We start from the raw sequence: 111,968 nt of genomic DNA on the forward strand, positions 1-111,968 counted from the left end.
TCGCCCGCGCCGGCTGAGGGCGGCCGGCGATCGGGGAAGGTGCTTCGCCTTTGCTTTCGAAGCGCCTTTTCAGTGCTTTCGTTTTCCCCTATCGTCCGTCAAAACGAAATGAGGGGAATGCCGAAATGTATCTTTCGCCGCGCCAGTCGGAAATCATCCAGCTTGCCAAGGACAATGGGCGCGTGCTGGTCGACGACCTGGCGGCACATTTCCAGGTCACGCCGCAGACCATCCGCAAGGATCTCAACGACCTCTGCGACCAGCGCCTGCTGAGCCGGATTCATGGCGGGGCGCTGTTCCCCTCGGGCATCGAGAACCTGGAATACGAGGCGCGGCGCAAGATCGCGGCCGACGAGAAGGATGCCATCGGCCAGGCGGCGGCGCGCATCATTCCCGACAACGCCTCGCTGTTCGTCAATATCGGCACCACCACCGAAGCCGTCGGAAAGGCGCTGCTCGACCATAAGGGACTGATGGTCATCACCAATAACATCAATGTTGCCAACAGGATGCGGGTATATCCTGACATGGAGGTGGTGATCGCTGGCGGGGTGGTGCGCGGCTCGGACGGCGGCATCGTCGGCGAGGCGGCGGTCGATTTCATTCGCCAGTTCAAGGTCGACTATGCGGTCATCGGCGCCTCGGCGATCGACCATGACGGCGCGCTTTTGGACTTCGATTTTCGCGAGGTGAAGGTGGCGCAGGCGATCATCGCCAATGCCCGTCATGTCATCCTGGTGTCGGACCGGACGAAGTTCGAGCGCACGGCGCCGGTGCGTATTGCGCACCTGTCGCAAATGGACACTTTCATCACCGACCACTGCGACATTCCGAGCATTCGCAAGATTTGCGCGGAATCCGATGTCCAGCTCGTCGAAACGAAAAAACCCGCGCCCTTGTGAGCGCGGGTTCCGTTATGATGCTACGCCTCGGTCAGTAAGGCGAATAGCATTGCTGGCGCGGCCCGTTGTAGGGCTGGAACGTGTTGTCCGAGGCCCGGTAGGACCGGTAACGGTCGTAGCACCACTGCACATGCGAATTGCCGTAGCGGCTCGGCTGGACGTAGCGCGGCTGCGGCTGGTTGGCGATCGCGCCGCCGATGATCGCACCGGCGATGAATGCGCCGGCCGGGAACCAGAAGTCGTTGTGACGACGATAGCCGGGGCGGTAGTCACGGTAGCCGCGATGGCCGTTGAAATAGACCGCGTCGCCACGGTCCCTGTAGAAACCGCGACGCGGCGTGCGGAAATGGCTGGCACTGTCGCTGCGTTCGACGCGCATGGCGCGACGCTTCTTCCAGTAGTTGTCATACTGGACCTGCTGGATGGCAGTGTCGGCCTGCGGCGCCTTGGGATAGTAGGCGGGTGCGGCGGCAACCGGCACGATTGACGCAATCGCAAACGATGCGGCAATGGCCGTTGCCATCAAGCCTGACATAACTTTCTTCATGATGGTCTCCTCGTAGTGTGGCGTCCGCTTGTAGAGGTAAACGGCGCCAACGGGCAAATGTTCCTCGGCCGACACTTGGCAGCCAATAGTGCGAGCTGTCAGCCTTTCACGTGGAAATAATGGCCGGCGGTTCGTTTTGTGCCGCGACTGGCGAATATCGGCGCGGAATCATGCTTGCCGGCCTGCAATCGCTCTGTAGCCATCCGGGTGTGTGTGGTACCTTGCCTGTGCGGCTTTGAGGAGGCGCGGAGAGCGAGAGGGGGTCCGGCATGATGCTGGACAACCGCATTGAGCGCGACATAGACGCTTGTTACGAAGCGGTGTTTGACCCTGCGAGGTGGACGGACACGCTGCACGGACTTGCGCGCTCATTGAACGCCGCCTGCATGATGTTCTACCCCAGCAATCCGGACGCACGCGCCAACGACCCTCGCAACCCGGCCCGCGATTTCACGGAAATGCCGAGTTCCCGCGACTATGGCGACTTGCTGTCCGAATACATCAAGAACCGCTGGTATCTCGGGCATTACCGGGCCGAGCGCGGCATGCCGCTGCTGCGTGCAGGACGCACTGTCGTTACGGAACACGACCTTGCCACGGACGACGAACGTCGACGACTGCGCCACTACAACGAACTCTACATGGCGTTCGGCCTGCCGGGCTTCGCAATGGTGGGGCTCAAGGTGCACGGCGAGCTTTGGGCAGTGCCGATGCTACGTGCCAAGGGGCAGGGGCATTTTACGACGGAGGATTCAAGGATCCTTGCCAGGATCGCTCCGCATTTTCGCCGGATGATATCGCTGTCGGAAACCCTGGCCCTGGCGCAGGGGCGAACGGCGCTGGCGACCCTGGAAGCGCTGTCATGCGCAGCCTTCCTGCTGGATTGCGTCGGCAATGTGCTCAGCCACAACAGCATCGCCGAGCGGGTTCTCGGTGACGGCTTGTATCTTTCCGGGCGCCGGCTCAGGGCGGCCAATCATGCAAGCGAGCTGGAATTGCGCAAGCTGGTTCACCAGGCGATCACCCATCGCCGTCCTTCGAGCCTTGATGCAAGCCACGCCGTGGCAATCCGGCGGGATCCGAAACGGCCGTTGCTCGTGGAGGCGTTGCCGACGGCGGGGATCATCGGGGATGTGTTCCAGTCGACCAGCGCCATCGTCATCGTCAAGAATTTCGAGGATCGCCCGCGGACGACGTCGGATCAGCTTCGGGGCGCATTCAGCCTGACCCCGGCAGAGACGAGGATCGCGGTGCTGCTGGCTACTGGTGCCGGGCCAGGAACGATCGCTGAAAGCCTCCATCTCTCCAAGGAGACAGTGCGCGCGCACATGAAGATGATCTTCGCCAAGACCGGAACGCACCGGCAGGGGGAACTGGTGGCGCTGACGGCCAACATGGCAGGTACCTTGCCGATGACGTAACCCATTTGGGTGTTTCGGGTCCCGTCAAGGTGACGGATTCTCATGAGCCTTCACAGGAGGATCCCATGAGCAAGAGCATCATCGGACTGTCTGCCTTGGTGGTTGCGCTGATCCCTCTCGTTGGCTGGGCGGAGGAGCTCCCCAAGGATGCCGTGCCGCTGACCGCTTCGGAGGTCCGCGAACTCTATTCGGGCAAGTCGGCCAACTGGAGCAGGAGCCGTGCCTACTTCGCGCCGGACAGCACCTTTCTCATGCATGGCAAGGACAAGAGCTGGTTTGGAGAGGGCAAATGGACCGTCAACGGCAACGAGGTATGCGGCAAACTCAAGCGGACATCGGTCAAGGACGGAAAGTCCAATACTGGTGGGGACTGCTGGGCCTGGTATCGGGTCGGCAAGAAATACATGACATTCTGGAGCGGCGAAAAAGACAAGAAATACGGCTATTATGACTCCGAGCTCAAGAAGATGAGCGCCGGCGACAAGGTCTCCAGGACCGTTGCCGAACTGAAGAAAAAATCCGGAAGCTGACGCGCAACCGACATCACCGAGGATCGCCTCTTGGGCCAGGCCGGCCCGAGAGGCCGTTCCATGTGCTGCGTAGGAGTGGAGCCTGTGGGCGCGTTTCTTGCCAGATTGTCTGCGGTTCTCGCCGTCTCGACGAGCCCCGCACATGCCACCAATGTGGACACAGCCATCGTTTTCGCCGTCGACGTGTCCGCGTCCATCGACGCAGCGACGGCGGACATGCAGCGCCAGGGCCATGCAGACGCCCTGATGGCGCCCGAGGTCATTGCGGCGATCGCAAGAGGCACCTTCGGGTGCATCGCCATCACCTATTTCGAATGGGCCGGGCCGGGACACGTCCGCACCGTGCTTCCGTGGACGTCGATCTGCAACCCCGGTGATGCACAGGCTGCCGCGACAATCATCAGTCGCGACGGCGACAGCGGCCGAGGCTGCCTCAGGAATTGCAGCACCTCGATTTCGTTTGCCATCGACCTAAGCCGCATGCTTTTCGAGCAGTATTCCGGGCATGCCGGGAGAAGGGTCATAGACATCTCCGCCAACGGCACCAACAATGACGGCCTTCCTGTTGCACTCAGCAGGTTGCGGGCGATCAGGAATGGCTACACGATCAATGCCATCGCCATGCCCGCCTTCACGCGTGGCGTGGCAAGGGACCTCACCGACTATTTTGCGGAAAATGTCATCGGCGGGCCCGGCGCCTTCGTGGTCAGCCCCGACTCCGTCGGTGACTACGCCGACGCCCTTCGGCGCAAACTCGTGGTCGAGATCAGTTGGTCGATGCCCGACAGATCAACACGCTGAGGTGCGAGGCAGAGCCCAACAACGAGGCGGAACCGCACAGGCGGTGCATGCTTCGATCAAGCGGGCGGAGGGCTACAGCAATGCCAGGTCGAAGATTGGTGAGCGCGCAGGGATTCGAACCCTGGACCTACTGATTAAAAGTTCGTCGGCGTTTATGTAAAAACAATGGGTTACGGGTCGTCTTTGAACAATTTTGGGTATTTCTCGCACGAATTGAACGCCCGAAATACAGCGGCAGGACGATGGACTTAAGTATCCCCGTGCTCCGAAATGTAGCCGTGACCGACCAGCCAATCGCGGATGATCCGGCGGACCGCTTCTGGCCTGCCAGGCTTGTCCGATTGTGCTAAGGCGAAGGCGTCAATGCCATCGATATCTTGCCGCTCGATACGGACTTTTACCGCCTCCGTATCGACAGGCGGTCGGCCGCGCTTCCTATTTGTTGGGACCATCAATTGACACCATGAATTAATGGGTCCATTTATAGGCGAGCCGAGAAGAGGCGGCAACCTCAATCTCGGCCCTAACCGAAACCATGATCTAGGGGATCAAGGCATGGCTGCCGCGCACAATAGCAAAGACGACCGCCCGAGCAACGTTATCCCGCTGCCGCTCACCAATATCGACCAGCAGCTATCCGAGGCGACCGCGCTTGTGGAGACATTGATTTCCATCGGCGAAAACGCAGAGGATGCAGAATTCCTGCGCTTGCGCAGCTCAACTGTCGCGCTGCTCTATATCCTCACCGACAAACTGAAGTCGGCCGACCGCAGCATTCCAGCCCTATATCCCAGGCGGAGCATGCAATAATGCCGAAGAAGTCACCGCACCCGCACGTCAACTGGCGCGACGGCAAGCCGCGATTCAGCCCTGGACAAGCACTCCGCGTGGCTGGGCACAAAGGCCTCGATTTGCGCCATCCTGATGGACGCTGGTATTCCTTCGGCGAGGCTATCGACTGGTCAAACAACTTCACCAAGACGATCGACAAGCCAAGCCCCTTAGCTAAGTCGGGTGAGCATCCCGCTACCAAGGGCTATGTCTATTTTCTGGGGGTTCGGGATCGGGTCAAGATTGGCTATTCGGCCAATCCAGGACAGCGCCTTATGTCGTTGAAAACTTCTGCCGCTGACCCGGTTCACTTCTTCTTCTCCGTACCCGGTACACGATACGATGAGCGGCGCCTGCACACTGAGCTCGAGTCGCATCGGTCATCTGGCGAATGGTTCAAGCGGTCGCTGACAGTAATTCGCGCGATGCAGCGTCACCTTTCCTCGCACATCGACCGATTGAACTTCGACAGGGATTAACGGACGTCGCTAGGTCGTGTCTCCACCGATCGCAGGATCCTTTGCAGCATGTCGGTCTGCCCGACGAGCTTTTCCTCGATACGGATGACACGTGTGTTCAGGTCGTCGCGGGCGGCCTCTATCCGGTCGACGCGCGTTTCGAGGCGCTTGGCGTCGACCAGCGCCTGTTCCTGCGCCGCCTGGACGCTCGCGGCCCACCAGATGCCGGCGGCGGTCTGCAGGGCGATGGTGACGATCAGCGCCACCGGCACCCGCTTATCAATGTGGAAAGTGCCGCTGGCCGGGTCGATGGCGCTCATTTCCGTTCCGTCCATGTCTTGAGGCCGGCCTTGATGGTATGGCCGCCCATGTAGAAGCCGGCAAACAGCGTCGTCAGCCAGGCCAGCGTGGCCAGGTCGATCGCCGCCGCCATGGTCGAGCCGATCGCGGCATCGGTCGCCGGCACGATGACCAGGCGCCAGCACCACAGGAAGCCGAGGAACCACATCCACGCCGGCCGCCAGGCCCATGACCAGGTCTGTTCCTTGGCCATTTCGGCAAGCTGGATTTCGTTCGAAAGCTGCTGGCTCTTGACGTGCGCGAGCAGCAGCTCGGCCGTCTCGGGCTCGGCCGCCATGATCGCCTCTTCCAGCCGATCCGGTTCCTGCTCGGCAATCTCGGGGATCCGCTCGGCCGGCGCGCCCAGCTTCTCGGCCACGATGTCGATCGCCTTGTCGGCGAGATCTCCGCCGGCGCCGCCGAGCTTGTCCTTGAGCAGCTTCTTGAGGAAGGGCACGGCGAGCTGCGCCGCGCCTTCGAGGATGACGGCCGCGATCGCGCTCATTTCGAAAGCCCCAAGGCGCCGGCCACTGCGGCCAGGGCAAGCACGACGATAGCCGCGAGCACCTTGCCGGCGGTGCCGTTCTTGGGCGCATCCTCATACTTACCGGGTATGGCAATGCTCGGCTGGTGGGTTTTCGGCGCCTGCGGGGTCGCTGGAGCGGTTTTGACGGGATCGACGGGCACCGGAGCCGGCGAGGGCGCTTCCTGCGCGCCGGCGGGCTTGCTCTTGGCTTCGTACCAGGCTTCGAGGGCGAGCGATGCCCACTGGTTGCGGCTGACGTAATGTTTCGCGCCGGCGCGCTCAAAGGCAACCTCGAAGGCTTTCACCTTTGCCGCCAGCCCGATCGCGCCGCGCAAGGCCGGGATCGCGTGCCTTTCCGGGCCTTTGAGCTCGACAAACACATAGGCATAGTTTGCTTCGTCGCTAGCCGGGTCGAGCTTGTTGCGCGCGCAGTAGGCCTCGTAGGCGCGCCGGCGCGGGCCGGTCCACATCGCCCAGCCATAGCCGCCGCGCGAGCCCTTCACAGTCGGGCTGATCTCCTGCAGCTTGGTGAAGCCGTAGCATTCGTGGCCGAAATTGCCGAGGATCGCCGCCACGTCGTCGAGCTGCAGCGGAAAATCCGCCATCAGCTTTGCCATGATGCCGGGCGCCTTGGCCCGAAAGGTGTTCTGTGCCTTGCCCTTGCTCATGTCGATGCCCCTTTGTTGGATTGGGGCCATCGTAGGGTCAGGCAGGAATCGTCAATTGCTAAGGGGTGCTGCCATCGCAATGACGCATGGGCTGTTGAACCAGTGGTTGGAACGATACACTTGGTGTTCCCAGAAGCCGCATTTGGTCAGGAGTTTATAGCCGATACGGTTCTTGTGCCACTTGATGAGGTCTTCTTCCTCAAAGGGGCAGGCAACGATAGCAGCCTTTTTCGCCAGCCTGCGAAGCATGAGGAGAAATTCCTCCGGCTCGTCGACGTGCTCCACGGTGTGGCTACTCATCACGACATCCCATCGCCGAGGGCCGCTGTACGCCTCGGCTTCCCCATGAATCGCGGTGATGTCTGGGAACCCCGTCTCGGCGACTGCTTTGAACATCGGGTCGATGTCAACCCCGACGACAGGATCGAATTTCACCCCCGCGTAGGACTTAGGGTGGTGCATGATTCTGAGCATAGCCAGCCCAGCGCCGGTTCGAGGACCAATGTCCAGCAAAGAATAGACGCCAACTCCCAGGTGCTTGACTGCAAAAGCTGACACGTCTGCGTAAAACGCGACCGACTGAGCGTCCATATGGACCGAATCATTTGTTTCCGCGTCCCGTCTGCGGAATAGATCATGCGGGGCCGGATTGGTCATCTTCGCTCGATTGCCTTTGGTCACACGACGCGGTAGGCGTAGCGTTCAAACCTCATTTTTACAAGGGAATTACTGATGTCGGGTCAGGCAGAGTTGAACGAAATTGAGCAGGTGATGCAGGGCGTTGCCGTTCTTTTTAGCGCCTTCGTTCGAGCTGCCGGGGCAACAGACCCGGAATTTGGCCTGCGCCTTCAGAGGGAAATCAATACGGCCGTTGATCAATTCGATAAGGCCAACCCAGGCAACACTACGGCACTTCAAACCGTGGAATGGGCTCAAACCTTGGCTAAGGTTTCAGACCCATTCTTTGACCAGATGCATCGGCCTCGGAACTAGGCCTTCTTGGTCACAGTTTCTTTCTGAGTGTCGTTGGCGGACTGCGGTGCTGTTGCCGCCGTGAGTGCTTTGCTTAGGGCCACGTTCTCTGCTCGCAGGGCGTCGATTTCAGTCTGAAACGTTGCAATCTGAAACACCATATCGGCGACAATCGCCTTGAGTTTAGCGGTCAAATCCATTGTTAGCTCTCCTATGCTGCAGTGGTGACGGCGGTCCATGCGGTGTTGCCGTCGGTGTTAACGTACATGCGAGTACTCGTGCTGGTGCCGTCGGAGCGGAGGTAGAGCGAGCCCTTGGCTGCAGCCAGTGTCGGCACGCCCGATCCGAAGAACACGCCGAAGTTCGCGGTTGACGAGAGGACGAGGCCCTTGCCGGCCGCGCCGCCAGCAGGGATTGCAGTTTGCCCATGAACTCGGGCGGAACCAACGAGATCGAGCAGGCCGTAAGAACGGAGCGCCATCCAAGTTGCAGGCGTTGCCGTACCATCTGCTGTCGTTCCGAACAGCAGATCGGTTGGCATGTCGTTTGCCCCCGGAGTGAGGGAAATGGCCGCAGTAATGAACGCGCCGGGGATGAAGTTCGTCCCATCGTCGCCGTTGAAGATTATCGAACCCAGGACATCGCCATTTACGACCGCGCCACGGGTGCCGATTGCTGCGCCACGGCTTTTGGCTATGACAAAGCGTCCCTGATTTGCATCGGCCGACCACCGGGTAATGCCGGCAGTGGCGGCAGCCCCCGCACCATGGATTTGGACAGCAGGCGTAAAAGCGCTACCAGCCTCCGAATTGACCTGATATTGCGTCTTGCTTCCGAACACCGCGAGGCCGCTCGCCCCGAGGCGCAAGTTGGCCGTGCGGAGAATATCAGTCGCGATGGTCGCGCTCTCGAAATCGAAAACATCCGTAAGATATCCGCCGAGCTTGGTGTGCGCGAGCACTGCGTTGCCGACGACAGAGCCGCCGTTCTCGCGGTTGATGTAGCCGCCCGGCACGATGGCGTCGGTACGTACGAAATTGCCTGTCCACCACTTGTGCCCATGGATAGACGCAGACAAGACGACACCGAAAGTGCCGGGGTATATCGACGCCGTTGCGCCGTCTTCCGCAGGCAGAACGTCAGGCACAACCTGCAGGCCGACAGAGTACCGCGTGCCACCGACGTCTGACTGAAGGCCGAAATCGCCCCATCGGTTGCCGGCATTGATTTCCTGGCCGATGACCGCGCCAGATGAAAACGTCTGACCGAGCGCGCTGGACGGGCTGTTCGCACCAGACCACATGCCGAACACGGAGCCGCCCGCCAAATTTTGGTGCGTGGCCCATGAAGTGATGCCCGTATCGAATTCGGTCGCGACGGTCGGGGCCGAAATCGTGTACTGGCTCAGCCAGTTGCCATACTGGCCCTTGCCGCCCGTGCGCTTCACATCGGTGTAGATCGGCCCACGTCCGACTGAACCTGTAATTCCCGACTGTCCTGCCGGCTGGTGGGTGCGAAGGATTGCGCCCAGGTACGGCAGCGGCTGGTCAGTGTTCGGTTGAACGGGTGACGCGACAGACTGAATGAAGCGGAAAACGCCAGAGACCTTGACGCGTCCAGGTCCATAGAGCTTTTCGCGGTTAGTGGCAGAGAGGGCGGTTAAGCTGTAGAAGGCCGCCGTCTCCGGCACGTAGATCGTTTTTCCGGCAGCGAAGGCCGCATTAAAAGATGCCGTATCGTCCGCCACGCCGTCTCCGACAGCGCCGAAATCCTTGACGTTGAGGTGATCGGCAAACCGGTTCGAGAGCGATCGGGGTGTCACCGAGCCTGTCGCGATGACCTCATTGACGACGCTGGAATCTACATAGGCCTTGACGCTCTGCTGGCTCGGAACAGAAGTCGGGCTGTCGGATGCCATGTCGTCTTCGTCGAGGACAACAACGAGGCCGAGTTGCGCAGCGGACCTGTTGACCAGCTTTTTCGCGGCAAGGTCCCAGCCGAGCAGTTTTTCGGCTTCGGGTGTCGGAAGCCTGACGTCGCCGTCGAAATCTGGCTGGAACGCCAGGGAACGGTCGGCATCACGCCGCAGCTCTTCGATCACGGTTCCCTGTTTCGACAGCTCTTTTTCCAGTTCGTTGGAGCTGAGAGCGCCGCCCTTGGTCACGGCCGTTTGTCGCTCATGCACCCGCTTGGACTGCAGGACGAAGTTGGTGGTGGCGGGAATGGTCGCGTCGAAGGTCACGGAAAATGTGTCGAAGGCGGCCCCGGTCGACTTCGTGACGGTTGCGTCGAGCGTGACGTCGGAAAAGCGATCCTCGCCGACGGCGCGGGCCAGCACGACAACGTCGGCAACATCGAAGATCTTGAAATCGGACGGGCCGTAAGGGCCGGGCGTCCCGTTGCCGACCAGGAGCGTGGATTCGCGGGTTTCGCGCGGGTAGGGATAGGGGGTCGCAGTCATGCCGGGCCTCTATGGGTTGAGGCTGCCAGCATGACGCGCGCGCGAAAGCGTCAATTGGCGGTTCACTGACCCCGTAGCGGCTCTATGCCGACGGCCTCGTTCACCCCAGCTTCAAGCTTGTCGAGCAGAGTACGGATATAGAACAGGTTCTGGCCGATCAGCATGCGGCGCATGCGCCGCGTGTCGCCGGCCGACCAGTCCAGATTTGCCGTATTTCTCCCAGACTTGATCAAGGCTTCGATCTTGCCCGCGGTTGGACCCAGCGCGGCCGTCAAGGACTCGCGGCTGATATAACGCGAATCCGGCCGCTTTGCCCCGACCGCCGAGAATGCGTCGAGCGAAAACCACTTTTCCGACAAAGCGTTCGCCTCCTGATACCAGCCGAGCATGCCAGATCGCGTCATGCCGGCCTTTATGAGGTCGCCGGGCTCCTTCGGCATGTCCCGGCCGACAATGGCCGAATAGGCGTATTCAGCCAGGATGCCGAGGCCGATGGCCGACACGGCGCCGTGCAGCACGTTGATGTCGCGCGTCTGCAGGCTGCGCACCAGCAATCGTTCATGAGCTGCCGTCACAAAGCTCTTGTACTGCAGGATCAGCGCGGCGATCGGGTTGGACATCATCAGCGGCTTTTCGGCGCCGGGCGTGATGATCATGACATCGACGTCACGTGCAAGTGCGCCTTCGAATGCCTCGCGCGCGCCGGCATCGGTCCAGTTGCCGGTGTTCGGGATCCGCATGCCATCGATAACGTCCGAGCCGCCGTCTGCCTTCAAGGCGGCCTCGATGCGACCGGCCATCGCCGCGTCGATGCCGTTTTCGGCCAGGTCGCGGATCTGTTTGGCAGTGGCCTTGCCGACGGACAGCGCCTCGGCCGCACGTGTCAACTCGGTGCCGGCCACCATGCCGGCTGCAAGCTTGGAAAAATCGGTCCATTGCGCCAGGCCAGACACATTTTGGAAGACATCGGCGCCGACCTTGACACCGCGCTCGACCCGTGATGTCGGGCGGTAGATGTCGAGAACGTCGTGCAGGCTGGCAGCGCGGCTGTTGAGATAAGTCTCTGCCGCAATGCCCAACGCCTGCAGCTGGCCTTTCCATGCCACCACCGCCTTTCGCGTCTCGGGGTTCGCGAGAGACTTGGCAAACGGCAGCCATGCCCCCCTGAATGTGCGCGTCAGGCCATAGCGCCATTGTACGCCGGCGATATCCGCCACCGAGGACAGCGCCGCGCCGCCCAGGTTGGTCATGACGTCGTATCGAGCCGCAGCCATTGCCATCCGTCCCATGAAGCGCTGGCGAGGATCAGAGGAATATCCATAGGTATGGCGCACGCGGTCGCGCATGGCCGCGAGATCGGCGACGGTGCTGTCGTAGCCAGTCTTGATCTTTTCCCGCTCGGCCGGCGTCTTGGCGCCCATCTGCAGCGCCGCCGCTTCATCCTTGATCTGTCGGAATGCCTCCGTCATGTCGGCGTCGCCGAACCGCTCGGTCAACAAAACGTCCGGCACCATGGTGTTCAAGTAGATCTCGGCGGTGTTTTGCGCGTCGGTGTCCAGAAACTCGCGCACCAGATTGTCGGGGATCATGAAATCACGCGCAGCCAGCGGCCCGCGCGCTTCCTTGACCGGGCCGGATTCGCGGGGCGCGGTGTGGGCGTCATACGGCAGCCGACCGTCAGGGTTGCCGACGATGCGGTCGACGATCTCGTTGGCGACACCTTCGATTTCCTGCCGGGTGCGCAGCCGTTCCTTCGACAGGATATGTTGCACGGCCGAGGCAATTTCCGTGTCTGCGCTCTGCAATCGATCCGGTTTGCCGTTGAAGGTTTTACCAGCATAGGTACCGGCAGCGATCTTTTCGGCCCTTGCCGTCTCGTCTGTCGCCCGGCCTTTCAGGGCAGCCTTGACCGCCTTGGCCGATTTGCCCTGCCACTGACCCAGGGTCTCTTCGACCTTGGCCAGTAGCCGATCGCGCATTCCGGCAAGATCAATCAGCTCGGCGTCGTGCCCCAGTTTTTTCACCTTGGCCTTTTCGAGTTTGACAATGTTGGCCCCGACTGTGTCGAGCTTACCTTGCAAATCCCGCAATTGGTCTTGCAAGGCGGCCTTTTTGGCTTCTTCACCTTCCAGCCAGTCAGAAAAGACCTGTACAGCTCGGGGCCGCTCGCCGATCAGCCTCTGTTTGTTCCAGACGCGGATCATGTAGCTGTCGGCGGTTGCGACATCGACATCCTCGGGTAACAGGCCGGCCTTGATCGCGCGGTCGCGCCACGGGTTGAGGATCGTGTTGCGAAGGAATTTCGCCACTTCGGCGGCTTCCTGCACAGGATGCTGGTCGCCGTTGCGGAGCGCTTCGTCCACCATTGCCCGGAACTCGGGCTGCGACACCTTTTCGCTTGGCCGGCCAGTATGGTCCATGAGCCGTGCGCCGCGCTGCGACAGCGACTGCCGCCAGTTTTCGGCCTCGCCACCGAAACGGTAACGGGCGTAAGCCGAATCTATCATGCGCGCCAGACCAACGCGGGCCTTGTTGACTTCGTTTTTCGCCAGCCTGTCGAGAGCCGGGCCTTGCGTCGTTGCCACGCCCTCCCGGTTTTCCTTGAATAGATACGGCGTCTCCACCAGGTCGACCGTGGCGCGGCGGGCTGCGATGAAGGGGGAATTGAGCACGCGGCGGGGAGGTGAAATCTTCGCGGTCGGGTCTGGCAGCTTGTCGAGCAAGGGCGCACTGTCGAGCTCGAGCTGGCGGGTGTCGGCGGCGGCCGCGCCAACCGCCTGTGGTGAAGAAGGTATTTCGACACGATCGGCATCTAGCGCCTTTACGATCGTGTTGCGCTCGGCCCGGCTCAGGAGGGCGCCGGCGCCGGCTCCCAGGAAACCGCCCAGAATGGTCGCTGTGCCAATTCCCACGGCCACATCGTCCGCGCCGTAGTGCGGCGTGGTCACTGCCATGGCGGTTTCGCCGATCGCCGCGCTGGCGCCACTGGCCAGCGCCACGTCGGCGCCGATGCGCAAAGCGCGGTAGCCCGCAGCCGCGCCGGTGAAAACCTTGGCGATGGGCAGGAAAATGGTCGGGTCGACCAGACCCATGCCGACGGCGGCGACCATCCCTTTCCGGCCGGATCGCCCAAGTACGTCGGCCGCCTGCTCGTCATCATCCCATTCCTGCATGATCGAGCGTGTTTCCTGCTCGTTGCGGGCATAGGCGAAGCGCTCAGGATCAGCCTCGTATTTGGTGCCCCTGATCATTTCCAGCGGATTATGCCCAGGATCCGTGACGGCGCCTTCCCGGTTTTCGAGATATCGCCAGGAGCGGTACGGATAATTTGCCAGAGTTCCGGCGGCACGCACGGTTTCCATCGTCGCGGGCGCTTCCGGTGCCGCAGCGGCCGGCTTAGCGACTGGAACCTGCCACGGCACATACTCGTCTGGAACGGTCGGCATCAGCGTTCTCCGGGCAAGCCATTTTGGCGCAGCTGTTCGCGAACGCGCCGGTGCTCTTCATGGCGCTGCTCGGTTTCGTCGAGGATTTCCCGCACACGCTCGGCGCGCATTTGCATGTCCGCGGGTGTGGCCGGACGCCAGGGCGGATAGAACGGTCCGATCGTTGTGCCCTCATTGATCACGATCCAAGGATCATGCTGGGTCTTGCGCGCTACTGCCGCTCGTTCCATTGCCTGCTTTTGGGCGGCAAGCGGATCGAAGAAATAGCGCAGCGGCCGGCCTTTTTCGTCCGATAGCAACTCATCAAGCCCGGTTTCCGGATCCGTCACTGCAATCAGATAGCCAGGTGCTTGCCCGCTGTCGGCTGCGGTCTTCGTCTTGCCATCGGGGACCAGCGCGGTGTTGGCGACATCGAGATTCCGAGACGATGTAAATTCCCGCCACTCTTCGGCCAACCATGCTTTGTCGGCGCCGACGGTCGGATAGTATTGTTCAGGCGGGTACGCCATGAGCCTGCCGCCCCGAGATCCATTTACGGAAGTTGTGCCCCAGATGCGGCGCATCTGTTCGATTGCCTGCTCACGCGCCGTGCCGGCGTCACCAGTCACCGCATAGCGCTGTCCTGCCAATCCGACGAAATCGGTCACCAGCATTCGCCGGGTGTCGGCATCGATCGGCGCTTCGGTGTCGAAGATCCAGTTTGCATCAAGGTCGGCAACGATCTGTTCGAAGGTGCGCTTACGAGCCTCGGTCTCGCCCTTGCTGACCAAGGGTTTGATGTTTTCCTGCCATTTCGGGTTCGCGCGATCTTTCAGCCAGGATTGGACTTCCTCGGGCGTGGAGTAGCGGAGACGGCCCTGCCAATCCTGCAGCTTTTCGATGCCATCGTTTCCGAACTGCGCCGCCACCTCTGCGAAGCCGCCACTGGTAGCGATAAAGTCGAGCTGTTTCATGGCATTGCCGTATCGCTTCGGATCCAGCGAGGCCATGTCGGCAGTCAGCAGCTTTTTTTCTTCAGGTCGATAGAGTGAAGGCACGGCGATGCCGTGATGGGCAGCCGCGCGTTGCGCTTGCTCGCGCCGCTGGGTCAACGTTGCGGCTAGGGCGTCGTCACTCGTCGCATCGATGGGGGTCAGGCTGATCGTACCGTCCCGGTTCGCTTCGCCGAGCGGGTCAACCTCGATCGCCTTCTTTCTGGCGGCAATCGACTTTTCGGCGTAGTTCAAGACGCTGATCTGTTCATCGGTCGGGTTGCGGCCGATCTCCGTCCGAAGTTTTGCCACATATGCCTCACCGTCGGGAACAGGGAGGCCACGGATCGCCCGAGCTGCAGTGATCTTTGCCAGGCTTTCCTGCATCGCCGTCTTGCCTTCGGGCGTACGGCCAGCGTCGAGCATGAATTTCGAGAGTTCAGCAGGATCAAGGTCATATCCGGCAGCGATGCGTTCGGCCAGCTGATCGCCCCGCTTCCTATAAGAACCGGTAGTGCGCTCGGCTTCATTCCGCTTGAAGGTCTCCAACTTCTGCAAGTCTAGATCGAGCGTCTGCCAGCCGTCGCCATCCATCCCCTCGACCTGGCCGGCGGCGAAGTCGGCGGCCATTTCCTTGCGCATGGCGGCCACGCCGTCGGCATCGAGTGTGTCGGCCTGCTTGCCGTAGAAGCCGAGTGCCGCCTCCCTCCGGCTGGCGATCTTGGCGCGGGCGGCGTCGTCGGGGTCGAGCACGCCGCGCGTCACTGCCGAATCGTAATGGTCATCGATGGCGGCCTGGCTCGCCGCGATGGCGTCGGCCGCGTCGGGGCTCGATGGATCGAAGTCGGCAAGGCGCTTTTTCTGTTCGGTTTCCAGCGTGCCGGTGCGCTCGATGAAATCGGCGCGATCCTGTGCCTCGGCCTTCTTGGCGAGATTGTCGCGGGCCTGGCCGACATAGCGTTCCGCCATGTTGCCGAAGCCGATCTCGTAATCCGACATGATCTCCGGAAACACATGGTCCTTGGCGATCGCGCCCTTCAGGTCGTTGAAGGCCTCGGCCAGCTTGACCGGATCGTCCTTGTAGCGGTCGAACAGCTGCGAGCTGGTCGAGCGCATTTCGGTTTCCAGCATCTGCACATAGGTGCGGGTGCCGGCTTCGTCATAGGCGCGGCCAAAGATCGTGTCGCGCCCCGAAGGCCGATAGGTGCCGCCGGTCAACGTGACGCCTGGCGAAATCTGGTCGGGCTCGGACGGCAGTACATAGCCGTTTTCGGCCTTGTTGATCCAAAGGCGGGCGAACTGGCCAGCCGTCATGCCGGCGCGGCCACCATTCAGGCGAACCGCGTCGGCGCCGACCACGCTTGATGCCTTGGCATCGGGGTTTGCGAGCAGCTTTGCAGCGCCGCCGGCGCCTTGCTGGTGCGCCAGGTACAATTCGCCGGGTGTCGGATCCCGGCCGAGCACTTTGCGCAGATGACCGGCATTGCCTTTCATCAGCCGAGCCGCTGCGTCGGATGCCTGGTCAACGTCGTAGCGGTCGGCCAGGCCCATCGCCTTGGCCGTCGAATCGATGAACTGGAACGGCCCGCCTGCGCTGGAACGAGGGTTCTTGGCTCGGGGATTACCGCCGCTCTCGATCTGGGCGATGATCTTCATGGTGGGCGCGTCGACACCGTGTTTTGCCGCGGCTGCCTCTATCGCCTGGTTGAGCGGCCCCGAGAAGCTGGCACCGCGTGCATTGCCATTGCCGCCGATCGGCGGCAGTTCGCCGGCTTGCGGCCTCCCGTCAAGTGCCGCCTGCTGGCCCGCACGACGGCCGGCAGCTTCGGCCCGGCGATCGGCGACGCCGCCGGCTTCCTCGGCCAGCCGAAACATCGCGCTTGCCACGCGCTCCATGAACTCGCCGCCAGGGCGAGCAACGGGCAACAGCCCCTCGGACAGCAACGCCCGGGTGCGGAAGGGCTGGTAGGAAACGGGTTCCCGACGCTGGTTTGCCATCAGTAACGCTCCGCCATCGATGCAAGGCCTTTGGCGCCGCCGACCAGGCCGTTGAGAAGTCCGGCGCGTTTCGCCTGTTTGGCACTCGCTCGATAGCCAGCGGCGCGTTCCGAGAGCCGGGCAACGCGCGTCTGCTGCGTGCCGGCATCCGTGGTCAACGCCAGATCCGCTTCGCGATAGGCATCCGTGCGGGCGGCGCGGGCGGTGCCGAAGGACAGGTCGACGCCCGACGCGGCATAGGCCACGTCCCCGGCGCCAAGCGCATCGGCCATTGCCCGCTTGATCGACGCGCGCCGCTCGATGCCCTGCAGGTTCTCCAGCGGCTTTTCGCGCTCGGCGTCCTGGGCCTGCAGCTCCAGCGCGTCGGCCTCGGCATTCCCGGCCGAGATCGATGAAAGCACGCCGAGCACCGTGGCCGTGCCCTGCAGCACCGTCGCCAGGGAAAAGCCAGAGGCTACCGGTGCAGCAGCAGCGGCCGCCGTACCAGCTGCCGCTGCGCCGCCACCGCCGAAGAGCGAAGTTATGCCGCCGATCAGGATTTCCATCAGAGTTTTGCCCCTATCGCATAGTCGCGCACCCGGAACTTGCCCGGCCGCGTTTGGGTGATGACGAGGGTCGGGCTCTCCATGAAGCCCATCAGCCCGCCCACCGTGATCAGCTTGGTTTTTGGCGGCGGCGGCGCGTCGACGGGGTCGGACGTCTGCAGCAGTGGCACGTCCTGTGGCGGCTGACCGTTGGCGCCGATCGCGATCGACGTCGTGTCGACGATGTTGACATGCGCGGTATGGATCCGACCCGGACGCATGATCACGTCGTCGCCGGGCGTCACATAGACCTGCGGCATGCTCTCGAAGCGGGGCGGCTGCCAGCGCCCGACTATGGCACTGGCATAGGCATCCTGCAGATTGATCGAGCCGCCCGAGACAGTGAAGGGCCCGATATCGAAGCCATCGGCAACGGCATAAAGCACGGTGCCGTCGACATAGGGCAGGGCAGTGACGACGCCGGCCAGGTCAGGCACGACAGCAACGGCGTCGTGCAGATAGATCAAGTCGTCATACAACTCGATCGAGCGTTCGGCGCCACGCTCCACGGCCACCCACAGGCGATTCTTGCCGTCGATGATGATCTCGCGCACCAGGCCGTTGCTGGCCGCGATCCACTCGCAGAAGCCGGTGATTTCCTGGTTGCGGATGAACTGACCCGCCACCAGTCGCCCATCCGAACGCATGAGCCAGCCCTTGGAGGCGTCGAGGTCGGAGCGCGACCGCTGACGCGCCGACCTGGTCAGCTTGGTCACCAGGTGAGAAGCAAGCAGGCTGACGGGCGTGGCAGTGTAGGAAGTCGACACGTCGTCATAGATGATCGACAGCAGTTGATTGCCGCCGGCCGCATAGTTGACCAGCCCTTGCGGGTTGATCGCCACATAGTGGACCTCGCCTTCCAGATCGAAGGGCTTGCAATTGGGCTGGGCCCCGATCTCGCTGGCCAGCACGAAATTCAGCGGCGTGTTGCGCTCGATCGTGCGGTTGTTGGCGAAGTAGGCGCCGCGATCGGTGAAGGCCAGCGTATACTTCGACTCTTTCAGGTGCAGCACGGTTTCGGAGGTTTGAGAGCGCAGCTTGTCCAGCCGCGCGGCGGCGTCGGACACCGCCTCGATGTTGAGGTCGAAATATTCGCCGGTACGGCTGAATGCCATGGCGCCGGTGACGGCCGGTGCGCGGGCATAGCCCATGCGGTCCTGCACGAGCGAAATCGTGCCCGGCCAGCCACGCGTGTTCGAAAACATGGCCTCGTAATCGGTCTCGCCGATCTGCGAGTGAGTTGCCAGCGCCGACGCTTCCGACGTGTTCGAGATCAGCGACGAGACCTGGTATTCTTCACCCGACAGGCTCCCGCCAAAGGTGATGACCAGGCGCCGCGATCGGGATGCGGCATTGGCCTGGGTAACGGTCACGCCATTGTTGAGGGTCGGCAATGCCCTCAGGGCAGTCTGTAGGTTGGTCGCGAACAGCGCCCAATCGGGCGTTCCGCTGGAGAGGTTGACCGGGTCGCCAAGCGCGTCGGGCACAGGAACGCCGGGCGTCTGCTCGCCATTGACTGTAACGACGATATAGACCTGGTCGGTGGGCGCCAGCCAGTTGAGGTAGATCTCCCACTTGTCGTCGGTCTTGGCGTAGACACCGCCGAGGTCGGCCGTGGGCAGGATATCGTAGGGCCACAGCGACCGCCGCCAGTCTTGCAACTGGCCCACGGTCGCGAGAAACAGGCGCTCGCTTTCCAGATCGCCATGAAACAGGCCGATCGTTCGACCTTCCGTGTAGAAGTCGAGATCGGGCAGCATGGCGGCGGTCACCGCTGCCACGCGGGCGCTGCCGACATAGCCGGCATCGGTGAAGAAATCGGCGATTCCGGCCGTCACGACGCAGACAAATGCGTCCATGTCATCGGTCGTGAGTTCGGCGAACCGCGGCACATGGCCCGTGCCATCCTCGAAGAACGCCGATACCACGCCGATCGTCACTGTCGCGGAGGTCGAGAAGGTCGCGCGGATGCGCAGCCCTGTGGCCACCTTCTGCGCACCAGGTGCGAAGGCGCCAAGTCGCGTCTCTGGCGTTCCGCTGGCAACGGCGAAGGGGCCGGCGATCTTGGTCCAGACACCGCCAATTTCCGCCTGCATCTCGAATGTCGCGGTGCCAGCGTTGATCGCAAGGTTCTGCACGAAGACAGCGGCGACAGTGCCGGCCACGGTGCCGGTCCAGATCGTCTGCGTTCCGGTATGCGGGCCGGCTGCCGTGGAAGGGCTGGTAATCGCTCGATCGACCAGCGGCTTGCGCCAGACGCCCTTGCGCCATGTGCCGCCCATCTGGCGAAAGCCGGATTGCGGAACGGGCTCGATGTTCTTGTAGGCCAGGCCGCCGGAATAATACTGCTTGATGTCGACGCGGCCTTTCGCGTCCGACGACAGCTCGGCGGCGTTGGCCGATCGGAACGGAGAGGCCGGGCGCGCGACCATTACCAGCGCCCGTGCCAGTCGCCGGTGAAGCGACCGGAAGTCAGAGGCTCATTGGCGAGCAGGTTGGACCCGACGGGACCGGACGCGCGGTCCTGGGCGATCAGGCGGCCGAACACACCGCCGGTGCCACCCTCTGATCGGGTACCGAAGGCTTCGGCCCTCTTTTCGGCGGCTAGCTCTATGTCCTGCAGCAGAGGCACCGCGAGCCAGCTGGAAAACGCCGTGGCGAAAGCGCCGGCCCACTGCCAATCCCAGATCTGCGGATCGACCGCCACCTTGCAAACAGCATAAACGGTCTCTTCGTCGGCGAAGAGGGTGCGGCCCTCGATGCGGCTGTCGCGGATAGGCGTTTCCCGGCGCGGATCGGAAAGCAGCTTCATGGGCTGGCCGATCTTGTCACCGGGCAGATCGAAACCGTAGCGATAGCCAGTGACCGGCTTGGCCGCCTGGCGCGTCAGTTGGGAGGTGCGGCGGCAGAAGGTCCAGTCGTGCAGGCCGAAGCAATGGCCGATCGCGCGCGGCCAGAACATATCGACCACGCCGCCGAGCGTCGTCTCCTGGTCGATCGAAAAGGAGGGCGCCAGCCCAATTTCGGCCAGCGCCCAATTGACGATCATCGCCTTGGTCAGTTCTGCTTCTTCCGTCATGTCGACCCTCGGCCGCGTCAGGTGTCAGGCTGCGGGCGATTAGGCGCCCGAAGCGTCGGTGTTGACGGCGACGGTGACGTTGCCGGATGCGGGAACGGCGGTGACGATCAGCGACACGCGATCGCCGACGCCATCGGCGAGGCATACGGCATCGATGATGGTGTTGACCTTGAGCTTGGCGCGAGCACCGTTGAAGTAGCCAGCGGCGATGACGGTCGCGACAGCATCACCAGTGGCGTAGCTCATGAAGTCGACGCTCTTGCCAGCCGTGCCAAAAGGCACGGAGTTGAAGAGCGACAAGGAGCGAGGTTCGAAACCGGCCATGGTGGAAATCTCCTCTTATGGCGAACGGGTTGTGGAAGTGCCCGCCGGCCGGATCGCCGGCGGGCCGTGCCAGTCAGGCGGCGGTTATGTCGGGCGCACGGGTGCTGCGATCTTGAGGAAGTCGAGGCGCTTGACGCCTTTGCCCTGGATGCCGATCGCGGCGCCGGAAACGGCGTTCTTCACCAGATACGGCGTTCCCTGCAGCAGCGGCTGCGGCGTGATCGACGGCGCTTCCTGGTTGATGGGGGTTTCCGCGCCCATCGCGTTCTTGGCCCACATGTAGGCATAGAGCGAGGTGCCGTCCTTGCCGGTGAAGTATTCGTCCGGCAGCTCGATGTAGTTGACGCTGCGGACGGTCTTCATCTTCATGCGCTGGACCTTGGAGAACGGCGCATTGTCGAGACCGACCCAGTGCGCGTCGGCGAACTCCTTGTAGAAGCACAGCTGCGACATCCACATTGCCGGCAGACCGCAATAGACTTCGTCGTCGACGGCAGCGCCCGCCATCTCGGCGCGAGCCCGTTCAAGGTCGAGAATGTCGATCTTGACGGTACCGTTGCCGATCGTGGCGACATCGCCACCCAACGCCGCGAAGGCAGCCAGCGAGTCGAGTTTGATCGTATCGCGCTTGCGGCGGACGGCACTCGTCAGGATGGAAACCAGTGCAGCCTGTTCGTTGGGACCGGCCTTGTAGACGTCCTGGGTGCGCCAGAAGTCCGATGCTTCGAAATCTTCGAACTGCATCGAGACGGTCGACAGGCCGGGGCCTGCAGACGGAACGCGCTCGATGGCGCCGGTCAGCTTGTAGACTTCGGTGCGGCCGATGATGGGAAACTTGACCGTGTTAGCGAGCACGTCGCCGCGCATCATCGTGTTGTCGAGCATGCCGCCATGCGCCTGGTAGGCGATGGTGACCTGGTCTTTGATCTTTTCGGTGTACCAGGCAGCGATATTCTGTGTCATGGGAAGCCCCTTGAAGGTTGCTGTTCAAGCAGCCGTGGGGCCGATAGAGCCGGTTCTTTCGGGGTCCGGTGAAGGATAGCCCGCTGCCGCCGGGTCGCTCCCTTGGTTGCGCAGGCCGAGCATCGCCCGGCCGCGCACGCGTCAATTGCGGCTTGGCCTAGTTGCCGATCAACCGTTGGTATTGCTGGTCGAGCGCATCAAATTTCGCCCGGTCGAAGTTGGGGTGCTGCGGGTTCATTTCCGGTGCGGCCAGCTGCGCGCGCAATGCTTCGCGCTGGCCCTGACCGGCACCACCGGCGCCACCGTCGCCATTCAACGGCTGGGCGCGATCGCTGCCAGTGGCCATCTTCGCGACCGCCTCGAGGAACTGATTTCCGTGTGCGCTGTCCATCAGCATCAGCAGCGTATGATCGGCCGCCTTCTGGTCGAGCTTGCCGTTGCTGACCATCAGCTTGACGAAATCTTCATTCGCCAGCATGCGCGCGTCGATGGCCTTGTCCTGGTCGGCCTGCGACATGTTCTTGGCAGTCTCAGGCAGCAGGGCGGCGCGCTCGGCCGCCACGTCGAGCGGGGCTTCGAGAATGCCCGCCTGGGCGCCTGCCTCATACAGCGCCATGGTCATCTTCTGCATGGCGCCGACGGGGATTTTCTCTTCGATCGCCACCTTGGCGGCGGCGGCGTAGAGCGGATCGTTTGAAAGCTGGGCGATGAATGGCTTGATCGCCTCGGGCGCCTTGTCCACGTCGAAGCTGTTATAGGCTTCGACCTTGTCGGGCACGCTGGCGTCGCGCTGGCGGTAGCCGTTCAACGCCGTGTGCATCTTGTCGATCGTCTCGCGATCGTCCTTGCCGAACATCGTGTCGGGCAGGCCGTTGGGACGGTAGGGGCCGGCCCCGGCTGCGGCCGCAGCTGCTGCGGCGGCAGCCGCGTCGTCGGAGCCGCCGCCCGCGCCTGCCGCCGCCCCAGCACCGGCACCCCCTGCCGATGCCGGAACTCCACCACCTGCAGCTGCGGCAGCTGCAGCGCCGCCACCACCACCGCCACCACCATCGGTATTGCGAACAGGAAGGTATCGTTCAAGAAGGTTTTTCATGGGCTTGGCTCCGCTTGTTGTTGAGGATTTTCTCGCCGTCGGCGATCGCTTGCATCACGGCCAGCCCCACGGCCGACCGCGCTTCGTGCGCCTTGGCAGCCAGCCAGGCGCTATCCCTGGTGTTGCCGACATGAGGGTAGGGCGCACGAAAGGTCAGGTCCGCGATCCACTCAAACAACTGCCGGCCCTCGGCAGTCTGCGAGAACGCGAACATCATGATTTTTAACTGATCGTCCGGTTCGAACCGGTCGGACACCTTGGCAGGCGCATTCTGCTGTTTCAGCCCGTCCCAGCCCAGCCCGCCGATGCTTTCCAGCATCTTGTCGAGATCCATGGCATCGGTCGGAAACGCAAAGGGCCCGCTCATGCTGCCTCCGAGACCTTCGAGAGATCGATTTTCAGGCCGTCCGATGTCACGCGAACCCGGCGCCGGTTGAGGTAGAACTCGACCAGGCCCGCCTCGGCGAGCTTCGACCAGGTGCTTCGCATTACCGGCGCACGCTCTCCGCCAGCGACAAGAACACTGTGGTTTTTCTCAAAGACGCCGTCGCCGTGCCGCGACCGCAGCCACTTCAAAGCCGAAAGCATGGATGGTGACGCGCTCATGCGGCCTCCGCCTGGGCAACCGCGTTGACCATGTTCGGCGCCGCCTTGACCGCAGCTTCCGCTAGCATGGCTTGTTCCTGGCGCTTGGTGTTGTCCGCTACTGCCTGCTGTTCCTCTTCCGGCGTCGTAGCGAGATCGGGCGGCACCAGGAGCACCTGGCGGGCATGGTCAAGGAAGCGGTCGACCGACACTTTTTCGTTGGCCCGGTCCGGCCCCAACAGCGTGGCCGCCAGGTTGTAGTAGTTCTGGGCGGCCATCAGCTGATCGGCCTTGAGCGCGGCGGCCATCGGCGAGTTGATGTGCATCGAAACGAGCAGTTCGTTAAAGCTCATCAGGTTCGGCAGGATTCCCCATTCATTGAGGATTTCCATGGCGCGCGGTACGATCACGGCGACGGTTTCGCGGTTGAGGCGGCCATAGGCGCCCAGATGCACTTTCGCGTTTTGCTGCGCGATCAGAGCCATTTCTGATGCCGACGCCGGCGTGCCGCCATCGTCGAACACGCGGGTATCCAGCAGGGCTTCGCGGATCTGCGACTGCTGGTTGGAAATCACCATGCGCGCGATGTCGAGGCGCCCGGATGCAGGGTCGAGCCGTTGCACGTCGGGGCCCAGCACGCCGCCGGTCGACTGCATCGGCCAGAATTCGCCGGGTCCGACACGCACGGTGTCGGGGTTGAACGTGCCGCCGGCCCTGAAGCCCCAGATGCCGAGCAGCTGGATAGCGGCCGCCTTCAACGCCAGCTCTTGCGCCTTGTTGGCCGTTTTGATGGTCGGCAGGGCAAACAGCACCGGGCCGCGCCCGTAAGCCTCGCCGGGCCAGCGGTAGAAACGGGCAACGGCGATGGGCTGTGTCCGATAGGTTTCCTGGACGATGAAGCCGCCGTCTTTTTCGAGGTAGGCGCAAAAACGCCACCGGCCATCCGGCAGGCGGTAGAAATCCTGATAAACGGTGATTTCTTCATAGGGCTTGGCTACAGCCGCCTTGCGGAAACTGTCGCTGAACTCGCCCTTAGGCCAGGCCTCGATAATCGCCTCGCGCCCGAGATTCATGCGCTTCCACGACACGTAATTGATGCGGGCCCAGGCATCCTGCGCGATTGCCACCTCGTCCTGCGAAATGCAGACGAAGCGCAGCGGGTCGTTGATGGACGGGCCTTTCAGCGGCAGCAGCACGCCGGTGCCGATAGTCAGGTCGGTGCACATTTCGTGCATCGACGTGTCGAAATCGCCGGTCTTGAAAAACGGATAGACGAAGCTGGCCACGCCGTTCAGCGCCCGATCGAGCACCTTTTTCTGATCGGCCGGCAGCCGTTGGGCGAGCAGAGGTCCGGTTTCGCAGATGAAGGGCGAGGATACGGGGAAAACTTGGCGCTGGATCTCGCCAGCGCAATGCATGGCCGAGCTGGGCCCGGTCATGTCGAAGATCATCTGTGCCGGGTGCTTGCTCTTGCCCTGGCCGCCTGGCCGCCGGTTGGGCAGCACGTAGTCGTAGGCGTCCTGGTAGAGCGCGTCCCAGCCGGATCGATTGTTCCAGACCTGTTTCGAACGCTGCCGCTGCTTGGCGACCGGCGTCCCGTCGGTCGCGGTAGTGCCGGCTTCGGCCATCTGATCAGCTCAACGTGCTTTTGCTGTCGTCGGAAAACAGGCGACGGCCGCGCGGATTTCGGCGCATGGCGCCGGATCGCTGTTCGTTGGCGCGCAGCTCGGCAAGCTGCCGGTCGTTGGCTATTGCCTGCTGCGCCCGGCTAGCCGCCGCCGCTTTCTTGGCTTCGCTGTTTCCACCGCCGAGTATCGCGCCCATGTTAGTCCTTTCGCAGAACCCAGACGCCAAGCTGCTTGAGCTGAGAGCGCCGGAAGCCAACCAGCATCGCCATCCGCTCGCCGGCGCTGTTGCCGGGTCGGATGTTGGCGACGATGAGGTGAGTTTCGGCCATGCGAAAAAGCGTCAATTGCGCCATGCGCACCAGGCGGCGCATATGTCGGTGCGCATCGTGGGCCAGTGACAGGGCCAATTCGGTCCGGCGCCAGCCGTGTCGGCCGAACATGACGACGGCCACGACCTGGTCGCCGCGATAAACCGCCACCGAATCGACATTGCGGATCTGCGCCAGAACCATGCGCCTCACACGCGGGCGCGCGCCCGCGAGGGAGAGCCCGGCCGACCTCGGCGCCGGCGACACGATGCGCCAGGCGGTATCAGAACTTGAAGACATCGAAATCGGACTTTGCCGTGATCGAGCGCATGGGCACGACATTCGAAGCGCGGCCGAGCTGGGCGGCCTGTTTCTTCACGGTTGCTGGCCCGCGATAGCCGTAGAACAGGTACTGCCAGCCCTCCATGATGTGGGAATACTGGTTTTTCTCCACCTCGAGACTGTCGGTCTTGGCTTTGGTCGCCTCTTTGGTCAGCTGGTACTGCGAGACGAAGCCTCGGATGGTGAACTTGCAGTTCGGGTCAACGAGCAGCCGCGGCGTCACGCCATCGATGTCACCGAGGTACCAGTCTACCGCCTCGAAACGGGAACCGAGGTCGTTGGTGGCGGTCGGCAGGATTGGGATCTGCAGCGCGAGCTGCACCGTCTCGACCCAGGCAAGTTCGCCCCGCACCTTGTCGGCACCATACCAGGACGACGGATCGGCCCAGGCGCCTGCGCAACGCATGCCCCGATAGTCGCGCAGCAGCACTTCCATGATGTTTTCGGCAAAGCGGGCAGGGCCGGTGACGGTGTCGGGCAGCGAGACGATTTCCCTTTGCGCCCGAAACTGGCCGTTCGGCATGAACTGGCCGATGCCGCAAGCCGGCCGGCCGCCGGCGTCCATGCCCATGCAAAACGGCAGCTCTGGCACGATCGGCAATGGCTGGTCGGCACGGTTTTTCAAGATGTTGAAGCGCGAAAAGATAACGGTGCCAGCTGCCTTCGGTGCATACATGCCATGCACGTTGCGCCGAGAGTTAGGTGCGTCAGGCCCGCCAAATGAGCGCTCCTCCTCCTCATACTTATGCCGGGCTTTGCCGGCGCGATTTTCGGCCTGTGGCGACAGGCCGGAGGGTTGGGCATAGAAATTGTAGCCCTTTGCCTTCCACTTTCCGGCCTCCTCGATCTCGCGTTCGTAGGTCCAGTTGGCTTCGTCCGGAGGGTTGAAGTCGCCGCAGATGATGCGCGGCACGTTGATGCTCTCCCGGCCGCTGTCGGTATCGACGCGCACGCCGAGGCGTTCGCGCTCCCATTCCATCATTTCCGCTTCGGGGGGATAGCGGCCGGTTCGACCATAGAGCAGCCCAGGCACATCCCCGTTGATCAGGTCGCATTCGTTAAGCCACCCGCCCGAGATCTCGTAACCCTTGAAAAAGCTTTCCAGATTTTGGTCGCCGATCGCACCAAACTGCATTTCCATGCGGATCTTCGTCGGACGGTTTTCCCACTCGCCTCGCCGGACATACCACCTGCGAACGACGTCCCATTCGAGCATGTGAGAGACTGGCCGGTCCTGGCCGCCTGAAAATGCATCCTTGTCGGACGCTGTGTAGGGGCCGCCTTTCGGGAAGGCCTCAAGCCAGGAGGCCAGCGCCGTCTTGGCCATTTCGCGGTAGGTATCGCGCACCGCCACCCAGCGGACATGCACGACACCGTCGCGGCAGATCGGGAAGTCTACCGCCGAGTGTCGGACCATTTTGAAGATGCTGGCAACGGTTTTGCCACTGCCCCAAGGTCCACGGATCAGATCGATCGGACCCAACGACATGATGTAGCGCGCCGCCACCGGCCCCGGCGGTTGATAGTTGCGGACCAAATTGAAGCCCAGACCCATGACCCTGCACCCCTCGCGTGCGCGTGCCCGTGAGCCCGCATCCCGATTCAATGCTGCGAATTTATTTCCGCCGGCTGCGAGTCCAGTGGCAGGCATGCTTTCGAAAAGGGCGGTGTGTGTGAGGCACCACCCCCGTGGGGGGGCGGGGGGGCCGCGCGGTTTTGAAATTCGGGCGCGCCGGATCTCGGCCAGGTCGTGGGAGGGGGGCGGGGTCGAGGCACCACGCCGGCGGCGCGCGGCACCCCAACGGCTCGGGCTGGACATGCCCTCGCACTGCCGGTTTTCAAGCGCCCTACTGATTTGCGATCAGTAGGAAACAGGCGGATTGCGAAGCGTATTCAATCACTTAGGTTCATCGTGCGAGATAACCTTTCCATCTCGCACGGCCTCGCCTTCGCTAAGTCCTTGATTTCCTTGCATGTCCGCACCGGGCGCAATGCCCGCGCTCATGATGCCGTAATCGTTGGCGATCGCCACGTTCATCTCGCCGATGACCATGACCGGGCGCTTGTCGCCCAGGTCGCCCAGGTCGAGCTGCTGCGGCTTCTTCGCGTGGTGGTAGGGCATCAGCGCGTCTGCCGCGCGCATCTGCAGCGCCAGGACGTCCATCGGGCTGGGCGTGTTGAATAGCGGCGTTCCGGCCTTGCTCACCAGCTGCTTGCCGTTCTTCATGACCGGCGAGCGCAGCGCCAGGGCGAGTTTCATCGTGTCGGCCGACTGGACTGTCGACAGCGTCACCCATGGGTCGCGATGGCCGAGGGCCTTGAGATAGGCGATCATGTCGGCGTTCTTGCGGTTGAGCGCGCCTTGCGGCCTCCCCCGAGCCCGGCGCTGCGACAGAGCAGGTTCCGCCGCCAGCGCCAAGAGGTCCAACGCATCGAGGTCAGGCGAGCCGTCCAACAGGTCGAGCGGATCGGCACCAGGCAGCGCCGAGCTGGGCGCTTCGGCGCCAGGCGCGGCGGGTGTGTGTGCCTCTTCCTGCCCCTTATTCGTCATCGCACCGCTCCAAGGCCAATATTTTAATCCGGTAACCGTTCAAAGCGCCCGGTAACGGCGCGGTAACCGGATTTTCGATAGCAAAATCAAATCGATACATGTGTGATGTTACCGGTTACATGGTTACTTCATAACGCATGCGGGCGCGCGCGCGCGTACAAGGAACTCTACTAGGCGGTAACCAGTAACAATTATGCATATGGTGTTGATTTCCTTGATGATTTTCAGTTACCGCGCCGGTAACTGACTGGTAACCCGGTAACCTCTCCCGGCCCCGCAAGTCACGGCCTCAACCCTCGCTGATCGGCGCTAACGTCAACTGCCAGCAAGGATAAAAGCGCGGCGAATCTCGCTTTGCTGCTGGTCGGGCGGGGGCGCGGGGCGTCAATTGCGGGGCTCAATGGGCGGGGGAAATCAGGGCAAATGGGCTCCAAAAATCGCGCGAATGCAGGTTGATGACGCGCGGGCGTTGGGCGCGGGCGATGGGATTACGCAAGTTTTCTGCGCCTTTTTCCGGGGGCGCGGACGCCCCAAACGTCGAAATTGCGCAATGACGAAAAAGCGGCCGGATTTCTTGCACATAGCGGGGCTGGGAGAGATGAAAGCGGCGTGGCCCTGCCGGGCCACAAGTTGTTTCTGACGCGACGCACGGCACCACCACGCGCGCCAGGTCGCGGCAATGGATAGGGTGGCGCTGGGGCGCGCTCACAGTCTCTCAGTTGATGGGGGTGGGCTGCAGGCGGCGCGCTGGTCGCGCGCCGTGCGCTCTATTCTACCGCGCTCGCGTATTCCTCGAAGGCGTCCAGATCGATCAGCAGGCATGTCTTGACGCTGTCGTTGATCCTGACCTTCTGGCCGTTGCCCAGCCCACGGATGACGATGTCGGTGGGCGCGCCCTTGAGCGCCGAATACCAGACACTCTGCTGAAATTTGGTGTCGGCGAAGATGCGCTTCAGCATCGGGCCGTCAAGCGGCACCGCCAGGCACGCACCAATGTGCGGCGCGCCCCTGACCTTGCCCTTGTCGACGGCGCCGAGGTTGACCAGTTGCAGGCGTTCGCGCGCGCCGGCGGCGTCCCAGCCGCCTTGCGACGGTCCTTGCCGCAGCTTCTCGCACACCTGGCCGATCGTCGGCTTGACGCCGTCGCGCCAGGCGTCGATCGGGCTCTGGAACAGATGGTCGAGGCATTCGTGCCAGTTATCCAGCGTCTCCGATCGCTCGATCGACGTCGCGGCCGCCACCATCTCGCCAAGCCGGCCCACCGATGCCACCGGCAGGCCGCAATCTTCCAGCGCCTCGGGCCCGACCAGCAGCTCGGCGGCCGCCAAAAGCGTGCCGAAGGTGTCGATCGCGCGGCTGTCGAGGCCGTGCGGCTTAAGTTCATCATAATAGTTGGACAGCAGCCGGCCCTGAAAATCCGTCCATCCATCCATGATCTGGCGCAGCATCATGCGGCCGTCCGTCTCGGGCTTGAGCGTCAGTTTCAGGGCGTTCTGGCTGTTGAGCCGGGCGAGATTGACCAGGGCCATGCGGCTCTTGTCCTGCGGGCCCATGGGCGGGGGATTGATGGCGAAGAAGCCGAAGCTGTTGCGCGCCGTGAAGGTCGTCGCCTCATGGTCCTGGCCGCCGCGGCTGATGTCGCCGCCGGTATAGGCCACGCGCGCCAGCTCGATCACGTTGTCGGCGCGGGTCGAGCCGGCCTTGCTTTCGAGCTCGTCGACCAGGAATGGCAGCGAGTCGAGCTTGGCGCGCTGGTAGATGCCGGCGGCCGTGGTGTTGACGGTGGTGATGACGGCGCCTTCGAGCGCGCTGCGCATCAGCTCCAGCAGCGTCGATTTGCCGACGCCGGCGCCACCGCTGGTGAACAGGATAGGGCGGGCCTTGAGCGCGCCGCCCATCAGAGCCGTGCCCAGCCAGCCCAGCACAAGGATTGGATCGAGGTAAGGCCGCTGCCAGTTCCACGTGCGCAGATCGTTGAGGATCCGGCGCGCCGGGCTTTCCTCCGGGCGCACCGCCTCGCGCCATGGCTCGATCGTCGCCGCCTGGCGCGTATAGAGAAAGCCGTCATGCTCGGCCGGGCGCGATCGCTCAAGCTTCGAGCCGTTCGCCGCCCACAGCCAGCCGCCGGAATGCCACAGGAATCGCCCCTGGCTGTCCTGCCAGCCGCCACGGCCGCGATGCTGGGAGTAGGGATCGAAGTCGGGCTTCCGCGCCGCTTCGTTCATCAGGCAGTCGAAAGCCTGGTCGCGCTCGACGCGCTTGACCACCAGCTTTTCCACCTCCTGGCCTTGTTCCTGGTCCCATACCTTCTTCTTGCCGAAGGCCGGCCAGCACCATTTCAGGGTGTCCGACAACGGCGCATAGAGATCCGCGAGCGTGCGGCCGTCGAATTTGCTGATCGTGCGAAAATGCCCGGTCGCGGTCAGGAAGTAATATTCGCTGCCGGCGGCGTTGCGGCCGATCACCTTGACCGGGTGTTCCGGCGGCATGGCGCTGTCGGGCCAGCCTGGCCATTGCCCGGGCTTGATGCCGTTGCGGGGTTCGTTCGGATCGAGGTCGACAATCGGCTTTTCATCCTCGGCGATGCTCTGGGCATCCCCGAAAATGGCGCGGATCGCGCGGTTGCCGGTCTGTGTCTGCGCCTTCTTGGCCATGTCGATCCGCTGCACTGGAGATAAAAAAGCCCGCCGACCGTGTGCCGGCGGGCAATGGCGCTGGCTTGGGAGGTCTCAGCGCCTGGGAGAGAAGCCGGCCGCGTCGAAGGCCGAGGGCTGGGGTTGCATGGCGAGGTCGCCCGGCCAGATAGTCGCTGCGCCTGCCGGCAACGTTTCCACGGCCGCGCGCTCGGCCTCGACGATCGCGTCATGCACGAGCAGGAACACGGTCTTGAAGACGGTCCACAGCGTCTTTTCCAGCGGCTCGGGCTGGGTCGAGCCCCCGATCCGTTTCAGCGCCAGGTGGATCGGGATCGCCTCGGCCGGGGCATCGCGATTGGCGGCAATGAAATCTGCCGCCGGCCGCCACAGCGTGTAGTTGCTGTTTAGGCGCTCAAGACGCGGATCATCCAATGCAGCCGGGCCGAAGCCGACCAACGCCCAGAAGGCTTCGTTCATAGATGCGGCCGCTGTCATGCCGGCCTTTTGAACCCTCGTGTACGGCTGCCAGGCTTGGGCGGATGGCACGGGTTCTGGCTGCACATCTGGCAAGGGAGGAGGCAGAATTGCACCAAGCATGCCAGCGAAGGCTTGAGCTGCTCGCTCGCCGGATAACACCTGCTCGTATGTCTTGGCGAAGATGTCGGGCTTACAAGGGTAGATTTCACCGTTGACGCCGGTAATCAGCATGTCGCCACGATCGAAGCGCATGGTCCCTTCCAAAGTCGGGATCAGATAGCAGTTGTCGTTCTCGTGGGTGATCGGATGGCCCTTGTAGCTAAACGACCAAGGCATCCCGCCCGTAAGCGGTGCACCTGATGACACGCCATGCGCGACTAGGTCATCGAAGGTGATAGCTTCGATGACAACAGGCTTTTTCCGCCACAGGTTCACCCCGTCGCCTTCGGCTTGCCCAGCAACGCCGCCGGCAAGCACATCGCCTGGTGCATCTTTTCCCGGATCCTGTGCTGCGTTTCCAGCAGCTGCAGCAGGCTCGGCGACGGTGCCAGAGGCGTCAGCACCACCGTTCCCCGATGCGGCGGGATCTTCGCCACCATTGCCCTGCGCTTCCTGCGATTGCCCATCGCTCATTTCCTCCGCTTGTTCCTCGGCCGGGCGTCCAGCCTGTCCCACAGCCGATACTGGATCCGTCGCTGCAGCCTGGTCGCCGCTGTCGATCCCACCGGCGCCGAGTAGGTCAGCAGCATCCGCCGAACCATCGCCCGCGTCGGTGGATGGCTGCGCGGGCTCCAGAGCAGCTGATCCAGTCGATCGATTTTCGTCTCCCGGCACATTGGCGGTCCCGGCTGTGGCTCCGATGTCAGTGCTGAATTGCCCATGACGCACCCTGTTTTTCTTGCTCATGGGCGCTTCTCCTCAACCCATTCTTCCTGTGCGATCCATTCCTTGACGATCGGTGCGATCGTCTCGGCCATGATCACCCATTCCGAAACGATCACCCCGACCAGGATCGGGATGACTACAAACCAGCGGTCCAGAAACGGCGTCAGCAGATAAACGAGTATGCCGAGCGTCACGAACAGGATCGTATTGAAAATGCACCAGGCCATTACGGCGCGGAGCATGTAGCCGGGCTTTTTAACCCTCTCTTTCATGTCACTCTTCTCCTTGAGCCAGGTCGTTGAAATCGTCGCCGACGTGGCTGGCTTCCACGACGACGCGCTTGCCGCTCGCCTCAAGCCGGCCGAGTGCCTGCTCGAATTGCTTCTGGGCCTGGGGATTGCCGACGTTGTTGTCGCGGGCGAACAGCACCCACGACACGCACGGCAGGTTGACCGGGGCGTTGCCGATGCCGGCCAGGCTGCCGCCGGCCCATACGCGGGCTTCGGGCAGGGTGACGGCAAAGGAAAGCGCGGTCTCGATGCCCTCGGCGATGATCAGCGGCACGGCTTCTTCAGCGCGCCAGAAAGGCTGCCCGGTCGGCCCGGTCGAGATCTCGATGACCGCGCCCAGCGCCTCGCCGAACATCAGCTTCGCCGGTTCGACAGGCGCTTTCTTGGGCTTGAGCAGATCGAGAAAGGTCACGTGGCAGGCGGTGATTTCGCCGTTCCAGACGCGCATGGCGCTATGGATCGCGGGGAAGGCGGGCCCGGGCTCGCTCTTGAACTTGCGGTTCCCCTCATTCGACCACTTGGCGCCCTTCCACCATTCCGTTGCCGCAGCAAACCGGAACGTCTCGAGGTTGAGGTTGACGACCTGGTCGAGCGGCGCGCAACGTGCCGCGAAATAGGCCCGCGCGCGGTGCTCTGCCGGCGAGCCGGCGCCGATCGGCGCCGTGTGCTCGACGTAAAGCCGGTTGGCGGCTTTCAGCTTGCGGATCCGCGCCGCCTGGTCATCGCGCTCGCGCTTCTCTTTTCGCTGCGCCTCGACGCGCCGCATGTTCTCGCGGTCGGCGCGCGTCATGGTGCGCAGGCCGAGGAAGTCGCGGGCCCACACCAGGGCGCCGGTCGTGTCGGTGCGGTTGAGGTAGGACACGAGCTTGATGACGTCGCCGGACTCGCCGCAGCGCCAATCCTTCCAGGCGCCGACGACGCCGCCGCGCATGCGGATCTTCAGCGCGGGCAGGCGGCCGGGCAGGTAATCGCCCTCGATCGGGTTGAAGCTGACCCACTGGCCGCTTTCTTCCTTGCCGTCGGGCAACAGCCGCTCGCAAACCTCGCGCACGCGGTCCTGCAGCTGGCCCTTGATCAGGTCGAGGTCGCCTTTCATAGCAGCGTTCCCTGCGGATCGGCGGTCGGCGCCGGGCGTGGCAACATCCATTTTGCGGGCACAGGCGCGTCGGCGATCTGGTCGGGGTGCCATTGGAAGAAGCCGAGCTGTCCGCCGCAGCGAACGAACGCGACCGGCTCGGCCTCGACGATCACCAGCCCGCGCGGGCCGCAGAACCATGGGCTGTCTGAGGTCTTGACGATGTCGGCAACCGTGGCGACACCGACGATGCCGCCGCGCAGCAGATCGGCCGGGGCAGGGCAGGCATAGCCGAGATGTGCAAACGTTTCGGCGGCGTCCTCATATTCGTAGCGCGTCATGCCGAGCGAGGCGTGGATTGCGAAGCGCCCGCGAAACTTCAGGCCGGGGTTAGGCTGCCGCCAGCTGCGGTTTTCGATGTCCTTCCAGCCCATGGCGAGTGCATGAGCCCACGGCTGGCGGACAGAAAGAGCGAGACGGGGCAGGATCACAGCAGCGCCCCCTGCATCTCCGCCCGCACCTCGGCCAGCGTCAGCGCTGGCGCGAGATAGCGACGGTCCTGCAGCTGCAGCGCCTTGTGCTCTTTCGGCAGATCCCAGCAGCCGCCGAAGCGCAGCCAGTCGTCATGCCGCGACCACGTGCGCCGGCTCTTCGGGATCCACATGAAGCGGGTGCCGACCTCGATGTCGCGATGCGCCGGGTGCTTGAACCAGATGAGCCACTGATAAGCCGTCGCCGAGGTGCCATTCACCACCCAGCGGCCGCGATGCATCGGCACCCGCTCGACATGCTGGGCGATCCACTGCGGCGGCCGCCGCGAAAACAGCCGCTCGAAGCGCTCTTCGCCTTCCTGGAATTGCGTCCGCACCAGCATCGCCACGCCACGGCGGGCAAAGGTCAGCGCCTTTTCGACGAAGTCGAGCGCCAGGTTGAAAGGCGGATTGGTGATGAACCAGTCGACGCCGGTCGGCCGATGATCGGGGTGCAGGAAGTCCTGCACGGCGCCATAGCCATAGCCAAAAATGTCGCTGGCCCGCGCCTCGGTGAAATACTCGGCCAGCGCCAGCGCCATGTGGCCTTCGCCGCAAGCGGGATCCTCGACGGTACAGTCGAAGGGCGTCGGCCCGAACCAGATGCGCTGCAACACGTGCTCGCAAAACGCCCGTGTCGCCCATGGCGGCGTCGGAAAGAAATCGAGGCTGTCGGCGGGCTCGACCCGCCGCGCCATGACGGCCGTCGAGTGCGTGCGGGCGTTCATGCGCGCTGCTCACCGATGTAGATGAGATTGGTGCGCTTGCCCTTGTTGTAGAGTTCGGTGATGGCCTTGGAAAGCGCCGTCTCGGCCGAGCCGCCTGAGAGCTTCCGAAACGCCTCAGCATGGGCGGTCAGCTTGGCGATGCTTTGCGGCCTGATGGCCGCGACCAGCTCGGACTCCGCAATGGTCTTTTCGTTTGACCGGATGATCCGGGCCAATGCCGTGATGAGCGTGCCACGGAGGGCCTTTGCATCATCCGGCCAGGCCGCGCGGATAACCATCAGAGCGCGACGGGTTGCGCCAGCACCATAGCGTTTTAGGCAACGGTCGATCGCACTGATCGAATTGGTCAGATTTGGCCGGTAATGGCCTTGCGCCGGCACGACATCGCAGCCGGAAGCTTGCAGGACGTTGGAAATCGCAATGGCGGTGTCATCGCCTGCGGTCAATCCCGCCCAGTATTGTTCAACGGAGGTGACCGCCATGCGGTCGCGGTTGATGGCCAGAAAGCTTTCCGCCTCGCTTTTCGTCCCGTCATGCGTGACGATTACGGCTGGCACGTCGGTTACGGACGGATGCATGCACGCGGCTTTCCACCGATGCTGGCCTTCGACCACGGCGAAGCGACCGCCTTCCTGTCGCGAGAGGACAATTGCGCCGAACTTAGACCAGGAGAAGCCGCGCAGGATCTTGTCGACCAGATGCGGCTTGATCTCGCGCTGGTAGTTCCCGTCGACGTCGATCAAGCCAACGTCGACCCACTCCAAGACCGGCTTTTGTCCAATGTCCTTGTTAATCATGCTCATGCTGCCTCCTTTTGGGAGGCAACCGGCAACAGGCGGTAGCCGCGCCCCCACACCGTTTCAATCTTGACGCCGAGCGGCAGCAGCTTCTTGCGTAGCTTGCAGATCCACACGTCGATGATCTTGATTTCGGGGTCTTCGTTTTCGAGCCAATAGACGTCGGCAAGCAGCTGGCCGGCGGCCACCGTCTGGCTGGTTTCCGAGATCTCGTCCTGGCTGCTGTGCTTGGTCATCTGAAATCCTCTTCCAGCTTGGAAAGCAGCCGATCGAGCTGCCCGTTGTTGCCTCCCTCGCGGTCGCGCTCCCATTCGAGTTCGCGAACGGCCGTGGAAACGGCCTGTTTCGTCACGCCGGCGGCGCGGGCGAGGTCGGAGATCTTGAAGCCGAGAAACTGGTTGGCGATGAAATAGCCGACGCGGCGAACCTCGGCGGCGCGCTGCCATTCCGGGTTTGCCGTTGCCCGCCGGCCGGGATCGGCATCGAGGGCGGCTGTGGCATTGGCCTGCATGTAGGACGCAGCCACTACCATGCAGGACTTGTAGACGGCATGCGGCGCCAGGCCGTAGGCCTCGCCACCCACGCCGCGCCGCAAGCGGTCGAGCGCGGTTTGCAGGCGGCCAAGTGTTGCCGCCTGCGGCGCGGTCGTGCCGTTGTGCATGTAGTCGTAAGTGCGGCGGCCGACGCCGGCGACGGCGCAAAGCCTAGTCTTGGGAATGTTCATCGCCCGTCTCTTGGCCTCGATCGCCGCGATATTCAGCGTCTCCATCAAACCCCTCGATTGTCTGGAAGGCCCCGGCGGCATGCGAGACGCGGAACAAAAGCGCGGCCGTGGCTGAAAGTGTCCGGGCAAGGCCCGGCTGGGTCATCGCTCGCCGGTCGCCGGCAAGCACTGCCTCGGCGAGGCGCAAGCCATCGTCGAGCCGGAACGAAAGTTCGTGTTCGGCCACTGCCTGGCCGGAAACCATCGTGGCGATCGCCACCGTCTGCCGATCGTCGAGCAGGCCGACAACGCGGCGGAAATGGCCGCGCGGGCCGGCTCCCGCCGCGAGATTGGCCACGTCGACGGCGACGGTGATCGATTTCATGCCCGCTGCGCCCCGTGAGCACCCGACAGCGAGCGCAGGCGGTTCACGCGAAATGGCGCTCCGGTGAATAGGCGCGTGCTGGTGCGGTGGCAGTTCATCGCCAGGTGCGAAACGCTGCTCATCAACGCGTCATGGCCGGCGGCCAGCTTCCAGTGTACGGGTAGGGCGCTGGCCTCGGCCCGCAGTATGTCCTGCATGGCTTCCGCCACCCTGGCCGCGGCAAACCGTGCCGCCCGGGCGTGTTCAATTGGACTTTCCATCGCTTGCCCCTTCGCTGATGAGCGCCTGCACCCGCTCGCCGATCAGTTCGTCGAGCGCGGATTTCAGTTTCTTGAGGGTGCGCGTGGTTGCTCCGAGGCTCCCCGGCCTGTTCTTGAGGCGGGAGTAGGTCTGCAGATGAACACCGGCGCGCTCGCAGAGTTCTTTTTGCTCGATGCGCGCGGCGTCTCGCCGAAGCTCGATGTCTTCAAATCCCAACACGCGAATCACCTTGCCGTTATCTTGCTTACCGTGATAAGCGAGTACGCTGATTATGCAAGGCGTGTTTGCGTGCGAGTAGTAGCGAGTTCACATCCTATCGTGCGCGTCATGAGCGAGCAGCACGATACTAAGGAATGGATCCGGGCCGTTGCCCGGTACATGAACCTGTCCTTGTCGGATCTGGCGTTGAACTCGAAGCTCGCCGCTTCGACGGTCACGCGCTACATCAATGACAGGTCCGGCAAGCTCACGATCACCGATCGCTCGCTTGACGCGATCTCGGCCTATACCGGCATTCCCAAGAATGTTTTTCCCGGCCAGCGCCGGCTGCCTGGCTTCGGCCAGAGCGAGGCCGTTCCTTATGATGCCAACCAGGATGAGCGCCTGCCGGATTGGGTGATTGCCGCCATCGATGCGCATCGTGGCAACCGCAATGGCGTCGAGCCATGGCTGATGAAGAGCTGGGCGCTCGACCTGCTCGGCATCCTCCCTGGCGATGTGGTTTTGGTCGACCAGAACCTGCGTCCCAAGGCTGGCGACGTTGTCATTGCCCAGCTCACGGATCTGGCCACCGGCAAGACCGAGGCCGTTATGCGGCGGTTCGACCCGCCGTTCATCATGACCCATTCCGCCAAGATCGGCGCCTCGAAGCCCGAGCAGGTCGATGACGAACGTGTCGTCATCCTCGGCGTGGAATGCGGCGTCATTCGTCCGCGCCACTAACTCCCCGAAACCTCCCTTTACAAATTGCGCGCAACGCGTCGTGGCGGCTTGCTTGACAGATTGCGCGCAACGCCTACCGCGTGCGCGGTTGACGAATTGCGCGCAACGCCTTGCCGCATCGCGGCGGACAAATTGCGCGCAATGGAGCGCCGCCACAGGGCGACAGATTGCGCGCAACGATCAGACGGCAAAGCTCGAATCGCGCATAGGACATTTTCCCTCGTACCGAGCATCATTCAGCGCGCGCACACTCCTCTAAGCGTGCTACTTGCAAAATAAGCGTACTTGCTTATTGTGATCCGCAAATCACAACGCGGGTCGCAACATGCTCAGCAACGAGACAGCAGGCATTGAAGAGGTCGCCGCCGCCCTTGGGCGCACGGTCGGCTGGGTCATGCGCAACTGGCTGCGCCAGCATCAGCTCTACGGCTTCCCGCGCCGTATCCCCGGCACGTGGACGTTCCCGCGCCGGGCTGTCGAGTCGTGGCTGCGTTCCGGCGGGCAGATGCCCATGCCGATGCCCGCCAACCAGAACGAGGGAGCGTTGCCCGACATGGTCGCGGCCGCCAACGCCTCGCTTCGCAACCGTTACGGAGCAAAGCCGTGAGCATGATCCTTCCACAGCAGCTGTCGCCGCAGCAAAAGCGCGGCCTGCGCCTCATCCACGATCACCGCCTTTACCGCCGCCTCAACGGCTACGGCAAGGCGCCGGCGGGCGTCAGTCTCGACGTCGTCAACTCGCTGCGGGGCCTCGGCCTGATCCGCATCGACATCACCGGCCGCCAGCCATGCCCGGTGCTGACCGGGCAGGGCAAGAACCTGCACATCGTCATGCAGGCCCGCGCCGAAAGGAGGCGGGCATGACGCCGAAGATGGTGGCAGCACTCAAGGCGGCCGCTGCCGCCGACGACCAGGGCGGCCTCTGCTGGACCGCCGCCGGCTGGATCAATCCCGGCAGGTGCTGGGATTACCACGGCGGGGCCATCGTCTCCCGATTGGTCTGGAACCATGGCTTTCTCGCGGAAGCAGGCCGCAAAACGCGTGGCGGTCAGCGCCGGGTCATTACGCAAGCCGGGCGCAACAAGCTGGCCGAGCTAGAACGGGAAGGGAAAGCCGCATGACCTGGCTGCCGATCCTTCTTCACGCCGGCGTCATGCTGGCCTTTCTCGCCCTGGCGGTGCGCTCATGAGCTGGCCGCTTGTCCTGATGCTCTGCGCCGCCGGCAGCATTGCGTTCCTGATCGGGATCGCCGTCGGCACCGTCATTTATGCCCTGCCGCGCCCGCGGCTGTTCGGTTTCGAGGTCCGCAATGACGATTGAGGGTTGGCTTGTGCTCGGCGCGGAGCTGCGCCGGCTCGTCCATGACGAAAAGGAAGCGCGAGATCTCGCGACTGGTTTCGGCGGTGCGGTGTTCCCGCTTGTGCGGGCGGATTCGGCTGTCGACGCTTACCTCGCCACCACTTCAGCAGGAGTGACGGAGGAGCAGACACAGCGCGTGACGGAGGAGATGGCGAGTGCTTTTGCGCTGGGCGCCAGTATGGGCGACGGCAAGTTCACGTCTGATAGCCCGCACCTGCAGGCCGCTCTAGATTCCTCGAAGGCGCGCATCATGGCCGGCTTGCGCGCCGCTCTCGCCGCCCCTAGCGGCGCGCAAGGGGGTGAGCTTTGAGCGCGCTACCTTTGTCGCAGCACGCCGGCCTCGATCGCCGCTGCCTCGAATGTCTTGCGGGCGTCGGCGGCCGTGGCCATGCCTTCGAGCGCATCGAAACAGGTCTTGTAGGCCTTGCGCCACTTGGCCGTGCGCTTCGGCCAGGTCTCCAGCTGCTCGATGCAGACCTCGACAGCCTTGACGTCATAGGTGTGGCCCGGGTTCGCGAGCACTTTCACCGGCACGGGCGGCCAAAACCACATCATGCCGCATCATCGCCGGCAGCACCGGCGGTGGCAAGCGTGCCCTTCGACTACGACTTCGACGAGATCGACGCCAACGACGATCCCGACGACTTCTTCTTCTGACCCTTCAGGCCGCATCACCCCCCCGGATGCGGCCCAGCCGGCGGGCGGTTCCCCTCCAATTCCGCCCGCCGGCGTCCATTCTCCCCGCCTGTACTGGTTGTGTGGGGAGCAAGCTGGCCCGGCAGGATGAGCGATCCCCCGCTCGTGTACCTGCCGGGTCTCTTTTTGACAGCCGGCCGCTTTCGATTCACCTTGGCCGCCGACAGGGAGCCACCCATGCCGAAGATCTCGCCGCATCCTCACGTTGCCTTTCGTGACGGCCGCCCGCGCTTCAAGCCGGGGCCCGAGCTGCGCGCCGCCGGCTACAAGGACACCGATCTGCGCTGGCCGGATCCGGCGCCGGCGAAGTGGCGTGCCACCGATCTTGTGCCTGGCGATCGCAACGCCGGCCGCTGGTTCAGCCGCGGTGAGACGGTCGACTGGTCGGAAGCCTTCGTCAAAAGCCATAAGCAGGCCGCGAAAGAGGCCGAGGCCGAGAAGCCGGCCGCCATGCGCGCAGCACCTGCCGGGCGCAAGGCGGCCGTTTATAGCCTGGGCGATCTGTTCGAAGACTGGAAACGCTCGCCCAAGTTCAACCAGCCCAAGGACGAGGCCGAGCAGCGCCGACAGCGCGCCGCCAAGGTCATCTATGCGCCCAAGTCGATCGTCGACTTCAAGCAGAAGCTCGGCATCATCGAGCGTCACGACCCCTCGCTATGGGCTTCGCCGGTCGACGCGCTCGACCAGCCGATCCTGTTCGGGCTCTATGAGGAGCTGGTTTCAGCCTACGGCCTGTCGCAGGCGCGCGGATCGATCGCAACGCTGTCGATCGCGCTCAGCTGGGGCCGCAAGCGCGGCAAGTTCAGCTTCGCTTCCAACCAGGGCGTCAACCCGGCCAAGGGGCTGGGCATGGTCACGCCGCCGCCGCGCGTGCGCTTCGGCCGCCGCATCGAGATCGAAACGCTGGTCGCCGTGGCCGATCATCTGAAATGGCCCGAAATGGCCGACATGGTGATCCTCGGCGTCTGGACCGGCCAGCGCCAAGGCGACCGCCTGCAGATGGTCGACAAGGGCCTGCTCAACAAGCGGCGTATCTTCCGCCAGGCCAAGACCGGCGCCATCGTTTCCGTCATGCAGGCGCCCGAACTCGAGCAGCGCATGGAAGCCAGCCAGAAGCGGCGCCAGGGGGCCGGCATCGTCAATCCGCGCGTCATCCTCGACGAACAGCTGTGGCAGCCTTTCCCCGACGACGGCGACCGCTACCGCAAGCGTTATGCCGAGCTGCGCGCGATCGCCGCCAAGGGCATCATGGACGAGGCGGCCACCGAGAAGCTGCAGGCCAGGTGGCGGGCCGAAGGCCGCAACAGCGAGCCGCCGGTTGTCTGGATCGTCAAGCCGTGCCCGTCGCTGCTGGGCGACCCCGAAACCGGCCTGCAGCCGCTGCAGGAAGGTGACTTCCGCGACACCGCCGTGACGTGGATGGCGCTTTCTGGCGCCACCATACCGGAGATCATTTCCATCACCGGCCACACGCCCGAAAGCGCGACGCGGATCCTCAAGCACTATCTGGCGCGCCACCCCGAAATGGCCGACTCGGCGATCAAGAAGATGGTCGACTGGTACGACGCTGACGGCGAAACGGAGTTCGGGCTATGAGCCGCTTCCTGATCCGCGCTTGCCGACACTGCAAGGGTGACGGCTTCTATCGGTGTTGTCGCGACCAGGTGCATCCGTTGACCAACATTGCTAGCGCCAAGGTGATCCTTTCGCCGGCCGGCCCTGCCAGTCCGCACGGCGCGCTTTACGACTATGCCAGCCGCATATGGGGCTACGAGTTCAAATGCCATGTCTGTCGCGGCAATGGTGAAGTCTTCTGGACGCGGGGGCGCAGCCTCACACCTTGACCGCCGGCGCAGTGAGAACATACTAGGAACATGGTCCTATATGTTGTCGCGCCGGGCAAAGCCTATTACGCCATCCGCTTTTCCGACATCCCGCCCGAATACATCCTGGGCGGCCGCTGCTTTCTGTGCCGGCGCACCGGGCCGATCGACCGCATGCGGGTGCAGGCGCGTTGGGGTGAGGAACGCTTCCTGCGCTTCGTCGACAACAAGCTGCGCTGCCTCGGCTGCGGCAACTGGCAGGAAAATCGCTTCATCGTCTATGGCCGCCGGATCCGCGAACAGGCCAAAGAGGGCGCCGATGGCGCCAAGGTGCCGGCCGAGGCGTTGAAATCGCGTTAGCGATTGTATGGAACTGCCTGCTTTCCACAGCGCTGCCCGTACAAATTTCAGACATCGCCAATCCATGTTGACGCAACGGCAACCTGCGGGTGACGCTCCAACCAGGCCGCAGAAGACGGCTGCCATTGGGAAAGCGCCACACCATGAGGGATCGGGATTATGCATCGCATCGAGCCCATTGCGGGCCGCATAGACCAGCAGCTTGCCGAGGTCGATCACCTGATTTCGGCATTGATCTTCATCAGTGAGAACGTCGAGGACCACCAGCACGAGCTGTTGCGGCACGCCGCCGTGACGATCGGCTACTGCCTGCACGACAAGATCTCGGCCGCCGGCAAGGACGTGTCGCAGCTCTTCAGACTACTCGCCAGGTGAACAGGCCGGAAACGCCGTGCGAGAAAATTATCTCGCACGGGTTCTCGCTTTTCTCGCACGTTCCGCCTCTGTTCACGTTGGGCGAAAACGCTGAAAGCCTTGTGCTGTAAGGGTTTGGCGATGGTGAGCGCGCAGGGATTCGAACCCTGGACCTACTGATTAAAAGTCAGTTGCTCTACCGGCTGAGCTACGCGCTCCCGAAGGCCGCGAGGCGACCCGGAAATTGCGGCGGAACATAGGGAGAGTGCCGGGTCGGGTCAACCGGAAAAACACCGCTGCAAACAGCCTGTTAAATGTTCCGTCCAGGACAGGCTCCGGCGGTCGCCCTGGCGACGGAATATTGCCCGGCGACGATATTGCTGGGCGCATATGCCGCTGCTAGAGCATGGCGCCCAATACCGGGCTGCCCATCGATATGGACATACATTTATGCATAGCCTTTTAAAACTTGCCGTTGCCTCCGTTCTCGCCGTATCGGCTCTTCCCGCCATGGCCCAGGCCGAAGATCTGGTGTTTTCGCTCAAGAACGGCACGTCGTCGGTGCTGACGAATTTCTATGCCTCGCCGGTGGGCGTCGACCAGTGGGAAGACGACATTTTCGGCCGTGACACGCTTGCCCCGGGCGAGAGCATGAGCATCACCATCGCCGATGGCCGCCGCACCTGCGAGTACGACATGCGCTTCGAGTTCGAGGAAAGTTCCGACCTCGACACCACCGAAGACACCCAGAATCTCTGCGAGCTGGGCGAATACACCATCCACGAATGATCGATTGACCGATGCGATGCGTCGCCGGAGGGTTCTTGCCGCTCGGCGACGACTTGCCACGGAATGGTGATTGGTGCGGAGCACGACGGCCCGCTATATGCGGCGCCGGAAGATCCGCGGAGCAGCATGGCATGGTACTGGACATCGGTTATCTCAGCGCATTGGGGGCAGGCGCCCTGTCGTTCCTGTCGCCCTGCGTCTTGCCGCTAGTGCCGCCCTATCTCTGCTACATGGCCGGCGTTTCGGTCGACGATTTCAAGGCCGATGGCGGCGTGGCAACGGTTTCGCGGGCGCGCGGCGCACTGCTTGCGGCGTCAGGTTCCTTCGTCCTCGGCTTCACGACGGTGTTCGTGGCGCTTGGCGCCGGCGCCTCGACCATCGGGCAGTTGCTGCGCACCTGGCAGGAGCCGCTTGCCATGGCGGCGGGCGTGCTGATCATCCTGATGGGTCTCAATTTCCTCGGCATATTGCGCATCCCATTCATGTCGCGCGAGGCGCGCTTCCAGTCGCGGGGCAAGCCGGCGAGCAATTTGGCCGCCTATCTCATGGGCCTCGCCTTCGCTTTCGGCTGGACTCCCTGCATCGGGCCGGTGCTGGGGCCGATCCTGACGCTGGCCGGCGGCCGCGAAACGGTGGGCGAGGGCGCGGCTCTGCTCGCCGTCTACTCGCTCGGCCTGGGCATTCCGTTCCTGATCGCGGCGATGTTCTCGGGTGCCTTCATGCGCTTCCTCAGCAAATTCCGTGTGCATCTCGGCAAGGTCGAAAAGGTGATCGGCGGGCTTCTGGTCGTGGCCGGCGTGCTGTTCCTGACCGGCGGCATCCAGACGGCATCCTACTGGCTTCTGGAACGCTTTCCGGTGCTTGGCCAGCTCGGCTGATCCTTCAAACCGTCGAAATCGGTGTGCATTGGAGGCGATTGCCAGCAATGCTAGAAAGGTGGCCGATTCCAGCCGCCTTCTTCCAATCCGGACGCCGCCATGACCTCGAGAACCTGCCTGTCGATCATCCTTGCCGCCGGCGAGGGCACCCGGATGAAGAGCACTAGCCCCAAGGTGCTGCACCAGATCGCCGGGCTGCCGATGGTGGCGCATGTCGCGCGGACGGCCGAGGCCGCAGGTGCCGACGGGTTGGCGCTGGTCGTTGGCCATGGCGGCGACGAGGTGAAGGCGGCGGCAGAGAGATTTGCGCCAGGGGCCGAGGTTTTCGTCCAGACCGAACGCCTGGGCACCGCGCATGCGGTGCTGGCGGCTCGCGCTGCGATCGCACGCGGCCATGACGATGTGCTGGTGATGTTCGGCGATACGCCGCTGGTCGAGGCCGAATCGCTGGCGACAGCGCGGCAAAAGCTCGCCGATGGTGCCGCGGTCGTGGTCATCGGCTTCCGTCCGCCGAACCCGGCAGGCTATGGCCGCCTGCTCGAAAAGGACGGCAGGCTGGTGGCGATCCGCGAGGACAAGGACTGCAGCGAGGAAGAACGCAAGATCGGGTTCTGCAATGCCGGACTGATGGCCGTTGCCGGCGCGCATGCGCTGAAGCTGCTCGACCAGGTCGGCAACGCCAACGCCAAGGGCGAATTCTACCTCACCGACATCGTCGAGATCGCCGACAAGGCAGGGCTCAAGGTCGTGGCCACCGAGGCGAGCTTCGACAGCGTGCTCGGTATCAACAACCGCGCCGAACTGGCCGAGGCCGAAGCTATCTGGCAGAAGCGGCGCCGCCGGCAGGCAATGCTGGAAGGTGCGACACTGATCGCGCCCGAAACCGTCTATTTTTCGCACGACACGGAGATCGGCTCCGATGTGCTGGTCGAGCCGAACGTCTGGTTCGGCCCCGGCGTGAAGATCGCTGGCGGGGCCACCATCCACGCCTTCAGCCATCTTGAAGGCAGCAACGTCGGCCCGCGCGCCGAGGTCGGGCCTTTCGCGCGGCTGAGGCCGGGCGCAGACCTGCATGAAAAGGCCAAGGTCGGCAATTTCTGCGAGGTCAAGAAGGCGACGGTGGAAAAGGGCGCCAAGGTCAACCATCTGACCTATATCGGCGATGCGCGGGTCGGCGCCGGCGCCAACATCGGTGCGGGCACGATCACCTGCAACTATGACGGCTACTCCAAGTTCTTCACCGACATCGGCGCGGGCGCCTTCATCGGCTCGAATTCTTCGCTGGTCGCCCCAATCGTAATCGGCGCCGGCGCCTATGTCGCGTCGGGCAGCGTCATTACGGAAGAAGTCCCCGGAGATGCACTGGCCTTCGGACGCGCGCGCCAGAAGACGCTGCCGGGCAAGGGCAAGGAATTGCGCGAGCGCTTTGCTTCGGCGGCGGCCGCGAAGAAGGCGGGCGTGAAGTAACCGCATTTCAATCCTACCGTGCGACGATTGCCCATCCTGAAGGGCTGGATGGCTGATACGTTGCGAAACGGAATGTGACTTCCGCTTGGCAGTTGCGCTGCCTAAAAGGCCGACAGGGTTTTGAGGGATTGGACGGGGCAAAATCATGTGCGGAATCGTTGGAATCGTCGGCCAGACGCCGGTTGCGCCGCTGATCGTCGATGCGCTGAAGCGGCTCGAGTATCGCGGCTATGACTCGGCCGGCGTCGCCACGATCGAGAATGGCGAACTCGCGCGTCGTCGCGCCGAGGGCAAGCTCATCAATCTCGAGCGCCGGCTGAAGGCCGAGCCGCTGGGCGGCAACATCGGCATCGGCCATACGCGCTGGGCCACCCACGGCGTGCCCAACGAGACCAATGCGCACCCGCATTTCTCCAACGGCGTGGCGATCGTCCACAACGGCATCATCGAGAATTTTGCCGAACTGCGCCAGGAGCTTACGGCCGACGGCTACGAATTCACCTCGCAGACCGACACCGAGGTGGTGGCACACCTGATCGCGCGCGAATTGGCGCGCGGCACCCAGCCGATCGAAGCCGCCCACGCCTCGCTCAAGCGTCTTCACGGCGCCTTCGCACTGGCCATCATGTTCCAGGGCGACGAAGACCTGATCGTCGGCGCCCGTAATGGCCCGCCGCTGGCAATCGGCCATGGCGAGGGCGAGATGTTCCTGGGGTCGGACGCGATTGCGCTGGCGCCCTTCACCAACTCGGTGACCTATCTCGAGGACGGCGACTGGGCGGTGGTGCGCCGCAGCCAGTTCCAGATCTACGACATGGACGGGACCCCGGTTGAGCGCCAGCGGCGCCAGTCGGTCGGCTCGAGCTATCTCGTCGACAAGGGCAACCACCGCCACTTCATGGAAAAGGAAATCCATGAGCAGCCCGAGGTGATCTCGCACACGCTGGCGCATTATCTCGACTTCACGCAAGGGACGTCGAAGCCGCTCGACCTGCCGTTCAGTTTCGCCGACATCGACCGCCTGGCTGTATCGGCTTGCGGTACGGCCTATCTCGCCGGCTTGGTCGGCAAATACTGGTTCGAGCGCCACGCGCGGCTGCCGGTCGACATCGATGTCGCCTCGGAATTCCGCTATCGCGAGATGCCGATCTCGAAGAAAAGTGCGGCGTTCTTCGTGTCGCAGTCGGGCGAAACCGCCGATACGCTGGCTTCGCTGCGCTACTGCCGCAAGGCGGGCGTGCCGATAGGCGCCATCGTCAATGTGCGCGAATCAACGATCGCGCGCGAATCCGACGTGACGCTGCCGACGCTGGCCGGGCCGGAGATCGGTGTCGCCTCGACCAAGGCCTTCACCTGCCAGCTTTCGGTGCTGGCGGCGCTGACCATTCGGGCGGCCTCGCAGCGCGGCACGATCACCGCGGATGAAGAAAAGGCGCTGGTGCGCAGCCTTTCGGAGACGCCGCGCTATGCCGCCCAGGTGCTCAAGCTCGACAAGCAGATCGAGAAGGTGGCGCGCGAGCTGTCGTCATACAAGCACGTGCTTTACCTCGGCCGCGACACCAATTTCCCGCTCGCCATGGAAGGCGCGCTGAAGCTCAAGGAAATCTCCTACATTCACGCCGAGGGTTATGCCGCCGGCGAACTGAAGCACGGCCCGATCGCGCTGATCGACGAGAACATGCCGGTCATCGTCATTGCGCCGCATGACCGCATCTTCGAGAAGACGGTTTCGAACATGCAGGAAGTGGCGGCGCGCGGCGGCAAGATCATCCTGATCACCGACAAGAAGGGTGCGGCGCAGGCGACGGTGAAGACGCTTGAAACCATCGTGCTGCCCGACGTGCCTGAATTCATCGCACCGATCATCTACGCGCTGCCGATCCAGATGCTGGCCTATTTCACCGCCGTGTTCATGGGGACCGACGTCGACCAGCCGCGCAACCTGGCGAAATCGGTGACTGTGGAGTAGGCGGGGCCGGCAAGGTATCTGTATCAATCAATGATACGCGTCGCTTGCTCTACGTTCCGTATCAGTATATGATACAGAACGTAGGGCGGGCATATGATCGTTTCGTTCAAAGGCAAGGCCGTCGAAGCGGTTGCCGCCGGCGAGGCGCCGAAAGGTTTTCCGGCGGATCTTGTCGCCAGAGGTGAGCGACGTTTGCGCGCCGTGGCCAATGCCGTCGAGTTGAGCGATCTTCGGTCGCCGCCCGGAAATCACCTGGAGGCGTTGAAGGGCAACCGAGCCGGCCAGCACTCAATTCGGATCAACGATCAGTGGCGCATTTGCTTCCGATGGACGAAAGCTGGCGCTGAAGATGTCGAGATTGTCGATTACCATTGAATACGGAGGCAGACATGGCGTTGAAATTTGCACGTCCCGTCCATCCCGGTGAGTTTCTGCGCGAGGAATATCTGCTGCCTTTGGGCATGAGGGCCGGCACGCTGGCGACGAAGCTCAATCTGCCACGCACGCGCATCGAACGCATCGCCAAGGAGGAGATCGGGATCACGCCCGATACGGCGCTTCGCCTTGCCCGGTATTTCAACACGACACCCGAATTCTGGATGAACTTCCAGCAATCCTATGAGCTCGAGACGGAAGCGCTCAAACTGGCCCCCGAGCTTGAAAAGATCGAGCCGATGGAAGCTGCGGCCTAGGCTTACGCCCCCTACGAAGATCGCTGTTCCAATGCACCGCGTGGTTGACTAATGTTGCGCTGCAAAGAGGGCGGCGCTGCGGAATGTCAGATACCCACAAGACCTCGGGCATGACCCGGCTAAGGAACTATTTCCTCACCGGCTTCGTCGTTTGCGCGCCGCTGGTGCTGACCATCTATATCGTCTGGTCGTTCATCGGCTGGGTCGATTCCTGGGTCAAGCCGTACATTCCGGCGAAGTACAATCCGGACAACTACCTGACAATCCAGGTGCCGGGCTTTGGCCTGATCGTCGCCCTCGTGCTGATCACGCTGATCGGCTTCCTGACCGCCAATTTCATCGGCCGTGCGATCGTTGCCTTCGGCGAGCGGCTGCTGAATAGGATGCCGCTGGTACGCGGGCTCTACAAGGCGCTGAAGCAGCTGTTCGAGACCGCACTTTCCGACAAGAACGAGATGTTCCGCACCGTCGGCATGGTCGAATATCCGCGCAAGGGCGTGTGGTCCATCGTCTTCATCGCCGCCGACAAACGCAGCGAGATCAACGAAAAGCTGGACCAGGAGGGCGATCCGCTGATGGCGGTGTTCATGCCGTGCACGCCGAACCCGACGACCGGGTTCCTGATGTATGTGCCGCGATCTGAGGTCGTGCTGCTCGACATGAGCATCGAGGACGGCGCCAAGCTGATCGTTTCGGCGGGGCTGGTGGCGCCGGAGACGAAGAGCAGAATCACGGCGAATGGCGTGCCGATCGAAGGACCGATGGGCAACCCGCCTGTCGGCGTACTGCCTCAGCCTGCCCTCAGCAGCCTGACTGCCTCGTCGCGGCCGAACAAATAGAGCAGCAGCCGCAGCGCCTCGCCCCGCGGCGACATCAGTTCGGGGTCACGCGCAAGGATCAACCGGGCGTCGTCGCGGGCAATTTCCAGAAGGTCGGCGTGGGCCTCGATACGGGCGACCTGGAAGCCCGGCGTGCCGGACTGGCGTGTGCCGAGCAATTCGCCTTCGCCGCGCAGCTTGAGGTCTTCCTCGGCGATGAGGAAGCCGTCCTCGGTGTCGCGCATGACCGACAGGCGGCGCTTGGCGGTCTCGCCGAGCGGGTCCTTGTAGAGCAGCACGCAGGATGACGGCTTCGAGCCGCGACCGACGCGCCCGCGCAACTGATGGAGCTGGGCGAGACCAAAGCGCTCGGCATGCTCGATGACAATGATGGTGGCGTCGGGCACGTCGACCCCGACCTCGATGACGGTGGTGGCGATCAGCACGCGTGTTTCGCCTTCCTTGAAAGCGCGCATCGCCTCGTCCTTCTCGGCACCCTTCATGCGGCCGTGAACGAGGCCGATGCGGTCGCCGAAGACCGGCTGCAGCGAGGCGAAACGATCTTCCGCCGACATCAGCTTGATCTCTTCGGATTCCTCGACCAACGGGCATATCCAGTAAATCTTCTGGCCCTCGGCGACCGCGTCGCGGATGCGACCGACGAGTTCGTCGATACGCTCGAGTGGCAGGGTAACTGTCTTGATCGGCTGGCGGCCGGCCGGTTTTTCGGTCAGGCGCGAAACATCCATGTCGCCGAAGGCGGTGAGCACCAGGGTGCGCGGGATGGGGGTGGCGGTCATCACCAGCATGTCGGGCGCCTGGCCCTTGGCGTTCATGGCAAGCCGCTGGTGCACGCCGAAGCGGTGCTGTTCGTCGATGACGGCGAGCGCCATGTCACGGAACACCACGGTCTCCTGGAACAGCGCGTGCGTGCCGATGACGATGTCGATCTCGCCGCTTTCGAGGCCGGCGAGGATCTGGCTGCGTTCGCGGCCCTTTTCGCGGCCGGTGAGCACGGCCACGGTCATGCCGACGCGCTCTGCAAGCGGCGCGATGGTGGCGAGATGCTGGCGCGCGAGGATTTCGGTCGGCGCCATCAGTGCTGCCTGGCCGCCGGCCTCGACGGCGCGGGCCATGGCGAGCAGGGCCACGACTGTCTTGCCTGAGCCGACATCGCCCTGGAGCAGGCGAAGCATGCGTTCCGGCCTGGCGAGGTCGGCGTCGATCTCCGCAAGTGCCACCTGCTGCGAGCCGGTCAACTGATAAGGCAAGGCTTCGCGGAGCGCATCCATAATGCGGCCGTCGCCGGTGAGCGGCCGACCGTGCAGCTTGCGCACCCGGGCGCGGACGAGGGCCAGTGACACCTGGCCGGCGAGGAATTCGTCATAGGCGAGCCGGCGCCAGGCCGCATTTTCGGGCGAGGCGTCTATCGGATCGGCGGGGTTGTGGACGCGATGGAGCGCTGCCGCGAAGGGCGGGAAGCTCTGCTTGCGCATGACATCTGCGTCGAGCCATTCCGGGAAGACAGGCACCCGCTCCAGCGACTGGCCGATGGCGCGGCGCAGCACCTTCGACGACAGCCCCGCGGTGAGCGGATAAACCGGTTCGACCAGCGGCAGCTTGTCGGCCTCGCTGGCAAGGGCGATATGGTCGGGGTGGACCATCGACGGGCGGCCGTTGAACCACTCCATGCGGCCCGAGACGATGACCTTCTCGCCTTCGGGCATCGCCTTCTCTAGGTAAGCGGCGTGGGCATGGAAGAAAGTCAGCGCGATCTCGCCAGTGTCGTCATGGGCAAAGACCCGGTAAGGCGCAGCGCGGTTGCCGCGCGGCGCCGGCTGGTGACGATCGATGCGTACGTCGAGCGTGACGATGGCGCCTTCGGCGGCAAGTGCTATGCCGGGCCGGTTGCGGCGGTCGATGACGCTGTTGGGCAGGACGAACAGCAGGTCGCCGGTACGGGCGGCGCGATCACCCAGATCGGCCGGCACGACCTTTTCGATCAGCACGGCGACCTTGGGCCCGATGCCGGCAAGCGAGGTGATGGGTGAGAACAGGGGATCGAGCAGTGATGGGCGCATGATGTCAGCTTATGCGCTGGAGTTGCCGGGGCAAAGGCTGACAGGGGCAGCTATCCACGCTATATGCGCCCGGCATAAGAGGATTTTGGACATGACCGGAACGACACGCTCGAGCGAAGGGCTGGATACGCGCAGGCGCAAGCTGCTGTTTCGTTCGTGGCATCGCGGCATGCGCGAGATGGACCTGATCCTCGGCAATTTCGCCGATGCCCATATCGACAGGCTGAACGACGAACAGCTCGACCTCTACGAGGCGCTGCTCGACATCACCGACAGGGACCTGCTGTCATGGATCGTCGGCGAGGTGCAGGTGCCCGAGGCCGTCGACCATGACGTCTACCGCCAGATCGTGGCATCGCGCAGCGCCTTCACAATCTGAGTCAAATCATGAGCTTGCTGAAACCAATCGGCCTGCCCAAGGGCCGCGCCGGACAGTTCATCGTCGATGGCGTGGCCGACGGTTACGAGGCTTTCGCGATTGCGGTGGCGGCTGCCGAGATGGCGCCCGACCGGCCGATGCTGTTTGTCGCGCGTGACGGCCAGCGGCTGCCGCAGATCGTCGAGGCGCTGGCATTCGTGGCACCTGATATACCGGTGCTCGAGCTGCCGGCCTGGGACTGCCTGCCATACGACCGCGTTTCGCCCGGCTCGGATGCGGCGGCGCGCCGGCTCGACGCGCTGGCGGCGATGATTGCGCTCCGGAAGGAGCCGCATCGCGCCATCGTGCTGACGACGGCCAACGCGCTGCTGCAACGGGTGCCGCCTTCGGCTGCCATCGAAGCGCAGGAATTCCGCGCCAAGCCGGGCAACCAGGTCGAGATGAACGGGCTGGTGGCGCGGCTCGAGCGGGCCGGCTTCGAGCGCGTGCCGACGGTGCGCGGCGTCGGCGAGTTCGCCGTGCGCGGCGGCATCCTCGACCTTTATGCCCCAGGTGCGGCAGACGCGCTGCGGCTCGACTTCTTTGGCGACACGCTGGAAACGATCCGGGCCTTCGACGTGGCCAGCCAGCGCACGACAGGCAGCCGCAACTCGTTGACGCTTCAGGCGATGAGCGAAGTGGCGCTGACGCCGGAGACGATCAGCAAGTTCCGCCGCAGCTATATCGAGGCCTTCGGCGCGCCGTCGCGCGACGATGCGCTCTACGCAGCGGTCAGCGAGGGCCGGCGATTTGCCGGCATGGAGCACTGGCTGCCGTTCTTCTATTCGCATCTTGAAACGATGTTCGACTATCTGCCCGATGCGCCCGTGGTGTTCGACCATCTGGCACGCGAGGCGCTGGGCGAGCGCCACGCCCTGATCCTCGACCACTACGATGCCCGCCGCAAGCAGGGCGAGGGCAAAGGCCTGAAGGACGCGGTGCCCTACAAGCCGGTGGCGCCGGAGCAGATGTACCTGTCGCCGGATGAGGTGGCTTCGGCGCTCGCCGACCAGGCCAATGCCGAACTGACCCCCTTCGACACGCCCTTTTCGAGCGGACGCAAGGTGCTGCATGCCGGCTCGCATGCAGGGCGCAGCTTTGCCGAGGAACGCGCCGACCCGAACGCCAATGTCTTCGACGTGGTGGCCAAGCACATCGCCGACCAACGGGCGGCAAAGCGGCGCGTCGTCGTTGCCGGCTGGACCGAAGGCTCGCTCGACCGGCTGACACAGATCCTCGACGAGCACGATCTCGGCAACCTCAAGCGCGTGGCAAACCTTGCCGAGATCGAGGCGCTGAAGGCCGGCGAAGCGGGCCTTGCCGTACTTCCGATCGAAGCGGGCTTCGAGGCGGGCGACCTGGTGTTCGTCGCCGAGCAGGACATCCTGGGCGACCGGCTGATCCGGCGTTCGAAGAAACGCAAGCGCGCCGCCGATTTCATCGCCGAAGCCTCGGCGCTGTCATCCGGTGACATCGTCGTACACGCCGACCACGGCATCGGCCGCTTCGTCGGGCTGAAGACCATCGAGGCATTGGGCGCGCCGCACGACTGCCTGGAAATCCACTATGCCTCGGACGGCCGGCTATTCCTGCCGGTCGAAAACATCGAGCTTCTGTCGCGCTATGGCTCGGACTCGGCCGAAGCCCAGCTCGACAAGCTCGGTGGCGGCGCATGGCAGTCGCGCAAGGCAAAGCTCAAGCGACGCCTGCTCGAAATGGCCGGGCAGCTGATCAAGCTCGCCGCCGAACGGCACATGCGCGAAGCGCCGGCGATGAACCCGCCCGACGGTATCTATGGCGAGTTCGCGGCGCGGTTCCCCTACGAGGAGACCGACGACCAGCAGAGCGCCATCGACGCGGTGATGGAAGACCTTGGCGCCGGCAAGCCGATGGACCGCCTGATCTGCGGCGACGTCGGCTTCGGCAAGACGGAAGTGGCGCTGCGCGCGGCCTTCATCGCTGCCATGGAGGGTTTCCAGGTGGCGGTGGTGGTGCCGACGACGCTTCTGTCGCGCCAGCACTTCAAGACGTTTTCGCAACGCTTCGCCGGCCTGCCGGTGAAGGTGCGCCAGGCGTCGCGGCTGGTCGGTACCAAGGAACTGGCCGAGACCAAGCAAGGCATCACCGAAGGCACGGTGGATATCGTCGTCGGCACGCATGCATTGCTCGGCTCGTCGATCTCGTTCAAGAATCTCGGCCTTCTGATCATCGACGAAGAGCAGCATTTCGGCGTCAAGCACAAGGAACGGCTGAAGGAACTGAAGAGCGACGTGCACGTGCTGACGCTGTCGGCGACGCCGATCCCGCGCACGCTGCAGTTGGCGCTGACCGGCGTGCGCGAGCTGTCGCTGATCGCGACACCGCCAGTCGACCGCATGGCGGTGCGCAGCTTCATCTCGCCCTACGATCCGCTTGTGATCCGCGAAACGCTGCTGCGCGAGCGCTATCGCGGCGGCCACAGCTTCTATGTCGTGCCGCGCATTGCAGACCTTGCGGAAGTGCATCAATTCCTTCAGGAATCGGTGCCGGAGCTGAAGGTCGCAGTGGCGCACGGCCAGATGGCGGCAGGCCAGCTCGACGATATCATGAACGCCTTCTACGACGGCCAGTACGACGTCTTGCTGTCGACGACGATCGTCGAATCCGGCCTCGACATCCCGACCGCCAACACGCTGATCGTGCACCGCGCCGACATGTTCGGCCTGGCACAGCTCTATCAGCTGCGCGGTCGTGTCGGCCGCTCCAAGGTGCGCGCCTATGCGCTGTTCACGCTGCCGGCCAACAGGACGCTGACCACCACTGCCGACCGGCGGCTCAAGGTGCTGCAGTCGCTCGACACGCTGGGGGCCGGCTTCCAACTCGCCAGCCACGATCTCGACATTCGCGGCGCCGGCAATCTGCTGGGTGAGGAACAGTCGGGCCACATCAAGGAAGTCGGCTTCGAGCTCTACCAGCAGATGCTCGAGGAGGCGGTGGCCGAGCTGCGCGGCAGCGGCGAAGCGATCGATACCGGCTGGTCGCCGCTGATCGCGGTCGGCACGGCGGTGATGATCCCGGAAGCCTATGTGCCCGACCTGCAACTGAGGCTTGCGCTCTACCGCCGTCTTGGCGACCTGGAGAACACCGAGGAGATCGACGGCTTCGGCGCCGAACTCATCGACCGCTTCGGGCCGTTGCCGGAAGAGGTCAAGCACCTGCTCAAGATCGTCTTCATCAAGGCGCTGTGCCGCAAGGCCAATGTCGAGAAGCTGGATGCCGGGCCGAAGGGCGTGGTGGTGCAGTTCCGCAAGCGCGAATTCGCCAACCCGGCCGGGCTGGTGCGCTATATCGCCGAGCAGGGTTCGCTGGCCAAGATCAGGCCCGACCACAGCGTGGTGTTCGCGCGCGACTGGCCAAACCCGGAGAAGAGGCTGGCCGGCTCGGCTGTGATCATGACGCAGCTGGCAAAGCTCGCCGAACAGGCGGCCTGAGGCGACTTGTGGGTAGATGGGAACCGGCATCGCCACGGCGCGATGCCGGAGCAGCCTCTGGATTGGCCGATCAGGTCTCGGTGAGGCCCAACGTCATGTCCCAGCGGTCCAATCCTGGCGCGAAGCCATCTGGCGTCACTTTCGTGACGGTGAAGCCGAACTTCTCATAAAAGCCGTGGGTGTGCTGGCTTGTATCCATGATCAGCTCGGCGATATCAGGGATAGCGCGCGCCAGCTCCAATCTGGCCAACGTCAGACTGGTTCCAAGTCCCTGTCCATGAGAGGCCCTGTCGACCATTCCCCACGCCAAACTGGCGCGCTTCCGTTCTGGTTCGACACCCAGCCCTCCACAGGCGATCACCGAGCCATTGCGAACAAGCACCAGATAAAGCCGGTCCTCGGTATTGATGCTTTTCAGAAACTGGCAAAAGTCTGCGCGCTCTTCTGGTGCAAAGAAGGTCGGCACGTTGCTGTCGAAGATCGCCAGGCAGGCGTGAAGATCGTCGGCTGCGTAGGGGCGGGATGCTATGTCTTTCATTGCCGAAATTGTCTCGAAGGATCGAGGTTACTTGCGTAGCCTAATTGCTGTTTCGGGCCAAGAGTGGCCAGAGCAGGCGAGGGATGTTGCGCACTCGGGCGTCGTCGCGAGTTCGCTGCAAGGCTCTGCCGTTCTAGTGTATGGCGCACCTCGTTGAGGTGGACGGCATGGATCCCCGGGTCTCCGCAGTTCGCTTCGCTCCTGCTCCGCCCGAGGATGACGAAGGCACGAAGGCTCGTGGCTAATCGTCAACGCCGGTGACTGGCAGCGGGCATCCGTTTCTTGAGCAGTGAATGGCAGAAAAGCTCCCGTTGCCGGGGCGATGACTGGCAGAAAGCGGCAGTTGCTTGTTCCTGCATTGCTCTGCGGTCTGCCGAGAGCTCCTATAGGCAGTTTGCAGAGAGAACCTTGCCGGGTGCCAGTTTCGAATCCCGACAGGCATCCTGAAGCTGCCAAGTGCCAACTTTGGCGATTAGCCGCGGGCCTCATGCCTTCGTCATCCTCGGGCGGAGCAGGAGCGTAGCGACGTCACGGAGACCCGGGGATCCATGCCGTGACGTGGATGAAGCCAATTAAGGCCCAATGCTGGCGCCCAACCGGCACTGGCGCCGACACCGCTCATCGTCGACATGAAAAAAAGCCCCGATCGCCGAAGCGAAAGGGGCTTTGGATGTCTCGCATAACCGTCGGGCGCAGTCGCCCGGCGAGTTCAGTTGAGGACGGGCTCGCCCGCTGCCTTTTCGGCTGCGACCTGGCGGATGGCGTCGGCGAGCGTTGCCGAATCCTGCGCGCCCATGACCGCATATTTGCCGTCGAGCAGGAAGCAGGGCACGCCCGTGATGCCCATGCGCGAGGCGGTGACGATCTCGTTGGTCACTTCGTCGCGGTCGGAATCGGTAGCCAGCAGCGCTTCGACCACGGCAGCGTCCATGCCTGCCTGGCGGGCGGCTTCGACGAGCACGGCGTGGTCGCCGACATTCTTGCCTTGTTCGAAATAGAGGCTGAACAGCGCGCGTGCGAGCTTGTCCTGGACGCCTTCGCCTGAAGCTGCGGCCCACCGGATGACGCGATGGGCGTCGAGCGTGTTGGGTGCAACGGTAATCGCATCGAAATCGAACGAGATGCCCTCGACCGCGCCAAGCGACACGAGGTTGGCATGGGCCTGCTTGAGCTTCGTCTCGTCATTGAACTTCGACAGCATGTAGGCCTTGCGTTCCTTGCCCTCGGGCGGAATCGTCGGGTCGAGCTGGAACGGACGCCAGCGGACCTCGGCTTCGATGTCGGGCAGGCTGGCAAGCGCGTTTTCGAGGCGCTTCATGCCGAGGAAGCACCACGGGCAGACCACGTCCGAGACGACGTCGATGGTGAGCTTGTTCTGTTCTGTCATGGAAAAGTCCTTGATTGACGCTGACTAGCCGCCCTGACTCCACCAGACCGGCAACTGATAGCCAAATATGGGTGTCTTTTCCGGATGTTTGAGTCTTTTGGCAAAAGCGATCCACTGTTCGGAGTTGTGCTGCATGGGCACCATGTAGCTGCCGGAGATCAGCAGGCGGTCGAGCGCACGCACGGCAGCGACAAAATCCTCTTTCTCGCGGGCCTTCAGCATGGCGTCGATCATGGCGTCGACCGCCGGGCTGGAGACGCCGGCAAGGTTGAACGATCCCTGCTTTTGCGCCGCGGACGAACCCCAGCGGCCGATCTGCTCGATACCCGGGGACAAAGTACCGGAGAAGCCGGTGACGCCGATCAGGGCGTCGAATTCGAATGCCTGCTTGCGCGACTGGATCTGGTCGGCCTCGAGCGCGCGGATGGTGACCGCGATGCCGAGCTTTTCCAGCGTGCGCTGGTAGATGGCTGCCAGCCGCTGCTCGGCTTCCGACGAGGTCAGGATCTCGAATGCGAAGGGCTTGCCTTCGCTGTCCTGCATCTTGCCGCCTTGCAGCGTGTAGCCGGCGCTCTTGAACAGGTCGAATGCGGCCTTCAGGATCTTTCGGTCCTGGCCAGAGCCGTCGGTGACCGGCGGACGCCAGGTGCCGTCCATGATTTCGGAGCGGACGGCATCGGGGAAGGGCGCCAGCAGCGCCTTTTCCTTGTCGCTGGCCGGCACGCCATAGGCCGAAAGCTCCGTGCCCTGCCAATAGCTGACCGTGCGCTCATACTTGCCGCTGAACAGGTTCCGGTTGGCCCATTCGAAGTCGTAGAGCATGCCGAGCGCCTGGCGCACGACCGGATTGGCGAACTTCGGCAGCCGGGTGTTGAACATGAAGCCGGTGACGACAGGCGGAAGCCCGCTCTTGAAGGTTTCGGCTACGATGTCGCCGTTCTTGTAGGCGGGGAAGTCGAAGCCGCGCTCGCGCTTGACGGGGTCAGCCTCGGTGAAGGTGTCGCAAAGACCCTTCTTGAAGGCTTCGAACTGGGCCGCGGCGTTGAGGAAATACTCGATGGTGATCTGGTCGTAATTGTCGAAGCCGCGCTTCGAGGGGATGCCACGGGCCCAATATTCGGGGTTGCGTTTGAACACGATGCGCTCGCCGGGCTTCACCTCGGCTACCGTATAGGGGCCGCTGCCGATGATCGGCTTGAGGGTGGTCTGGTCGAACGTTTCCTTTGAGAAGGCGTGCTTTGGCACGATTGGCGTCAATGCGACGATCAGCGGAAACTCGCGGTCTGCCTTGTCGTTGAAGGTGAAGCGGACGCTGCGGTCGCCGGTCTTTTCGATCTTCTCGATCTTGGACATGCGGTCGGAGTAGGGCGGGCGGCCCTTTTCGGTGAAGACTTCATAGGTGAAGATGACGTCGTCGGGCGTGATCTCCTTGCCATCCGACCATTTGGCGTCCGGGTCGAGGTTGAACTCGATCCACTTGCGCTCCGGGTCGATGTCGACCGACTTCGCGGTGAGGCCGTAGATGCTGAAGGCCTCGTCGGCACTGCGCTGCATCAGCGATTCGAAGACGAGGTTGCCGTAAATGACGTCGACCATGCCGCGCGCGGTGGTGCGCAGGCTCTTGATGATGAACGGGTTGAGGTTGTCGAAGCTGCCGATGACGCAATAGGTGATCTTGCCGCCCTTGGGCGCGTCGGGATTGGCGTAGGGAAAGCTGTTGAAGTCAGCCGGCAAAGCGGGCGTGCCGTGCATCGAGAGGCCGTGAACCGGCTCGGCAAGGGCCGCCTGCGGGCCGACAAAAGCGATGGCGGCGGTGGCGGCCAGCAGCGAAAGAGTGCGTCTCACGACGATTCTCCACGAATTCGGGGAAGCTTTGATGATTCGAAGGGTAGCGCAGGCGAATGCGGCCCGTCTATTGCCGCCTCTAGGCACAAGAAATGCGCGGAAACAGGCTGGATTCGCGGCTCGCGGCAGTGTAACACGCGCGGCGAAGTCATGCTGTTGCCTCATTTGCCCAACAGGTAGCGTCGACACACGGCTTGGGCCGGTTCCGGGATTGTTTGAGAGGAATTCATGAAGATGACGAGCCAGAAATTCGACGGTCTCCGTCTGTCGGCCTTGGCGGCTGGCGTTGCCGGTGTGCTGGCTTCGGGCCTGTCGCCTGCTGCCGCACAGCAGCAGCAGATCCCGCAGGGCTGGTTCAAGGCCTGTTCCAAGCAGGCTGACGTGGACATCTGCAACGTGCAGAACATCCTGACCGCCAGCAACGGCCAGCTGGTTACCGGCATCTCGATGATCGAGCTCAAGGGCAAGGTCAACCGCAAGGTCTTCCAGGTCACCGTTCCGAGCGGCCGCCTCGTGCCTCCCGGCATCGGCCTGCAGGTCGACGGCGGCAAGGCGCAGAAGCTCGAATACGTGATCTGCTTCCCCGACCGTTGCGTTGCTGAGACCGCACTTTCCGACCAGCTCGTGGCGTCCTTCAAGAAGGGCACCGAACTGACGCTGACTTCGGTCAACTTCCAGAACCAGCCGAACCCGATCAAGGTTTCGCTGTCGGGCTTCACCGGCGCCTTTGACGGCGAGCCGATGAAGCAGTCGGACCTTGAGGACCGCCAGAAGAAGCTCCAGGAATTCGTATCGAAGAACAACCAGGACTTCGCCAAGAAGCTCAAGGAAGAGCAGGACAAGGCCAAGACGGCCAACTGATCGATCTTCCGATCCGGATATGAAAAAAGCGGGGCCGATTGCCCCGCTTTTTTGTTTTAGATCAATGATTTGAATTCAGTGGCTGATGCGGGCCTTGGGGGCGTAGCGTCCGTCCGACGTCTTGTCGAAATATTCGCCGACCTGCGGGTGGCGGACGGGTTCGCCGGAACTGTCTTCGAGCAGGTTCTGCTCGGAGACATAGGCGACGTATTCAGTCTCGGCGTTTTCAGCCAGCAGATGATAGAAAGGCTGGTCGCGCCTGGGGCGCACGGCTGCGGGGATCGCGTCGTACCATTCCTCGGTATTGGCGAATTCGGGGTCGACATCGAAGATGACACCTCGGAACGGGAACACCCGGTGGCGCACCACCTGTCCGATCGAGAACTTTGCCGTCTTCATGCCGATCACCGTACGCTACGCAATGCCAGTCGAATCACTTTTGTTTTCAAACGCTTAGAGCCAAGTTCCTGCTGAGGGCACCGTGCTGTCGCGGAGAGTGTACCATCATTCATCCTTATTTGGCGCGGCAAGGCAGCCATTTCAATGGCATAGCGGCTTGACGGACGGCAAAGCCGCACGATACCGGCACGCTGACAATGCTCCGTTGCGTACCCTGACCGACAGGCAAGGGCGCGTGTTTTCCAGCCCTGCGAAGCGGGAACGTGCCCATGTCTGACGTGATCGGTCTGGTCCTGCCGTTCTTCGGCCTGATCTTCATGGGCTTCCTGGTGGCGCGGATCACGAGGCAGCCGCTCGAAGCGCTCGGCTGGATGACGACCTTCATCGTCTATGTCGCGCTGCCGGCGCTGTTTTTCCAGCTGCTTGCCAAGACGCCGTTCGAGCAGTTGACGGAATGGGGCTACATATCAGGCGCGGTGTTCTCGACCTTCGTCATCTTCGCGCTGATGTTTGCGGCGTCCTACATCAAGGGGCGGGGCGAGATCGCCGAATCGACGATCAAGGGGCTGGCCTCGGCCTACGGCAATATCGGCTATATGGGGCCAGGGCTTGCGTTGCTGGCCTTCGGCGAGGAGGCGGCGGTGCCGGTGGCGCTGATCTTCTGCTTCGAGAACATCATGCATTTCACCATTGCGCCGATGATGATGGCACTGGCCGGCGACGAGCCGCGCGCGCCGATGAGCGTGGCGCTGGACGTGGTCAAGAAGATCGCCTTCCACCCGTTCATCATCGCCACGGCGGTCGGGGTGCTTGCGGCCTATGTCGAGTTCCGGCCGCCGCTGCCGGTCGAGAGATTCCTCGAATATCTGTCGCGGGCGGCAGCCCCTTGCGCGCTGTTTGCGATGGGCGTGACGCTGGCGCTCCGGCCGCTCAAGCGGGTACCGCACGAGATGGTACCGATCGCTCTGCTCAAGCTGATCGTTCACCCGCTGCTGTGCTACGTCGTGCTGAGCTGGATCGGCAATTTCTCGCCGGTATGGCTGTTTTCGGCGGTGCTGCTGGCAGCCCTGCCGACTGCGACCAACGTCTTCGTCATCGCCCAGCAATATGGCGTGTGGGTCGAGCGGGCGTCGGCCAGCGTGCTGGTGACGACATGCGCTTCGGTGCTGACGGTCACCGGCCTGCTCTACATGATCCAGCACGGCATACTTCCGCCGGATCTTTTTCCTTAAAGACGCTATTCCGTCGAGATGTCGCGCGGGCGGCGCGGCGAACGCAGGCTGGATGCGATCGACGAAAAGCCGCTGCCCGGGCGAAGGCCCTCGCGCATGAAGAAGGCGCGCAGCGGCGAGAACCCGCCGAGAAAATTGAGCCCCGCGCTGCGGGCGAGCTGCGCCGGCAACATGTCCGACAGCAGCGACCTGTTGAGCAGGTTGACCGCGCTGGTGCGGGCAAGAATGTCGGGCCGGCGTGCCGAGTCGTAGGCGGCGAGCGCTGCCTGCGCGCCCGGGTCAGCGGCATGTTTCAACGCCATTTCAACAAGTTGGTCGACATCCCTGATGCCGAGATTGAGGCCCTGGGCGCCGATCGGCGGAAACACGTGCGCGGCCTCGCCGACGAGGGCGATGCGGTTCTGGGCAAAGCGCTGGGGCAACGAGGTCGAGAGCGGGTAGATCTGGCGGCCACCCTCGACGGTGACGCGGCCGAGCATCGATTGCATCTGGTGTTCGACACGCAGCGACAGTGCCGCGTCGTCGAGATCGGCGAACTGCTTTGCCGTCTCGGGCCGCAGCACCCAGACGAGGCTGGAGCGACGGCCGGGCAGCGGTACCTGGGTGAACGGACCGGTTTCGGTGTGGAATTCGGTCGAAGTGAAGGCATGGTCGCGGCTGTGGGTGAAGTTCAGCACCAGGGCTGCCTGCGGCAGCGTGCGGGCGGTTGCCGAAATGCCTGCCGCCTGGCGCGCCGGTGAGTTTCGTCCGTCTGCGGCGACCGCCAGCGGTGCAACCACCGTCGTGCCATCCGAAAGCGCTGCCGTGACCTGGTGCGGTTCGGTCGTCCAGTTCTCGACCAGGGCCCGGCGCCATTCGATGCCTGGATGTGCCTCGACCGACTGCTGCAGAACGGCATTGAGGACGCGGTTCTGGAAGTTGAAGCCGAAATGCTCTTCGTCGATCTCGCCGGCGCGGAACGTGACGATCGGGCTGCGGACCAGCCGCGAGGTGCCATCGATGATGCGCATGACCTTGAGCGGTGCGGCGTCCGCTTCCAGGGCATCGAGAACGCCGAGGCGGGTGAGGAACTTGAGCGCGGGGACCATCAGGGCCGTGGTACGTCCGTCGTCGGCGCGCGCCGGCGGTCCGGCAAGCACGACGCCGAAACCGGCTTCGGCAAAAGCGAGCGCCGATATCAGGCCAACCGGGCCGGTGCCAGCCACCAGAATGCGGGTTTTCGTGTCGACGCTCATCTGCCGCCGTCCATGCTTGCGAGGTGCCGAATGCGCACCTTCATCATTCCGGTATAAGGCAGGCACAAGCCATTGATCAACGCGGCGTTTCATCCCATTCGACCGGGCGCGCGGCTTTCCGTTGCGTCACTATGGCCTGATTATTGTTCATCTTTTCATGAAGTTGTGCCGAACTTCCCCGTGCACGCCATCAACTCTGCTTTCGGCTTGTCTGGGGAGCGGCGCTGCTATTAAGTGCCGGATGAAAGGGAGTTTGCCGATGCCAAGCAGGATTGCGCCATGAAGGAAGAATTCATGTCCTCCTGCCGCAGCAGTTCTCCCGCACATGCTTGTCTTGCGGCTTCGTTCATCCGGCCCATTTCTGCAAACTCGATTGGCGGCAACCGTGAAGCCTAAGAAAGTCACCTGGCCGCAAGCGCGCGCCTTTTCGGTACATCTGCTCACCGCATCGGGCTCTTTCCTGGCCTTCCTGTCGCTGGTCGCGGCAAGCGAGGAGCGCTGGACGGCGATGTTCTGGTGGCTGGGGCTGGCGCTGTTCGTCGACGGCATCGACGGGCCGATCGCGCGCAAGCTCGAGGTCAAGGAAATCCTGCCGACATGGTCGGGCGAATTGCTCGACAACATCATCGACTACGTGACCTACGTGCTCATTCCGGCCTTCGCGCTGTACCAGAGCGGCTTCATGGGCGAGGGCCTGTCGTTCCTGTCGGGCGCGATCATCGTCGTATCGAGCGCGATCTACTATGCCGACACAGGCATGAAGACGAAGGAGAACTTCTTCAAGGGCTTCCCCGTCGTCTGGAACATGGTGGTGTTCACCTTGTTCGTCATCGAACCGGGGCAGTGGGTCTCGTTCGCGGTCGTCGTCATCGCCGGAATCCTGACCTTCGTGCCGATGAACTTCCTGCATCCGGTGCGCGTCGTGCGGCTGAGGAACATCAACCTGCCGATCACCCTGATCTGGTGCGCCTTCGGGGCCATCGCCCTGGCGCAGGCGATGCATGCCAGCGACTGGGTCAAGATCGGCATTGCCGTCAGCGGCATCTACCTGTTCTTCATCGGCGGCGTGATGCAGTTCTTCCCCAACCTCGGCGCCAAGCCGGGTTTCGACAGCGAGAAGGACTGACGCCATGCCGAAAGCCCTGCGAGTCCATGCCCATGGCGGCCCCGAGGCGCTGGTCTACGAAGAGGCCGAGGCCGGCCGCCCCGGTGCGGGCCAGGTCCTGATCCGGCACACCGCGATCGGCCTCAATTTCATCGACGTCTATTTCCGCACCGGGCTCTATCCGGCGCCGAACGGCATGCCGGTGATCCCAGGTGGCGAGGCGGCCGGCGTCGTGCTGGAACTCGGCGAGGGCGTCGAAGGTCTCGAGGTCGGCGATCGTGTCGCCTATGCCGTGCCGACCGGAGCCTATTGCGAAGAACGGGTGATTGCCGCCGACAGGCTGGTCAAGGTGCCCGACGGCATCAGCGACGAGCAGGCCGCGGCGATGATGCTGAAAGGCATGACGGCGGAATACCTGTTGCTGCGCACCTTCAGGGTGAAGGCAGGCGACACGGTGCTCTATCACGCCGCCGCCGGCGGTGTCGGGCTGATCCTCGGGCAATGGGCCAGGCATCTCGGCGCAACGGTGATCGGCACGGTAGGCTCGGACGAAAAAGGCGAGCTCGCCAGGGCGCATGGCTTCGACCACGTGATCAACTATCGCGACCAGGATTTTGTCGCCGAAGTGGCCAGGATCACCGGCGGCCAGAAATGCGATGTGGTTTATGACTCCGTCGGCAACGACACTTTTCCCGGTTCGCTCGACTGCCTGCGGCCGCTGGGAACCTTCGTCAGCTTCGGCCAGTCGTCGGGACCGATCCCGCCATTCAGCATTTCGCTGCTGGCGCAGAAGGGCTCGCTCTATGCAACGCGCCCGACCCTTTTCGCCTATAATGCGAAGCGCGAAGATCTGGTCCGCTCGGCCGAGGCGCTGTTCGATGTGGTGCTCAACGGAGCGGTCGAAATCAGGATCAACCAGCGTTATGCGCTACGCGACGCCGCCCAGGCACATGCCGATCTCGAAGGCCGGAAGACCACCGGAACAACGGTACTTATTCCTTGAATTGTTGCTGGAATCCTTGAAGCTCTTTCAACTTGTGACATGCTTTGCGCCGGGAGCAGGACGCGCCTACCATGCTCCCGGGAACATAAAAAAGAACTGACAATGGGAGGCGTTGTGGACACAACCCCTTTAGCCAATGGTCGGAACCTACTTGAGGTTCGCGGCCTGACGAAGATATTCGGCACGCTGAAGGCGTGCGACCAGGTTGACCTGACCATCGCCAAGGGCGAAATCCATGCCCTGCTCGGTGAAAACGGCGCCGGCAAGTCGACCCTGGTGAAGATGCTGTTCGGCTCGCTGGAGCCCAATGCGGGCGAAATCCACTGGAACGGCCAGCCCGCCAGGATCACCAGCCCGGGCGTTGCCAAGAAGCTCGGCATCGGCATGGTCTTCCAGCATTTTTCGCTGTTCGAAGCGCTGACGGCTGCCGAAAACATCGCCCTTTCGCTGGCCGACGACACGCCGATCAGCACGATTGCCGCCAAGGCGAGGGCACTGTCCTACAGCTACGGCCTGCCGCTCGATCCGGAATCGCTGGTCGGCGACCTGTCGGTCGGCGAACGCCAGCGCATCGAGATCATTCGCTGCCTGCTGCAGACGCCGGATCTGATCATCCTCGACGAGCCAACCTCGGTGCTGACGCCACAGGAAGCCGACAAGCTGTTCGAGACCCTTGAGAGACTGCGCGCAGAAGGCAAATCCATCCTCTACATCTCGCACCGGCTGGACGAGGTGAGGCGGCTTTGCGACAGCGCGACGATCATGCGCCACGGCAAGGTGGTGGGACATTGCAACCCACGGCTGGAGACGCCGTCCTCGCTGGCGCGGATGATGGTCGGCACAGAGGTGAAGAACGCCGAGCGCACCACGGCTGCGGTTCGCGGCGAAGAGCTGCTCAGCATCTGCGGCATGAGCCGCAAGCCGGCCGGGCCGTTCTCGATGCCGCTCAAGAACATCTGGCTGAGCGTCGCCGGCGGCGAGGTCATCGGCATTGCCGGCGTTGCCGGCAACGGCCAGGGCGAATTGTTCGAAGCGATTTCGGGCGAGGCACTGCAGGAAAGCGCGGACGCGATCCGCATCCGCGGCAAGTCGGCCGGGCGCATGGGTATATCGGCGCGGCGCCTGCTGGGTGCTGCCTTCGTGCCTGAAGAGCGCCTGGGCCACGGAGCGGCACCGCGCATGCGGCTGTCGGAAAACCTCCTGCTGTCGCGCCACACCACCGACGGCAAGGTTTTTGTCGGCACCGGCGGCATGGTCAAGTCGGGCGCGATCCAGAAGGCGGCGCAGCGCATCATCACGGCGATGGACGTGCGCAAGAGCGCGCCCGATCCAGAGGCTGCGGCACTGTCCGGTGGCAATCTGCAGAAATTCATCATCGGCCGCGAGCTCGACCGCAACCCTGCCGTGATGGTGGTGAACCAGCCGACCTGGGGCGTCGATGCCGGTGCTGCGGCGCGCATCCGCCAGGCGCTGATCGAACTTGCGCGCGCCGGATCGGCGGTGCTGGTCATCAGCCAGGATCTCGACGAGCTGTTCGAGATCTCCGACTCCATCGCGGTCATGCACAATGGCGAGTTGTCGAAGCCGATACCGATCGCCGAAGCCACCCTCGAACGCATCGGCCTGCTGATGGGGGGCGCCGAACCCGGCCATCTCGATCCTGCGAAAGAGGTGGCGTGATGCGCATCGAACTCGTCAAACGCCCCGAACGCTCGCAGCTGTTTGCCGCCTTTTCGCCCTTCATCGCGCTTGGACTGACGCTGATTGCCGGCGCGATCATGTTCACGGTGCTCGGCAAGGACCCCGTCGAGGCGCTGTATTACTATTTCATCGACCCGCTGCGCGAGGTCTGGTCGCTGCACGAACTGGCGGTCAAGGCAGCACCGCTGATCCTGATCGCTGTCGGGCTGTCGATCTGTTTCCTGTCCAACAACTGGAACATCGGCGCCGAGGGCCAGTTCATCATGGGCGCCATAGCCGGCTCGATCCTGCCGGTCATGTTTCCGGAGTTCCAGTCGTGGATCGTCCTGCCGCTAATGCTGCTCATGGGCATCGCAGGTGGCGCGGCCTATGGCGCCATTCCGGCCTATCTCAAGGTCCGCTTCAACACCAACGAGATCCTGACCAGCCTGATGCTGGTCTACGTCGCGCAACTGTTCCTCGACTGGATGGTGCGCGGTCCCTGGCGCAATCCTGAGGGCATGAACTTTCCCGAGACGCGAACTTTCAGCCCGAGTGCGGTCCTGCCCGAGATCTGGTCGGCGTCCGGCCGCGCGAACTGGGGTTTCGTCTTCGCCATCGTTGCAGCTGTCGCGCTGTGGTTCATGCTGTCGCGCACACTGAGGGGCTTCGAAGTGCAAGTGCTCGGGCAGAGCCCGCGCGCCGGCAAGTTCGCAGGATTCTCCCAGTCGCGCATGGTGTTCTTCGCTTTCCTGGTTGCCGGTGGCCTTGCCGGCCTGGCCGGCATTTCGGAAGTATCCGGTGCGATCGGCCAGCTCAGGCCGACGATCTCGCCCGGTTACGGCTTTGCCGCGATCATCGTCGCCTTCCTCGGACGCCTGAACCCGCTCGGCATCATCGCCGCGGGGCTGGTGCTGGCACTGTCCTATCTCGGCGGCGAAGCGGCGCAGATCTCGATCGGCGTATCGGACAAGGTGGTGCGCGCTTTCCAGGGCATGCTGCTGTTCTTCGTGCTCGCCTGCGACACACTCATCCTTTATCGCGTCCGCTTTGTCGGCTCCTCCGCTGCAAAGACCGTGGAGGCCACCCAAAATGTTTGAAGGTATCCTGATTACGATTGCGACAGCGGCGACCCCGCTGCTGATCGCCTCCGTCGGCGAACTGGTGGTCGAACGCTCCGGCGTGCTCAACCTCGGCGTCGAAGGCATGATGGTGATGGGCGCCGTGACCGGTTTCGGCGTGGCGCTGGCCACTGGCTCGCCATGGCTCGGCGTGCTCGCCGCGATCATCGTCGGCGCGCTGTTTTCGCTGCTGTTCGGCTTCCTGACACTGACGCTGGTGACCAACCAGGTGGCGACCGGCCTTGCGCTGACGCTCCTCGGCCTCGGTCTTTCCGGCATGCTTGGCGAGAGTTTTGTCGGCCAGCCGGGCGTGAAGATGGACTACATCTACATCCCCGTGCTGACCGATCTGCCGCTGGTCGGCAAGCTGTTCTTCGGCCAGGACCCGCTGTTCTACGTTTCGCTGCTGCTCACCGCCGGCGTCGCGTACTTCCTGTTCCGCACGCGGGCAGGGCTTACGCTGCGCTCGATCGGCGACAACCACACCTCGGCACATGCGCTCGGCATCAACGTCATCGGTATCCGCTACCTCGCGGTGATGTTCGGCGGCGCGTGCGCGGGTTTGGCCGGTGCCTATCTGTCGCTCGTCTACACGCCGCAATGGATCGAGAACATGACGGCAGGCCGCGGCTGGATCGCGCTGGCGCTGGTCGTGTTCGCCTCATGGCGGCCGTGGCGGGTGCTGGCCGGCGCCTATCTGTTCGGAGCAGTATCGATCGGCCAGTTGCATGCCCAGGCCCTGGGCATCGGCGTACCTTCGCAACTACTTTCTTCGCTACCCTATCTGGCTACTATCGTTGTACTTGTTCTAATCTCGCGCAACAGGCGACTGACGATGGTAAACACTCCGGCTTCATTGGGGCGGCCGTTTGTGCCAGATCGCTAAGGACATGATGTCGACTCGCGACCGCCCAGCGGTGCTCGAGGGAAGATCATGTCTCTGGGACTATAAAAAGGATGGGATAGTGCCCCGGGCAACCAGTAAGAGGAACAACAGTATGAAGAAGACAATTCTGTCATTGGCCGCGGCCGCTGCCGTGATGTCGTTCGGCACAATGGCGGCTGAAGCCAAGGTCAAGGCCTGCTGGGTCTATGTCGGCCCGATCGGCGACTTCGGCTATTCCTACCAGCACCACCAGGGCCTGCTGCAGGCCAAGGAGAAGTTCGGCGACGAGCTCGAGACAGCATATCTCGAAAGCGTGCCGGAAGGTGCGGACGCCGAGCGCGCCATCGAACGCTTCGCACGTTCCGGCTGCAACATCATCTTTGCAACCTCCTTCGGCTTCATGGACCCGACCAACAAGGTCGCCGGCAAGTTCCCGGACGTGAAGTTCGAGCATGCCACCGGCTACAAGCGCGAGCATCCGAACGTTGCGACCTACAACTCGAAGTTCCATGAAGGCCGCTACGTGCAGGGCGTGATCGCCGCCAAGGAATCGAAGGCCGGTGTCGCCGGCTACATCGCTTCCTTCCCGATCCCGGAAGTGGTGATGGGCATCAATGCCTTCATGCTCGGCGCGCAGTCGGTCAATCCGGACTTCAAGGTCAAGGTCGTGTGGGCCAACACCTGGTTCGACGCCGGCAAGGAAGCAGACGCCGCCAAGGCGCTGATCGACCAGGGCGTCGACATCATCACCCAGCACACCGACTCGACCGCCCCGATGCAGGTTGCGACCGAGCGCGGCATCAAGGCGTTCGGCCAGGCATCGGACATGATCAAGTTCGGCCCGACCACCCAGCTGACCTCGATCGTCGACGATTGGGGCCCGTACTACATCGAGCGCATCCAGGAGGTCGTCGACGGCACCTGGAAGCAGAGCGACATCTGGGGCGGCATGAAGGAAGGGCACGTCGTGATGGCGGCCTACGCCAACATGTCCGATGAAGCGAAGAAGCTGGCCGAGGAAACCGAAGCCAAGATCAAGTCGGGCGCTTTCAACCCGTTCACCGGTCCTGTGACCAAGCAGGACGGAACCGAGTGGCTGAAGGCCGGCGAAGTGGCTGAGGATGGCGTGCTGCTCGGCATGAACTTCTACGTCAAGGGCGTCGACGACAAGCTGCCGCAGTAAGCAGATCGATCGTTGCGGGGGCGCCTGTGGCGTCTCCAAAAAAGAACCCCCGGTCTTGCCGGGGGTTTTTTGTTGGGTTGGCGATGGGGCATTGCCGCCTTGCCGGATGTTCGCGGATCAGACGGCCGAGCCGTAGAGGTCATAGGCGTCGGCACGGTCGATCTTGACGGTGACGATGTCGCCAACGCGCAGCGGGCGGCGCGACTGGATATGCACCGAGCCGTCGATCTCGGGCGCGTCGTATTTGGTGCGGCCCTTGGCCGAAGTACCGTTCGCCTCGTCGATGATGACGGGCAGGCGCTTGCCGACTTTCCTTGCCTGCTGGGCGGCTGAAACCTTCTGCTGGCGCTGCATGAAGCGATGCCAGCGGGCTTCCTTGACCTCTTCCGGCACCTGTTCGAGGCCGAGGTCGTTGGAACGCGCGCCGCTGACCGGCTCGTATTTGAAGCAGCCGGCGCGATCGATCTTGGCCTCGTCGATCCAGTCGAGCAGCATTTCGAAGTCTTCCTCGGTCTCGCCGGGGAAACCGACGATGAAGGTCGAGCGGATGGCAAGATCGGGGCAGACATCGCGCCAGCCGCGGATGCGCTCCAGCGCCTTCTCGCCATGGGCGGGGCGGCGCATGTTCTTCAGTACCTGCGGCGAGGCGTGCTGGAAGGGAATGTCGAGGTAGGGCAGGATCTTGCCCTCGGCCATCAGCGGAATGACGTCGGCGACATGCGGGTAGGGATAGACGTAATGCATGCGCACCCAGATGCCGAGCTCGCCGAGTTCCTGCGACAGGTCGAGGAATTTCGCGCGAACCTCACGGTCCTTCCAAGGGCTGGTCGCATATTTGATGTCGATGCCGTAGGCGCTGGTGTCCTGGGAGATGACCAGCAGTTCCTTGACGCCCGCGTTGGCGAGCTTTTCCGCCTCGCGGAGCACGTCGCCGGCCGGGCGCGAGACCAGGTCGCCGCGCAGGTCTGGAATGATGCAGAAGGTGCAGCGGTTGTTGCAACCCTCTGAAATCTTGAGATAGGCGTAGTGGCGCGGGGTGAGCTTGACGCCCTGCGGCGGCAGCAGGTCGGTGAACGGGTCGTGCGCGGGCGGCGCTGCCTCGTGGACGGCCGTCATGACGCTCTCATAGGCCTGCGGGCCGGTGATGGCGAACACGTTGGGGTGCTTTTCGCGGATCAGTTCCGGCGTCGCGCCCATGCAGCCGGTGACGATGACCTTGCCGTTCTCCTTCATCGCCGTGCCGATGGCGTCCAGAGACTCGGTGCGCGCGGAATCGAGGAAGCCGCAGGTGTTGACCACGACGAGGTCGGCGCCGTCATGCTTGCGGGCGATTTCGTAGCCTTCGGCGCGGAGCTGCGTGAGGATGCGTTCGGAATCGACAAGCGCCTTTGGGCAACCGAGGCTGACAAAGCTGACGCGGGGTGCTGCGGTCATAAACGGGTTCCAATGGATACGGGCCGCAACCCTTGAGGGCCGGCCCGGAAGTCTTGAATTTTCTCGATCTGTCGGCTCTGAAAAGAGCTCAATTCGGGCGGCGCAATAGCACAAATCGGCGCCCAAGCAAACTGGCTGATGGCCACATGCAAGAAAGGGCCGGATTGTTCCGGCCCTTTTTCGTCATTCGTGTCAGCCTCAGTGGGCAGGGGCGCTATGTCCGCCGAACCATTGGCTCAGGAAGCCAAACTGCTCCGGGAACTGGTCGACAGCACCGTCGAGCAGCATCTTCAATGCGACGTAGAGGATGATGACCAGGCCGATATAGGCGATCCAGCGATATTTGTGCAGCAGGCGGGCGACGAAGGAGGCGGCAAAGCCCATCAGCGCGATCGACAGGGCGAGGCCGATGATCAGGACGGTCGGATGGTCCATGGCAGCACCGGCAACGGCAAGGACGTTGTCGAGCGACATCGACACGTCGGCGATGACGATCTGCCAGGCGGCCTGGGCGAAGGTCTTGCGCGGACCCTTGCCGGCGATCTTGCCGTCCCTATCGTAGTCGGCATCCGACAGCGCTTCGGTGGCTTCATGTTCCTGTTCGTGGCTGACGCTCAGTTCGCGCCACATCTTCCAGCAGACCCACAGCAACAGCAGGCCGCCGGCGATGAGCAACATCGGGCCGATGGCCAGGAGCCATTGGGTGATGAGCGCGAAACCGATGCGGAGCACGGTCGCAGCGGCGATGCCGACGAGGATGGCCTTCTTGCGCTGATCGGCGGGCAGTCCCGCGGCGGCAAGGCCGATGACGATGGCATTGTCGCCAGCGAGCACGAGGTCGATAGCAATGACCTGCAGAAGGGCCGTGAAGCCTGCAGCAGTGAATATCTCCATCGGGCGGGACCTTCTCCATTCAGTTCCAGCGACTGGAGGTGGGCTATAACGGTCGATGCTTGCTCGTCAACCGGCTATGGCGGTGTTTGCGCGAAATACGCAAAAACCGGGGCTTTGCTGACACCAGCCTGACGAAAAGGGGGTGTAAATCATCGGTTCAGCGGACTGAGCGCGGACATGGCCGGCCCGTGAAAGCGGTTATTCGCAGGCGTATCTGACACGCCCGGTCGGACCGGTGATGGCACGGCAAGACATCGGCTTGGAGCTGCCCGCGGCACTCTCGGAAGCGCGGCGCGGCGCACGTGTCACCGGGCGCGGGCCAGGCTGCTGGGTAACGAAGCGGATTTCCGGACCCGCCGGGAAGGACGCGGCTTGAGAGCTTTCGCTGGCAGCGCGCCTGGCGTCGTCGTCCTGCCAGAAGCGCCTGGAGTCCATCGGCTTGGGAATGATGACGGTTCCGTCGGACGAGCGGCTGCAGCCGCCGACCGTCGTGGCCGAAAGACATAGGGCAAGCGCGGGCGCCAATTTCCAACTTAAACTCATGCGAGTTCTATATCGCGGTCGGCGGCGGCGATAAAGTACTTGCAATCAAGCCGTTGTGCTAATTCGCAAAATTCTTCTGCGACAGCAAAGTGGGCATGTGAAAGCAGGCGAGGGGCTGTTCTTCATTGGTAACCACCAGCAACTCGCCCAAAGCGTCGATATCGAGCCCTTTCGGGCCGCCTTCTTCTGGATTGTGGCGCCCTTTCTGAAAGGTTTGGTCGTCAATGACCCTGAAAGAAAGCACAGGCGCATGTTCGCCGGACCAGCCGTTACCGGCACGGCGGTAGACATGTACATAAGGCGAGCCAGCGTCGGCGACATAGATCATGGTGCCGTCCGGCGAAAATCTGAGGCCATGGGGGTAGCCGACGCCGGAAAGCGTAGCGACATGAGCCGACCGGCGATCGAGCCGCTTTCGGTTGTCGAACAGAAGCACCGAATGCGTCATGTGGTTGCTGATGGCGATCCATGCCTTGTCAGGGCTGATTGCGATGCCATCGGGGACATCAAGCCCTTGCTCCAGAAGGATGGAGTTTCGCGGTAGCGACCAGCCACTACCGAGCCTGACGACGTGTCTCGTGACCCGGTGCTTGTAGTTGTTGCATACGAGAAGTTCGCATCGTCCATTGTTCATGGCCGACACGCATACGGAGCCGGGCGTGGAAATACGTCGGCTGAGGCCAGCGCGACGGACGACACGCGACGGCGATAAATCGTGGACGCGTTGCGACCGTGAACCGGCAGGCAGATCGAAAACGGTGACTGCACCACCGCGGTTGGCCACCACCAGTGTCCGATTGTCGATGAAATCGAAACCATGCGGATCCTTGAGGTCGGGCGAATGCAGCTCGAAATAGTCCCTGACGTGCAGGATCGGCTTGCCGGCAGAGCGGACGATCTCGATGTCGAACAGCAGGCACATGCTCCTGCCGAAGCCAGCGAGCGCGAGGCGCCGGAAATCAGGTGAAAAACGCAGGTCTTCCGTTCGGCCGAGGCGCGCGATGACCTGCCTGACATGCTCCGCCACCACGAATTCAAGGTCGGCAGGCCTGTCGTCAACGATGATCGTGCGGTTGGGGACGGCGATGTTCATGTGCGGCGGTCCAAAGCCGGTCCTTGCCACGATGATGGCGGACGGCGCGATTGCTCGGCGCTACAAATCATGACTGCGGGAGTCGTGACAAGGTGTGTCGCATCAGCAATTGCTGAAATGCGAGCCGCAGCGATCACAGCGTGGTTTCCACCGACGTCAGGGTCTTGGCGATCGCCTGCTTGTACCTCTCGAATTCGGGGGACGTCTGCTTCACTTCTCGTGTGGTCGTAGGCGCAGACGGCTGCGTCGCGATCGCCGGTGCACGTCCGGTCATCTTCTTTTCGGCCCAGGCAACGACATAGCTGGCGTTCTTGCCGGTCAGGAACGGATTGGCCTTGATGACGACGGCTCCAAGGACGTCGGCAATCATTGCGTCGCCAGACGCCGACAGGATCTGATGCGCGCCTTCCATACCAAGGAAGTGGCACAGGTAGAGCCGCCCGGCGGTGATCTGGTGGCCCCGCTGCTTGAGATAGGATTCGCCCTCGCGGGCGAGGTTGCGCACCATTTCGCGCGAGATCGTCGGGTCGAAGCGCAATTCGAGCAGTTCGGCAGTCGACAAGGTACTGGCCAGGTCGGGCCGGTAAGTGTTCATCATCCTGATCCAGGTCTTGGAGATGAATTGCCCCAGGCCTGTCGCCGACGACAGCGGGTTCTTGGCGCGGGCGCTGCCGCCGCTTTCGACGTGGATGATGCGGTTGGTCAAAACCTCGATGGCTGAATCGTCCGAGGAAGCCGTCACGACGGTGGTCGCGGCCACGGTGACCGTGACCGTGCCGAGCGGATCGATGGCCTGGCCGTCCTGGTAGAGCTCGAAATGCAGATGCGGGCCGGTCGACAGGCCCGTGGTGCCGATATAGCCGATGACATCACCTGCCTTGACGGTGGTTCCGACGCTGATGCCGTCGGCGAAACGCTGCATGTGGGCATATCGGGTTTCGCGATTGTTCGCGTGGGTGATGCGGATGAGATTGCCGTAACCCTTGCCATCGCCCTCGAACGCCACCTGGCCGTCGAAAGCTGCGGCGATCGGCGTGCCTATGGGCGCTGCCCAGTCGACGCCTTTGTGGATGCGGACCGTCTTCAGGATCGGATGCTTGCGCGGCCCGAAGGTCGACGTCATGACGCCATTGACCGGCGTGACCATGCCATTCGTCGTCGCCAGCGAACGAACCTGGTCGTCACCGCTAACACACGAGAACTGTCCGTCGCTTTGCTGGAAGACGAAACACTCGAGTTTCTTGTCCGTGCCATGAACGCCGACATAGAGCACGCGGCCGGCCACGCCATCCTTGCCGCGCGCCGTTTCCGAATAGAGCAGGACCAGCCGCTGATCTTCCGTGGCAAAAGCGTTCAGATCCTGGCCGCGCGACAGATACATGATCGCTTCACCGAGCACCCCCGTGGGGACGTTGTTGCGGGCGGCTGTCGAATAGATTGCGTCGAGCAGGCGGTACTGGCGCTTCTGCGCTCCTGCCTGCGGCGCACCGGAATAGTTGAACAGGTCGTCGCGCACCCACGGGTCGACACCGGAGGCGAACTGACCGGCGGCATTGCGGGCAAGCGTGCCTATGAATCTGTTCATGGCGTAGACCGAAACCTGCATCAGCGCCATTGCGGGCGCGCCACGTCGTGGCCTGAAGCCGCGCAGGGCGACGACATAGCCGGGTTCGAGGTTGTCCAGCTTGAAGAGCGCCTTCAGGGTGTCGCTTGCCAGCCTGGCTTCGGCTGCGGGGAAGCGTGCTTCAAGGGCCACGCTTTCGAGAGTGCGGTTGGTGAGTATCTTGACGAAGATGTCTTCTGTCGCCTCGAACCGCTCGGGCTCCGGTGTCACGGTTGCCACGCTGGTGTTGTTTTCGACGGCGGTCTTCTCGAATGCGGGCAGGGCAGCTTCGCCCTGGTCGATGGTTTCGCCCCAGCCCGCGCCGAGATCGGCTGCGTCATCGTCCTCTGGCTCGATCTCATCGAGATCGGTCGCCGAAGGTGGTGCAGGCTGGATATCCACTTGCTGCCCTGCAGCAGGCTCGACCACCGCGCGCTGCGCCTGGAAGAAGGCAAAGTCCTCCTGCGTTGATGGGATGGCAGTCATGAAGCGTTCGCTGGAACTCAGCATGGTGTCGGAAAGATATTCGATACTGGGCGAGATACCGTCCTCGACGAGGTCGAGGGGACGGGTCATGGAACGGCGCTTGGTTTCGCCTCCGGCCTCGTGCGCCAGGTTGATCCACATCGGATCGCCGGCGAGGTCGACAATGGCTGGCACATAGATGGCGGCGTCCGGCGGGACTGTGTCCACGTCCTCGGTCGGCGCGAGATCGCCCTCATATTCGCCTGGCAGCCAGTAGCTGGAGGTGAAGTAGGCGGCCGAAGCAATGGCGAGCAACAAGACGATTCCCCCCGCGACCACGACCTTGAACTGGCGTTCACGCTTGCGCCGCGCCAAACGCTCCTGCTTCTGCAGCTTGAAGCTGGCATCGATGCCGTGCGTCATGGCGAGCGCCCGGTGAGAAAGAAGGTCCAGCGCGCCTGGTCGAGCGTGTCGACCTCAAAGAACCGTGCGGCGATGTGGCCGCGCTGCCAGCATTCCTCGATGCCGCGCACGGTGAAGCGCTTGCGCTCGACACACATGTCGGTCGAGCCGCTCAGGATCGCGTTGCCGAAGACATCCGTGGCGTAGATGTAGACGTAGCGGTTGGAGAGTTCGTCGCGGATGACATTGACGCACTGGTTGGCACCGATGGTCCACCAGCCGTCGGTCTGGAAGGCCCTCTCTACCTCCTGGCCGACGGCAAGATTGACGACGTCGAGGGTCTGATTGCAGACGGTGAACTCAGCGCGGGCGACAGTGGGGGAGAAAGGCAGCGAAAGTACCGCCAGGCATGCGACGACCAGCCCCGCAGACGCCGCTGCTGCGGCGCGCTCGAACATGGTCGCGTCGTGTCGCTGGCCTCTATCGGCCTCCCGCCAAAGCTTCAGAAGATGCACCGTCGGTCGCGCCCCGAATCCGCACTAGCACAATGGTGACGTTGTCCGTTCCGCCGCGCGACAGCACCTTCGCGAGCAGGTCCTCGCAGGCGGCCTGCGGCTTCGCCGACGCCACCGAAGCCTCGATCTCGGCATCGGTGACGTGCGCGGTGAGACCGTCGGTGCCCAGCACGAAGACATCGCCGGGGCGGATTTCGCCCTGGCGGAAATCGACCGCGATATCATCGCTGACGCCGATGGCGCGGGTGATGACATTGCGCCGCGGCCAGGTGCGCGCCTCGGCTTCGGTTATCGCGCCGCGGTCGAGCAGTTCCTGCACCTCGGTATGATCGCGCGAAACCTGGGAGAGCTTGCCGTCACGCACCAGGTAGACGCGGCTGTCGCCCAGCCACAGGCAGGCGAACTTGCCGTCCATGACCAACAGGGCGGCGACGGTGGAGCCGATGGTCGCGCCACGCTGGTCGGAAATGTCGCGGATGTCGGAATGCGCCTTGCGCAGACGGTCCTCGAAACGCGCGCGCAGATCAGGCGCGGAACTGGCGATGCCGATCGTTGCGAGATGCTCGATGATACTGGCCGAGGCGACTTCGCCGGCATCGTGGCCGCCCATGCCGTCGGCGACGACCCACAGGCCGCTGCGCGGCTCCATCAGGTAGCTGTCTTCATTGATCTGGCGGACGCAGCCCTTGTGGCTTACGCCAAAGCTTTCGAAGGGGAGGGCAACATTGCTCAATGGCCTCAAGCGCTTCTCGAGCGCCCCTCTGCGTTGCGTGGAAACGCTCGCGTCCGCCAGTCTGCCACAGGGCCGGGCATTAGAGTATCGAAATCAACATGGCGGCGTGCCGTTGCGCCGGGTCAAAGGCCTTTCGGACAGGTGAAGTCGGAGAAAGCAGGGAGCGCAAATGGATTGCCCGGCGGATTGACCTGGACCGTGTAGGCGACGTCGCGGCCGCCGATGACGAAACGCAGCTCAAGCTTGTCGCCGTTGAGGGTGGAGGTGCCGGCATCGAGCAGACGCTTGAGGGCCCATGGCCCCTCGAACCTGAGGGCGGAGTCACGCCCGGGCAGTTCCGGCGTCAGGCTGAGATTGGCGGAGCCGGCGGTCTGGCTGCCGGGCCAGGTGACGGTGCCGGGGCTGCTGCCGTTCTGATAGCTCTGCACGACCTGGCCATTGACGTCGAGCAACGCCATGTCGGCGTCGCCATGCAGTGAAAATGGGGTGAAGGTGATATTCACCGCCGGCGTCGATCCGCCAAGCGGGAAGAACGCGTCGCGGATCTCTGCGGCCAGCTGGAACTGCTTCAATGTCGATTTCGACAGGCCACGGCCGAGGCGGGACTCCTGCTTCCATTGCCATTCCTGCCCCGACATGTCGGCGAACGAGGCCAGATTCTGCGCGAAGAAGCGGTCGAGGACGCCGCTGGGCGCGAAAAGGCGGGAAAAATCGGCGATGGGCACATCCTGCGCACCGCCACCGCCGAACGGATAGCGGTTCGCGATCGCTTCCTCGCACGGACCGCTGACCGTCTGCTCGAGCATTTGGCCGAGTTGCGCCAGCGAGGTTTCGGCAACATCGCCTTCGAAATCGTCGGCTGCGGCGTGCACCATGCGCGCCAGCGTTTTCGGCAGGCGGGAGGCGTTTGCGCGGAGGTTGGAGATCTGCAGCTGGAGGTTGGCATTGACGCGATCGCCACGGGCAGGGGCGGCGGCCGATACCGTGAGGTTCTGGTAGATGGCGTGGAAATTCTGGATCAGCGCATCGATGGGGCGTTGACCGGGACGACCGTCGACCAGAAGCTGGAACGGACGGAACTGGGCCTCGATATTGGCGCCCGGCACCAGCGTCGGCGTGTTGGCAAAGGCGGCTCCGGCCCGGCTGCTCGATTTGCGGCCAGCGAGTTCGATGCCGATGCGGGCGAGCCCGTCGGCGCGTTCGTCGACGTCCGCCACAACGGCGCCGGTGGCGCGGGTCAGGGCGGTTTCCCTGGCAATCCCTTCGAACAGCTGTGAAAGCGGCGAACTGGGCGACCCGGCTGCGGAAAGAGCCAGATATTCGGGTTTGTCCCCCGACATGGGCTTGAACTTCAGCCTGTCGAGCGCCTCGTTCCATGTTCGCGCGAAGTCGTTGCTGTAGCGTTCGAGCAATTCGGGACCGAGCCTGAGCAGTTCCTGCTCGACATCGCCTTGTTCGGCGCCTGCCCCAAGCACCCACTGGTCATCGGCCAGTTTTTGCGCGATGCCGGCCAGTTGGTCGAGGTAGAAATCGTTGAACCCGGCGTAGCCGTAGAGACCAGGGATGCGAAGCGTGGACAGATCACTGCCGTCGATGGTTTCGAAGATCAGTTTCGCTTCCGGTCCGCCTCTCGCGGCTACGGAAAAATCGGTGAGCGCGGCAGCCGAAATGGCCGACGAAATCAAGGCTGAAGCGCGGTCGGCAACCGTCATGCGGCCAAGCGCGCGCTGGGCTGCCTCGACAACGGAGCGGTTGAGCTCAATCGATGGGTCGAACTCGTCGTCGAGCACCAGCATGGCGCGCAAGTGCTTTTCGAGGATGAGGCGGCCCTCGCGATTTTGCGGCCCCGGATAGCGGTTGCGCTCCCAGTCGGCTTTCATCCATGCAACGATCTGGTCGTCGTCGGTCCCGGGTGCCTTGCCGCCGAGCATGAGGTAGATCTTGAGCGCTTCATAGAGCGCCGTCGGATCGCTCATCCGCGCTTCCAGCACTTGTTCCAGGCGCAGCAGCAGCCGTGGCCGAAGCATCCTTTCCAACGCCAACCGATAGGCAGCGGCAGTTGCCGAATGGAGACGCGGGCGCTGGCTCATGCCCAACATTTCCGGTGCCGGCGTCGGCTCGTCGCGGCTTTCGTAGCCGGCAGGCAGGTTGCGGACCTCCTCCAGGGCATCGATGACATTTTCAAGATCGGTGTCGGCGACCTCGTCGGCCGTCAGCAGCGCGCTGGCCGATGTACGATAGTTTTCGGAGGCTTGGTCGGTGGCTGCGATCAGGGTCTTGTTGGCGGTGTAGCTGACCGCCATGGCCGCGAGCCCAGCGGTTGCGAGCAAGGCAATGGCGCCGAAGCCGGCATAGCGCGAGAACCTGGCGCGCCGGTCGGCGGCATCGTCGTGGGAGACCCATCCGGCTTCGGCGAAAATGACCTTGGCAAGCAGATCGTGCAGGAAGAAGCTCTTGCCCGTGCCCGACATTTGGCTGGTCGAGGCGGTGCCGAAGCTGCGGCCAATGGCGCCGAGCACACGATCGATAGGCGTGCCCTCCTGGGTGCCGGAGGAAAAATAGAAGCCGCGCAGCACGGCATTCGACTGCCGTGCCGCCGGATCGAAAACGCGTCCGAGAAAATCCGTGATGCGTTGCCGCAGCGAGCCGAACTGCGCGACAAAACCGGCCGTTGAAATGCGCGCGAGCGGATCCGGTTGTTCCTGGAGCCGGTCCGGGAGCTCTTCCGACAGGCGCTGCACGAGCGCGTCGAATTCGGCCGGCGCTTCGCCGACCATCGGTTTGCGATAATCCTGGGCCTGGAACGTGGCGCCCCAGACGATGCGCCGCCGGTCTTCATCGAAAGCGCCGAAATACTCCATGAAGCCGGCGACCAGATCGGCCTTGGTGAACAGGACGTAGATCGGATACCTGATCTTCAGCACCTCGCTGATTTCCTGCAGGCGGTTGCCGATCTCGATGGCGTGCGCGCCGGCCTCCTGATCGCCAGGCGCCAGCAGATCGGAGAGGCTGATGGCCACGATCACGCCGTTGATCGGCTGCCGGCCACGGTGCTTCTTGAGCAGGGACAGGAATGCCAGCCAGTCCTTCCGGTCGCCTTCGGCATCCGAGTCCTGCGTCGTATAACGCCCGGCGGTGTCGATCAGGACCGCCTCGTCGGTGAACCACCAGTCGCAGTTTCGGGTGCCGCCGACGCCGGGGACCGGCTGCGCCGTTCCCGAGACGGCCAGCGGGAACTTGAGGCCGGAGTTGACCAGTGCGGTGGTCTTGCCCGCACCTGGCGGGCCGATGATGACATACCATGGCACTTCGTAGAGGAAGTTGCGCCTGCCGCTGGCACGCTTGAGCGTGGCGATGGCCTTGAGCATCCCGGTTTCGAGCAGCCCGGCATCGCCGCCGAAAGCGCCACCGCCCACAGCCGCCGCTTCGAGCGCCCGTTGGGCCCTGCGCGCATGCAGCGCGCGCAGCAGGTAGATGCCAGTAATCGCGACTACGATCACGCCGATGACGACCAGCCGCAGCCAGTCAGCAGAAAACGGCCGGCTGCCGCCGAGGACAATCAGCGGTCCGCCAAACCACACGGCCGCGCAGAGGCCCGCCAGCGCCAGCAGGCCGATGATCCGCCACAGCCCGGCCGTCATGGGCTCCACCGGAAATAGCCGCCGCCGTTCATGGCGTCTCCTCGCGCCGGAGCATGATGTCGACGCGGCGGTTCATTGCCCGTCCGTCCGGGGTGGCGTTGTCGGCGATTGGCTGATCTTCGCCCTTGCCCTCGGGGGTGAGCCGGGATGCATCGCCAAGTCCTGGCGCCAGCGCTTTGGCCACCGCCTCGGCACGAGCAACCGAAAGGTCGTAGTTGGACTTGAACGTGCCCGACTGGCGCGGCTTGACGTTGTCGGTGTGGCCGACGACCCTGATGGCGCCTGGTTCGGCCGCCAGCACAGCCGCAATGCGGCCCGCCAGCGGAGTGAATTCCGGCTTCGTTTCGGCCTTGCCGGTGTCGAAGAGCAGCGCACTGTTGATCTCGACGGCAATGTACACGCCCTTGACCTCGACGCTGAGGACGCCGCTCTGCATGTCTTGTGCAAGCGCCGAACGGATGCGTTCGATCTGCGCACCCGTCGCCACCGGCGCTACGGGGGCCACCGGCGCGGCTGGCGCGACTGGTTGCGGCTCTACGGCCATCGGCACGAAATCCGTGCGCTGGATCGCGATCTGCGTCGTAGGCGTAAGAGCCAGGAGCTTGGCGGCGAGCGCCTCGCCTTGGCTGGTGATGTCGCCGCGCATCCAGAAGAACGCGCCGGTGACCAACGCGATGCCGGCAGCAGCAACCACCCAAAGCGGGAGCCGGGTCGGACGTTTTCCCGCCATGGCAGCCATGCCTTGCCACTGCGGAGAAATATCGTCGTCGGAGCGCGGCCTGAAGTAGCGCAATGCGGCGTAGACGTCCTGGCGGACGGTCTCCAGGCCGTCGGCTTCGCCTGCGGCGCTGCGGAAAGGTCCCTGGAAGCCGAGCGACAGGCAGGCGTGCATGAGCTCGAGCAGGTCGCAGCGCTCCGCCGGGTCGGCCAGAACCGAATTGAGAGCCTCGAAGAAACCGTTTCCCGGAGCCTCAATGCCATAATATTGCTTCAACAGGCTGTGTGGTGCCCAGCCTTCCTGGCCGATCCCGGGCAGGTTGGCGATGACATCGTCGGCGGTTTCGCAAAGCGCGTATCTGGCGATGTGGACGTCCTCTTCGGCGACGCCTGCATCAGTTGCTTTCCATTCGAACTCGTCGATGCATGTTGCGACATGCTGGGCCAACGCAACCGCATCGACCTCGATGCTCGTCGATCGGAGATGGCCGAGCAACATCAGCAGCGGTGCCGCAGCCGCCATGATGGGGTTCGAAGCGACAAACCGGAGATTGTCCACGGCATCGATCAGCGCGTCCTGGGAGATGCCCGATCGTGCCGGCGGCTTCTCCTGCCTTGCGTCATGTCGCGCCGTGTCCGGTTTCTGATCGCCGAACGGCACGCCCTGATAGATCACCGTACCGGCAGGGGGGGCGGCGTCGGCAGTGTAGATGATCGTCGGGTTAGGAACAGAGCCGGGCTGATCCGGCCTTGGCGCGCGGCGCGGCGATCCGCGAATAACGGTTCTGCCGTCGGAGCCGGAAGGATCGTCCTTCGAACTCATCGCCGATCACCCGTGGTTCGCGCGGCGCCCGCCCGCATGCCGGCAGGCGCCTCCTGTCAAGCAGCATCGCTTGACTGGCCAACTCTCGGAGGCATGGTAGTGCAAGGGCCCGCCGATTGGAACCGGGCGCCGGGAGCAAGGTCAACGGCGGCTGAATGCCGGACGCCTACTTCTTGCCGGCGGACTTGGCATAGGCCTCGCTGAAATAGGCGAGGAACACGTCGAGCATGCCGTTCTCGTGCGCCTGCTCCCTGGCTTCCCACGTGGCGACGAACAAATCCCAGGCGCGGCTCTTCTTAGACACGAATGACGAGCCGGGGACCTTCCGCTCGATCGCATCGGGAGACAGCTCGGAAAGCAGGCGGGCGAGGGCTGCCTGCATCGCCGCATAGGTGGCGAGTTCATGGGTCTTGAGGTCGCGAAATGCCTCCTCGACGCTGTGCTTGGCGTCGAGGTAGCCGGAGCGGCGCTGGGCGAACATGATCTCGAGGATTTCTTCCGAGCGCGGGACGAACTTCAGCGGATTGTTGTCGACGCCGCCGATCATGGTGCGCTGGCTGCTCTTGGCTAGGGCCTTCGCGGCGGCGCGTGCCTTGAGCAGCAGGGCAAGTTCGTCGACCACGGCACGCAGCACCGCGCCGACCTCGGCGGCGACATCCTTCGCGTCGCGCTGCAGGAAGACCTCGGGCGAGACGCCGGCGCCGGCGGCAATCAGCCGAAGCAGTTCACTGGCGTCGATCTGGGGAGCATGGACAGGCGGCTGGACGACCTGCTGGACAGGTGCTCGGGACTGGGACCGCGGCTGCCGGGCGGGCTGGACGGCGATGCCAGCCGCTCCCTGACCATTGGCCGTGTCGGCGAAAAACGGGTCGCCGGACTGTGAAGGCTGCCGGGCGGGATAGCCGGGATCTTCCCGCTGGGGCGGCGGAGCGCCCCAGTCGCCCCATTCGTTGCCGCTAGCGCGTGCGACGCCTTCCTCGATGGATACGGCGACGATGTAACGGCCGATCCAGATGCGGTCGCCGTGGCTGAGCGGATGAGGATCGGAAAGGCGCTGGTCCGATCCGTTGACGAAGGTTCCGTTGCGCGACACGTCGTAGAGCCAGAACGTGCCCCTGTCGTAGCGGACCTCGCAATGCAGGCCGGAAATGAAAAGATTGGGATCGGGCAGGTTCCAGTCGCGATTTTCACGGCCGATCGCGAAGCTGCGACCATCGGAGCTATAGCTCAGCGGTCCGCCGTTGGGCAGCCTGTCGACATTCTCGATGGTCAGACTGATGAACATCCGAAATTGCCCGCCAACTCGACTGTTTCCTGCAGCCTCGTTCCAATTCACCCTTTTATTCTAGCAGTTTGCGGCGACAACGGCACAGGGGCATTTCGAAGCCATCGGCCGCGCCCGTTCCATGTGCCCGCTTTGGCCGGCCGAAAAACTTGTGCTAAGCTTCAAAGCTGAAGTCCGGCCGTCCCCGGAGAGGCACGACGCCATGGCAAACGATCGCGCGACAGTGGTCCGGACTCCCCTTGGCGGCGATACGCTGACTTTCACCCATCTCGTCGGTCGCGACGAGGTCAGCCGCTGTTTTTCCTATGGTGTGGGCTTCGTCAGCAGCGACGCGGAGATCGATCCGCTGAAGATGCTCGGTGGCGCCGTGTCGATCGAAGGCGAGTCCGATCCGAAACGCTGGTTCAGCGGGCTGGTTTCGGATTTCCGCCTGACACGGATCGAGGACCGGCTCGCCTATTACGAGGCGACCATCCGTCCGTGGCTGTGGTTTCTCGGCAATACAACCGACTGCCGCATCTTCCAGAACATGAGCATCATCGAGATCGTCGAGAAGATCTTCTCGAAGTATGGCGCGGCCAAATTCGACAAGCGGCTGCAGGGATCGTATCCGCCACGCGACTATTGCGTGCAATATGACGAAACCGATCTCGATTTCGTGCAGCGACTGCTCGAGCACGAAGGCGTCATGTATTTCTTCGAGCACGACGACGGCGAGCACAAGCTGATTCTTGCCGACGCCATGAACAAGCTCAAGCCGCCCAAGGGCTATGAGAAGGTGCCGTATCATTTCGAAGGTCAGGGCACCCGGCGCGACGTCGAATACATCACCGAATGGATTCCCGGGAGTTCGGTGCGTCCCGGCGCCTACGCCCACACCGACTACGATTTCAAGAAACCCGGCGCCGACCTGATGGCGAAGTCCGAACAGGCCTTCGGGCACAAACTCGCGGACGGCGAGAACTATCGCCAGCCGGGCACGCATCTGGATGTCGGGCGCGGCGACAGCATTGCTGCGGTGCGCCGCGAGGAATTGCAGGCGGTGCACCAGCGCATCGCAGCTGCGGGCACGGTGCGAGGTCTCTTCTCGGGCTGCACCTTCAAGCTCGACGGCTTTCCGCGCGAGGACCAGAACCAGGAATATCTGGTGCTGAGCGTCGAGTACCGGATCTTCGACCCGAGCTATCACACCGGGATCAAGACGGAAGGCGACAACTTCACGGTGGTTCTGGGCGTAGCGCCGACAAGCCTGCCCTACCGGCCACCGCGCATCACGCCGCGGCCGATCATGCGCGGGCCGCAGACGGCAACGGTGGTCGGGCCGTCGGGCGAGGAAATCTTCACCGACGAATATGCCCGGGTGAAGGTGCAGTTCCACTGGGACCGCCTGGGCAAGAAGGACCAGAACAGCTCCTGCTTCGTGCGGGTGTCGCAGACCTGGGCCGGCAGCGGATGGGGGTTCATCCAGATCCCGCGCATCGGCCAGGAGGTGATCATCGATTTCATCGAGGGTGATCCCGACCTGCCGATCATCACCGGACGGGTCTACAACGCCTCCCAGATGCCGCCCTACGGATTGCCCGGCAATGCGACGCAATCGGGCTGGAAATCGGACTCTTCAAAGGGCGGCGGCGGCTACAACGAGCTGATGTTCGAGGACAAGGCCGGCTCCGAGCTGGTCAATTTCCAGGCGCAGAAGGACCACAACCTTCTGATCAAGAACGATCGAACGAAGCTCGTGCAGCACGACCAGTCCGACCGCATCGATCACGACGCCAAGCATTCCGTCGGCCACAATCTGGATGAGGACGTCGGCAACAACAAAACGGTCAAGGTCGGCGTCGACCAGAAGACCGACATCGGATCGAACGACACCGAGACGGTGGGTTCCAATCGATCGCTGACGGTGGGATCCAACGAGACCATCGGCATCGGCTTGAATTCGACCGAGACAATCGGCGCCAATCATGCGCAGACGGTGGCCATCGCGCAGGCGATCACGGTCGGGGCTGCGCGCGTCGACACAGTCGGGGCCAGCGAGACGCGCACGGTCGGAGCAGCCCAATCGAACACGATAGGCGCCAGCCGCTCGGTGAGCGTGGGTGCTGCCCAGAGCCACAGTATCGGTGCCGACGACAGCTGGCAGGTCGCCGCAAATCAGACCGTGCAGATCAGTGCCGACCAGACATTCGAGGTCGGCGGCGCGAAGTCGACGACCATCGGCAAGGCGCGCAGCACCAAGATTGCCGATGGCGACACCACCGAGGTCGGCGGCGATCGTGCGCTGAAAATTGCCAAGGGCAGCCTGGTTCAGGTCGCCGAAGGAGCTGCCATCAAGGTCGGCAAGGACCTTCTGATCGAGGCCGGCGACTCCATTCTCATCAAATGCGGCTCGGCTGCCATCTCGATGAAAAAGGACGGCACCATCAACATCGAAGGCAAGGACATCACCGTCCTGGGCTCGGGCAAGATCAACGTCAAGGCATCGAGCGACATCACCATGAAGGGTTCGCAGATCAAGCAGAACTGAGGGCGGGTTGGATGACAAGGATCGCGAAGCGCATCGACGGGGTTGTGATCGGCATGTTCCTCGGCTTCGACGGGGAGGCGCCGCTCGTCGTGTTCCCGGGCAATGCCAAGGAAACGGCGGTGCGGGCGCGCAGCCTGACGGCGATGAGTTCGGACATGATCGGTGCCGAAGTGGCGCTTTTGTTCGAGGACGGGAATGTCGGCCGGCCGCTCATCGTCGGGCGCATCATCGACCCGGCCCGCAAGGCACAGGCGCCGCAGGTCATCCGCGACGGCGAACTGGTCAGGATCGTCGCTGAGGAACGCCTGGAACTGCGCTGCGGCAAGGCCACGATCATCATGGAGAAGGATGGCCACATCACCATTCGTGGCACCTATGTCACCAGCCACGCCAGCGCCGCCAACCGCATCCGCGGCGGCTCGGTCAATCTGAACTGATGCCAGCGCCGGTGCTGCGAGAGATCGTAAGACAGCACGCCGAAATGGCGGCGTTCCTGTGGACCGTCTACGATCATCACCTGCTGCATCCGGACGAAAATCCCGACATGGACGAGGTTCGCCTGGCGCGGCTTGTCGAACGCCTGGAAGCGCATCTCGACGGGTTGCGCGTGGCTGGGGAGGTCGGGCGCGAAATAGCGCAGGAACGTTACGCGGAATATCCCGAGGCGGGGGAACTGTTCGTCGTCAGGATGCTCGACACGAAACGACCGATCCGCGTGGGAGAACTGGAACTGGAAAAGGTCAGGGAATACCTCGCGGCGAACGGGGCAGTACGTCAGAGATAGCGTTTGGTCATGTCGATCGCCTGGATATAGAGATGGCCATCATAGCCGAATTCGAACCCCGACCAGGTGCTGCCGTCAAAAACAAAGACCTCCTTCCATCCGGTGACGACGAGCAGTTCGTCCGACGGTTGCATCGCATAGGCAAACCCTAGAGCCCGGAACTTCTTCAACTTTCGGTCGTCCTGAACGAAAAGCCCGAAATCGTTGTCGCCCCAGTAGCGAGCGCCCTGGAAGTCGCAGATCGACATGAAGTCGCTGTCGGGAGCCTTTATCTGCTTCAATTCGCTGTCGCGGTACTCGAAGCAAAAGCCGTCTTCGCAGCCGATGCTGACCGTGCCGTCGCCGGACACATGGATGGCCTGAATGGAACGATTGAAATCGAGCGGGATCTGGCGCCAGCTGTCGCCCACCAAGCGCAATAGCGTGCCGTGGTCACCCGCGACGTGAAGCTGCGAGGCGGATGGCCCGTGCATCGTCCTCAGGAACGCTGACACCAGAGGCTTGATCGGATGCCACTCGCCTGCCTCGAACCGACAGACGCAACCGTCCTCGCCATAGGTGAACAAAGGTCCGCCCGGCGGCAGGAACAATTTGTGGAAGAACGGTTCCGGCGCCCGCGCGGTGGTGTGCGCCGTGCCGCGCAGGAAGTGGGTGAGGCCGCCCACCTCCAGCAGAACATGATCCCGTGGCGAGGTGCTGATATGCGACAGCATCTGGTTTTCCAGCTGCAGCACGATGTCGAACCGCGCCTGGCTGCCATTGAAATCGACCAGCAGCAGGTAAGAGCGTCCACGCTCCCTGTACTCGTCGCTCAACTCGACAGACACTCCAAACTGTGTGCCGCCGACGTGGAACGCCCGCATCGCCTCAAGGTAGATTTGATCAGGCGGGATCTGTTCGATGTCCTTTTGCCCCGTCATTTGACCGTCCTATGCCGCATGGTCCGCATTTCATTCAGTTCCTCCATGGTCTTCTCAGGAGGCGGTGGGCCGACGACACTCTGCATATAGGCCATGAAGACCATCGACAGGCACTTGGCGACCTTATCTTGCGTGGCGGGACTTGCGTCCCTGCACTCCTTGTGTTGCTCGGCGATCGACTTGGTGCCCTTGGCGACGGCGCCGCGCAGCTTGGGTGATCTGCCCGTCTGAGCCATGCGCTTTTCGTTGTAGTCGTTGACAGCCTTGGTCTTGGTGTCGTGCGGGGTGTCCTTTCGGCTGCCCTTGCCGGTTTCCTGGAACCCGCCACCCTTCTTGTGCTTCATCGAGCGGATGCAGACGCAGGGCGCCCTGTGTACGCTGTATTCCTTCCACTGATCATAGGATGTATTGCTCGCGCGGTCGGCCTGGAAATATTCATTTCCGACATAGTGCTCCGACTGATAGCCCTTCGGGCATTTCTTCTTGTTGTGAGGATGCAGTCGCAGGTTCATCTTCTTGAGAAGCTTGCCGCAGGTTATCCCGCCGACATTCATCTTGAGCACGTGAACCCAAGGCGGTGTCCCCGCCTGTGGCGAGGCATGATCGTTGGTCGCCATGTCGGTGAAGCGGATGACCGGCTCGCCGTCGAACTTCACGTCGCTCGACCAGGAATGGAAATACTCCTTCCCGGTGTTTTTCGACGTGATGATGTTCTTTTTCGGGGCACAACCGGCCTCAGTACCGGTCGTCTTCGACAGGTAGGACTTGTTTTTGATGTTGACGGTCTTGCCGGCGATCTTGACCGTGCCAGTGCCCTCGTCGGTATCGCCCGACATGCCGAAGCTGGGGTAGGGGATGGGTACGCCCGGCGGCGTCGCCGGCGTCTGGGGAGGGGTGAAGCAGGTGTCGGGGAACGCAGCTATGGTCTTTCCGTCGCTGCCCTTGCCGGAAATCTCCAACCCGTTGGCGTAAACGTTCGCCATCACTGCACACGCGCCGAGAAGACCGCTGCGCCACAGGCGCCGCTGTCGCTGGAGGCCTCGACCAGCACCGGGGTGCCGCCCGAATATCCCTTGGCGGCGGCCGTCATTGCCATGGCGATCATGACCGGCACGACGGCCGCTCCGACATTGCCGAGCGACTCGGCCGGGGACCAGATGTCCTGGAAGCCATGTGCGCCGCGAACCAGCCGGATCGAGGCGAGTGCCGATTGCTTGAACCAGTACTGCTCTCCGATCAGGTCGGCGATCCTGTAGCCGAGCCCAGCCATCTCGATTCCGCATTCCGACAGTGCGTCCCGATATGCGGCCGTCATGCCGTCGCCGCGCAAGGGGAGGTGCGCGCCCTCTTCGTCGAGGCCATTGTAGATGAAGGCCGGTTCGCGGCTGAGACCGAGCCCGGCGAGCTGAAAGGCGCCACGCTTCGCCGCGCCACAGAGGATGGCTGCCGCTGCCTCTCCGGGGATGAAGCCATTGGCGTTGTCCGGCGTCAGCAGACGGTTCTCTCCCAGGAAATGCGTGATCGTCCCAGAGGTGAGGTAGCTGTCCACGCCTGCAATGACGACGTACTCGGCCTCTCCATTCGCCAGCAACCGGGCCGCGGTTCGCAATGCTGCGTGCCCCGAGGGCCTTCCCTCACTGATGACGCGCGTGGGGCCGTTGGCTGGCCTAGCCAGCAGGGCGCCAATTCGCTGCACGAGCCGCGCATTGTCTCCTACGGGGCTGCCTGGGCGGTCCGTTTCGGCGACGCAAAGGATCAGGTGTGTTGCCGCAGCGCGTGCCTCAGGCAGGGCATCCAGGCATTCGCGTATCGCTGCCGCCGCCATATAGGCCATGCGCCTTTCGCCCAGCATTTCGTGGGTGATGGGAACCGGAGCGCCGACCACTGCCTCGTCGGGTCCGGATTGGAAGCGCGTCTCCTGGAATCCGTCAAGACGTGCGCGCATCGCAGCGCAGGCGGAAGGGGCATCGAGGCCGACGGCCGTGACCATTCCGCAGGCGAGAATGGCGAGCTCGGCTGTCATGCGGCATCCTGTTCGTCGTCCATGAATTCCTTCTGCGTCGCCACGTCTCGAACATACTCCTTGCCCTGCTTCCGGGCCCTGAGCATCGTTTCGGTTGGCGGGCCTATCCAGGCCTCCTCGAACTCCGTGATGATCTTCAGTATCCGCACATCTGCCCGCCACACCATCGACAGGCGCCGGTTCTCGGGATCGAACAGCAATGTGTCGGGCAAGATCGCGCGTTCAAGCACCTTGTCGCCGTCGCGGAAGATCGTCATCGGCAGGGCAGTCTGTGGAAGAGTGAACCAGGTCTTGCCCTCGGGCGTCAGGTTGACGAGCACCACCTCCTCGCCGCCTTTCGGCGCATCGACCTGCTGGTCGGGGGGAGCCATCTGGAAGTAGCGTTCGTCGAAATCCGGTGGCAGGAACGGGAAGATGTTCTTTGCCCAGTTGTCGTCGTAAGTGCCGCCATATTCGATGCGGCCCGGCCAGCCGCGCCCCATCGGGCCGAAGCTCATCGGCTTGTATTCGCCGAACGGCGAAGCGATGTCTTCGCCGATGGCTTGCGTGTTCGGCAGCCTGAGGCCGGGGATCAGATTCTGGTTACGGGTGCGCGCCCAGCCGGCGCCTACGGGATTGTGCGTGTAGCTCGCAGGCAGCTTGTCCTCGGGGTCGAGGCGGTCGGTACCGCCCCAGGCGGTGTCATAGGAAAAGTGCTGGCGGAGAAATGGCTGCGGCGCGGTTGCCATGAACAGCGGCCCGCGCGCGCGCCATTCGCGGGTGCCGACCACCTCGAAGAGCTTTTGCCAGGCGCCGAGCTTGATGCCTACCGGTACACGTTCGGCCGGGCGGCCGCCGGGCGCGTAGGCGCAGCCATTGGCGATCACGTCGCAGCGCGGCTTGCGGAAGGCGAAGTCGGTTTCCCACAGCGTGGCCGAATAGCCGGGTGCGCCGGTGAGGATGTCGGCCATGACAAGCGGCACCTGCTCGGCCGACTTGCGCACCGGCCCGCCTGGGGTGTCCGGAAAATCGAACGTGCCCTTGACCACCACGACGATGTATTCGCGGGCGTCCTTGTCCATGCCCATGGTGAATTCGTGCACGAAGCCGGTCTGGTTCCAGATCTGCATCAGTTGGTCTCCCAACTGGCCGCGAGCAGCCGGTCCAATGCCGCGCGCGGCTCTGCCGGATCGACCTCCATCGGCACGCAAATTCTCGTCCAGAGCAGCATGCCGAGAACGACCTCGCTGTCGGGTTCGGTCGGTGGGAAGGGCAGCCCGGCGAGTTCGCGGGCAAACTCGTCGGCACCGACTGCGCCATGGCGCGCTGCCTCGGCCACAGCTTCGACATCGTCGAACCAGTCCGACGCAGAGATGGCCAAGCCGGCCAGGGCAGAAGAAGGCGGAGCCGCGACAGTCAGCGGAAAACTGCGGCCGGCGCGGTCGCCACTTGGCACGACGATGCCGGCCATCGGACCGTTGGCATTGCTGCCGAGCAGGAAGCGGAGGGCAACTTCGTCGGGCCAGAGACCTGACGATTGCAGTGGCGCCAGATGGCTTGCGACCCAGCGGTCCCATGCGCGCACGAAGTCGACCGGAAGGCCCCGGCCGACAAAGTCGCCGGTCGCCGGGATCTTGCCGTAGAAGCCGGTGCCTAGATGTTCAACGGGCACGTGAACCTCTTGAACATCTGGAGGTTGTAGGGGTTCTCCACGCTTGCCGCCTTGAGCTCGAAGTCGGCGTAGAAGTTCTTGGCGCCCAGGCGCAGGTTGTAGACATCGGAGAGGGCGGTGCCGGTGAAGCGGCCCTTGGTGAGCAGCCTGAGCCAGGCCCAGCTGCCGGTTTCGTTGACGATGACCTCGGGCGAGCCGTCGATCGGCTGGAAGGCAAGCGAAATCGTTCCGGTGCCATCCTTGCCCGGCCAGGTCATGGGCTGCGGGCGGGTGGCGTTGTTGAAGTAGACAAGGCTCTGGCCATCGAGGTTGAGCGTCACCCGGGTGACGGTGGGCGACAGATCCTTGGGCTCGAGCGTGAAGCTCATCAGCGGTCCCGTGCCACCGGGGAACAGGTCATCGCGGATGCGCCGCGCCTGTTCGAAGGCGGCGAGCGCAGAGGCGTCGAGGCCGAAATCGGCCCGCCAGGTCCAGGGCTGCTTGGCGGTGTCGACATAACTGATCAGATGATCGTTGGTGAAGGCGTCGATCAGCCCGCCGGGACCGAACAGCCGGGCGAAATCGCGGACATTGACGTCGACGGCACTTGCCGGACTGAAAGGATAGCGATCGGTCAGCGCCGCCTGGCAGAACGGCAGGATGTCGGCACGCCAGATGGCGTTGAGCTCGGAGGTGACCGCCTTTTCGGTCAGGCCGCTGGTGTCGCCGGCGATGCCGCCGAGCCAGTCGTCGATGGGATCGGGCAGGATCTGCGCCTGGCGCGCGACGGCACCCGTCAGTTCGGCGAGGCCGCCCTGTTTCTTGATGGCATCCTGCGGGTCGGGATTGGCGGTGACGGTCTGCAGCACGTTGGAAAGCGCGGTAAGCGCGACGACGGCCGCATCGAGCATAGGCGGCTGGCCGTCCACCTCGGCGACGGCGCCCTTGAGCGGCTTGAAATGCTCGGCGACGAGCGTGCCGGTCATGTCGACTTCGGCAGCCGAGCCGGCACGCGGCAATAGCTTGGCACCTGCCTTGGCGAGCTTGCCGACCTTGCCGAGCTTGCTGAGCAGCTTGTTGGCGCCCTTGGCCGCGGCCTTGTTGTCGCCCGCAGGCTCCTCGTCCGATCGCACGAGGTCGGTTTCGTGGACCACCGCCGTGACGAGGCGCTTCAGCGCTGAATCGGCGCTGGAGAGATCCTTGAGGTTTTCGCTGGCAACGTTGAGGTCGGTGAGGGGCGCCAGACGGATATCGCGCAGCAGGCTGTCCCACTGGGCGATGAAATCCTCGTAGTAGAGCTTGAGGATGTCCTCCGACAGTGCCGACACTGAGGTTTCGGAATTCTCCGCGCAGCCGCCGGCAAAGACAGCACGATCGAGCGCCGCCTGGGCGGCGACCTCTTCCAGCCGGTCGAGGATGACGTCGTGGAAGCCGGCATAGGTGAATGCACCCGAAATGCCGATACGCATCGTCTTGTCCGAACGCCGGGCAAATACCTTGGAGCCGTTCGGGCCGGCGAAATTTGCCGGAATCCACTCTTTCAGTTCGGAGACTGCGGGGTCGGCCAGCAGTTGCTTGTAGGCGCGCGCCGGCAGGGAGATTGTGCAGACGCTCTTAAGCGCTTCCGCGACCAGCGCCGGATCGGGCGCGACGTAGCTCGCATCGACCGTCATGCGGCGGATGGCGGCGAGCTGGTGCTCTTCGGCATCCGGTGTCGGGAAGGGCGCCACAGGCGCGAATTCGGGGAGGTCGTTCACCCACCAGGCTTGCACAAAGTCGGGGTCCATCTGCGACAGCCCGGTCATCATGCGGTAGGTCTTGAGCGCACCCAGCATGAATTCGGGATCGCGGACCTGCCGCCACATCGTCGTTTCGAGCAATGCCACCATGCGCGGTTCGAGGATGTTGCGCAGGGCGTGGTTGTATGTGTCGGCCTGCGCCCGCAGCAGCTCAGGCGATGCCGTCGGCCCGAGCAGATCGCGCACACCGCTCGGCGGTGCTGTACGGGCATTCGCCACTTCCGTGACCGCGGCGAGCGCGATGTCGATGTCTGGCGCGTCAACGGGCGCCGGCCTGGCAGCCAAGGGTGCGAGCGGCGCCTGCAAAGCCTCGAGCTGACCCGCCTGTGCCGCGATGGCGTTGCGGTTGTCGTAGTAGGACAGGCCGAAGAGCGCGCCTGCCAAGAGCACGGCTGCTCCTGACGCAGCGGCCGCCGCGCGCCAGATCCAGGTGCGGCGACGTTGCGCCACCGGATCGAACATGCCGAGGCCGGCTTCCTTGAATACCACTTCGGTGAGCAGGTTCTTGAGGAAGAAGCTGCGCTTTTCCACCCGCGGCGAGGCCATGGCCCGCCGTGGCGGCAAGCCGAACGACGAGGACAGTGCAGCGGTCAGCCGGTCGATCGGCGCGCCTTCCTGCGTTGCAGATGTCAGGTAGACGCCGCGCAGCCAGGCGCTGTCTTCGTAGCGGCTCTCGCCGAAGATATGTTCGACCAGCAGCCGGACGGGCTCGGACAGGCTTTCGACCTGCGCCGGGAAGCGGAAGATCTCGGCCCGGGCGGCGAGGGCGTCTTCATCTTCGAGGCGCGGAACAAGCCGTTTCTCGAGTTCGGTCGCCAAAAGCGAGATCTCGCTGGCCACCATCTTGCCGTCCACGCGCGCATCAGGTGCGAATGTCGCGCCCCAGACCTGTTCGCGGGCGGAGGTGGAGAGACCGCCGAAGAACGGCTCGAAGCCCTTGATCAGGTCCGCCTTGGTCAACATCAGATAGACCGGCAAGCGGATTTCCAGGCGTTCGTTGAGTTCGGCGAGGCGGCGGCGGATCTTGCGGCCATGCGCCTTGATGGCTTCGTCGCCCTCGGAAAGCGCATCGATCGAAAGCGCGACGATGACGCCGTTGAGCGCCCGCCTCCCACGATGTCGTTTCAACAGGTCGAGGAAGCCCAGCCATTCGGCGGCATCAACGTCGGGCTGGCTTTCCTGCTGGACGTAGCGGCCGGCGGTATCGATGAGCACAGCGTGTTCGGAGAAGAACCAGTCGCAGTTGCGGGTGCCGCCGACGCCCTGGATGTCGTCGGTCAGGTCGATCGGGAAGTTAAGGCCAGACTGGCGCAGCGCCGTCGTCTTGCCGGTCGCAGGCGGCCCGACGATGACGTACCACGGCATCTCGCGCAGGAACTTGCGCCCGCCGAGCTTGCGGCGCTTCAACTCGTCCATCAGCCCCTGGAACTTGGCGCCGACCGCCGCAACGCTTTGCTCGCCCGGGGTGAGCGGCTTTTCGATCGCCGGGGCGGCGATCTCGGCGACAAACACCCGGTTGGCGCGGATGGCCCTGCGCTGGGCCAGGATCAGCCAGATGAGCCAGAGGATGACCAGGCCGGCGATCATCGCCATGCGCACGGTCTCGGACGCAAAGGGCGTGCTCTGGCCGACCGCCACGATCGGGCCGAAAACCCAGATGATCAGCGACAGCAGCGTCAGGCCGATCAAGGTCCAGAGCCACCGCGATGTCAGTACTGCCCAGAGGAAGCGCAGGATGAACATCTGTCACAGCCTCTTTTCGACCAGCACTTCGACACGGCGATTGAGCGCGCGCCCTTCGCGGGTGCCGTCGTCGGCGACCGGGTCGGTGGCGGCGCGGCCTTCCGAGCGCACGCGCTCGCGCGGCACGCCGTTCTGGACGAGGATATCGGCGATCGTCGCAGCGCGGGCCTCCGACAGGCGCTGGTTGGTCGACAACGGGTTGGTACGCTGCAGCGGAATGCCGTCGGTGTGGCCGACCACGGTGATGTTGCCGATCAGCTCCTGGTTTTCGAGGATGACCTTGGCGATCGATACGATGAGGGGCTGGAAGCCGTCGGTCAGTTCCGCACGCGACGACTGGAACAGTTCCGGATTGCTGGCCTGGATGACGAGGCGGGCCAGCGACACGCTTTCGGCGCCCTTCAGTGCCGGGCGCAGCCCTTCCGGTGCGGCGGCGGCAAATTCCGGCAACAGCGCGAAGTCGACGGTCTCGACCGGTGGGGCCTCGGCTTGCGGTGCGGTGCGCAACAGCTCGGCGCGATCGGCCGGCGGAAGGGCGCGAACTAGCGTGGTCAGTTGCGTCGCCTGGTTGCTCAATGACATCGATAGACCGACATAGATGGCCGTCGCCAGCACGGCGGCGATGACCGCCATCACCCACAGTGGAACAGTGAAGCGCGGCGGCTCGTCGGACGCGACGACGCCGCGCCAGTTGGGCGACAGCGAGGCATCCTCGGCATCGGCATTGCGAAGGAAGCGGGCAGCGGCGACGCGCACGGCGTTCAGCGAGCGGTCGCCGGCGCGTCCGGGCACGCGATATTTGCCCCGGAAGCCGAGTGCCATGCAGTAATACTGCAGCTCCAGCATTTCTTGGTCGCGATTGGGATGGCGCTCGAGATCCTCCAGGCGCGAGAAGAACTGCGCGCCGGCATCGACATCGCCGCGTAACATGACGACGAGCGGCTGGCGCGGCCAGATGCTGGCGCCACCCCAAGGTGTGTTCAGGGCCAGGTCGTCGAGCAAGGCAGCGACAGACCAGGCAGCCTGATCGGCCCGTTCGAGCGACGATCCGCTGGCAACGGCTGTGTCGCGTGCGCGGACCAGCTCTTCCAGAAGCCGCGTGCGCAGCACTTCGGGGTTTTCCGGCGGCAGGGCGTTTTCGAGTTCGGGCGCGAATTCCAGCAGGGCCGAAAACGCGTTGACCAGCTTGTTGGGGTGGGCGCGGGCCCGCTGCAGGGGCGCTACGGTAAAAGGCATCGGCGCGCGTGGCATCGGCGTACCGACCATGCGTATCCGGGTACGCTCACGATCCTCCGACAAGCCGAAAGGATCGTCCTGGCTCATCGCATCACCTGTTCACCGAATAGCAGTCGACCTGCGGCTCGCTCGGCAGCACGCCCGAAACGCCAATGACGAATCCGGGGGCGTCGAGGAGGGAGGCCCAATGCTCGCTTCTCTGATCTAGCTCAAGGCAAAGACGGTCGCCGTCATAGGGGATCTCGCGCGGCTGCGAGTGCAGCGGCTTGAGCGGAATGCCGGGCAGGCGCGACTTCCACAGGCCTTCGAATTCGCCGGCGGCACCGACGGTCGCCTGGTTGACGAAGATCTTGCGCAAGGCGTCTTCGGAGAGTTCGGAGCCGACGCGGATGACGATGCGGCTCGCCACCAAAAGCTTTGGATTGTCGATGCGCACCTTCCAGACATTGGTCGAGTGCCGCATGACGGGCAGCGCCCGCGACTTGGGTTCGACATAGCGGAGGCTGAGGATCAGCGAACGCAACGTGTCGGCGAGCGCCGAATAGGCCGGCCCCGGCGCCATGTGATCGTAGATCGGCAGTTCGGCCAAGCGGCGCGAGTTCGATCCGTAGGTCGCCATCGACCCGGCGAGGCCGGCAAGCTCGAGATAAAGATCGGCCGGGTGGAAGATGTCCTGCGCCAGCATGTGCGCCAGGCGCGGGCGCGCCGCGTTGGCGAGATTGAGCATCAGCAGATCTTCGACGCTGCGTCCGGGGCCGCCGAGCACCATCTTGGCGTGTGCCTCGGCAATCTGGTCGAGGCCGGTGATCACCTCCTGCAGCAGTTGGGCGTACCAAGGTACGGCACCGGTCGCCAATGTCGGCGGCAGGAAGCTGGGGTCGACGGCAACGCCGCCATCGGCGCGAACGCCGGTTATCTCGGTGATCGGCAGCGCAGTGTAGCCGCCAATCGACTTGCCGGGGGCGAGAAGCAGCGCTTGCGGCCGTGCGATCTCGATCTCCTCGGGATCCGATCCGCCATGTACGGCGTCGCGAACGGTGACGATGCGGCCGCGATAACGCGCACCGCTGGTCTCGGCATGGGCAGGATCGAAGCCGACGCCGCCCGGCGGCTCCAAGGGTACGGCAATCAGCACCGGACCGCCGCCCATGTCGGCAGTGATGGCCAGCGGCTTCGGCGCATCCATGGTTTCGGGGATGGCGAAGGGCGTTCCATCGGGAAAGATACCACGGGCCGACAGGACTGCCACCTGTCCGGCCTCCAGCAAGGCGGGGTCGAGCGTCAATGCGCGAAAGCCGAACGTATGCAACTGCCCGGCCTGCAGGGAACCGCGCACTGTCGCTTCGAAGAACCGGTCCTGTTGCTGGAAGTGCTGGGTCCGAAGGAACAGCCCTTCGGACCAGAGCACCCTGTTTGTATCTGTCATGCGGCAACTCTCTGCATCGCGAACTCCGTTCTGGGCCGAGTCAGGCCGAAATGCCTCCGCTGCCGAGGGTCACAGCGATCGTCAGCGTCGACCCCGGCGAGACCGACTTCGTCGTTCGCCAGGTGCGGCCCGTCGGTTCGCGGACCAGGGCGACGAAGCCGAGCGCGGTTGCTTCCGGCTCGACGGTGATCGTCTTCGATGCGCCTTGGCCGGGGCCGACCGAGAGTGTGTCCGAGCCGAGCAGGTCGCCGGCAAGAGCGGAACCTGCGTCGCCCTGCAAGGCGAAATAGTCCGCCGAGTTGAACTTGCCCGTGCTCTTCAATCGCATGACGAGAACGGTCACCGGCCTGTCGCCGCCGTCAGGTCCGGGGTTCATGCCGGCTTGACCGCTCACATTGACGGTGACTGTGGACGGTTTCGGCGGCCCGCTCTGGCAGGCGGTAACCAGTCCTGTAGCGCCGAGAGCAAGTATGAAGTCGCGCCGGTCTATCATGCGTCACTCCTCTTCATAGGCGTTGCGGAAATCGGCCCCGATCTCACCCATGAAGCGCGTCTCGGCGCTCACGGCGATTTCGCGATGGCGTTTTTTGTAGAGATCCCAGAGCTTCGCGCCGCGGCCGCCGGCCAGCAGCGTCTCGATCGACGAACTCGATTTCAGCTCCTCTTCGAGTGCGACAGGATCGAAGCGATCAATCATACGGCGCAGCGCACCCTGCAGGCCGCGCCAGGCACGAACATGATGGTGGGCGAGGTCGCGGATGGCGTCGGCAATTGCCGGCTCGCCGGCGAGGAAGCCGGGGCTGCGCTCGGCGAGGATGGTTGCCAGAACATCGTCCACGGTGGGCAGGAACTTGAGCGGGTTCACTTCCGAAGAGCCGACCACGGTCTGCTCGATGCGGGCATTGCCTTTTTCCTCGGCCCGCTTGCGCAGCAGCTGCATCAGGCCTTCGAGCATCAAGCGGTATTCACGACCGAACTTCTCCATCTCGGCAATCGGGTCCCGGCCTGAAGCATCGCCCTGATCGAGACCGATGCCGCGAAGGAACGCGGCGCGAAGGGCGCTGTCGGATGGCAGGGCAGCCTGTGGCGGGGCTGCGTGCAATCTCTCGCGGGCACGAAGCGACGGAGGCGGCGGCGGTGGCGCGTCGACCCGACGTGGCGGCACATCCCGGGGGGCGGGAGCGGAAGCCCTGTGTTCTTGCGCGTTCTCTTTCGCCCTGTCCGGCTTCTCGCTGACCGGCAACTCATGCGCAGCCTTTATCGGCGGAGAGGGAAGATCGAATCCGGCATCGAACGTTTGCTCTGCTTGGCGCGCCGGCTCCTTTGCTGCAGGTGGAGCTTCGACGGATGCAAAGCCGAACGGGTCGGCGAAGGCGGAGGTGCCGTTCCTGGCTTCGTCCGGATGCCCGTTCGCCACCGGGGTGGACACCGGATCGAGGCTGAAGGGGTCGTCGAATGCCGGCGAACTGCGTTCGGATTTGTCGCCACGTTCGTAGGCGCGGAAGGCTCCGGCTTGGGGCTGCTCGAACGGATTGGGCAGTTCGGCGGGGCGCGGCCGTTGCGGCTCCTCGTCGGTCTTGAGCGAAAAGAAATCGTCGCTGCCCATGCTGGCCGGTACACGCGACGCCGCTGGTTGCGGCGGTTGCGGTGTCGACGTCCTTGAGGGCGATTTTTGCGCCGATGGCTGGGCTGAAGGCTGCAGTTCGACAGCAACGACATAATCGCCCAGCCGGAGCCGCATGCCGTGTCGGAGGCGCGCCGTATTGCCTGATCCGAGCGGGCTGCCGGCATCGTCGATGAACAGGCCGCTGCTCGACGTGTCGATGACGAAATAGCCGTCTTCTTCGGCTGTTATGCGGCAGTGGGCGCGTGAGACGAACATGTCGGGGTCGTCGATCTGCCAGCCCGCCTCAGGACTGCGACCGATCACCAGTTCACCCTTGTCCAGCCGGGACTGGCGCACCGCTTGTGCGCGCGGTCCCTGCTCAAGCGTGAGGAGCAAGCTCATGCCCCGACTCCCGCCATTTCTGGCCGCCAGCCGACGATTGTCCGCAGGCGCATGTCTTCAGCATCGTCTCTTTCCGCAGGGGGCGCAAGCCACGCCGTTCGGCCGAGCTGCGCGGAGCCCAGGCGCGCCGGCGGAACCTCCTTGCGCGCCAAAACGATGCGGAGATCGACGTCCAGCAACTCGCCCAGGAGGTCGCGGATGGCGCGCTTCAGCACCACCAGCCTTTTGCTGCCGGGCAGAAATGCCCGGTAGGTTTCGAAGTCGAGCGGTCCGATGCGCAATTCGACCCGGTTCTGGCGGCTGAAGCTGCGCGGCCCGATGGTCGCGCTCCTGCCCAGTGCTGCGCTGGCCTGGCCGATCCTGGTCTGCAACGCGGCCGGGATCTCCAGCCATGACGCAACGAACTCCTTCAGCCGGACAGGTACATTGAAGGCTTCGGCGACGAACAGGGTGAGCCGCTCCGGCCCGTCGACCTGGCTGGCAAGGGCCGCGGCCTGCCGCAGCTTGACCGCATCCAGATCCGGATCGGCGGCATTGTGGGTGTCGGGAAGGCCGATGCCGGCCATGGCTTCCATCATCGAGCGAACACGGCCGCCGACGGCGCGCTCGACCTGCACGCCGGGATGGGCGTCCGCCCAGGCGCGATAGAAAAGGGCAATCATCCGATGCTGCAGGATGTTGACGAAATCGACGAATGTCGTGTCGCTGGTCTGATGCGCGTCGGCGCCGACAAACCAGCGTTGCGACAGCCGGTCGAGCACCCAGCGGGTCACGTGCAGCGGCAGCGGTCCTTCAGGTCCGAGCAGACCGAGATTGGCGACGGTGACGCGCGCCGGGGACTTGTCAGTGGCCGGCTGGAACTTGACCACGTCCTGGGTGGAAAAGCCGAGGCGCACGTGCTGGCCGAGCCGTGCCGGCTCCCGATCGAGACGCCCGGAGTGGCCGAAAAGCCGGTTGTCGCGTTCGAGCTGCCGCAGCAGCTCGAAGAAATCGTAGCTGTCGGCCGGCACGCCGGAGGCCTCTAGATCAGGAAGCGGTTGCCGGGCGTCATCGGCCATGGCACGTCCTCCTGTCTCTGGAGCAGTCGGGTGCGGGTGCGTACGAAACCGTTGATGCCGGCGTGGCGGGCAAACAGCCGGGCCAGCAAGGCCGACAGCAATAGCGAGCTCTGCCCTGATAAGACGGACTGGTCGACGTGGAGCATGACCTCGGTGCCGCGGCCGAAACACATCGGCCCCGGTATCGCCAGCCGCTCGACCACCGGCTGCGAGTCTATGCGGACGATGGAGCGCACATGGCGGCCAAGGACCGGATCGCCACGGTCGGCATAAAGGTCGAGCAGCGCATGCAATGGATCGACGCCACGCCCGTCCTTGGCAAGGCTCAGGAAGTTGAGCGACAGCTGGGCGACGAGCCGCCAGGCCAGTTCGTCGGCACGGGATTCTGCGTCCGCGCCGGCGGGCAGGGCGGCAGGAATGGAATTCTGCGGGGGACGCAGGGCGCCGAGCAACCTGATCGTCTCGACCGGGTCACCGCTTTCCAGCGACAGTGACGGATTGTCATCCAGGATAGGCAGATCCCTGTTGGTGCAAAGCGCGGTGATTTCGATACGCTTGAGCGTCCGGCCCGTAGGCATGCCCACTGGCCGCGAAATGGCGAGAAAGACGTCATCGCCAGTGTAGGTCGTGCGCGTCATCCCCTCGCGCCGCTCATCCTCCGTCGCGCGGCGAGGCCGGCGCTCGGTCGAGTAGACCCAGCCATTGCCCCTGTTCTGGCCGAGGCTGAACAGGGCCGGGATTTCAGCATCGGCACCTTCGGCTTCGGCATCCTCGACATGCGTGATGCGATAGATCTCGAAATCGCGCGGCCGGGTGCGATCGGCGTAGAGCACCTGCCGGGTCCGCCGCGCGTCGAGTTCGATGACGTTGCACTCGCGTTCGAACAGGTTGATCAGCGGGGTGGCGAAGAGCTCGAAATCGGCAGGCGCGAGATCGGCGAGTTCCGGCGCCGCCCGCCGCAGCAGGAAAATGATGTCGAGGCCGGCGTCACAGCTGCGAATGACGGGCTGGAGTCCAGCGACACGGACATAATGGAAACGCTCCGGCATCATGAAATATTCGCGGAGGAGGCGATAACCCTCGAATGTCGGACGCGTCCGGGGCATCAGCGCCTCGGCGTCGCCTATGCCGACCATTTGCGGCTCGGGCAGAGGTGCGAGCCTGCCCTGCTTGCCTGACTGGCGCGCACCGACGGCAGTGCAGACGCCGAAGATCGTGTCGAACAAGAGGGCTGCCTTGGTGCGGCCGGCAAAATGCAGGTCTAGCCGATCGAGCGCCAGTTCGCTGAGCTTGCCCTTGCCGGTGCGGGCAATGGTGATGCGGAGCGCGGCTTCGCTGGCGACACCGGCGGGCGCCGTTATGCCGGCGGCTGCAAGGGCACTGCGGTCCTGGTAGTAGCCGACCGAAGCGATTTCCAACGGCCACAACGTGACGTCCTGCGCCGTGGTGAAGGTCATGCGCGTGGAAAGGCCCGGCTGCAGGCTCGATACGAGGCGGGTGCCGCGCTTGACGAGGTGACCGGCATTCATCGTCTGGACCTGCTGCCCCGGCTTCAGCACCGCCATGGCCGTTGCCGGCGTTGGCGACAGCAGGTCGGGATAGAGGACCTCGAGCACGCTGCGCGCGAACCTGGAGCGCTCGGCATCGACCTTCAGCCTGGTGCGCGCCGCCAGAAACGCGACGCCGTCCAGCAGGCGCTCGACATAGGGGTCCGGGCAAGGTGCGGTGTCGAGCGAGAGATTGCGCGCGACCGCCGGGTGCATGTCGGCAAATTCCGCTGCAAGCGTGCGGATGTGGGTCAGCTCCTCCTCGTAATACTCCAGGAAGATCCGATCCATTCTATGCCTCGCCGTATTCGGTCCGCGCCAAGCCGTTGTCGAGGTTGATCGTGGTCCTAAGCCGCAGCCGTTCCGGCGTCGGCGTCATGATCAGGACCCCGTCGATTTCGATCTTGATACCCATGCTTTTGTCGTTGAGGGTGACGGTGACCTTGGTCGCGCTTTCCTTCAGGCGCGGCTCGAAATTGCCAAGAACCGTCTTGATTTCGCGGGCCAGTGCATCGCGATCAAAATCGCGCGACGAGCGGCCGGAGAAAGACGGCACGCCATAGTTGACCACGCTGCGCCGCACTTCCGGAAAGTCTTCGAGGTTCAAGCGGATATCGGAGACCTGCTCCTCCTCGAGGTCGGACAGCAGTGGAAGGGCTTCGAAGCGCTCGGTGTTGAAGAGCGCTTCGATGTCGCGACGCACCGCCTCGCGCAGCACGCGTGCGGAGACGACGATCCCCCGGCTTTCAAGTTCGACCCTGTTGCGATTCTGGAAGACCAGCCTATGCAGGCGCTGCTTGTGATCCGGGGTCAGGTCAAGGTCTGAATCGATCAGGCGCGCGGTCCCGGCGAGCAGGGCATCTACCCGCTCGCCGCCGAGTTCGTTGTCCAACGACTGACGCAGCCCCTCGATTTCCGAGCTCAGTCCCGGCAGGTCGTTTACCAGCCGGTCCCATAGCGACGGCTGCGACGCCTCTCGCCTTGCTTGCTGAACTCCACTGGCCTTCATCATGCAGCACCAAGGCGTCTATGCGGGGCCTCACAAGCCGGTTGCAACGCTCATCTCTTGCGTATGGTCTGTATCGTAGACCAGCTCGATCGTCTTGTAGGCGAACTGCACGAAGTCCTCGAGCGTGTCGCTGTTGGTCGTGCTGGCACCGAAGCCGTAGGAAACGACGGAGGCCTCCTTCATCGTGACGACGAAATAGTCGCTCGTCTCGCCGTCGATGGTCCGGCGGCAAGAGATCACGACTTCGTCGAACTGCTTGTTCTCATGGCATGCCTTGGCAAGGTAGGGCGACGACATGTCGACGTCCTTGGAGCAGCTTACGGTGCCCAGGGCGACGCGGCCCTTGCGCGAAAGCGAATTGGGATCGAATGGCGCAACCATGTTGAAGGCGACGTTGAATATCTCGATCTCTTCGTCGTGGCCGTCGCGGGTGCTCGGGCCCTTGATGTCTGGAACCTTCAGGAAGCCGTCGATCTTCGTTGCTTTTCTGAGATCGTCATCCGATGCCATTGTCTCTCTCCGTTACTGAACAGTTCAGGACTTGACCGAAGGCAGCTCCGACACGAGCCGGAGCGATGCGTTAATTCCTTCCAATTGGTAGTGCGGGCGCAGGTAGAAACGCGCGTTGTAGTAGCCGGGCCGGCCCTCGACGCTGTCGACCTGGACCTCGGCCGCTGCCAGCGGACGCTTGGCACGGGCCTTGTCGTCGGCGAAGGCCGGATTGGCGAGCACGTAGCGGTTGATCCACTCCGTCAGCCATATCTGCATGTCGGAACGTTCCTTGAACGAGCCGACCTTGTCGCGCGCGATCGCCTTGAGATAATGGGCAAAACGCGACACCGGGAACAGGTAGGGCAGGTTGGCGCTCAGCCGTTCGTTGGACTGCGCATCCGGATCGACCAGCCGTCCTGCCCGTGTCTCGTCGTCCTGCAGCGAGTGGGCGCCGATGAAGGCGGCAAGATCGGTGTTCTTGCGATGCAGGATCGGCATCAGGCCGAGCTTGGCGAGTTCGGCCTCGCGCCGGTCGTCGATGGCAACCTCGGTCGGGCACTTCATCGCCACCGAGCCGTCGTCGGTCGGGAAGCTGTGCACCGGCAGGTTGATCACCGTGCCGCCGTTCTCGACGCCACGGATCTGGGTGCCCCAGCCGAACAGTTTGTGGCTGCGGTTGATGTTGACGCCCATCGGGAAGGCGGCGTTCATCCAGACGTATTTGTGGTGGTCGCCCTGGACCTCCTCCTCGAAGGCGAAACCCTTGACCGGCACCGTGTCGGCGCCATAGGGCAGCCGGGCCAGGACGCGCGGCATGGCAAGGCCGATATAGCGGGCGTCCTCGCTCTCGCGCAGCGATTGCCACGAGGCATAGGCCGGATTGGAGACGATCTGCTGCAGGTCCTGCGGGTTAGGCAGTTCCTGCCAGCTGTCCATGCGGAACAGGCGTGGCGAGGCCGCAGCGATGAAAGGCGTGTGCGCGGAGGCGCAGACGCCGGAGAGGTTGCGCAGCAGACCGACGTCGCGCGGGTGATTGGAGAACTCGTAGGCCCCGATCAGGCAGCCGAACGGTTCGCCGCCGAACATCGAATATTCGTCGGTGTAGACCTTCTTGAAGACCGGGCTCTGGTCCCACATCTGGCCTTCATAGTCTTCCAGCGTATCGGCCAGCTGCTCCTTGGAGATGTTCATCACCCGGATCTTGAGCTTCTGGTCGGTCTCGGTGTTGTTGACGAGGTACCAGAGGCCGCGCCAGGTGCCTTCCATTTCGCGCACTTCGGGTGCGTGCAGAATCTCGTTGAGCTGGACGGTCAGCATCTTATCGATGCCCGAGATCAGCGACTTGATCGACTTGATCGCGTTCGACGAGATGGTGGTCGTGTCTGAGCGCGACTGCGCGGCGAGTGCGAGATTGCGGACGAGCTGTTGCAGCTTCTCGCTGTCGTCCTTCTTGACCTTGAAGTCCTTCTCCAGGAGATCGCTGAATTCACCGAGGTCGATGGCCTCTGCCTCGGCGACCGTTGGGCTCTTTTGCTGCTCGGCCATGGCTCTACTCCTCGACCTTGTCGCTGTCGGAGAGCGCCTGGCTGGCGATCTGGCCGAGCAGAGGCTCGTTGTTCAGCAGTTGGGCGATGCGCTTTTCGGCGTCGGCGCGACCGTCCATGAAGCCCAGCAACTCCTCCAACTGACGGCGCATCTTGAGGATCTCGGCCAGTTGCGGAACCTGCTCGGCAATCTTGTCGGGCGCAAAGTCGCCCATCTTGGAGAAGGTGAGGTCGACCGCCATTTCTTCCTCGCGCTCGGCGCCTTCGGCCTGGGGCAGGGTGTTCTTGACCCGCGCCTTCACCCGTGGGCCAAGCGCTTCCATGAAGCGCGGGAAACGGTTGGCGTCGGTCTCGACGAAGGTGCGGTCGAGCACCGTCTTCTGCGCCTCCTTGGTCTGCGACGAGCCGGCGAGATCGGCCATCACGCCCATCACGAAAGGCAGTTCGATGGTCGTCGGGCTGCCGTAGGTCTCGACGTCATAGGCGATCTGCACGCGCGGTGCGCGATTTCGCTCGATGACCTTAGCTTTGCTTTCGGCTGGCATGCTTGGCTACCTTTCATCCTTCTGAGGCGTCTTCTTGTCGGTTACGCCGGCGAGGAGCCGGAACTCCTTGAGCCCCGAGGGGGCGAGATCTTCCATCAGCTCGACGAAATCCATGTGCACCATGCGACGCACGCGGCGGGCGAGATGCGGGATCGGGCTCGACGGTTCGGTGCGGTCGTAGAAGGCAACAACAAGGTCGAGGCATTTGACGACGTCGTCGCGCGAAGTGAGGCGGTCGGGGAGGGCCATGGTCGGTTCCGCATGGTTGGCCACCGGCTCCGGCGCGTGACCATTGGGCTGCACTGCAACTGGTGTTGCCTGGGTGAGTTCGGGCTTCGCCGCGCCGTTGGGCGTCGGGCGCGCGGCCGACCCACGCTCGAGCGTGGCCAGCATCCTGTCGAGAAACTTCTTGAGGTCGGGAACGGTCGGCCCCGTGCTTTCCAGGCGCTTGTTGAGTGCGGTGTCGATGGCAGCAAGTGCTGCGCCCGCCGCGCGGGCATCGGCGACCAGTTGCTCCATGGCGGCGCCCGCCTGATCGGCTTGCGCGGCACAGGCGCTGCGCAGCCTGGTCAACAATTGCTCGTGCGCAGTGGAGAGCGCTGCCCGCTCGGTGTTGTTCAGTCCCTGGGCCGCTTCCTGCAGCATGACGCGATCGTCAAGCGCACCTTGCTCAAGTTCCCGGCCGGAGATCGGGCCGAAGCCGCGCGGGGCGAAAAACACCGTCTTCCTGAGATCGGCAAGCAGGCCCTCCTGGCCGTTCTGCAGGTCGAGCACGGCGTTGATGCGGCGCAGGGCTGCGTCGCGCGGCGGCGCGTTGGGCCGCAAGGCGGGGTGCATCGTTTCCCAATGGGCGTCGAAGGTCCGCGCGATCAGCATCAGGCCTTCGGCCAGCCCGGCGAGCCCGCGGGAATTGGCCAGGGCGCGGGTGACCAGCGTCAGAAGGCGCAGGTCGCGTCCCTGGTTGCGCAGTTCGTCGGCCTTTTCGAGAACGACGTCCCAGTCGACGGGAATGCTGACTTCCGCCGAGGGCCTGTTGCGCTCGTCGTGGACGACATCGGATTGCGGCACGGCGAGGCGCTCGAGCTCGTGAAAGCGCGGATCGTTGCGCAAATCTTCCCCCGACGGGTTTTCACCGTTCAAAGGGTTGAGCCAGAGAGCAAGATCAACCACGCACCCCCCCACGCCAAACTGAAGGACGGAAGTCGCCGGTATTTCACTCCACTCTGGTTTAGCACAATTCAGGCAGCGCTCAAAGTTGGACGAAGCTAGCCCTTAAGCGTTAGTGACCACGGTCGCGCGAATTGTTACGGTCGTTCCAGGCGCATGGGCTGACGCCCGCCAGCCGAGGCCGCGCACGGCTTTGTCAAGTCGCGGTTTGTGTGGCAAGTTATCGGGAACGCAGTCCGGGCATTGGAGACACTCCATGGAACCCAAGGGCATGCAGCAGCGCAGGTCGTCCCAGGGCTTCAAGCGCAAGGAACTGGTCGGCAAGCTCAATCCCACCTGCCTGCGCGCCTTCAAGGCGGCGGCCGACGCGGCAAAGCTGCGTGGTAACCCTTACGTCGAACTTGTTCATTTCATTGAACAATTGGTGCTTTCGGAACGCTCGGACGTGCAGATGATCCTGGCCGACGCCGGCGCCGATGCGGCGCGTGTGGCGGGCGACATGACACGCGCCGTCGACAAGCTGCCCTATGGCGCGACTTCCATCGAGGAGTTCTCCGACCATATCTTCCACGCCATCCAGGAAGCCTGGAACCTGGCGACGCTGGAATTCGGCAGCGAGGAAGTGCGCAGCGCCCATGTCATTCTGGCCTGCCTGAAGGTGCCGGTGCTGGAAGGCCTGGTGTCTAAGATCAGCACGGAATTCGACAAGATCGATGCCGATGGGGTGATCTCGCGTTTCGCCGACGTGGTCGACGGCTCGCTGGAGGGCTCGGGCACGGCAGCAACGGCACCCTCAGCCGAGACGCCGCGGCGCATGGCACCGGGCGGGGAGTCGGCGCTGGCGAAATACGCCACCGACCTGACCCAGCGGGCGCGCGACGGCAAGATCGATGCCGTCGTCGGCCGCGACCCGGAAATCCGCCAGATCGTCGACATACTGATGCGTCGGCGGCAGAACAATCCGATCCTGACCGGTGAAGCCGGCGTCGGCAAGACGGCGGTGGTCGAGGGCTTTGCGCTGCGCATCGCCGAAGGCGACGTGCCGCCGATGCTGGAAGGCGTCAGCGTGCGCATGCTCGATGTCGGGCTGATGCAGGCCGGCGCCAGCGTCAAGGGCGAGTTCGAAAAGCGGCTGAAGGCCGTCATCGACGAGGTGCAATCCTCCGAAACACCGGTAATCCTGTTCATCGACGAGGCGCACACGCTGATCGGGGCGGGCGGTGCTGCCGGCACGGGCGACGCGGCCAACCTGCTCAAGCCGGCGCTGGCGCGCGGCGAGTTGCGTACCATCGCCGCCACCACCTGGGCCGAATACAAGCAGCATATCGAAAAGGACCCGGCGCTGACCCGGCGCTTCCAGGTGGTCAAGATCGACGAGCCCGACGAGGCAGCCGCCATCCTGATGCTGCGCGGCATCGCCGGCGTGCTCGAAAAGCACCATCAGGTGCAGATCCTCGACGAGGCGATCGAGACGGCGGTGAAGCTGTCGCATCGCTACATCCCGGCTCGGCAGTTGCCCGACAAGGCGGTCAGCCTGCTCGACACCTCTTGTGCGCGCGTCGCGATCTCCCAGCACTCGCGGCCGGGCGAGGTCGAGGACCTGATGCGCCGCCGGCAGGCGCTGGAGGTCGAGCAAGGCATCATCGGCCGTGAAGCGGCGATCGGCATCGATGTCGAGGAGCGCAAGGCACGCGTCGAGACGGGCCTGGCCGAGACCGATACGGCGCTGGCTGCCGCGCAGGCGCGCTGGGACAAGGAAAAGCAGGTCGTCGCGGAGATTCTCGAGTTGCGCGCCAGGCTACGGGGCCAGGGCGTGGCGCTCGATCCGGTTGCCGCGAAGGCGGCTGTGGAGGAACAGCCCGCCGCCGACGCCGAGCCGGTTGCGGCCAATGACGATGCGGTTCAGGCCGAGCCTGCGGAGCCCGAAGCGGTAGCCGAAGAGCCGACCGATCCTGCCGCCGACTTGGCGCGGCTCAAGGAATTGATGGCGGTGCTGGCCGAGGCGCAGGGCGAGACGCCCCTGATCCTGCTGTCGGTCGACCGCAACGCGGTGGCGGCGGTGGTGCAAGACTGGACCGGCATTCCCACCGGACGCATGCTGTCCAGCCAGACGGAAAAGGCCTTGCGGCTGGCGCAGACGCTGGCCGAGCGCGTCGTCGGCCAGGACCACGCCATGGAGATGATCGCCAAGCGCGTGCAGACCAGCCGGGCGGGCCTGGGCGCTCCGGAAAAGCCGGTCGGCGTGTTCCTGCTCTGCGGTCCTTCGGGCGTCGGCAAGACAGAGACCGCGCTGGCGCTGGCCGAAACGCTCTATGGCGGCGAGCAGAACCTGATCTCTATCAACATGTCGGAGTTCCAGGAGGCGCATACCGTCTCGACGCTGAAGGGCGCACCGCCCGGATATGTCGGCTATGGCAAGGGCGGCATCCTGACCGAGGCGGTTCGGCGCCGGCCCTATTCGGTGATCTTGCTCGACGAGGTCGAGAAGGCGCACCCGGATGTGCACGAGATCTTCTTCCAGGTCTTCGACAAGGGCATGATGGACGACAGCGAGGGCAGGCGGATCGACTTCAAGAACACGCTGATCCTGCTCACCTCCAATGTCGGCTCGGAAGTCATCATGGCCAAGACCAACGGTGGCGAGTTGCGCGAGAAGGTCGAGAACCTCGACGCGGCCCTGCGCGCGCCGCTGCTCAAGGTGTTCCCCGCAGCCTTCATCGGCCGCGTCGTGACCATCCCGTACTATCCGCTGTCGGGCGACATGATCGAGGCGATCACCCGCCACCAGTTCGGCAAGATCGCGCGCCGGCTGCAGACGAGCCACGGCGCGGAGCTGGTGATCGGCGACGGCGTGATGGAACTGATCAAGGCGCGCTGCACCGAGATCGAATCCGGCGGCCGCATGATCGATGCGATCCTGACCAACACGTTGCTGCCGGAATTGAGCCGTGGCGTGCTCAACCGCTCGCTCGACGGCGAGAAACTGACACGCGTCACCGTCGGCGCGTCAGGCGAGGGGTTCAGCTACGAATTTGGGTAGGTGAGCTAAATAGCCAAGCACTTGCTGTGCCCATAGGTCCTACCAAGGGTCGCTGCCACCATCGCTCTTGTCACTTCGATCACTGCTTGGCGTCGCCGCCACGATCGGCTTCTTGACAACCTTCGGCTGGACCGGAGCCGCGACCGCGACCTTCTTCGCAGGGGCCGCCTTCTTGACCTGCACGGGCTGAACCACCGCGGCCTGCTCTTCAACCTTCATCAAAGAACCACAACCGCTGAGTGGTAGCAGCACGGCCGCCATAAGAAGACTGATGGTATGCGATCGCATGTGGCATCTCCCTTTATGAGCCCAGCATGTCCAGTCGTGGTCTTGAATCGATCCATTCCTTGCGGAGCAGTGCAATCAGCAAATCCCGCGGGGCGCGGGGCGCGTCTGATCCCAATACCGAGTTGGCTGCCTCGCGAGTACGGCTCCCCAGTTTGCCATCAATATCGCCAATATCCTGCCCTGCACGTTGAAGTGCCAACTGCACTTCTTTTCCGACGACTGTATTACCCACCTTGCCGAGATCCGACTTGGCGTCAGCGGAAACATCCTTCGTGTTGTGCGATGCAGAGAGAGCGAGCAGGCGAGCCACTTCGCCGTCGTCGCGCCTCAATGTCGGATTTTCCTGCAGCAATCCTGCTGCGAAATATGCCGCCCACGCGTCACCACGCTCAGCGCTCTCTCGATACCAGCCGGCAACGGTTTGTATGTCCGCGCTTTTGTCGCGCAAAGCCATACGACCTAACAGCCTGCCTGCATAAGGATGCCCATTCGCGCGTGCCTTCTCGAACAACTCTGCCGCCCTCGCAGGGTCCTTTTGAACGCCAGCGCCATCGCGATAGAGCACACCAAGCAGGACCATGCCGAACACGTCTTCGCGGTCAGCTGACTCAGTAATGAATTTCAGCGCGCGAGCGTCATCCTTTTTGACATGTTCACCATAGAAATACTCACCGCCGAGCATGTTCATCGCATAGGTATGGCCGGATTCAGCGGCACTGGTAACCATAGCCATGCCGCGCTCGACATCGACCTTGGTTCCGAGACCTGTCACCAGGGCCCGGCCTAAAGCGTACTGCGAGTAGGGATCGCCGCGCTTGGCGCCGGCCTCAAATAGCGGAATAGCCCGTGACGGATCGCGCTCCACCGCCGCGCCAAACTGATAAAGCCTGCCGAGCAGGTAGCTGGCCCGCACATGGCCGGCGTCGCTGGCGGCATTGAGTTCGGTCAGGGCCTCCTTGAAGTTGCCTTCGGCATAGAGTGCGCGGGCATATTGATACTTGAACCGCGCCACCTCGGGATGCTGGTCGACTGCTGCCTTGCAGGCGGCCAGTGCCTTGGGCACGTCGATGTCGTTGGGCAGCTTGCCGTCGGCCACCGCCTGCACGTCGAGCGGTTCGGCGGCGAGGGTGTCGCATTCGTTGACCGAGACGGCGACGTTGATGGTGATCGGCGCCGGCGCAACCGTCTTGACCGCAGGCATCAGCACGACGGTGCGCACCGATGGCTTGGCTGGCGCCTTGTCGGCGGGCAGTGGTATCGGCTTGACCTCCAGGCCGTCGGTGCTGGTGTCGGCCTTGCCGGTGTTCGTCTGGGGCGCCATGGCGACTGTCTCGGCCACCGGCGC

Annotated in this window: 109 protein-coding genes and 1 tRNA gene (2 of these 110 running past the window's edge); 39 read left to right on the forward strand and 71 right to left on the reverse strand. The window is 63.6% G+C overall.

What is annotated here, in order from left to right; translation table 11 throughout:
• Positions 1-17 carry the 3' end of a pyridoxal phosphate-dependent decarboxylase family protein gene (locus GGQ99_RS04735; protein WP_183261011.1) on the forward strand. 1,393 nt of this gene lie to the left of the window's left edge, so only the last 17 of its 1,410 coding nucleotides appear in the window; the start codon falls outside the window, past its left edge; it ends in the stop codon at positions 15-17.
• A gap of 108 nt (positions 18-125) precedes the next feature.
• Positions 126-902 (forward strand): DeoR/GlpR family DNA-binding transcription regulator, encoded by a 777-nt coding sequence (locus GGQ99_RS04740; protein WP_055976737.1) that lies wholly within the window; start codon positions 126-128, stop codon positions 900-902.
• Positions 903-933: 31 nt separating this feature from the next.
• On the opposite strand, the gene GGQ99_RS04745 is transcribed toward GGQ99_RS04740, so the two are convergent.
• Positions 934-1,449 (reverse strand): BA14K family protein, encoded by a 516-nt coding sequence (locus GGQ99_RS04745; RefSeq protein WP_108609893.1) that lies wholly within the window; start codon positions 1,447-1,449, stop codon positions 934-936.
• Between the two features lie 269 nt (positions 1,450-1,718).
• On the opposite strand from GGQ99_RS04745, the gene GGQ99_RS04750 reads away from it, so the two are divergent.
• The 5 genes from GGQ99_RS04750 to GGQ99_RS04770 all read left to right on the forward strand — a co-directional run bounded on the left by GGQ99_RS04750 (position 1,719) and on the right by GGQ99_RS04770 (position 5,511).
• A complete protein-coding gene (locus GGQ99_RS04750) occupies positions 1,719-2,870 on the forward strand; it encodes a helix-turn-helix transcriptional regulator (protein ID WP_183261012.1) in 1,152 nt (383 codons plus the stop codon).
• Positions 2,871-2,935: 65 nt separating this feature from the next.
• Entirely contained in the window at positions 2,936-3,400 is a 465-nt protein-coding gene (locus GGQ99_RS04755) for a DUF995 domain-containing protein (protein ID WP_183261014.1), read from the forward strand.
• A gap of 84 nt (positions 3,401-3,484) precedes the next feature.
• The gene (locus GGQ99_RS04760) at positions 3,485-4,201 is read left to right on the forward strand and encodes a DUF1194 domain-containing protein (protein WP_245439388.1); all 717 of its coding nucleotides are present in this window, start codon (positions 3,485-3,487) and stop codon (positions 4,199-4,201) included.
• Between the two features lie 555 nt (positions 4,202-4,756).
• A complete protein-coding gene (locus GGQ99_RS04765) occupies positions 4,757-5,011 on the forward strand; it encodes a hypothetical protein (RefSeq protein WP_183261016.1) in 255 nt (84 codons plus the stop codon).
• Positions 5,011-5,511: a GIY-YIG nuclease family protein gene (locus tag GGQ99_RS04770; RefSeq protein WP_183261018.1), complete on the forward strand. Its 501-nt coding sequence runs from the start codon at positions 5,011-5,013 to the stop codon at positions 5,509-5,511. Before GGQ99_RS04765 ends, GGQ99_RS04770 begins: the two co-directional genes overlap by 1 nt.
• On the opposite strand, the gene GGQ99_RS04775 is transcribed toward GGQ99_RS04770, so the two are convergent.
• The 4 genes from GGQ99_RS04775 to GGQ99_RS04790 are packed head-to-tail and all read right to left on the reverse strand — an operon-like array spanning position 5,508 to position 7,680.
• The gene (locus GGQ99_RS04775; protein WP_183261020.1) at positions 5,508-5,810 is read right to left on the reverse strand and encodes a hypothetical protein; all 303 of its coding nucleotides are present in this window, start codon (positions 5,808-5,810) and stop codon (positions 5,508-5,510) included. The two genes, GGQ99_RS04770 and GGQ99_RS04775, sit on opposite strands and share 4 nt — an antisense overlap.
• Complete coding sequence (locus GGQ99_RS04780) at positions 5,807-6,334, reverse strand: 3TM-type holin (protein ID WP_183261022.1); 528 nt, start codon at positions 6,332-6,334, stop codon at positions 5,807-5,809. The genes GGQ99_RS04775 and GGQ99_RS04780 overlap by 4 nt, the downstream gene beginning before the upstream one ends.
• Positions 6,331-7,023, reverse strand: a complete 693-nt coding sequence (locus tag GGQ99_RS04785; protein WP_183261024.1) for a phage tail tip lysozyme — start codon at positions 7,021-7,023, stop codon at positions 6,331-6,333. Before GGQ99_RS04785 ends, GGQ99_RS04780 begins: the two co-directional genes overlap by 4 nt.
• 51 nt (positions 7,024-7,074) lie before the next feature.
• Positions 7,075-7,680 carry a class I SAM-dependent methyltransferase gene (locus GGQ99_RS04790; RefSeq protein WP_183261026.1) on the reverse strand — a complete coding sequence of 202 codons (606 nt, stop codon included), beginning with the start codon at positions 7,678-7,680 and terminating at the stop codon, positions 7,075-7,077.
• 75 nt (positions 7,681-7,755) lie between these two features.
• Between GGQ99_RS04790 and GGQ99_RS04795 the strand changes: the two genes are divergently transcribed.
• The gene (locus tag GGQ99_RS04795) at positions 7,756-8,016 is read left to right on the forward strand and encodes a hypothetical protein (RefSeq protein ID WP_183261028.1); all 261 of its coding nucleotides are present in this window, start codon (positions 7,756-7,758) and stop codon (positions 8,014-8,016) included.
• Here the strand turns inward: GGQ99_RS04795 and GGQ99_RS04800 are convergent.
• The 29 genes from GGQ99_RS04800 to GGQ99_RS04935 all read right to left on the reverse strand — a co-directional run bounded on the left by GGQ99_RS04800 (position 8,013) and on the right by GGQ99_RS04935 (position 37,314).
• Positions 8,013-8,195 carry a hypothetical protein gene (locus GGQ99_RS04800; protein WP_183261030.1) on the reverse strand — a complete coding sequence of 61 codons (183 nt, stop codon included), beginning with the start codon at positions 8,193-8,195 and terminating at the stop codon, positions 8,013-8,015. The genes GGQ99_RS04795 and GGQ99_RS04800 overlap by 4 nt on opposite strands.
• An 11-nt stretch (positions 8,196-8,206) precedes the next feature.
• A complete protein-coding gene (locus tag GGQ99_RS04805) occupies positions 8,207-10,456 on the reverse strand; it encodes a glycosyl hydrolase family 28-related protein (RefSeq protein ID WP_210307736.1) in 2,250 nt (749 codons plus the stop codon).
• Between the two features lie 62 nt (positions 10,457-10,518).
• Positions 10,519-13,902 (reverse strand): hypothetical protein, encoded by a 3,384-nt coding sequence (locus GGQ99_RS04810; protein ID WP_183261032.1) that lies wholly within the window; start codon positions 13,900-13,902, stop codon positions 10,519-10,521.
• Entirely contained in the window at positions 13,902-16,871 is a 2,970-nt protein-coding gene (locus tag GGQ99_RS04815; RefSeq protein WP_343061687.1) for a transglycosylase SLT domain-containing protein, read from the reverse strand. Before GGQ99_RS04815 ends, GGQ99_RS04810 begins: the two co-directional genes overlap by 1 nt.
• Complete coding sequence (locus GGQ99_RS04820; RefSeq protein WP_183261034.1) at positions 16,871-17,416, reverse strand: hypothetical protein; 546 nt, start codon at positions 17,414-17,416, stop codon at positions 16,871-16,873. Before GGQ99_RS04820 ends, GGQ99_RS04815 begins: the two co-directional genes overlap by 1 nt.
• Entirely contained in the window at positions 17,416-19,887 is a 2,472-nt protein-coding gene (locus GGQ99_RS04825; protein ID WP_183261036.1) for a phage tail protein, read from the reverse strand. The genes GGQ99_RS04820 and GGQ99_RS04825 overlap by 1 nt, the downstream gene beginning before the upstream one ends.
• Complete coding sequence (locus tag GGQ99_RS04830; protein ID WP_183261038.1) at positions 19,887-20,534, reverse strand: phage connector family protein; 648 nt, start codon at positions 20,532-20,534, stop codon at positions 19,887-19,889. The genes GGQ99_RS04825 and GGQ99_RS04830 overlap by 1 nt, the downstream gene beginning before the upstream one ends.
• Positions 20,535-20,573: 39 nt before the next feature.
• Positions 20,574-20,858 carry a hypothetical protein gene (locus GGQ99_RS04835; RefSeq protein ID WP_183261039.1) on the reverse strand — a complete coding sequence of 95 codons (285 nt, stop codon included), beginning with the start codon at positions 20,856-20,858 and terminating at the stop codon, positions 20,574-20,576.
• A gap of 84 nt (positions 20,859-20,942) precedes the next feature.
• Positions 20,943-21,821, reverse strand: coding sequence for a phage capsid protein (locus GGQ99_RS04840; RefSeq protein WP_183261041.1), 879 nt, complete (start codon positions 21,819-21,821; stop codon positions 20,943-20,945).
• A 157-nt stretch (positions 21,822-21,978) separates the two neighbouring features.
• Positions 21,979-22,914: a hypothetical protein gene (locus tag GGQ99_RS04845; RefSeq protein WP_183261043.1), complete on the reverse strand. Its 936-nt coding sequence runs from the start codon at positions 22,912-22,914 to the stop codon at positions 21,979-21,981.
• Entirely contained in the window at positions 22,898-23,281 is a 384-nt protein-coding gene (locus GGQ99_RS04850; RefSeq protein WP_183261045.1) for a hypothetical protein, read from the reverse strand. Before GGQ99_RS04850 ends, GGQ99_RS04845 begins: the two co-directional genes overlap by 17 nt.
• Positions 23,278-23,520: a hypothetical protein gene (locus tag GGQ99_RS04855; protein ID WP_183261047.1), complete on the reverse strand. Its 243-nt coding sequence runs from the start codon at positions 23,518-23,520 to the stop codon at positions 23,278-23,280. The genes GGQ99_RS04850 and GGQ99_RS04855 overlap by 4 nt, the downstream gene beginning before the upstream one ends.
• The gene (locus GGQ99_RS04860; RefSeq protein WP_183261049.1) at positions 23,517-25,127 is read right to left on the reverse strand and encodes a portal protein; all 1,611 of its coding nucleotides are present in this window, start codon (positions 25,125-25,127) and stop codon (positions 23,517-23,519) included. The genes GGQ99_RS04855 and GGQ99_RS04860 overlap by 4 nt, the downstream gene beginning before the upstream one ends.
• Before the next feature lie 4 nt (positions 25,128-25,131).
• Complete coding sequence (locus tag GGQ99_RS04865) at positions 25,132-25,323, reverse strand: hypothetical protein (RefSeq protein ID WP_183261051.1); 192 nt, start codon at positions 25,321-25,323, stop codon at positions 25,132-25,134.
• Position 25,324: 1 nt separating this feature from the next.
• A complete protein-coding gene (locus tag GGQ99_RS04870; protein WP_183261054.1) occupies positions 25,325-25,639 on the reverse strand; it encodes a hypothetical protein in 315 nt (104 codons plus the stop codon).
• A 79-nt stretch (positions 25,640-25,718) separates the two neighbouring features.
• The gene (locus GGQ99_RS04875; protein ID WP_183261056.1) at positions 25,719-27,596 is read right to left on the reverse strand and encodes a hypothetical protein; all 1,878 of its coding nucleotides are present in this window, start codon (positions 27,594-27,596) and stop codon (positions 25,719-25,721) included.
• A 78-nt stretch (positions 27,597-27,674) separates the two neighbouring features.
• The gene (locus tag GGQ99_RS04880) at positions 27,675-28,328 is read right to left on the reverse strand and encodes a hypothetical protein (RefSeq protein WP_183261058.1); all 654 of its coding nucleotides are present in this window, start codon (positions 28,326-28,328) and stop codon (positions 27,675-27,677) included.
• Positions 28,329-29,095: 767 nt separating this feature from the next.
• Positions 29,096-30,982: a hypothetical protein gene (locus tag GGQ99_RS04885; protein WP_183261060.1), complete on the reverse strand. Its 1,887-nt coding sequence runs from the start codon at positions 30,980-30,982 to the stop codon at positions 29,096-29,098.
• Positions 30,983-31,057: 75 nt separating this feature from the next.
• Positions 31,058-32,347 carry a hypothetical protein gene (locus GGQ99_RS26010; protein ID WP_210307737.1) on the reverse strand — a complete coding sequence of 430 codons (1,290 nt, stop codon included), beginning with the start codon at positions 32,345-32,347 and terminating at the stop codon, positions 31,058-31,060.
• Entirely contained in the window at positions 32,344-32,598 is a 255-nt protein-coding gene (locus GGQ99_RS04895) for a hypothetical protein (protein WP_183261062.1), read from the reverse strand. The genes GGQ99_RS26010 and GGQ99_RS04895 overlap by 4 nt, the downstream gene beginning before the upstream one ends.
• 1 nt (position 32,599) lies before the next feature.
• Complete coding sequence (locus GGQ99_RS04900) at positions 32,600-33,712, reverse strand: DUF7146 domain-containing protein (protein ID WP_183261064.1); 1,113 nt, start codon at positions 33,710-33,712, stop codon at positions 32,600-32,602.
• Positions 33,709-34,182, reverse strand: a complete 474-nt coding sequence (locus GGQ99_RS04905) for an ASCH domain-containing protein (RefSeq protein ID WP_343061688.1) — start codon at positions 34,180-34,182, stop codon at positions 33,709-33,711. The genes GGQ99_RS04900 and GGQ99_RS04905 overlap by 4 nt, the downstream gene beginning before the upstream one ends.
• On the reverse strand, positions 34,179-34,949 hold the full coding sequence (locus GGQ99_RS04910; protein WP_246389414.1) for an SAM-dependent methyltransferase: 771 nt from the start codon (positions 34,947-34,949) through the stop codon (positions 34,179-34,181). Before GGQ99_RS04910 ends, GGQ99_RS04905 begins: the two co-directional genes overlap by 4 nt.
• Complete coding sequence (locus tag GGQ99_RS04915; protein ID WP_183261066.1) at positions 34,946-35,752, reverse strand: DUF6551 family protein; 807 nt, start codon at positions 35,750-35,752, stop codon at positions 34,946-34,948. The genes GGQ99_RS04910 and GGQ99_RS04915 overlap by 4 nt, the downstream gene beginning before the upstream one ends.
• Positions 35,749-36,057, reverse strand: coding sequence for a winged helix-turn-helix domain-containing protein (locus tag GGQ99_RS26275; RefSeq protein WP_343061689.1), 309 nt, complete (start codon positions 36,055-36,057; stop codon positions 35,749-35,751). Before GGQ99_RS26275 ends, GGQ99_RS04915 begins: the two co-directional genes overlap by 4 nt.
• Positions 35,979-36,515 carry a hypothetical protein gene (locus GGQ99_RS26070; protein WP_246389415.1) on the reverse strand — a complete coding sequence of 179 codons (537 nt, stop codon included), beginning with the start codon at positions 36,513-36,515 and terminating at the stop codon, positions 35,979-35,981. Before GGQ99_RS26070 ends, GGQ99_RS26275 begins: the two co-directional genes overlap by 79 nt.
• Complete coding sequence (locus GGQ99_RS04925) at positions 36,451-36,834, reverse strand: hypothetical protein (protein ID WP_183261071.1); 384 nt, start codon at positions 36,832-36,834, stop codon at positions 36,451-36,453. Before GGQ99_RS04925 ends, GGQ99_RS26070 begins: the two co-directional genes overlap by 65 nt.
• Positions 36,831-37,094: a hypothetical protein gene (locus GGQ99_RS04930; RefSeq protein ID WP_183261073.1), complete on the reverse strand. Its 264-nt coding sequence runs from the start codon at positions 37,092-37,094 to the stop codon at positions 36,831-36,833. The genes GGQ99_RS04925 and GGQ99_RS04930 overlap by 4 nt, the downstream gene beginning before the upstream one ends.
• The gene (locus tag GGQ99_RS04935; protein WP_183261075.1) at positions 37,078-37,314 is read right to left on the reverse strand and encodes a helix-turn-helix domain-containing protein; all 237 of its coding nucleotides are present in this window, start codon (positions 37,312-37,314) and stop codon (positions 37,078-37,080) included. Before GGQ99_RS04935 ends, GGQ99_RS04930 begins: the two co-directional genes overlap by 17 nt.
• Positions 37,315-37,422: 108 nt before the next feature.
• Here GGQ99_RS04935 and GGQ99_RS04940 point away from each other — a divergent pair, with 108 nt between their 5' ends.
• From GGQ99_RS04940 to GGQ99_RS04960, 6 genes are all read left to right on the forward strand, one after another.
• Entirely contained in the window at positions 37,423-38,037 is a 615-nt protein-coding gene (locus GGQ99_RS04940; protein ID WP_183261077.1) for a LexA family transcriptional regulator, read from the forward strand.
• A 325-nt stretch (positions 38,038-38,362) separates the two neighbouring features.
• On the forward strand, positions 38,363-38,644 hold the full coding sequence (locus GGQ99_RS04945; protein WP_183261079.1) for a helix-turn-helix domain-containing protein: 282 nt from the start codon (positions 38,363-38,365) through the stop codon (positions 38,642-38,644).
• The gene (locus GGQ99_RS04950; RefSeq protein ID WP_183261081.1) at positions 38,641-38,901 is read left to right on the forward strand and encodes a hypothetical protein; all 261 of its coding nucleotides are present in this window, start codon (positions 38,641-38,643) and stop codon (positions 38,899-38,901) included. Before GGQ99_RS04945 ends, GGQ99_RS04950 begins: the two co-directional genes overlap by 4 nt.
• The gene (locus GGQ99_RS04955) at positions 38,898-39,158 is read left to right on the forward strand and encodes a hypothetical protein (protein WP_183261083.1); all 261 of its coding nucleotides are present in this window, start codon (positions 38,898-38,900) and stop codon (positions 39,156-39,158) included. Before GGQ99_RS04950 ends, GGQ99_RS04955 begins: the two co-directional genes overlap by 4 nt.
• Before the next feature lie 64 nt (positions 39,159-39,222).
• Positions 39,223-39,357: a hypothetical protein gene (locus GGQ99_RS26280; protein ID WP_281379870.1), complete on the forward strand. Its 135-nt coding sequence runs from the start codon at positions 39,223-39,225 to the stop codon at positions 39,355-39,357.
• Entirely contained in the window at positions 39,347-39,706 is a 360-nt protein-coding gene (locus tag GGQ99_RS04960; protein ID WP_183261085.1) for a hypothetical protein, read from the forward strand. Before GGQ99_RS26280 ends, GGQ99_RS04960 begins: the two co-directional genes overlap by 11 nt.
• Positions 39,707-39,711: 5 nt before the next feature.
• Here GGQ99_RS04960 and GGQ99_RS04965 read toward each other — a convergent pair whose 3' ends face one another.
• Positions 39,712-39,951 carry a DUF982 domain-containing protein gene (locus GGQ99_RS04965; protein ID WP_183261087.1) on the reverse strand — a complete coding sequence of 80 codons (240 nt, stop codon included), beginning with the start codon at positions 39,949-39,951 and terminating at the stop codon, positions 39,712-39,714.
• A gap of 318 nt (positions 39,952-40,269) precedes the next feature.
• Here GGQ99_RS04965 and GGQ99_RS04970 point away from each other — a divergent pair, with 318 nt between their 5' ends.
• From GGQ99_RS04970 to GGQ99_RS04985, 4 genes are all read left to right on the forward strand, one after another.
• The gene (locus GGQ99_RS04970; RefSeq protein WP_183261089.1) at positions 40,270-41,688 is read left to right on the forward strand and encodes a hypothetical protein; all 1,419 of its coding nucleotides are present in this window, start codon (positions 40,270-40,272) and stop codon (positions 41,686-41,688) included.
• The gene (locus tag GGQ99_RS04975) at positions 41,685-41,936 is read left to right on the forward strand and encodes a hypothetical protein (protein WP_183261091.1); all 252 of its coding nucleotides are present in this window, start codon (positions 41,685-41,687) and stop codon (positions 41,934-41,936) included. Before GGQ99_RS04970 ends, GGQ99_RS04975 begins: the two co-directional genes overlap by 4 nt.
• Positions 41,937-41,966: 30 nt before the next feature.
• Positions 41,967-42,275 carry a hypothetical protein gene (locus GGQ99_RS04980; protein WP_183261092.1) on the forward strand — a complete coding sequence of 103 codons (309 nt, stop codon included), beginning with the start codon at positions 41,967-41,969 and terminating at the stop codon, positions 42,273-42,275.
• A gap of 159 nt (positions 42,276-42,434) precedes the next feature.
• Positions 42,435-42,650 (forward strand): hypothetical protein, encoded by a 216-nt coding sequence (locus GGQ99_RS04985; protein WP_183261094.1) that lies wholly within the window; start codon positions 42,435-42,437, stop codon positions 42,648-42,650.
• A gap of 121 nt (positions 42,651-42,771) precedes the next feature.
• On the opposite strand, the gene GGQ99_RS04990 is transcribed toward GGQ99_RS04985, so the two are convergent.
• Positions 42,772-42,847, reverse strand: a tRNA-Lys gene (locus tag GGQ99_RS04990).
• 292 nt (positions 42,848-43,139) lie between these two features.
• On the opposite strand from GGQ99_RS04990, the gene GGQ99_RS04995 reads away from it, so the two are divergent.
• The 7 genes from GGQ99_RS04995 to GGQ99_RS05025 all read left to right on the forward strand — a co-directional run bounded on the left by GGQ99_RS04995 (position 43,140) and on the right by GGQ99_RS05025 (position 49,263).
• A complete protein-coding gene (locus tag GGQ99_RS04995) occupies positions 43,140-43,418 on the forward strand; it encodes a hypothetical protein (protein ID WP_246389416.1) in 279 nt (92 codons plus the stop codon).
• Between the two features lie 131 nt (positions 43,419-43,549).
• Positions 43,550-44,296 carry a cytochrome c biogenesis CcdA family protein gene (locus GGQ99_RS05000; RefSeq protein ID WP_108608080.1) on the forward strand — a complete coding sequence of 249 codons (747 nt, stop codon included), beginning with the start codon at positions 43,550-43,552 and terminating at the stop codon, positions 44,294-44,296.
• 99 nt (positions 44,297-44,395) lie between these two features.
• Complete coding sequence (gene glmU / locus GGQ99_RS05005; protein ID WP_183261098.1) at positions 44,396-45,763, forward strand: bifunctional UDP-N-acetylglucosamine diphosphorylase/glucosamine-1-phosphate N-acetyltransferase GlmU; 1,368 nt, start codon at positions 44,396-44,398, stop codon at positions 45,761-45,763.
• 145 nt (positions 45,764-45,908) lie between these two features.
• Positions 45,909-47,732, forward strand: a complete 1,824-nt coding sequence (glmS, locus tag GGQ99_RS05010; protein ID WP_183261100.1) for a glutamine--fructose-6-phosphate transaminase (isomerizing) — start codon at positions 45,909-45,911, stop codon at positions 47,730-47,732.
• A gap of 93 nt (positions 47,733-47,825) precedes the next feature.
• A complete protein-coding gene (locus tag GGQ99_RS05015; protein ID WP_183261102.1) occupies positions 47,826-48,107 on the forward strand; it encodes a type II toxin-antitoxin system RelE/ParE family toxin in 282 nt (93 codons plus the stop codon).
• Positions 48,108-48,121: 14 nt separating this feature from the next.
• Positions 48,122-48,424 carry a HigA family addiction module antitoxin gene (locus GGQ99_RS05020; RefSeq protein WP_183261104.1) on the forward strand — a complete coding sequence of 101 codons (303 nt, stop codon included), beginning with the start codon at positions 48,122-48,124 and terminating at the stop codon, positions 48,422-48,424.
• A gap of 83 nt (positions 48,425-48,507) precedes the next feature.
• Positions 48,508-49,263, forward strand: a complete 756-nt coding sequence (locus GGQ99_RS05025) for a DUF502 domain-containing protein (RefSeq protein ID WP_108608083.1) — start codon at positions 48,508-48,510, stop codon at positions 49,261-49,263.
• Here the strand turns inward: GGQ99_RS05025 and recG are convergent.
• Positions 49,215-51,323, reverse strand: coding sequence for an ATP-dependent DNA helicase RecG (recG, locus tag GGQ99_RS05030; RefSeq protein WP_183261106.1), 2,109 nt, complete (start codon positions 51,321-51,323; stop codon positions 49,215-49,217). The two genes, GGQ99_RS05025 and recG, sit on opposite strands and share 49 nt — an antisense overlap.
• A 91-nt stretch (positions 51,324-51,414) precedes the next feature.
• Between recG and GGQ99_RS05035 the strand changes: the two genes are divergently transcribed.
• Together GGQ99_RS05035 and mfd are read left to right on the forward strand one after the other, a co-directional pair.
• Positions 51,415-51,702, forward strand: coding sequence for an FAD assembly factor SdhE (locus GGQ99_RS05035; RefSeq protein ID WP_183261108.1), 288 nt, complete (start codon positions 51,415-51,417; stop codon positions 51,700-51,702).
• A gap of 8 nt (positions 51,703-51,710) precedes the next feature.
• On the forward strand, positions 51,711-55,211 hold the full coding sequence (gene mfd / locus GGQ99_RS05040; RefSeq protein WP_183261110.1) for a transcription-repair coupling factor: 3,501 nt from the start codon (positions 51,711-51,713) through the stop codon (positions 55,209-55,211).
• Positions 55,212-55,281: 70 nt separating this feature from the next.
• Here the strand turns inward: mfd and GGQ99_RS05045 are convergent, their stop codons facing one another.
• The 3 genes from GGQ99_RS05045 to GGQ99_RS05055 form a co-directional block, all read right to left on the reverse strand.
• Positions 55,282-55,749, reverse strand: a complete 468-nt coding sequence (locus GGQ99_RS05045; RefSeq protein ID WP_183261113.1) for a GNAT family N-acetyltransferase — start codon at positions 55,747-55,749, stop codon at positions 55,282-55,284.
• 709 nt (positions 55,750-56,458) lie between these two features.
• Complete coding sequence (locus GGQ99_RS05050; protein WP_183261114.1) at positions 56,459-57,136, reverse strand: DsbA family oxidoreductase; 678 nt, start codon at positions 57,134-57,136, stop codon at positions 56,459-56,461.
• Positions 57,137-57,160: 24 nt separating this feature from the next.
• A complete protein-coding gene (locus GGQ99_RS05055; protein WP_183262358.1) occupies positions 57,161-58,888 on the reverse strand; it encodes an extracellular solute-binding protein in 1,728 nt (575 codons plus the stop codon).
• Positions 58,889-59,215: 327 nt separating this feature from the next.
• Here GGQ99_RS05055 and GGQ99_RS05060 point away from each other — a divergent pair, with 327 nt between their 5' ends.
• Entirely contained in the window at positions 59,216-59,842 is a 627-nt protein-coding gene (locus GGQ99_RS05060; protein ID WP_108609895.1) for an invasion associated locus B family protein, read from the forward strand.
• 75 nt (positions 59,843-59,917) lie between these two features.
• On the opposite strand, the gene hspQ is transcribed toward GGQ99_RS05060, so the two are convergent.
• Positions 59,918-60,241 (reverse strand): heat shock protein HspQ, encoded by a 324-nt coding sequence (gene hspQ / locus GGQ99_RS05065; protein ID WP_055977660.1) that lies wholly within the window; start codon positions 60,239-60,241, stop codon positions 59,918-59,920.
• Positions 60,242-60,510: 269 nt separating this feature from the next.
• On the opposite strand from hspQ, the gene GGQ99_RS05070 reads away from it, so the two are divergent.
• Complete coding sequence (locus GGQ99_RS05070) at positions 60,511-61,473, forward strand: AEC family transporter (protein ID WP_183261116.1); 963 nt, start codon at positions 60,511-60,513, stop codon at positions 61,471-61,473.
• Between the two features lie 5 nt (positions 61,474-61,478).
• Here GGQ99_RS05070 and GGQ99_RS05075 read toward each other — a convergent pair whose 3' ends face one another.
• Positions 61,479-62,708, reverse strand: coding sequence for a UbiH/UbiF family hydroxylase (locus tag GGQ99_RS05075; protein ID WP_183261118.1), 1,230 nt, complete (start codon positions 62,706-62,708; stop codon positions 61,479-61,481).
• A 385-nt stretch (positions 62,709-63,093) separates the two neighbouring features.
• Here GGQ99_RS05075 and pcsA point away from each other — a divergent pair, with 385 nt between their 5' ends.
• The 6 genes from pcsA to GGQ99_RS05105 all read left to right on the forward strand — a co-directional run bounded on the left by pcsA (position 63,094) and on the right by GGQ99_RS05105 (position 69,686).
• Positions 63,094-63,834 carry a phosphatidylcholine synthase gene (gene pcsA, locus GGQ99_RS05080; RefSeq protein WP_183261120.1) on the forward strand — a complete coding sequence of 247 codons (741 nt, stop codon included), beginning with the start codon at positions 63,094-63,096 and terminating at the stop codon, positions 63,832-63,834.
• Between the two features lie 4 nt (positions 63,835-63,838).
• Positions 63,839-64,816, forward strand: a complete 978-nt coding sequence (locus GGQ99_RS05085; protein WP_183261122.1) for a quinone oxidoreductase family protein — start codon at positions 63,839-63,841, stop codon at positions 64,814-64,816.
• 102 nt (positions 64,817-64,918) lie between these two features.
• Positions 64,919-66,496: an ABC transporter ATP-binding protein gene (locus tag GGQ99_RS05090; RefSeq protein ID WP_183261124.1), complete on the forward strand. Its 1,578-nt coding sequence runs from the start codon at positions 64,919-64,921 to the stop codon at positions 66,494-66,496.
• The gene (locus tag GGQ99_RS05095; protein ID WP_183261126.1) at positions 66,496-67,596 is read left to right on the forward strand and encodes an ABC transporter permease; all 1,101 of its coding nucleotides are present in this window, start codon (positions 66,496-66,498) and stop codon (positions 67,594-67,596) included. The genes GGQ99_RS05090 and GGQ99_RS05095 overlap by 1 nt, the downstream gene beginning before the upstream one ends.
• Positions 67,589-68,503 (forward strand): ABC transporter permease, encoded by a 915-nt coding sequence (locus GGQ99_RS05100; RefSeq protein WP_108608095.1) that lies wholly within the window; start codon positions 67,589-67,591, stop codon positions 68,501-68,503. Before GGQ99_RS05095 ends, GGQ99_RS05100 begins: the two co-directional genes overlap by 8 nt.
• A 112-nt stretch (positions 68,504-68,615) precedes the next feature.
• A complete protein-coding gene (locus GGQ99_RS05105) occupies positions 68,616-69,686 on the forward strand; it encodes a BMP family ABC transporter substrate-binding protein (protein ID WP_108608096.1) in 1,071 nt (356 codons plus the stop codon).
• A gap of 117 nt (positions 69,687-69,803) precedes the next feature.
• On the opposite strand, the gene rimO is transcribed toward GGQ99_RS05105, so the two are convergent.
• The 10 genes from rimO to tagH (GGQ99_RS05155) form a co-directional block, all read right to left on the reverse strand.
• Positions 69,804-71,120: a 30S ribosomal protein S12 methylthiotransferase RimO gene (gene rimO / locus GGQ99_RS05110; protein WP_183261128.1), complete on the reverse strand. Its 1,317-nt coding sequence runs from the start codon at positions 71,118-71,120 to the stop codon at positions 69,804-69,806.
• A gap of 198 nt (positions 71,121-71,318) precedes the next feature.
• Complete coding sequence (locus GGQ99_RS05115) at positions 71,319-72,014, reverse strand: TerC family protein (protein WP_108608098.1); 696 nt, start codon at positions 72,012-72,014, stop codon at positions 71,319-71,321.
• Positions 72,015-72,212: 198 nt separating this feature from the next.
• Positions 72,213-72,557, reverse strand: coding sequence for a hypothetical protein (locus tag GGQ99_RS05120; protein WP_183261130.1), 345 nt, complete (start codon positions 72,555-72,557; stop codon positions 72,213-72,215).
• A gap of 58 nt (positions 72,558-72,615) precedes the next feature.
• Positions 72,616-73,650: a YncE family protein gene (locus GGQ99_RS05125; protein ID WP_183261132.1), complete on the reverse strand. Its 1,035-nt coding sequence runs from the start codon at positions 73,648-73,650 to the stop codon at positions 72,616-72,618.
• A 133-nt stretch (positions 73,651-73,783) separates the two neighbouring features.
• Positions 73,784-76,141 (reverse strand): peptidoglycan DD-metalloendopeptidase family protein, encoded by a 2,358-nt coding sequence (locus GGQ99_RS05130; RefSeq protein ID WP_183261134.1) that lies wholly within the window; start codon positions 76,139-76,141, stop codon positions 73,784-73,786.
• Positions 76,138-76,578, reverse strand: a complete 441-nt coding sequence (locus GGQ99_RS05135; RefSeq protein WP_183261136.1) for a DUF1036 domain-containing protein — start codon at positions 76,576-76,578, stop codon at positions 76,138-76,140. The genes GGQ99_RS05130 and GGQ99_RS05135 overlap by 4 nt, the downstream gene beginning before the upstream one ends.
• Positions 76,579-76,600: 22 nt before the next feature.
• A complete protein-coding gene (locus tag GGQ99_RS05140) occupies positions 76,601-77,368 on the reverse strand; it encodes a PP2C family protein-serine/threonine phosphatase (RefSeq protein ID WP_183261137.1) in 768 nt (255 codons plus the stop codon).
• A gap of 122 nt (positions 77,369-77,490) precedes the next feature.
• Positions 77,491-81,009 carry a type VI secretion system membrane subunit TssM gene (gene tssM, locus GGQ99_RS05145; protein WP_183261139.1) on the reverse strand — a complete coding sequence of 1,173 codons (3,519 nt, stop codon included), beginning with the start codon at positions 81,007-81,009 and terminating at the stop codon, positions 77,491-77,493.
• A gap of 28 nt (positions 81,010-81,037) precedes the next feature.
• Entirely contained in the window at positions 81,038-82,549 is a 1,512-nt protein-coding gene (gene tssL / locus GGQ99_RS05150) for a type VI secretion system protein TssL, long form (protein ID WP_183261141.1), read from the reverse strand.
• 166 nt (positions 82,550-82,715) lie between these two features.
• The gene (gene tagH, locus GGQ99_RS05155; RefSeq protein WP_183261144.1) at positions 82,716-83,834 is read right to left on the reverse strand and encodes a type VI secretion system-associated FHA domain protein TagH; all 1,119 of its coding nucleotides are present in this window, start codon (positions 83,832-83,834) and stop codon (positions 82,716-82,718) included.
• Between the two features lie 202 nt (positions 83,835-84,036).
• Here tagH (GGQ99_RS05155) and GGQ99_RS05160 point away from each other — a divergent pair, with 202 nt between their 5' ends.
• From GGQ99_RS05160 to GGQ99_RS05170, 3 genes are read left to right on the forward strand one after another with little or no spacing between them, the layout of a single operon-like run.
• Positions 84,037-86,364, forward strand: a complete 2,328-nt coding sequence (locus GGQ99_RS05160) for a type VI secretion system Vgr family protein (RefSeq protein ID WP_183261146.1) — start codon at positions 84,037-84,039, stop codon at positions 86,362-86,364.
• A gap of 11 nt (positions 86,365-86,375) precedes the next feature.
• Positions 86,376-86,801: a DUF6484 domain-containing protein gene (locus GGQ99_RS05165; protein ID WP_183261148.1), complete on the forward strand. Its 426-nt coding sequence runs from the start codon at positions 86,376-86,378 to the stop codon at positions 86,799-86,801.
• The gene (locus GGQ99_RS05170) at positions 86,801-87,148 is read left to right on the forward strand and encodes a hypothetical protein (protein ID WP_108608109.1); all 348 of its coding nucleotides are present in this window, start codon (positions 86,801-86,803) and stop codon (positions 87,146-87,148) included. Before GGQ99_RS05165 ends, GGQ99_RS05170 begins: the two co-directional genes overlap by 1 nt.
• Here the strand turns inward: GGQ99_RS05170 and GGQ99_RS05175 are convergent.
• The 17 genes from GGQ99_RS05175 to tssA are packed head-to-tail and all read right to left on the reverse strand — an operon-like array spanning position 87,139 to position 107,298.
• Entirely contained in the window at positions 87,139-88,068 is a 930-nt protein-coding gene (locus tag GGQ99_RS05175) for a beta propeller repeat protein (protein WP_108608110.1), read from the reverse strand. The genes GGQ99_RS05170 and GGQ99_RS05175 overlap by 10 nt on opposite strands.
• Positions 88,065-89,051, reverse strand: a complete 987-nt coding sequence (locus GGQ99_RS05180; RefSeq protein ID WP_108608111.1) for a DUF4150 domain-containing protein — start codon at positions 89,049-89,051, stop codon at positions 88,065-88,067. The genes GGQ99_RS05175 and GGQ99_RS05180 overlap by 4 nt, the downstream gene beginning before the upstream one ends.
• Positions 89,051-90,091 (reverse strand): beta-ketoacyl synthase N-terminal-like domain-containing protein, encoded by a 1,041-nt coding sequence (locus GGQ99_RS05185; protein ID WP_183261150.1) that lies wholly within the window; start codon positions 90,089-90,091, stop codon positions 89,051-89,053. Before GGQ99_RS05185 ends, GGQ99_RS05180 begins: the two co-directional genes overlap by 1 nt.
• A complete protein-coding gene (locus GGQ99_RS05190) occupies positions 90,088-91,200 on the reverse strand; it encodes a DUF2169 family type VI secretion system accessory protein (protein WP_183261152.1) in 1,113 nt (370 codons plus the stop codon). Before GGQ99_RS05190 ends, GGQ99_RS05185 begins: the two co-directional genes overlap by 4 nt.
• Positions 91,200-91,742, reverse strand: a complete 543-nt coding sequence (gene tagF / locus GGQ99_RS05195; RefSeq protein ID WP_183261154.1) for a type VI secretion system-associated protein TagF — start codon at positions 91,740-91,742, stop codon at positions 91,200-91,202. Before tagF ends, GGQ99_RS05190 begins: the two co-directional genes overlap by 1 nt.
• The gene (gene tssM / locus GGQ99_RS05200) at positions 91,724-95,263 is read right to left on the reverse strand and encodes a type VI secretion system membrane subunit TssM (protein WP_183261156.1); all 3,540 of its coding nucleotides are present in this window, start codon (positions 95,261-95,263) and stop codon (positions 91,724-91,726) included. The genes tagF and tssM (GGQ99_RS05200) overlap by 19 nt, the downstream gene beginning before the upstream one ends.
• 3 nt (positions 95,264-95,266) lie before the next feature.
• Positions 95,267-96,586 carry a type IVB secretion system protein IcmH/DotU gene (gene icmH / locus GGQ99_RS05205; protein WP_183261158.1) on the reverse strand — a complete coding sequence of 440 codons (1,320 nt, stop codon included), beginning with the start codon at positions 96,584-96,586 and terminating at the stop codon, positions 95,267-95,269.
• Positions 96,587-96,590: 4 nt separating this feature from the next.
• On the reverse strand, positions 96,591-97,925 hold the full coding sequence (tssK, locus tag GGQ99_RS05210) for a type VI secretion system baseplate subunit TssK (protein ID WP_183261159.1): 1,335 nt from the start codon (positions 97,923-97,925) through the stop codon (positions 96,591-96,593).
• A gap of 40 nt (positions 97,926-97,965) precedes the next feature.
• Positions 97,966-98,418: a type VI secretion system lipoprotein TssJ gene (gene tssJ, locus GGQ99_RS05215; RefSeq protein ID WP_108608118.1), complete on the reverse strand. Its 453-nt coding sequence runs from the start codon at positions 98,416-98,418 to the stop codon at positions 97,966-97,968.
• Positions 98,419-98,421: 3 nt separating this feature from the next.
• Complete coding sequence (gene tagH / locus GGQ99_RS05220; RefSeq protein ID WP_183261162.1) at positions 98,422-99,933, reverse strand: type VI secretion system-associated FHA domain protein TagH; 1,512 nt, start codon at positions 99,931-99,933, stop codon at positions 98,422-98,424.
• The gene (gene tssG / locus GGQ99_RS05225; RefSeq protein ID WP_108608120.1) at positions 99,930-100,991 is read right to left on the reverse strand and encodes a type VI secretion system baseplate subunit TssG; all 1,062 of its coding nucleotides are present in this window, start codon (positions 100,989-100,991) and stop codon (positions 99,930-99,932) included. The genes tagH (GGQ99_RS05220) and tssG overlap by 4 nt, the downstream gene beginning before the upstream one ends.
• The gene (tssF, locus tag GGQ99_RS05230) at positions 100,955-102,829 is read right to left on the reverse strand and encodes a type VI secretion system baseplate subunit TssF (protein WP_183261164.1); all 1,875 of its coding nucleotides are present in this window, start codon (positions 102,827-102,829) and stop codon (positions 100,955-100,957) included. Before tssF ends, tssG begins: the two co-directional genes overlap by 37 nt.
• Before the next feature lies 1 nt (position 102,830).
• Positions 102,831-103,550 (reverse strand): type VI secretion system baseplate subunit TssE, encoded by a 720-nt coding sequence (gene tssE, locus GGQ99_RS05235; RefSeq protein ID WP_183261166.1) that lies wholly within the window; start codon positions 103,548-103,550, stop codon positions 102,831-102,833.
• 27 nt (positions 103,551-103,577) lie between these two features.
• Positions 103,578-104,057, reverse strand: coding sequence for an Hcp family type VI secretion system effector (locus tag GGQ99_RS05240; RefSeq protein ID WP_108608123.1), 480 nt, complete (start codon positions 104,055-104,057; stop codon positions 103,578-103,580).
• Positions 104,058-104,081: 24 nt separating this feature from the next.
• Entirely contained in the window at positions 104,082-105,584 is a 1,503-nt protein-coding gene (tssC, locus tag GGQ99_RS05245; protein WP_108608124.1) for a type VI secretion system contractile sheath large subunit, read from the reverse strand.
• 4 nt (positions 105,585-105,588) lie between these two features.
• Positions 105,589-106,128: a type VI secretion system contractile sheath small subunit gene (gene tssB, locus GGQ99_RS05250; RefSeq protein WP_108608125.1), complete on the reverse strand. Its 540-nt coding sequence runs from the start codon at positions 106,126-106,128 to the stop codon at positions 105,589-105,591.
• 6 nt (positions 106,129-106,134) lie between these two features.
• Positions 106,135-107,298 carry a type VI secretion system protein TssA gene (tssA, locus tag GGQ99_RS05255; RefSeq protein WP_183261168.1) on the reverse strand — a complete coding sequence of 388 codons (1,164 nt, stop codon included), beginning with the start codon at positions 107,296-107,298 and terminating at the stop codon, positions 106,135-106,137.
• Positions 107,299-107,566: 268 nt separating this feature from the next.
• Between tssA and tssH the strand changes: the two genes are divergently transcribed.
• Positions 107,567-110,335, forward strand: a complete 2,769-nt coding sequence (gene tssH / locus GGQ99_RS05260; protein WP_183262359.1) for a type VI secretion system ATPase TssH — start codon at positions 107,567-107,569, stop codon at positions 110,333-110,335.
• Between the two features lie 39 nt (positions 110,336-110,374).
• Here the strand turns inward: tssH and GGQ99_RS05265 are convergent, their stop codons facing one another.
• Together GGQ99_RS05265 and GGQ99_RS05270 are read right to left on the reverse strand one after the other, a co-directional pair.
• Positions 110,375-110,623: a hypothetical protein gene (locus GGQ99_RS05265; protein ID WP_183261169.1), complete on the reverse strand. Its 249-nt coding sequence runs from the start codon at positions 110,621-110,623 to the stop codon at positions 110,375-110,377.
• A gap of 13 nt (positions 110,624-110,636) precedes the next feature.
• Positions 110,637-111,968: the end of a caspase family protein gene (locus GGQ99_RS05270; protein WP_183261172.1), read on the reverse strand. 1,449 nt of this gene lie beyond the right edge of the window; the window shows 1,332 of its 2,781 coding nt (coding positions 1,450-2,781); its start codon lies beyond the right edge, outside the window — the gene reads right to left on this strand; its stop codon occupies positions 110,637-110,639.

Origin of the sequence: Aminobacter niigataensis, from assembly GCF_014200015.1 — a bacterium.
Lineage (GTDB): Bacteria > Pseudomonadota > Alphaproteobacteria > Rhizobiales > Rhizobiaceae > Aminobacter > Aminobacter niigataensis.

Excerpts from the sequence above, each read along its gene's own strand:
- tssM (WP_183261139.1), bottom strand. The coding sequence starts at position 81,009 with ATGACGGCCGGGCTGTGGCGGATCATCGGCCTGCTGGCGCTGGCGGGC.
- GGQ99_RS05160 (WP_183261146.1), top strand. The coding sequence starts at position 84,037 with ATGGCAAACGATCGCGCGACAGTGGTCCGGACTCCCCTTGGCGGCGAT.
- GGQ99_RS05035 (WP_183261108.1), top strand. The coding sequence starts at position 51,415 with ATGACCGGAACGACACGCTCGAGCGAAGGGCTGGATACGCGCAGGCGC.
- GGQ99_RS05105 (WP_108608096.1), top strand. The coding sequence starts at position 68,616 with ATGAAGAAGACAATTCTGTCATTGGCCGCGGCCGCTGCCGTGATGTCG.
- glmU (WP_183261098.1), top strand. The coding sequence starts at position 44,396 with ATGACCTCGAGAACCTGCCTGTCGATCATCCTTGCCGCCGGCGAGGGC.
- tssK (WP_183261159.1), bottom strand. The coding sequence starts at position 97,925 with ATGACAGATACAAACAGGGTGCTCTGGTCCGAAGGGCTGTTCCTTCGG.
- GGQ99_RS04825 (WP_183261036.1), bottom strand. The coding sequence starts at position 19,887 with ATGGTCGCGCGCCCGGCCTCTCCGTTCCGATCGGCCAACGCCGCCGAG.
- GGQ99_RS04805 (WP_210307736.1), bottom strand. The coding sequence starts at position 10,456 with ATGACTGCGACCCCCTATCCCTACCCGCGCGAAACCCGCGAATCCACG.
- GGQ99_RS26010 (WP_210307737.1), bottom strand. The coding sequence starts at position 32,347 with ATGAGCAAGAAAAACAGGGTGCGTCATGGGCAATTCAGCACTGACATC.
- recG (WP_183261106.1), bottom strand. The coding sequence starts at position 51,323 with ATGCGCCCATCACTGCTCGATCCCCTGTTCTCACCCATCACCTCGCTT.
- GGQ99_RS05090 (WP_183261124.1), top strand. The coding sequence starts at position 64,919 with ATGGGAGGCGTTGTGGACACAACCCCTTTAGCCAATGGTCGGAACCTA.
- tssJ (WP_108608118.1), bottom strand. The coding sequence starts at position 98,418 with ATGATAGACCGGCGCGACTTCATACTTGCTCTCGGCGCTACAGGACTG.
- GGQ99_RS04815 (WP_343061687.1), bottom strand. The coding sequence starts at position 16,871 with ATGGCAAACCAGCGTCGGGAACCCGTTTCCTACCAGCCCTTCCGCACC.
- GGQ99_RS04785 (WP_183261024.1), bottom strand. The coding sequence starts at position 7,023 with ATGAGCAAGGGCAAGGCACAGAACACCTTTCGGGCCAAGGCGCCCGGC.
- GGQ99_RS05000 (WP_108608080.1), top strand. The coding sequence starts at position 43,550 with ATGGTACTGGACATCGGTTATCTCAGCGCATTGGGGGCAGGCGCCCTG.
- tssB (WP_108608125.1), bottom strand. The coding sequence starts at position 106,128 with ATGCCAGCCGAAAGCAAAGCTAAGGTCATCGAGCGAAATCGCGCACCG.
- tssL (WP_183261141.1), bottom strand. The coding sequence starts at position 82,549 with ATGAGTTCGAAGGACGATCCTTCCGGCTCCGACGGCAGAACCGTTATT.
- GGQ99_RS05135 (WP_183261136.1), bottom strand. The coding sequence starts at position 76,578 with ATGTTCGAGCGCGCCGCAGCAGCGGCGTCTGCGGGGCTGGTCGTCGCA.
- tssH (WP_183262359.1), top strand. The coding sequence starts at position 107,567 with ATGCAGCAGCGCAGGTCGTCCCAGGGCTTCAAGCGCAAGGAACTGGTC.
- GGQ99_RS04875 (WP_183261056.1), bottom strand. The coding sequence starts at position 27,596 with ATGTCCAGCCCGAGCCGTTGGGGTGCCGCGCGCCGCCGGCGTGGTGCC.
- glmS (WP_183261100.1), top strand. The coding sequence starts at position 45,909 with ATGTGCGGAATCGTTGGAATCGTCGGCCAGACGCCGGTTGCGCCGCTG.
- GGQ99_RS05020 (WP_183261104.1), top strand. The coding sequence starts at position 48,122 with ATGGCGTTGAAATTTGCACGTCCCGTCCATCCCGGTGAGTTTCTGCGC.
- GGQ99_RS04810 (WP_183261032.1), bottom strand. The coding sequence starts at position 13,902 with ATGCCGACCGTTCCAGACGAGTATGTGCCGTGGCAGGTTCCAGTCGCT.
- tssC (WP_108608124.1), bottom strand. The coding sequence starts at position 105,584 with ATGGCCGAGCAGCAAAAGAGCCCAACGGTCGCCGAGGCAGAGGCCATC.
- GGQ99_RS04790 (WP_183261026.1), bottom strand. The coding sequence starts at position 7,680 with ATGACCAATCCGGCCCCGCATGATCTATTCCGCAGACGGGACGCGGAA.
- GGQ99_RS04980 (WP_183261092.1), top strand. The coding sequence starts at position 41,967 with ATGGTCCTATATGTTGTCGCGCCGGGCAAAGCCTATTACGCCATCCGC.
- GGQ99_RS05240 (WP_108608123.1), bottom strand. The coding sequence starts at position 104,057 with ATGGCATCGGATGACGATCTCAGAAAAGCAACGAAGATCGACGGCTTC.
- GGQ99_RS05165 (WP_183261148.1), top strand. The coding sequence starts at position 86,376 with ATGACAAGGATCGCGAAGCGCATCGACGGGGTTGTGATCGGCATGTTC.
- GGQ99_RS04940 (WP_183261077.1), top strand. The coding sequence starts at position 37,423 with ATGAGCGAGCAGCACGATACTAAGGAATGGATCCGGGCCGTTGCCCGG.
- GGQ99_RS04930 (WP_183261073.1), bottom strand. The coding sequence starts at position 37,094 with ATGGAAAGTCCAATTGAACACGCCCGGGCGGCACGGTTTGCCGCGGCC.
- GGQ99_RS04780 (WP_183261022.1), bottom strand. The coding sequence starts at position 6,334 with ATGAGCGCGATCGCGGCCGTCATCCTCGAAGGCGCGGCGCAGCTCGCC.
- GGQ99_RS05175 (WP_108608110.1), bottom strand. The coding sequence starts at position 88,068 with ATGACGGGGCAAAAGGACATCGAACAGATCCCGCCTGATCAAATCTAC.
- GGQ99_RS04860 (WP_183261049.1), bottom strand. The coding sequence starts at position 25,127 with ATGGCCGAAGCCGGCACTACCGCGACCGACGGGACGCCGGTCGCCAAG.
- GGQ99_RS05070 (WP_183261116.1), top strand. The coding sequence starts at position 60,511 with ATGTCTGACGTGATCGGTCTGGTCCTGCCGTTCTTCGGCCTGATCTTC.
- GGQ99_RS04955 (WP_183261083.1), top strand. The coding sequence starts at position 38,898 with ATGACGCCGAAGATGGTGGCAGCACTCAAGGCGGCCGCTGCCGCCGAC.
- GGQ99_RS04755 (WP_183261014.1), top strand. The coding sequence starts at position 2,936 with ATGAGCAAGAGCATCATCGGACTGTCTGCCTTGGTGGTTGCGCTGATC.
- GGQ99_RS05125 (WP_183261132.1), bottom strand. The coding sequence starts at position 73,650 with ATGAACATCGCCGTCCCCAACCGCACGATCATCGTTGACGACAGGCCT.
- GGQ99_RS04840 (WP_183261041.1), bottom strand. The coding sequence starts at position 21,821 with ATGACACAGAATATCGCTGCCTGGTACACCGAAAAGATCAAAGACCAG.
- GGQ99_RS04850 (WP_183261045.1), bottom strand. The coding sequence starts at position 23,281 with ATGAGCGGGCCCTTTGCGTTTCCGACCGATGCCATGGATCTCGACAAG.
- GGQ99_RS04855 (WP_183261047.1), bottom strand. The coding sequence starts at position 23,520 with ATGAGCGCGTCACCATCCATGCTTTCGGCTTTGAAGTGGCTGCGGTCG.
- GGQ99_RS05190 (WP_183261152.1), bottom strand. The coding sequence starts at position 91,200 with ATGCAGATCTGGAACCAGACCGGCTTCGTGCACGAATTCACCATGGGC.
- GGQ99_RS05085 (WP_183261122.1), top strand. The coding sequence starts at position 63,839 with ATGCCGAAAGCCCTGCGAGTCCATGCCCATGGCGGCCCCGAGGCGCTG.
- GGQ99_RS05170 (WP_108608109.1), top strand. The coding sequence starts at position 86,801 with ATGCCAGCGCCGGTGCTGCGAGAGATCGTAAGACAGCACGCCGAAATG.
- GGQ99_RS04845 (WP_183261043.1), bottom strand. The coding sequence starts at position 22,914 with ATGAAAAACCTTCTTGAACGATACCTTCCTGTTCGCAATACCGATGGT.
- tssE (WP_183261166.1), bottom strand. The coding sequence starts at position 103,550 with ATGATGAAGGCCAGTGGAGTTCAGCAAGCAAGGCGAGAGGCGTCGCAG.
- GGQ99_RS26275 (WP_343061689.1), bottom strand. The coding sequence starts at position 36,057 with ATGGGAGCGCGACCGCGAGGGAGGCAACAACGGGCAGCTCGATCGGCT.
- GGQ99_RS05115 (WP_108608098.1), bottom strand. The coding sequence starts at position 72,014 with ATGGAGATATTCACTGCTGCAGGCTTCACGGCCCTTCTGCAGGTCATT.
- GGQ99_RS05130 (WP_183261134.1), bottom strand. The coding sequence starts at position 76,141 with ATGACGCACGGCATCGATGCCAGCTTCAAGCTGCAGAAGCAGGAGCGT.
- GGQ99_RS05075 (WP_183261118.1), bottom strand. The coding sequence starts at position 62,708 with ATGAGCGTCGACACGAAAACCCGCATTCTGGTGGCTGGCACCGGCCCG.
- GGQ99_RS26070 (WP_246389415.1), bottom strand. The coding sequence starts at position 36,515 with ATGGAGACGCTGAATATCGCGGCGATCGAGGCCAAGAGACGGGCGATG.
- GGQ99_RS05055 (WP_183262358.1), bottom strand. The coding sequence starts at position 58,888 with ATGCACGGCACGCCCGCTTTGCCGGCTGACTTCAACAGCTTTCCCTAC.
- mfd (WP_183261110.1), top strand. The coding sequence starts at position 51,711 with ATGAGCTTGCTGAAACCAATCGGCCTGCCCAAGGGCCGCGCCGGACAG.
- GGQ99_RS05060 (WP_108609895.1), top strand. The coding sequence starts at position 59,216 with ATGACGAGCCAGAAATTCGACGGTCTCCGTCTGTCGGCCTTGGCGGCT.
- GGQ99_RS04745 (WP_108609893.1), bottom strand. The coding sequence starts at position 1,449 with ATGAAGAAAGTTATGTCAGGCTTGATGGCAACGGCCATTGCCGCATCG.
- GGQ99_RS04870 (WP_183261054.1), bottom strand. The coding sequence starts at position 25,639 with ATGGTTCTGGCGCAGATCCGCAATGTCGATTCGGTGGCGGTTTATCGC.
- GGQ99_RS04900 (WP_183261064.1), bottom strand. The coding sequence starts at position 33,712 with ATGAAAGGCGACCTCGACCTGATCAAGGGCCAGCTGCAGGACCGCGTG.
- GGQ99_RS04995 (WP_246389416.1), top strand. The coding sequence starts at position 43,140 with ATGGCCCAGGCCGAAGATCTGGTGTTTTCGCTCAAGAACGGCACGTCG.
- tssG (WP_108608120.1), bottom strand. The coding sequence starts at position 100,991 with ATGGCCGATGACGCCCGGCAACCGCTTCCTGATCTAGAGGCCTCCGGC.
- GGQ99_RS04795 (WP_183261028.1), top strand. The coding sequence starts at position 7,756 with ATGTCGGGTCAGGCAGAGTTGAACGAAATTGAGCAGGTGATGCAGGGC.
- icmH (WP_183261158.1), bottom strand. The coding sequence starts at position 96,586 with ATGAGCCAGGACGATCCTTTCGGCTTGTCGGAGGATCGTGAGCGTACC.
- GGQ99_RS04765 (WP_183261016.1), top strand. The coding sequence starts at position 4,757 with ATGGCTGCCGCGCACAATAGCAAAGACGACCGCCCGAGCAACGTTATC.
- GGQ99_RS04985 (WP_183261094.1), top strand. The coding sequence starts at position 42,435 with ATGCATCGCATCGAGCCCATTGCGGGCCGCATAGACCAGCAGCTTGCC.
- tagH (WP_183261144.1), bottom strand. The coding sequence starts at position 83,834 with ATGTTCATCAGTCTGACCATCGAGAATGTCGACAGGCTGCCCAACGGC.
- GGQ99_RS04965 (WP_183261087.1), bottom strand. The coding sequence starts at position 39,951 with ATGATGTGGTTTTGGCCGCCCGTGCCGGTGAAAGTGCTCGCGAACCCG.
- GGQ99_RS04770 (WP_183261018.1), top strand. The coding sequence starts at position 5,011 with ATGCCGAAGAAGTCACCGCACCCGCACGTCAACTGGCGCGACGGCAAG.
- GGQ99_RS04925 (WP_183261071.1), bottom strand. The coding sequence starts at position 36,834 with ATGAAATCGATCACCGTCGCCGTCGACGTGGCCAATCTCGCGGCGGGA.
- GGQ99_RS05180 (WP_108608111.1), bottom strand. The coding sequence starts at position 89,051 with ATGGCGAACGTTTACGCCAACGGGTTGGAGATTTCCGGCAAGGGCAGC.
- GGQ99_RS04750 (WP_183261012.1), top strand. The coding sequence starts at position 1,719 with ATGATGCTGGACAACCGCATTGAGCGCGACATAGACGCTTGTTACGAA.
- GGQ99_RS04970 (WP_183261089.1), top strand. The coding sequence starts at position 40,270 with ATGCCGAAGATCTCGCCGCATCCTCACGTTGCCTTTCGTGACGGCCGC.
- GGQ99_RS05025 (WP_108608083.1), top strand. The coding sequence starts at position 48,508 with ATGTCAGATACCCACAAGACCTCGGGCATGACCCGGCTAAGGAACTAT.
- GGQ99_RS04910 (WP_246389414.1), bottom strand. The coding sequence starts at position 34,949 with ATGAACGCCCGCACGCACTCGACGGCCGTCATGGCGCGGCGGGTCGAG.
- hspQ (WP_055977660.1), bottom strand. The coding sequence starts at position 60,241 with ATGAAGACGGCAAAGTTCTCGATCGGACAGGTGGTGCGCCACCGGGTG.
- GGQ99_RS26280 (WP_281379870.1), top strand. The coding sequence starts at position 39,223 with ATGAGCTGGCCGCTTGTCCTGATGCTCTGCGCCGCCGGCAGCATTGCG.
- GGQ99_RS04975 (WP_183261091.1), top strand. The coding sequence starts at position 41,685 with ATGAGCCGCTTCCTGATCCGCGCTTGCCGACACTGCAAGGGTGACGGC.
- GGQ99_RS04820 (WP_183261034.1), bottom strand. The coding sequence starts at position 17,416 with ATGGAAATCCTGATCGGCGGCATAACTTCGCTCTTCGGCGGTGGCGGC.
- GGQ99_RS04885 (WP_183261060.1), bottom strand. The coding sequence starts at position 30,982 with ATGGCCAAGAAGGCGCAGACACAGACCGGCAACCGCGCGATCCGCGCC.
- GGQ99_RS04800 (WP_183261030.1), bottom strand. The coding sequence starts at position 8,195 with ATGGATTTGACCGCTAAACTCAAGGCGATTGTCGCCGATATGGTGTTT.
- GGQ99_RS04775 (WP_183261020.1), bottom strand. The coding sequence starts at position 5,810 with ATGAGCGCCATCGACCCGGCCAGCGGCACTTTCCACATTGATAAGCGG.
- tagH (WP_183261162.1), bottom strand. The coding sequence starts at position 99,933 with ATGAGCTTGCTCCTCACGCTTGAGCAGGGACCGCGCGCACAAGCGGTG.
- GGQ99_RS05265 (WP_183261169.1), bottom strand. The coding sequence starts at position 110,623 with ATGCGATCGCATACCATCAGTCTTCTTATGGCGGCCGTGCTGCTACCA.
- rimO (WP_183261128.1), bottom strand. The coding sequence starts at position 71,120 with ATGACCGCAGCACCCCGCGTCAGCTTTGTCAGCCTCGGTTGCCCAAAG.
- GGQ99_RS05095 (WP_183261126.1), top strand. The coding sequence starts at position 66,496 with ATGCGCATCGAACTCGTCAAACGCCCCGAACGCTCGCAGCTGTTTGCC.
- GGQ99_RS04960 (WP_183261085.1), top strand. The coding sequence starts at position 39,347 with ATGACGATTGAGGGTTGGCTTGTGCTCGGCGCGGAGCTGCGCCGGCTC.
- GGQ99_RS04865 (WP_183261051.1), bottom strand. The coding sequence starts at position 25,323 with ATGGGCGCGATACTCGGCGGTGGAAACAGCGAAGCCAAGAAAGCGGCG.
- GGQ99_RS04740 (WP_055976737.1), top strand. The coding sequence starts at position 126 with ATGTATCTTTCGCCGCGCCAGTCGGAAATCATCCAGCTTGCCAAGGAC.
- GGQ99_RS05050 (WP_183261114.1), bottom strand. The coding sequence starts at position 57,136 with ATGACAGAACAGAACAAGCTCACCATCGACGTCGTCTCGGACGTGGTC.
- GGQ99_RS05015 (WP_183261102.1), top strand. The coding sequence starts at position 47,826 with ATGATCGTTTCGTTCAAAGGCAAGGCCGTCGAAGCGGTTGCCGCCGGC.
- GGQ99_RS04895 (WP_183261062.1), bottom strand. The coding sequence starts at position 32,598 with ATGAAAGAGAGGGTTAAAAAGCCCGGCTACATGCTCCGCGCCGTAATG.
- GGQ99_RS05185 (WP_183261150.1), bottom strand. The coding sequence starts at position 90,091 with ATGACAGCCGAGCTCGCCATTCTCGCCTGCGGAATGGTCACGGCCGTC.
- GGQ99_RS04945 (WP_183261079.1), top strand. The coding sequence starts at position 38,363 with ATGCTCAGCAACGAGACAGCAGGCATTGAAGAGGTCGCCGCCGCCCTT.
- GGQ99_RS04915 (WP_183261066.1), bottom strand. The coding sequence starts at position 35,752 with ATGAGCATGATTAACAAGGACATTGGACAAAAGCCGGTCTTGGAGTGG.
- GGQ99_RS04830 (WP_183261038.1), bottom strand. The coding sequence starts at position 20,534 with ATGACGGAAGAAGCAGAACTGACCAAGGCGATGATCGTCAATTGGGCG.
- tssF (WP_183261164.1), bottom strand. The coding sequence starts at position 102,829 with ATGGATCGGATCTTCCTGGAGTATTACGAGGAGGAGCTGACCCACATC.
- GGQ99_RS05100 (WP_108608095.1), top strand. The coding sequence starts at position 67,589 with ATGTTTGAAGGTATCCTGATTACGATTGCGACAGCGGCGACCCCGCTG.
- GGQ99_RS04880 (WP_183261058.1), bottom strand. The coding sequence starts at position 28,328 with ATGACGAATAAGGGGCAGGAAGAGGCACACACACCCGCCGCGCCTGGC.
- tssM (WP_183261156.1), bottom strand. The coding sequence starts at position 95,263 with ATGTTCATCCTGCGCTTCCTCTGGGCAGTACTGACATCGCGGTGGCTC.
- GGQ99_RS04835 (WP_183261039.1), bottom strand. The coding sequence starts at position 20,858 with ATGGCCGGTTTCGAACCTCGCTCCTTGTCGCTCTTCAACTCCGTGCCT.
- GGQ99_RS05045 (WP_183261113.1), bottom strand. The coding sequence starts at position 55,749 with ATGAAAGACATAGCATCCCGCCCCTACGCAGCCGACGATCTTCACGCC.
- GGQ99_RS05120 (WP_183261130.1), bottom strand. The coding sequence starts at position 72,557 with ATGAGTTTAAGTTGGAAATTGGCGCCCGCGCTTGCCCTATGTCTTTCG.